The organism is Chryseobacterium sp. CFS2, from assembly GCF_036543225.1.
In the GTDB taxonomy this organism is placed as follows: domain Bacteria; phylum Bacteroidota; class Bacteroidia; order Flavobacteriales; family Weeksellaceae; genus Chryseobacterium; species Chryseobacterium culicis_A.
Genome location: NZ_JAZHQU010000003.1, coordinates 516,193 through 631,535, shown reverse-complemented (window position 1 = coordinate 631,535; position 115,343 = coordinate 516,193). Strand labels below are relative to the sequence as shown.

Annotated in this window: 90 protein-coding genes and 1 pseudogene (2 of these 91 only partly in view); 68 read left to right on the top strand and 23 right to left on the bottom strand. The window is 38.0% G+C overall.

Going from position 1 to position 115,343, the window contains the following annotated elements; genetic code table 11:
- From ODR02_RS09765 to ODR02_RS09750, 4 genes are all read right to left on the bottom strand, one after another.
- Window positions 1–2,323: the 5' portion of a heavy metal translocating P-type ATPase gene (locus ODR02_RS09765; RefSeq protein ID WP_309512311.1), read on the bottom strand. The gene continues 539 nt to the left of window position 1, outside the view; 2,323 of the gene's 2,862 nt are visible here — the first part of the coding sequence; the start codon lies at window positions 2,321–2,323; its stop codon lies beyond the left edge, outside the window.
- A 197-nt stretch (window positions 2,324–2,520) separates the two neighbouring features.
- On the bottom strand, window positions 2,521–3,081 hold the full coding sequence (locus ODR02_RS09760; RefSeq protein WP_309512310.1) for a helix-turn-helix domain-containing protein: 561 nt from the start codon (window positions 3,079–3,081) through the stop codon (window positions 2,521–2,523).
- Complete coding sequence (locus ODR02_RS09755; RefSeq protein WP_105682595.1) at window positions 3,078–3,473, bottom strand: acyl-CoA thioesterase; 396 nt, start codon at window positions 3,471–3,473, stop codon at window positions 3,078–3,080. The genes ODR02_RS09760 and ODR02_RS09755 overlap by 4 nt, the downstream gene beginning before the upstream one ends.
- A 104-nt stretch (window positions 3,474–3,577) precedes the next feature.
- Window positions 3,578–3,991 (bottom strand): DUF6157 family protein, encoded by a 414-nt coding sequence (locus ODR02_RS09750; RefSeq protein WP_309512309.1) that lies wholly within the window; start codon window positions 3,989–3,991, stop codon window positions 3,578–3,580.
- Window positions 3,992–4,335: 344 nt separating this feature from the next.
- On the opposite strand from ODR02_RS09750, the gene ODR02_RS09745 reads away from it, so the two are divergent.
- On the top strand, window positions 4,336–4,695 hold the full coding sequence (locus ODR02_RS09745; protein WP_105682593.1) for an RNA recognition motif domain-containing protein: 360 nt from the start codon (window positions 4,336–4,338) through the stop codon (window positions 4,693–4,695).
- Window positions 4,696–4,833: 138 nt separating this feature from the next.
- Window positions 4,834–5,592 carry a hypothetical protein gene (locus ODR02_RS09740; protein ID WP_309512308.1) on the top strand — a complete coding sequence of 253 codons (759 nt, stop codon included), beginning with the start codon at window positions 4,834–4,836 and terminating at the stop codon, window positions 5,590–5,592.
- A gap of 63 nt (window positions 5,593–5,655) precedes the next feature.
- Here ODR02_RS09740 and ODR02_RS09735 read toward each other — a convergent pair whose 3' ends face one another.
- From ODR02_RS09735 to ODR02_RS09725, 3 genes are read right to left on the bottom strand one after another with little or no spacing between them, the layout of a single operon-like run.
- On the bottom strand, window positions 5,656–7,440 hold the full coding sequence (locus tag ODR02_RS09735; protein WP_309512307.1) for a DUF4153 domain-containing protein: 1,785 nt from the start codon (window positions 7,438–7,440) through the stop codon (window positions 5,656–5,658).
- A gap of 26 nt (window positions 7,441–7,466) precedes the next feature.
- The gene (locus tag ODR02_RS09730) at window positions 7,467–7,964 is read right to left on the bottom strand and encodes a BlaI/MecI/CopY family transcriptional regulator (RefSeq protein WP_209784744.1); all 498 of its coding nucleotides are present in this window, start codon (window positions 7,962–7,964) and stop codon (window positions 7,467–7,469) included.
- An 8-nt stretch (window positions 7,965–7,972) separates the two neighbouring features.
- Window positions 7,973–8,575: a phosphatase PAP2 family protein gene (locus ODR02_RS09725; RefSeq protein ID WP_209784743.1), complete on the bottom strand. Its 603-nt coding sequence runs from the start codon at window positions 8,573–8,575 to the stop codon at window positions 7,973–7,975.
- 314 nt (window positions 8,576–8,889) lie between these two features.
- On the opposite strand from ODR02_RS09725, the gene ODR02_RS09720 reads away from it, so the two are divergent.
- The 11 genes from ODR02_RS09720 (at window position 8,890) to ODR02_RS09670 (ending at window position 18,672) form a co-directional block, all read left to right on the top strand.
- Window positions 8,890–9,207: an NIPSNAP family protein gene (locus tag ODR02_RS09720; RefSeq protein WP_309512306.1), complete on the top strand. Its 318-nt coding sequence runs from the start codon at window positions 8,890–8,892 to the stop codon at window positions 9,205–9,207.
- Between the two features lie 317 nt (window positions 9,208–9,524).
- A complete protein-coding gene (gene pdhA, locus ODR02_RS09715) occupies window positions 9,525–10,526 on the top strand; it encodes a pyruvate dehydrogenase (acetyl-transferring) E1 component subunit alpha (protein ID WP_105682588.1) in 1,002 nt (333 codons plus the stop codon).
- A 108-nt stretch (window positions 10,527–10,634) separates the two neighbouring features.
- Window positions 10,635–12,233, top strand: a complete 1,599-nt coding sequence (locus ODR02_RS09710) for a 2-oxo acid dehydrogenase subunit E2 (RefSeq protein ID WP_309512305.1) — start codon at window positions 10,635–10,637, stop codon at window positions 12,231–12,233.
- A gap of 126 nt (window positions 12,234–12,359) precedes the next feature.
- Window positions 12,360–13,028, top strand: coding sequence for an ABC transporter ATP-binding protein (locus ODR02_RS09705; protein ID WP_105682586.1), 669 nt, complete (start codon window positions 12,360–12,362; stop codon window positions 13,026–13,028).
- 16 nt (window positions 13,029–13,044) lie between these two features.
- Window positions 13,045–13,623: a murein L,D-transpeptidase catalytic domain-containing protein gene (locus ODR02_RS09700; protein WP_309512304.1), complete on the top strand. Its 579-nt coding sequence runs from the start codon at window positions 13,045–13,047 to the stop codon at window positions 13,621–13,623.
- A gap of 22 nt (window positions 13,624–13,645) precedes the next feature.
- Window positions 13,646–14,323, top strand: coding sequence for a RadC family protein (gene radC / locus ODR02_RS09695; RefSeq protein WP_309512303.1), 678 nt, complete (start codon window positions 13,646–13,648; stop codon window positions 14,321–14,323).
- Window positions 14,320–15,234, top strand: coding sequence for a hypothetical protein (locus ODR02_RS09690; protein WP_309512302.1), 915 nt, complete (start codon window positions 14,320–14,322; stop codon window positions 15,232–15,234). The genes radC and ODR02_RS09690 overlap by 4 nt, the downstream gene beginning before the upstream one ends.
- A 109-nt stretch (window positions 15,235–15,343) precedes the next feature.
- Window positions 15,344–16,240 (top strand): phytanoyl-CoA dioxygenase family protein, encoded by an 897-nt coding sequence (locus ODR02_RS09685; RefSeq protein WP_245169719.1) that lies wholly within the window; start codon window positions 15,344–15,346, stop codon window positions 16,238–16,240.
- A gap of 90 nt (window positions 16,241–16,330) precedes the next feature.
- Window positions 16,331–17,506: a hypothetical protein gene (locus ODR02_RS09680; RefSeq protein WP_309512301.1), complete on the top strand. Its 1,176-nt coding sequence runs from the start codon at window positions 16,331–16,333 to the stop codon at window positions 17,504–17,506.
- Window positions 17,507–17,530: 24 nt separating this feature from the next.
- On the top strand, window positions 17,531–18,043 hold the full coding sequence (locus ODR02_RS09675; RefSeq protein ID WP_105682580.1) for a DUF7935 family protein: 513 nt from the start codon (window positions 17,531–17,533) through the stop codon (window positions 18,041–18,043).
- Window positions 18,044–18,060: 17 nt separating this feature from the next.
- Window positions 18,061–18,672, top strand: coding sequence for an inorganic pyrophosphatase (locus ODR02_RS09670; protein ID WP_047422742.1), 612 nt, complete (start codon window positions 18,061–18,063; stop codon window positions 18,670–18,672).
- A 99-nt stretch (window positions 18,673–18,771) separates the two neighbouring features.
- On the opposite strand, the gene ODR02_RS09665 is transcribed toward ODR02_RS09670, so the two are convergent.
- Window positions 18,772–20,493 (bottom strand): amidohydrolase, encoded by a 1,722-nt coding sequence (locus ODR02_RS09665; RefSeq protein ID WP_309512300.1) that lies wholly within the window; start codon window positions 20,491–20,493, stop codon window positions 18,772–18,774.
- A 135-nt stretch (window positions 20,494–20,628) separates the two neighbouring features.
- Here ODR02_RS09665 and ODR02_RS09660 point away from each other — a divergent pair, with 135 nt between their 5' ends.
- Window positions 20,629–23,361: a sodium-translocating pyrophosphatase gene (locus tag ODR02_RS09660; protein ID WP_309512299.1), complete on the top strand. Its 2,733-nt coding sequence runs from the start codon at window positions 20,629–20,631 to the stop codon at window positions 23,359–23,361.
- 143 nt (window positions 23,362–23,504) lie between these two features.
- Here ODR02_RS09660 and ODR02_RS09655 read toward each other — a convergent pair whose 3' ends face one another.
- Complete coding sequence (locus tag ODR02_RS09655; RefSeq protein WP_309512298.1) at window positions 23,505–24,644, bottom strand: aminotransferase class I/II-fold pyridoxal phosphate-dependent enzyme; 1,140 nt, start codon at window positions 24,642–24,644, stop codon at window positions 23,505–23,507.
- 160 nt (window positions 24,645–24,804) lie between these two features.
- On the opposite strand from ODR02_RS09655, the gene ODR02_RS09650 reads away from it, so the two are divergent.
- The 6 genes from ODR02_RS09650 to ODR02_RS09625 all read left to right on the top strand — a co-directional run bounded on the left by ODR02_RS09650 (window position 24,805) and on the right by ODR02_RS09625 (window position 30,086).
- Window positions 24,805–25,845 (top strand): M28 family metallopeptidase, encoded by a 1,041-nt coding sequence (locus tag ODR02_RS09650; RefSeq protein WP_105682576.1) that lies wholly within the window; start codon window positions 24,805–24,807, stop codon window positions 25,843–25,845.
- A 43-nt stretch (window positions 25,846–25,888) separates the two neighbouring features.
- A complete protein-coding gene (locus ODR02_RS09645; RefSeq protein WP_309512297.1) occupies window positions 25,889–26,338 on the top strand; it encodes a GNAT family N-acetyltransferase in 450 nt (149 codons plus the stop codon).
- Window positions 26,335–26,697: a glyoxalase gene (locus ODR02_RS09640; RefSeq protein WP_209784731.1), complete on the top strand. Its 363-nt coding sequence runs from the start codon at window positions 26,335–26,337 to the stop codon at window positions 26,695–26,697. The genes ODR02_RS09645 and ODR02_RS09640 overlap by 4 nt, the downstream gene beginning before the upstream one ends.
- An 11-nt stretch (window positions 26,698–26,708) precedes the next feature.
- The gene (locus tag ODR02_RS09635; protein ID WP_309512296.1) at window positions 26,709–27,209 is read left to right on the top strand and encodes an endonuclease V; all 501 of its coding nucleotides are present in this window, start codon (window positions 26,709–26,711) and stop codon (window positions 27,207–27,209) included.
- A gap of 150 nt (window positions 27,210–27,359) precedes the next feature.
- Complete coding sequence (locus ODR02_RS09630) at window positions 27,360–28,535, top strand: acetyl-CoA C-acyltransferase (protein WP_309512295.1); 1,176 nt, start codon at window positions 27,360–27,362, stop codon at window positions 28,533–28,535.
- Between the two features lie 240 nt (window positions 28,536–28,775).
- Entirely contained in the window at window positions 28,776–30,086 is a 1,311-nt protein-coding gene (locus ODR02_RS09625; protein ID WP_309512294.1) for a T9SS type A sorting domain-containing protein, read from the top strand.
- A gap of 122 nt (window positions 30,087–30,208) precedes the next feature.
- Here ODR02_RS09625 and ODR02_RS09620 read toward each other — a convergent pair whose 3' ends face one another.
- Entirely contained in the window at window positions 30,209–33,550 is a 3,342-nt protein-coding gene (locus tag ODR02_RS09620) for a DEAD/DEAH box helicase (protein ID WP_309512293.1), read from the bottom strand.
- Between the two features lie 134 nt (window positions 33,551–33,684).
- Between ODR02_RS09620 and ODR02_RS09615 the strand changes: the two genes are divergently transcribed.
- Together ODR02_RS09615 and ODR02_RS09610 are read left to right on the top strand one after the other, a co-directional pair.
- A complete protein-coding gene (locus tag ODR02_RS09615) occupies window positions 33,685–34,482 on the top strand; it encodes an SDR family oxidoreductase (protein WP_309512292.1) in 798 nt (265 codons plus the stop codon).
- A gap of 77 nt (window positions 34,483–34,559) precedes the next feature.
- On the top strand, window positions 34,560–35,474 hold the full coding sequence (locus ODR02_RS09610) for a helix-turn-helix domain-containing protein (RefSeq protein ID WP_309512291.1): 915 nt from the start codon (window positions 34,560–34,562) through the stop codon (window positions 35,472–35,474).
- Window positions 35,475–35,650: 176 nt separating this feature from the next.
- Here ODR02_RS09610 and ODR02_RS09605 read toward each other — a convergent pair whose 3' ends face one another.
- Window positions 35,651–36,262 (bottom strand): GNAT family N-acetyltransferase, encoded by a 612-nt coding sequence (locus tag ODR02_RS09605; RefSeq protein ID WP_309512290.1) that lies wholly within the window; start codon window positions 36,260–36,262, stop codon window positions 35,651–35,653.
- A 192-nt stretch (window positions 36,263–36,454) separates the two neighbouring features.
- On the opposite strand from ODR02_RS09605, the gene ODR02_RS09600 reads away from it, so the two are divergent.
- From ODR02_RS09600 to ODR02_RS09590, 3 genes are all read left to right on the top strand, one after another.
- Entirely contained in the window at window positions 36,455–37,609 is a 1,155-nt protein-coding gene (locus ODR02_RS09600) for an MFS transporter (protein ID WP_309512289.1), read from the top strand.
- Window positions 37,610–37,733: 124 nt separating this feature from the next.
- Window positions 37,734–38,591: a helix-turn-helix domain-containing protein gene (locus ODR02_RS09595; RefSeq protein ID WP_309512288.1), complete on the top strand. Its 858-nt coding sequence runs from the start codon at window positions 37,734–37,736 to the stop codon at window positions 38,589–38,591.
- A gap of 91 nt (window positions 38,592–38,682) precedes the next feature.
- Window positions 38,683–39,333 carry an HD domain-containing protein gene (locus ODR02_RS09590; RefSeq protein ID WP_105682565.1) on the top strand — a complete coding sequence of 217 codons (651 nt, stop codon included), beginning with the start codon at window positions 38,683–38,685 and terminating at the stop codon, window positions 39,331–39,333.
- Window positions 39,334–39,397: 64 nt separating this feature from the next.
- On the opposite strand, the gene ODR02_RS09585 is transcribed toward ODR02_RS09590, so the two are convergent.
- Together ODR02_RS09585 and ODR02_RS09580 are read right to left on the bottom strand one after the other, a co-directional pair.
- Complete coding sequence (locus tag ODR02_RS09585; protein WP_309512287.1) at window positions 39,398–39,787, bottom strand: hypothetical protein; 390 nt, start codon at window positions 39,785–39,787, stop codon at window positions 39,398–39,400.
- A gap of 39 nt (window positions 39,788–39,826) precedes the next feature.
- The gene (locus ODR02_RS09580; RefSeq protein ID WP_309512286.1) at window positions 39,827–41,203 is read right to left on the bottom strand and encodes an MFS transporter; all 1,377 of its coding nucleotides are present in this window, start codon (window positions 41,201–41,203) and stop codon (window positions 39,827–39,829) included.
- A gap of 71 nt (window positions 41,204–41,274) precedes the next feature.
- Here ODR02_RS09580 and ODR02_RS09575 point away from each other — a divergent pair, with 71 nt between their 5' ends.
- The 3 genes from ODR02_RS09575 (at window position 41,275) to ODR02_RS09565 (ending at window position 43,471) form a co-directional block, all read left to right on the top strand.
- Complete coding sequence (locus ODR02_RS09575) at window positions 41,275–42,123, top strand: AraC family transcriptional regulator (RefSeq protein WP_309512285.1); 849 nt, start codon at window positions 41,275–41,277, stop codon at window positions 42,121–42,123.
- 92 nt (window positions 42,124–42,215) lie between these two features.
- Window positions 42,216–42,704 (top strand): MarR family winged helix-turn-helix transcriptional regulator, encoded by a 489-nt coding sequence (locus ODR02_RS09570; protein ID WP_309512284.1) that lies wholly within the window; start codon window positions 42,216–42,218, stop codon window positions 42,702–42,704.
- A gap of 2 nt (window positions 42,705–42,706) precedes the next feature.
- Window positions 42,707–43,471, top strand: coding sequence for a hypothetical protein (locus tag ODR02_RS09565; RefSeq protein ID WP_309512283.1), 765 nt, complete (start codon window positions 42,707–42,709; stop codon window positions 43,469–43,471).
- A 66-nt stretch (window positions 43,472–43,537) separates the two neighbouring features.
- Here the strand turns inward: ODR02_RS09565 and ODR02_RS09560 are convergent, their stop codons facing one another.
- Window positions 43,538–43,780 (bottom strand): hypothetical protein, encoded by a 243-nt coding sequence (locus tag ODR02_RS09560; RefSeq protein ID WP_209784716.1) that lies wholly within the window; start codon window positions 43,778–43,780, stop codon window positions 43,538–43,540.
- Window positions 43,781–43,976: 196 nt separating this feature from the next.
- Between ODR02_RS09560 and ODR02_RS09555 the strand changes: the two genes are divergently transcribed.
- Window positions 43,977–45,272, top strand: coding sequence for a cryptochrome/photolyase family protein (locus tag ODR02_RS09555; protein ID WP_309512282.1), 1,296 nt, complete (start codon window positions 43,977–43,979; stop codon window positions 45,270–45,272).
- A gap of 72 nt (window positions 45,273–45,344) precedes the next feature.
- Here the strand turns inward: ODR02_RS09555 and ODR02_RS09550 are convergent, their stop codons facing one another.
- The 5 genes from ODR02_RS09550 to ODR02_RS09530 all read right to left on the bottom strand — a co-directional run bounded on the left by ODR02_RS09550 (window position 45,345) and on the right by ODR02_RS09530 (window position 51,625).
- Window positions 45,345–46,040 carry an ABC transporter ATP-binding protein gene (locus ODR02_RS09550; RefSeq protein ID WP_105682558.1) on the bottom strand — a complete coding sequence of 232 codons (696 nt, stop codon included), beginning with the start codon at window positions 46,038–46,040 and terminating at the stop codon, window positions 45,345–45,347.
- The gene (locus tag ODR02_RS09545; RefSeq protein WP_309512281.1) at window positions 46,034–47,380 is read right to left on the bottom strand and encodes a DUF3526 domain-containing protein; all 1,347 of its coding nucleotides are present in this window, start codon (window positions 47,378–47,380) and stop codon (window positions 46,034–46,036) included. The genes ODR02_RS09550 and ODR02_RS09545 overlap by 7 nt, the downstream gene beginning before the upstream one ends.
- Window positions 47,381–48,826: an ABC transporter permease gene (locus tag ODR02_RS09540; RefSeq protein ID WP_209784713.1), complete on the bottom strand. Its 1,446-nt coding sequence runs from the start codon at window positions 48,824–48,826 to the stop codon at window positions 47,381–47,383.
- A gap of 3 nt (window positions 48,827–48,829) precedes the next feature.
- Window positions 48,830–51,139 carry a TonB-dependent siderophore receptor gene (locus ODR02_RS09535; RefSeq protein WP_309512280.1) on the bottom strand — a complete coding sequence of 770 codons (2,310 nt, stop codon included), beginning with the start codon at window positions 51,137–51,139 and terminating at the stop codon, window positions 48,830–48,832.
- A gap of 132 nt (window positions 51,140–51,271) precedes the next feature.
- A complete protein-coding gene (locus ODR02_RS09530; RefSeq protein WP_309512279.1) occupies window positions 51,272–51,625 on the bottom strand; it encodes a hypothetical protein in 354 nt (117 codons plus the stop codon).
- Between the two features lie 427 nt (window positions 51,626–52,052).
- Between ODR02_RS09530 and ODR02_RS09525 the strand changes: the two genes are divergently transcribed.
- The 28 genes and pseudogenes from ODR02_RS09525 to ODR02_RS09390 all read left to right on the top strand — a co-directional run bounded on the left by ODR02_RS09525 (window position 52,053) and on the right by ODR02_RS09390 (window position 96,178).
- Entirely contained in the window at window positions 52,053–52,493 is a 441-nt protein-coding gene (locus ODR02_RS09525) for a lysozyme (protein WP_309512278.1), read from the top strand.
- Window positions 52,494–52,773: 280 nt separating this feature from the next.
- A pseudogene (locus ODR02_RS09520) lies at window positions 52,774–52,980 on the top strand (MBL fold metallo-hydrolase); the annotation flags it as partial.
- 286 nt (window positions 52,981–53,266) lie between these two features.
- On the top strand, window positions 53,267–54,586 hold the full coding sequence (locus ODR02_RS09515) for an aspartate kinase (protein WP_309512277.1): 1,320 nt from the start codon (window positions 53,267–53,269) through the stop codon (window positions 54,584–54,586).
- A 772-nt stretch (window positions 54,587–55,358) separates the two neighbouring features.
- Complete coding sequence (locus ODR02_RS09510) at window positions 55,359–56,084, top strand: NUDIX hydrolase (RefSeq protein ID WP_077415954.1); 726 nt, start codon at window positions 55,359–55,361, stop codon at window positions 56,082–56,084.
- Between the two features lie 14 nt (window positions 56,085–56,098).
- The gene (locus ODR02_RS09505; RefSeq protein WP_077415956.1) at window positions 56,099–57,583 is read left to right on the top strand and encodes a xylulokinase; all 1,485 of its coding nucleotides are present in this window, start codon (window positions 56,099–56,101) and stop codon (window positions 57,581–57,583) included.
- A 107-nt stretch (window positions 57,584–57,690) separates the two neighbouring features.
- The gene (gene xylA, locus ODR02_RS09500) at window positions 57,691–59,019 is read left to right on the top strand and encodes a xylose isomerase (protein ID WP_209784708.1); all 1,329 of its coding nucleotides are present in this window, start codon (window positions 57,691–57,693) and stop codon (window positions 59,017–59,019) included.
- Window positions 59,020–59,113: 94 nt separating this feature from the next.
- Window positions 59,114–62,008, top strand: coding sequence for a SusC/RagA family TonB-linked outer membrane protein (locus tag ODR02_RS09495; RefSeq protein WP_309512276.1), 2,895 nt, complete (start codon window positions 59,114–59,116; stop codon window positions 62,006–62,008).
- Window positions 62,009–62,020: 12 nt separating this feature from the next.
- Window positions 62,021–63,979, top strand: coding sequence for a RagB/SusD family nutrient uptake outer membrane protein (locus ODR02_RS09490; protein WP_309512275.1), 1,959 nt, complete (start codon window positions 62,021–62,023; stop codon window positions 63,977–63,979).
- Window positions 63,980–64,057: 78 nt separating this feature from the next.
- Complete coding sequence (gene uxuA, locus ODR02_RS09485; protein ID WP_309512274.1) at window positions 64,058–65,233, top strand: mannonate dehydratase; 1,176 nt, start codon at window positions 64,058–64,060, stop codon at window positions 65,231–65,233.
- A gap of 31 nt (window positions 65,234–65,264) precedes the next feature.
- Complete coding sequence (locus ODR02_RS09480; protein WP_309512273.1) at window positions 65,265–66,080, top strand: SDR family oxidoreductase; 816 nt, start codon at window positions 65,265–65,267, stop codon at window positions 66,078–66,080.
- 239 nt (window positions 66,081–66,319) lie between these two features.
- The gene (gene uxaC / locus ODR02_RS09475; RefSeq protein ID WP_309512272.1) at window positions 66,320–67,738 is read left to right on the top strand and encodes a glucuronate isomerase; all 1,419 of its coding nucleotides are present in this window, start codon (window positions 66,320–66,322) and stop codon (window positions 67,736–67,738) included.
- A 4-nt stretch (window positions 67,739–67,742) separates the two neighbouring features.
- The gene (locus ODR02_RS09470) at window positions 67,743–68,741 is read left to right on the top strand and encodes a sugar kinase (protein ID WP_309512271.1); all 999 of its coding nucleotides are present in this window, start codon (window positions 67,743–67,745) and stop codon (window positions 68,739–68,741) included.
- Window positions 68,738–69,373, top strand: a complete 636-nt coding sequence (locus tag ODR02_RS09465; protein WP_309512270.1) for a bifunctional 4-hydroxy-2-oxoglutarate aldolase/2-dehydro-3-deoxy-phosphogluconate aldolase — start codon at window positions 68,738–68,740, stop codon at window positions 69,371–69,373. The genes ODR02_RS09470 and ODR02_RS09465 overlap by 4 nt, the downstream gene beginning before the upstream one ends.
- A complete protein-coding gene (locus ODR02_RS09460) occupies window positions 69,374–70,648 on the top strand; it encodes an MFS transporter (RefSeq protein ID WP_309512269.1) in 1,275 nt (424 codons plus the stop codon).
- Between the two features lie 180 nt (window positions 70,649–70,828).
- Window positions 70,829–72,547 carry a glycoside hydrolase family 43 protein gene (locus ODR02_RS09455; protein ID WP_309512268.1) on the top strand — a complete coding sequence of 573 codons (1,719 nt, stop codon included), beginning with the start codon at window positions 70,829–70,831 and terminating at the stop codon, window positions 72,545–72,547.
- A gap of 85 nt (window positions 72,548–72,632) precedes the next feature.
- Window positions 72,633–74,240 (top strand): glycoside hydrolase family 43 protein, encoded by a 1,608-nt coding sequence (locus ODR02_RS09450; RefSeq protein ID WP_309512267.1) that lies wholly within the window; start codon window positions 72,633–72,635, stop codon window positions 74,238–74,240.
- Between the two features lie 346 nt (window positions 74,241–74,586).
- Complete coding sequence (locus ODR02_RS09445) at window positions 74,587–75,459, top strand: alpha/beta hydrolase (protein WP_309512266.1); 873 nt, start codon at window positions 74,587–74,589, stop codon at window positions 75,457–75,459.
- 38 nt (window positions 75,460–75,497) lie between these two features.
- Window positions 75,498–76,880 carry a glycoside hydrolase family 43 protein gene (locus tag ODR02_RS09440; protein ID WP_309512265.1) on the top strand — a complete coding sequence of 461 codons (1,383 nt, stop codon included), beginning with the start codon at window positions 75,498–75,500 and terminating at the stop codon, window positions 76,878–76,880.
- A complete protein-coding gene (locus ODR02_RS09435) occupies window positions 76,877–78,814 on the top strand; it encodes a glycoside hydrolase family 97 protein (RefSeq protein ID WP_309512264.1) in 1,938 nt (645 codons plus the stop codon). Before ODR02_RS09440 ends, ODR02_RS09435 begins: the two co-directional genes overlap by 4 nt.
- A 69-nt stretch (window positions 78,815–78,883) precedes the next feature.
- Window positions 78,884–81,406, top strand: coding sequence for a glycosyl hydrolase 115 family protein (locus ODR02_RS09430; protein ID WP_309512263.1), 2,523 nt, complete (start codon window positions 78,884–78,886; stop codon window positions 81,404–81,406).
- A gap of 131 nt (window positions 81,407–81,537) precedes the next feature.
- Complete coding sequence (locus ODR02_RS09425) at window positions 81,538–84,276, top strand: T9SS type A sorting domain-containing protein (protein WP_309512262.1); 2,739 nt, start codon at window positions 81,538–81,540, stop codon at window positions 84,274–84,276.
- A gap of 207 nt (window positions 84,277–84,483) precedes the next feature.
- The gene (locus tag ODR02_RS09420; RefSeq protein WP_309512261.1) at window positions 84,484–87,117 is read left to right on the top strand and encodes a glycoside hydrolase family 3 C-terminal domain-containing protein; all 2,634 of its coding nucleotides are present in this window, start codon (window positions 84,484–84,486) and stop codon (window positions 87,115–87,117) included.
- Between the two features lie 54 nt (window positions 87,118–87,171).
- The gene (locus ODR02_RS09415; RefSeq protein WP_309512260.1) at window positions 87,172–89,160 is read left to right on the top strand and encodes an alpha-L-arabinofuranosidase C-terminal domain-containing protein; all 1,989 of its coding nucleotides are present in this window, start codon (window positions 87,172–87,174) and stop codon (window positions 89,158–89,160) included.
- A gap of 127 nt (window positions 89,161–89,287) precedes the next feature.
- On the top strand, window positions 89,288–90,988 hold the full coding sequence (locus ODR02_RS09410) for a ribulokinase (RefSeq protein ID WP_309512259.1): 1,701 nt from the start codon (window positions 89,288–89,290) through the stop codon (window positions 90,986–90,988).
- Window positions 90,989–91,015: 27 nt separating this feature from the next.
- Window positions 91,016–91,726, top strand: coding sequence for an L-ribulose-5-phosphate 4-epimerase (locus ODR02_RS09405; RefSeq protein WP_309512258.1), 711 nt, complete (start codon window positions 91,016–91,018; stop codon window positions 91,724–91,726).
- A gap of 39 nt (window positions 91,727–91,765) precedes the next feature.
- Complete coding sequence (araA, locus tag ODR02_RS09400; protein WP_309512257.1) at window positions 91,766–93,262, top strand: L-arabinose isomerase; 1,497 nt, start codon at window positions 91,766–91,768, stop codon at window positions 93,260–93,262.
- A 27-nt stretch (window positions 93,263–93,289) separates the two neighbouring features.
- A complete protein-coding gene (locus ODR02_RS09395) occupies window positions 93,290–94,447 on the top strand; it encodes an aldose epimerase family protein (protein ID WP_309512256.1) in 1,158 nt (385 codons plus the stop codon).
- 3 nt (window positions 94,448–94,450) lie between these two features.
- Window positions 94,451–96,178, top strand: coding sequence for a sodium:solute symporter family transporter (locus tag ODR02_RS09390; protein ID WP_309512255.1), 1,728 nt, complete (start codon window positions 94,451–94,453; stop codon window positions 96,176–96,178).
- A gap of 136 nt (window positions 96,179–96,314) precedes the next feature.
- On the opposite strand, the gene ODR02_RS09385 is transcribed toward ODR02_RS09390, so the two are convergent.
- On the bottom strand, window positions 96,315–98,036 hold the full coding sequence (locus ODR02_RS09385; protein ID WP_309512254.1) for an RICIN domain-containing protein: 1,722 nt from the start codon (window positions 98,034–98,036) through the stop codon (window positions 96,315–96,317).
- A gap of 641 nt (window positions 98,037–98,677) precedes the next feature.
- Entirely contained in the window at window positions 98,678–99,364 is a 687-nt protein-coding gene (locus ODR02_RS09380; protein ID WP_077416005.1) for an NUDIX hydrolase, read from the bottom strand.
- Window positions 99,365–99,878: 514 nt separating this feature from the next.
- On the opposite strand from ODR02_RS09380, the gene ODR02_RS09375 reads away from it, so the two are divergent.
- From ODR02_RS09375 to ODR02_RS09350, 6 genes are read left to right on the top strand one after another with little or no spacing between them, the layout of a single operon-like run.
- Window positions 99,879–102,254: a glycoside hydrolase family 127 protein gene (locus ODR02_RS09375; RefSeq protein ID WP_309512253.1), complete on the top strand. Its 2,376-nt coding sequence runs from the start codon at window positions 99,879–99,881 to the stop codon at window positions 102,252–102,254.
- Between the two features lie 32 nt (window positions 102,255–102,286).
- On the top strand, window positions 102,287–104,191 hold the full coding sequence (locus tag ODR02_RS09370) for a sialate O-acetylesterase (protein WP_309512252.1): 1,905 nt from the start codon (window positions 102,287–102,289) through the stop codon (window positions 104,189–104,191).
- 28 nt (window positions 104,192–104,219) lie between these two features.
- The gene (locus tag ODR02_RS09365; protein WP_309512251.1) at window positions 104,220–105,665 is read left to right on the top strand and encodes an MFS transporter; all 1,446 of its coding nucleotides are present in this window, start codon (window positions 104,220–104,222) and stop codon (window positions 105,663–105,665) included.
- Window positions 105,666–105,675: 10 nt separating this feature from the next.
- Entirely contained in the window at window positions 105,676–106,785 is a 1,110-nt protein-coding gene (locus ODR02_RS09360) for an endo-1,4-beta-xylanase (protein WP_309512250.1), read from the top strand.
- 21 nt (window positions 106,786–106,806) lie between these two features.
- Window positions 106,807–107,781: a glycoside hydrolase family 43 protein gene (locus ODR02_RS09355; RefSeq protein ID WP_309512249.1), complete on the top strand. Its 975-nt coding sequence runs from the start codon at window positions 106,807–106,809 to the stop codon at window positions 107,779–107,781.
- 27 nt (window positions 107,782–107,808) lie between these two features.
- A complete protein-coding gene (locus ODR02_RS09350) occupies window positions 107,809–109,842 on the top strand; it encodes an alpha-glucuronidase (RefSeq protein ID WP_209784681.1) in 2,034 nt (677 codons plus the stop codon).
- A gap of 125 nt (window positions 109,843–109,967) precedes the next feature.
- Here ODR02_RS09350 and ODR02_RS09345 read toward each other — a convergent pair whose 3' ends face one another.
- Window positions 109,968–110,564 carry a hypothetical protein gene (locus ODR02_RS09345; protein ID WP_209784680.1) on the bottom strand — a complete coding sequence of 199 codons (597 nt, stop codon included), beginning with the start codon at window positions 110,562–110,564 and terminating at the stop codon, window positions 109,968–109,970.
- Window positions 110,565–110,720: 156 nt separating this feature from the next.
- Between ODR02_RS09345 and ODR02_RS09340 the strand changes: the two genes are divergently transcribed.
- The 5 genes from ODR02_RS09340 (at window position 110,721) to ODR02_RS09320 (ending at window position 115,106) form a co-directional block, all read left to right on the top strand.
- On the top strand, window positions 110,721–111,593 hold the full coding sequence (locus ODR02_RS09340; RefSeq protein ID WP_209784679.1) for an AraC family transcriptional regulator: 873 nt from the start codon (window positions 110,721–110,723) through the stop codon (window positions 111,591–111,593).
- 165 nt (window positions 111,594–111,758) lie between these two features.
- Window positions 111,759–112,943 carry a galactokinase gene (gene galK / locus ODR02_RS09335; protein WP_209784678.1) on the top strand — a complete coding sequence of 395 codons (1,185 nt, stop codon included), beginning with the start codon at window positions 111,759–111,761 and terminating at the stop codon, window positions 112,941–112,943.
- Window positions 112,927–113,976: a UDP-glucose--hexose-1-phosphate uridylyltransferase gene (locus tag ODR02_RS09330; RefSeq protein WP_309512248.1), complete on the top strand. Its 1,050-nt coding sequence runs from the start codon at window positions 112,927–112,929 to the stop codon at window positions 113,974–113,976. The genes galK and ODR02_RS09330 overlap by 17 nt, the downstream gene beginning before the upstream one ends.
- Before the next feature lie 76 nt (window positions 113,977–114,052).
- Entirely contained in the window at window positions 114,053–114,853 is an 801-nt protein-coding gene (locus tag ODR02_RS09325; RefSeq protein WP_309512247.1) for an HAD family hydrolase, read from the top strand.
- A gap of 46 nt (window positions 114,854–114,899) precedes the next feature.
- A complete protein-coding gene (locus ODR02_RS09320; RefSeq protein ID WP_077416025.1) occupies window positions 114,900–115,106 on the top strand; it encodes an ArsR family transcriptional regulator in 207 nt (68 codons plus the stop codon).
- Window positions 115,107–115,197: 91 nt separating this feature from the next.
- On the opposite strand, the gene ODR02_RS09315 is transcribed toward ODR02_RS09320, so the two are convergent.
- A protein-coding gene (locus tag ODR02_RS09315; protein WP_209784675.1) for an alpha/beta fold hydrolase crosses the window boundary here: on the bottom strand, window positions 115,198–115,343 show its 3' end. It continues 676 nt past the right edge of the window; 146 of the gene's 822 nt are visible here — the last part of the coding sequence; the start codon falls outside the window, past its right edge — the gene reads right to left on this strand; its stop codon occupies window positions 115,198–115,200.

The following is a 115,343-nucleotide window of genomic DNA, read 5'->3' as shown; positions in this document are numbered from 1 at the left end:
TTTTAGAACTTTCTTTGATTTTATCTGTAAAGCTTATGAATCCAAGCACCTGCTGATCCTGTGCGATGTAAGAAATTGTATGTGCCTTTGACTGTACTTCTACAGCTTTCCTTTTTACGTTTTCGGGAATTGTAATCTGATGGGAGGTCAACAGGCTTTCATTTCCTAAGTAAGCAGTCTTATTATTGATTTTTCCTTTTACTCCTTTTCCGGAAATGTTTTCAAACTGATCTACCTTTTCAGCAGTAAGATTCTCTTCCTTTGCTCTTTTTATAACGGCATTGGAAAGTGGATGTTCAGAATTCTGATTCAAAGAAAAAGCAAGCTGTAAAATCTGATGCTGATCACCATTTACGGTTTCAATGTGTTCTACTGAAGGTTTTCCTTCCGTTAAGGTTCCTGTTTTATCAGTGATCAGGACATTCACTTTATTCATTTGTTCAAGAGCTTCTGCATTCTTGATCAGGATTCCGTTTTTAGCACCTTTCCCGATTCCTACCATTAAAGACATGGGAGTGGCGAGCCCAAGGGCACAGGGACATGCTACAATTAAAACTGCCACAGCATTCACAAAGGCAAATAAACTTCTTTTTCCTTCCGGACCGAAAAACTGCCACAGAATAAAAGTAAGGGCAGCGATAAGGATGACCACAGGAACAAAAACTTTTGAAACTTTGTCAGTAAGCTTCTGGATTGGAGCTTTGCTGCGGCTCGCTTCATTGACCATTTTAATGATTTGTGAAAGCAGGGTTTCATCACCTACTTTTTCCGCCTTCATAATGAATACCTGATTGCCGTTTAGGGTTCCGGAAGACACTTTATCATCTACATTTTTTTCAACAGGAATAGGTTCTCCTGTGATCATACTTTCGTCAACAATAGAATTACCTTCAATGATTTTTCCGTCTACCGGAATTTTTTCACCAGGTTTTACTTTTAATAAATCTCCTATTTTTACCTGAGAAAGCAGAACTTTCTTTTCTTCACCATTTACGATAAGATTGGCTTCATCGGGAGAAAGATTCATCAATTCTTTAATGGCATTTCCCGTTTTTTTATGAGCTGCTGCCTCCATCAATTGCCCTAAAATAACAAGGGTTAAAATTACACAGACCGCTTCAAAATATAAAGGAATTTCATGATTATGGCCACGAATTTCATGTGGAATGATATCTGGGAAAATTAATGCTACAATACTGAAAATAAATGCTGCAGCTACACCCAGAGCAATAAGACTGAACATGTTAAGATTCCAGGTTTTAAAAGAAACCCAACCTCTTTTTAACAGAAACCAGCCTGAATAAAAAATCACCGGAAGCGTTAAAGCAAGTTCAATAAATCCCTGAACCTGATGGGAAAAAGGGAAATTGATAAACATTCCACCCATGGAAAGAATAAAAACGGGAATGGTAAATGCTAATGAAGTAATGAATTTCCTTTTTAATAGAGTATAAGTTTCATCTTCTTCATCTTCACCACTATCTGGCATTCTTACGAGATCCATCCCACAGATCGGGCAGTCTCCGGGTTCATCACGGATGATTTCCGGGTGCATAGGACAAGTGTATTTTGCAGTTTTCTTTTCGGGATACTTTACAAGATCCATTCCGCAAACTGGGCATCCTACATTGGAATCGTAGGTTTTATCACCTTCACAATACATCGGGCAGTAATATCTGCCTGCCATTTCATCAGTTACTTTCGGAGCTTCATGATTGTGACTATGATTATGATCATGATGAGAGTGGGAATGAGAATGATGTTGATGCGAACCGGCTTTTTGTACAAGCTCTTCCGTGATGGGTTCTAAATGCATGTGGCAAACCGGGCAATCTCCTTTTTCATCGTACACTTTATTTCCTTCACAAAACATAGGACAATAGTGTTTTCCGATACTGTCTTTAAAGTTTTCCGGAAGATGGGTTGAGGAATAGGTCGGTTTGTGATTAGGGTCTTTGGCCAGTTTTTCTTCAATAGGAACCAGATACATTTTGCAGACAGGACATCTTTCGCCCTGTTTGAAATATACTTTATCTCCTTCGCACTCCATTGGGCAATAGTATACTGAAGACGGAGATACGCGATCCTGAGGTTTTACAAAGGTTGTCTCAGGATGATTGGGATCTTCAAGTCTATATTTTCCTATTTCTGCCAAAGCATCATTTAAAACTGAAAGTTTTACTCCATGCTCAGAAGTGATTGTTGCGGTATTGGTTTCCAGATTTACATCGGCGGTAACCCCATCAACACTGTTCAGTTGATTTGAAATTTTTTTCTGGCAGCCGGAACAGGTCATTCCGAGTATTTTATACTGTTGGTCCATGATTCTTAAATTTATAGTACAAATTTCCAAAATGGAAAACTAAGGCTGTTATAAATTTAAGGATAATAGTTATAAAATTAGGTGGAGTGAAAGAGTTTGAGGGTGGGAGAGTATAAGGGTTTGAGGATTTGAGTGTTTGTAAGTGTGATTGGAATATTTAATTCCGTTACCCGTAAACGCTCAAACTCTCAAACGTATTAAAGATTGTCAAGCGCTTTGCGATGGTGTTCTTTAAGTTTTTTAAACTCTGTGGGAGTGAATCCTGTTACATTACGGAATTGGGTAGAAAGATGCTGCACACTTTTATAACCAAGTTTTCCCGCAATTTCGGTAAGGTTGAATTCATTATATAGAAGAAGTTCTTTTACCTTTTCAATTTTCTGAAGGATGAAGAACTGCTCTAAGGTGATATTTTCGTTTTGTGAAAACGTTTTTGAAAGAGAACTGTAGTCTTTATGGAGTTTTGAGCTTAGAAATTCCGAAAGCAGAAAGTCTTCAGCAATATCAAGGTCAGTGATTTTTGCAATAATCAGGTTTTTGATTTTTTCAACAACCTGATGTGCGGAATCCATGATTCTTTCAAAACCCGTATCAAGCAGTTCTTTTTCTATGATCTGCATTTTTTCAGGAGAAATTTCAAATTCTGTTTCTGCTTCACCTAATAAAACGGCAGTTGTTTTTACCTCTGCATTGCGGAAAATGTTTTCCACCGCCGCAATGCATCTGTTGCAGACCATATTTTTTATGAATATCTTCATAGACCGCTGTTTAATCTGTCTTTTACGAATTCAATCTGGGTTTTGCCGTGAGGAGCGGGATTGCCATCTGCGTCAAGGTTTACCATGACAATTCTTTCTACCGTAATAATCGTTTGATGAGTCATTTTGTTTCTTACATCACATCTTAAAGTAATAGAAGAAGATCCGAAATGGGTAGCTTCAATTCCTATTTCTATAATGTCTCCCTGTTTGGCTGAACTTACAAAGTTGATTTCAGAGATGAATTTCGTTACTACTTTTGTATTTTCCAGCTGGATAATAGCGTAAAGGGCAGCTTCTTCATCAATCCATTGAAGGAGTCTTCCTCCGAAAAGCGAATGGTTGGGATTTAAATCTTCGGGTTTTACCCATTTTCTGGTATGGTAGTTCATGTCTTTTAATAATTAATAATTTGCAGTACAAATTTAGTGTTAAAAGCTGATCTTTTCAAAAGAATAGTATTTATTGATCTGAAAAGAATCATTCATTTTCTCAATCATTTTCTTTTGGAGCGCATTGCTTTGGTTTTAGTTATAGAAGCATCATTCAGTAATATCTGATATTCTTTGTTTTCTACAGGAATCAGAGCGACTTTTCCCTCAGAGTTATGATGGAACCCAAATCCGTATTTTTTGGCTAAAGGAGAACAGCGGAGGCATGGCTGTCCTTTGGAAAAGAATTTTTCTCTTTCTTCTTGCATCTCGTTATCTGAAATATCATTTTTAATAGCATGACACCCAAAAATAATATCGTCTGAAGAATATTGGTAAGGGTGTTGTATGAGCGCTTCATATTGAAGGTTGGCGAGCGTTTTTAATTTTTTTTCAGGAGGAATCTGTGCCATGGAAACCGGGCAGTCTTCAGCAATTTCAATAAAAGTATTGGTGTAATTGGTTGTATATTGTTTCATCTTTTTAATGTTAAATTTTAAAAACTTGAATAATAGAGTGGGTTTGCAAATGTAAAAACAAGATTAAGCTGAATAAATGCCATTTTTTTACGTTAAATGTTAAATAATTTAACGTAATTTTATTTTTTATATAAACTTCTGTATTTCAATTACTTAAACTGTTTTATTGATGGTTTTAATAGCCTGTACTCAACATAATGTGAGAAATATTTAAAAAAAGCTTTGATTTGAAATTTTTAATTGTATCTTGCATACGTTTATATTTGGAATCAATATTTGTTCATTAATTTATGTTGTTTTTCTTTTATATACCAAATTTTTATTAATTTTTTAATTTATTTAAAATGAACATTTTTGTTTCAAACATCAATTACGCAACTAAAGAGTATGAGTTGCACGATCTATTCGCAGAATTTGGAGATGTATCATCAGCTAAAATCGTTACAGACAGAGAAACTGGTCGTTCCAGAGGTTTCGGTTTCGTAGAGATGGGTGATGAAGAAGGACAGCAAGCTATTGAAGCTCTTAACCAAAAAGAATTCAACGGAAAAACGTTAAACGTATCTGAAGCTAAGCCAAGAGAGGAGAAGCCAAGAAGAAGCTTCGACAACAACAGAGGCGGAGGTTATGGTAATAACAACAACAGAGGCGGAGGCTATGGTGGTAACAACAACCGTGGCGGAGGCGGCGGAAATCGTTGGTAAAAATATGAAGCGGCTTTTTAGCCGCTTTTTTTATGGAATTTAATTTCCAGATAATCATTTAATTATAACTTGGGTTGAAATATTATGATGTTTTGGCATAATTTTAGAAAATTATCAATCAATCAAAAAGTAATTATAATGAAAAAACATTTATTAGCATTTATGATGGTGTTTGGTGGATTGCTTGTCAACGCACAAAGCATTTATGCGGGACAGACCTTAAGACAGGACAAAAAATACTGGGCGGATAATAATGAGTACTATCTGATCTTTCAGAATGATGGAAATCTTGTATTTTATAACAGATCCGGCGCTCCTGCATGGGAGTCAAAAACTACCAACAGAGGAGTGAGAGCGATTTTCCAAAGAGATGGTAATCTGGTAGTGTATACAAGGGGTAATGGTGTTGCTTTCAGTTCAAATACTGATGGCAAGGGAGCTGATAAATTATCAGTTCAGGATGATGGTAATCTTGTTATCTATAATGGATCCAATCCTTTATGGGCTTCACAGGGAGGTGTCAAAAATAATAATGGCTGGGGTAATGGCGATCGTTATGGTAACAGGGATTATGTATCCACCGGATACAGATTTCGTAAAGATGCCAAATTATATTCTTCAGATGGACGTTACTATTTGGTTTTCCAGGATGATGGTAATCTTGTTTTAGCTAATAGAAATGGAAATGCTATCTGGGCTACAGCTACTGATAACAGAGGAAGTAAAGCGGAATTCCAAGGTGATGGAAACCTGGTAGTATATGATTCTTATAACAGACCAGTGTGGAGCTCAAATACCAACAACAGAGGAGCTGTAAAACTAACAGTACAGAATGACGGAAACCTGGTGATTTACGGAAGAAATTCCCCAGTATGGAGTTCAGGTACCAATAGATAAAAAACGATTTATATCAATAAAAAAGGCTATCCGCAGGATAGCCTTTTTTATTTTAAAACTTATTTATTTCAATCTTACCAAGAGGTAAACGTTTTCGTAATACATGCTGGCTTTGTCATCATCAGCGTATTTTTCTCTTGTCATTTCACTGAAAATCAGTTTGACATGATACTTGCCCAAATCAGATTCCATAGCGATCTCAGGAACTTTTACATTTCCGTTTTTATTTTTATTTTCCTCAAACAGTCGAATGATCTGTGGTCCAAAATCTATTTCTTCTTTTGGATTTAATTTCAATTTTAATGAGGAGTTTTCGGTCAGTTGATCTACCAGTTCAAACTGGTCGTTATTCAGTTTTTGGGGATCTCTGCTATAACGGTGGAAAGAAATTAAATATTGATAATTTCCGATTTCTACCACCTGTTTTTCAGGAACAAGAACGAGTCTGTTCATTTCATAAGGCCTTTTATTTACCGTAATATTCACGTCTGAAAATTTGTTCTGAATGCTGTAATTTATACTGTAAAATGTACCATCGTTAATGTGATCCGATAATTCAGCCTGGTCTTTTTCGTTCAGTAGAGTGGATAAAAATTCAACTTGCTTTCTTTCGGCCAGAAATTCAAATTTATCAGCAATTTCATTACGGATTGTATCTGTAACTTTTTTCTGAAAATTAATTTTGCCCGCACTAATCAGCTGGTGCTTGTTTAAAATATCCATCAATTCTGCTTTCTGACTTCTTTTAGCAACACTAAAAGCATTAAGATAAGGGAAAATCAATGTAAAAGCCCCAAATAAAAATAAGCTGACCGGAATAAACTTTATCGTAGCCTTTTTGCTGAAAATAAAGTAAATGACAATGCTTAAGAGCCATAGGGCAAGCAGGAGAACGAAATACCTTGGTTCTGTGTAACCATATTCTAAAATTCTGGTGAAAATAGCAGTGAAAAGCAATACGATCAAAGGGGCAATGGTATAATAAAATGCTTTTGAAAATATCCTAACCCAGGATTTTGCATTTTCTTCTTTCAACGGATGAACGAGGAGCAGTGCCAGAATGCCAACGGTACTATATGCTAGAACAAGGTAAGACACCCAGCCTCTGGGAAGCTGCCAGTTGATTAATATTTTAACAGAATAGAAATAAAGAATAGTTACATATATAAGGAGTAATGGAATTAAAATAAACTGAGTGAAAAACTTTAAAACAACAGGATAGGTACCATCTTTCTCAAGGTTATTTAAGCCTTTATCATTAAATAAAAGGAAAATAAAACTGCTTCCAAAAATAGCAAGCACAAAGAAGGTATCCCTGTAAATTCTGTCATGAAAGTTAAAATCAAAAAGTTTATCAACCGCTAAAATGGCTAATTCAACTCCGCCCGTTAAAACACCTGTAAATACAGCTGTTAGAAAGGTATTGATAAAAAGATTTTTATTGTACTGCCAGAATCTGAGCTCCTTGTCTTTTTCCAGAAACGGAACAAAAGATACCAGTAAATGGGAGAGAAGAGCGGTAACAGCAATGATATAAGCGTAGACTTCTGTAAAACGGTTCTTTTTATCAGGCAGAATAAAATAAAAACCTATCAGAAAAAGGATGCCTAACACATTCAGTATGATTTCTTTTCCTATCCTTTGGGACAGCATTTTTAGGGCAAACATCAGGGAAATCCCCAGGCAGGCGCAAATAGTGAATTTTATATAGGAAGCAATTTCATTGAGCTCTGTTTCAACAAGGTATATGGCGCCAATAGAAGCTAATAAAGCCATTGCCAAAATCATGGGATATCGGAAAATGACTTCATTGGCCCGGCTTATGGTTTCCTGGAATTTTGTTTTCATGATTTGGTGTTTTTGAAATTTTTATATTAATCTTTCTTCTTTTTCTTCTTTTTGTCTTTATCCTTATCCTTTTCTTTTTCCTTTGCTTTGGTTTTCTTCTCTTTTTTCGGACTTAAAATTTCTTCAGCAAATTCAAACTTCGGTTCTTCAATTTTTGCGGGTTTAATTTCGATTTTAAGATCAAAATACCCTTTCATGTCTTCCTGGGAGATTAATTTTTCACTTAATAAAAGTTCCAGAATTTCCTTCCCTGAATTATTAAAAAAGTTATGTGAAAGCTCTTTCAATAGAAATTTTTTATACTCTTCCAAAGGGACAAGTACGCTGTATTTGAAGATTCGTCCTTCTTTTACAGTGGAGAGATAACCCTTTTCAACTAATATTTTCAAATAAGTGGAAACCGTGTTCTGGTGTGGTTTCGGTTCCGGATGCTGCTCCATAACGTCCTTCAGATAGAAAGATTCCATTCTCCAAAACAGCTTCATAAAGTTTTCTTCTGCGGCAGTAAGATGATTTATTTTCATAGAGTATTCTAATGTTGAAATTGAATATTGCAATAAAGATAGATAAAAGATACCAGAAAAGCTATTCCAGCGCCCATAAATACTTCTTGTACGGTGTGTCTCTTTAAAATGATCCGGGTAATTCCGACCAAAATAGCGATTCCCAGCCATGCCAGACCCATTTTCCAGTTAAGCGAGAAAAATAGAGCTGCTACAAATATATTAAACGCTGTATGCATCGAGCTTTTGATAAAAAGATTGCTGATCTGAAGGGCGAAAAGCAGCACCAAAATAAAAAGCATGACAAGGTCAATATACCCGGTTTTGATATAATGGAAAATAAGATAAGCAATCACACACACGGCAATAAATATGTAGAGTGTTTTCCTTTGAACCCTGTTGGAGACATCCATATTAGTGTATCTTCCTGTTTTCACATTCCATACCAGCCAGATGATCACCGGAATGATGATCATTAATAATATAGGAAGAAAATACAGCATAGAATCTTTAAAGGTGTATTCCCTAACGCTCATGTATACAAAGAAAATGATCAAAGAGACCAATGGATTAAAAAAATCAGAAATGACTTTTGAAATTTTGTGTAGTAATGAAGACTGTTTTTCTTCCATAATCAGGTTTAAAAATCAAATATACCATTATCACCTCAAAAAACAAGGGCAGGCGGTGGAACAGGAAGAATGAAACAATGAGGAAAGTGATTTAATATCAGGAGGTTTTGATGTAAAAATGTTTTTTATCTCTTTATATTCATATTAAATTTTGCAGGAAATATTTAATTTTAATTCATCAGTTTTAATCATTATTATAATGAAACATCTCATCACGTTATTATTTATCATATCAGTCCACATCGCTTTTGGTCAAAAGATTTCCGAAGGAAATACTTCTGCACTACTACGACCTGTACATCAATTAAGAATCTATGAAGTTCCAAAAGAAAATAAACAGGTTTTTTCTTGACCGTTTCAGAGATCACGCCCTGAGAATAATGAAGAAATATGACTTTACCATTGTAGCCATTTGGGAATCGGAGTTCGCAGATAAAACAGAATTTGTTTACCTGCTGGAATGGAAAGATGAAGCAACGATGAAAACAGCCTGGGAAGGATTTATGGCGGATAAGGAATGGAAGGAGGTCAAAGCAAGAACAGCAAAGCAATATGGTAACTTCGTTAATGAAATTGAAGACAGAACTCTGAGACTTACCGATTTTTCTCCGGAAAAGAAGCTGTTGAAATAACCAAAAGGTATGTTAACAATAATTAAAAATGAAAGTTGCCAACAAGCAGGTATAAAGAAATCCTGATGTTTTATTCTTATTTATTATTTTATAAAAGTCAGATAAATAGGGATATTCTATACATACTGTCGTTGGAAAGTGGTGGAGTGAACGTGGTTTTATTGAGACATCAGGGGCTCGAAAATTAAGAATAATCCATTCAGCCCGCAAATAGATTTTACAGAAAAATCGAAAAGTTATCTATGTATAGAATAAAAACAAAGTTTTTTTCATAATTTTGCTCAACTATTTCATCATAAAAAAGCAAGAGCTAACACATGAAAGAATTTTCTAAAGAGGTATACCTGAAGTGGTATGAAGATATGACAATGTGGAGAAGGTTTGAAGACAAATGCCGTTCTCTTTACCTAAAACAAAAGATCAGAGGATTTTTACATTTGTATAACGGTCAGGAAGCTATCCCTGCCGGGTTTACACATGCAATGGATCTGACAAAGGATAGTATGATTACTGCTTACAGATGTCACATCCATCCAATGGCGATGGGAGTAGATCCTAAAAGAATCATGGCGGAACTTTGTGGTAAAGCTACAGGGACATCCGGAGGTATGGGTGGATCTATGCACATTTTCAGTAAAGAACACCGTTTTTATGGAGGACACGGTATCGTTGGAGGACAAATTCCATTAGGTGCTGGGATTGCTTTTGCTGATAAATATTTCGACAGAAAAGCAGTGAACATCTGTTTCTTCGGAGACGGTGCTGCAAGACAAGGTTCTTTACATGAAACTTTCAACATGGCAATGAACTGGAAACTTCCTGTAGTATTTGTTGTAGAAAACAACCAATATGCAATGGGAACTTCTGTAAAAAGAACTGCCAACCACGAAGATATCTATAAATTAGGATTAGGATATGAAATGCCTTGCCTTGCTGTAGATGCTATGGATCCTGAAAAAGTAGCAGAAGCTGCTTATGAAGCTATTGAAAGAGCAAGAAGAGGAGACGGACCTACATTCATTGAAGCAAGAACTTACCGTTACAGAGGACACTCTATGTCTGATGCTGAGCCATACAGATCTAAAGAAGAAGTAGCTCTTCATAAAAATGATGACCCAATCGAACTTTTAAAGCACAGAATTTTAGAAAACGGATGGGCTACAGAAGCAGAATTGGAAGTTATGGATAACAAGTCAAGAGACTTTGTTGAAGAGTGTATTGAATTTATGGAAAATTCTCCATATCCGGATGCTGAGAAGGTTTATGAATATGTATATGCTCAGGAAGACTATCCATTCTTAGACAAATTAGAAAACTAAAAGATAATGAGTTAATTTGAGAATTTGAGAATTTGAAAATGTGATAGAATATGTCCTTTTTTAATTTTCAAATTTTCAGATTGCTAAATTTTCAAATTAAAATAAATTATGGCAGAAGTAATTACGATGCCCCGCCTATCCGACACTATGACGGAAGGTAAGGTGGCAAAATGGCATAAAAAAGTAGGAGATAAAATAAAAGAAGGAGATATTTTAGCTGAAATTGAAACTGATAAAGCAGTTCAGGATTTCGAATCTGAAATAGAAGGGACTCTTTTATACGTAGGTGTAGAAGAAGGAGCTGCTGCTGCTGTAGATTCTGTTTTAGCTATTATTGGGAATGAAGGAGAAGATATTTCAGGATTGACAGGAGGAGCTGCTGCTCCCAGTGCAGGTTCTGAGGAAAAAAAATCAGAAGAACAACCTAAAACAGAAGCTGCTGAACCTGTTGCTGCTGCAGAAGTTCCGGCAGGAGTAGAAGTTATTACAATGCCAAGACTTTCTGATACAATGACAGAAGGTAAAGTAGCTAAATGGCACAAAAATGTAGGCGACACAGTAAAAGAAGGTGATCTTCTTGCTGAGATCGAAACAGATAAAGCAGTACAGGACTTCGAATCTGAATTCAATGGAGTACTATTGAAGCAGGGTGTAGAAGAAGGTGGTGCTGCACCGGTTGATTCAGTATTAGCAATTATCGGCCCTGCAGGAACTGATGTTTCATCTGTAGGAGCACCGAAAGCAGCCGCTGTATCAACTGAAAAACCAGCTGAACAAAAAGCAGAAGCTAAAACAGAAGAAAAAGCTGCTCCGGCTGTAAGTTCTTCATCTTCTGACAGAGTTGCAATCTCTCCACTGGCTAAGAAAATGGCTCAGGATAAAGGGGTTGACATCAATAGTGTTCAGGGATCTGGTGAAAACGGAAGAATCGTTAAAAAAGATATTGAAAATTATCAGCCAGCTGCGAAACCGGCTGCTTCAGCTCCTGCAGCAAGCGCTGCTCCTGTTGCAGTAAACTTCGTACAAGGTGAAGATACAGAGACTCCAAACTCTCAGGTAAGAAATATTATTGCAAAACGTCTTTCTGAAAGTAAATTCTCTGCACCTCACTACTATCTGATGGTGGAGATCAACATGGATAAAGCAATTGAAGCTAGAAAAGAAATCAATTCTTTACCTGATACAAAAATCTCTTTCAACGATATGATCATTAAGGCAACTGCAATTGCTTTAAGAAAACATCCTCAGGTAAATTCAAGCTGGGCAGGTGATAAGATCATCCACAGAGGAAATATCAATATTGGTGTGGCTGTAGCTATTCCTGACGGATTGGTAGTTCCTGTATTGAAAAATACAGATCAGATGACGTATACTCAGATCTCTGCATCGGTAAAAGATATGGCTTCAAGAGCGAAGAGTAAAGGTCTTAAAGCTAATGAAATGGAAGGATCTACCTTCTCTATTTCTAACTTAGGAATGTTCGGAATTGAAACATTCACAAGTATCATCAACCAGCCAAACTCTGCCATCCTTTCAGTAGGAGCAATTATCGAGAAACCAATCGTTAAAGATGGTCAGATCGTAGTTGGAAACACCATGAAACTTTCATTGGCATGTGACCACAGAGTGGTAGACGGTGCTACAGGTGCACAATTCTTACAAACGTTAAGAACATATTTAGAGAGTCCATTAACATTGTTACTGTAATTTTCTGAATTGAAAATAATAAAGCCTCCCAGAACGGGAGGTTTTTTTGTTATACCCATTTGAGAATTGAAAATTATCACTGTATTTTTTGGTGGAATTTCAAAATCAAATTACTATTTTTGAATCATGATTAAAGCAAGAAATATCCATAAGTCTTATGGGAATTTAGAAGTACTGAAAGGAGTTGATATTCACATCAAAACAGGAGAGGTGGTTTCTATTGTGGGAGAATCAGGAGCTGGTAAATCTACATTACTGCAGATTTTAGGAACGCTGGATCATCCGACTCAATTCAACAAATATGATACTGAAATTGAAATAGCAGGAGAATCATTTATTAATATGAATGATAAGCAGTTGTCAAAATTCAGAAATCAGAATATCGGTTTCGTATTTCAGTTTCATCAGCTTCTTCCGGAGTTTACAGCGCTGGAGAATGTATTGCTTCCCACCAAAATAGCCGGAGCCAATGAAAAAGAAGCGCTTGAAAAGGCTTATGCTTTATTTGAAGATTTAAAAATAGAACAAAGACTGCAGCATAAACCCAACCAGCTTTCAGGTGGAGAAGCACAAAGGGTAGCTGTAGCGAGGGCTTTAATCAATTCACCAAAAATCATTTTTGCAGATGAGCCTACCGGAAACCTGGATTCCAAGAACGCGGATGATCTTCACAGACTGTTTTTTGATCTTAGAGACAAGTATGATCAAACTTTTGTGATTGTAACCCATAATCCGAATCTTGCAGAAATTACAGACCGTAAGCTCGTTATGAAAGACGGAATGATCATAGAATAAAAGTATACGGCACCAGATGATGAAACACTTTATTTTCCTTTTTTTTACCCTGATTTCCTGTTCAAAAGCTGAATCCCAGCAGTTGAATTCATTGAGTATTCCTCAGGCAAGGATTTCGGAAGTTAGAAGCTATATTAAAGGGAAAGAGTATAATCAGGAACTGGCTGTTTTTATCAATTTTAAGATCCCTTCCGGGAAATACCGCTATTTTATTTATAATCTGAAAAATAACACCATTGTACAGCAGGCCGTAGTGTCTCATGGTTCTGGTTCCGTTATTCCACGATCAGAAGCTTTAAAATTCAGTAATGTTGAAGGTTCCTATCAGTCATCTCTTGGAAAATATGCCATTGGAGAAAGCTATGTGGGAAAGTTTGGAAAAGCATATCGCTTAAGCGGTCTTGATTCTACAAACAGCAATGCAATGCAACGAGCCATTGTTCTCCATTCTTACGGATGTATTCCTGATACTGAATCTCAGGCTCCGGCATGTTTAAGCTTAGGATGTCCCATGCTTTCGGTAAATGCATTTAATGAAACGGCTAAATATATTGATCAGTCAAAGAAACCGATCATATTATATGCATTCTATTAATTCATAATATAATCTTCTTTCCATGGCTATAAAATTTCTTGCAGAAGATGACAGACCCAGAGAAAAGTTTTTGCAGAAAGGCAAAAGCTCACTTTCTGATTCTGAACTGTTAGCCATTATTATGGGAAGCGGGAATAAGAATGAAAATGCCGTAGAACTGGCAAGAAAGATTTTAAATTCTGTCGATAACAGTTGGCATCAGCTGAGCTTGCTTTCTGTTAAAGATCTGATGAAATTCAAAGGGATTGGTGACGCAAAGGCTATTTCAATTATTTCAGCGTTGGAAATAGGAAGGAGAAGAGCTGTGCAGGAAATTCCTGAAAAAGTAATTATAGGCAACAGTCATGATGCTTATGCCGTTCTTAGAAACCAGCTCTCTGATTTAAGAACAGAAGAGTTCTGGGCAATTTTCCTTAACAACAGTAATAAAGTGATTCATGTATCTCAGCTCACACAGGGAGGGATCAGCCAATCTATTGTAGACGTAAGAACACTCTATAAAGCAGCATTGGATCATTTTTCAACAGGGATTATCATTGCCCACAATCATCCTTCAGGAAGCTTAAAACCAAGCAGGGAAGATATCAATATCACACAAAAAATAAAAGAAGCAGGAGATACATTAAGTATTCAGCTTTTAGACCATATTATTGTCACGCAGGATTCTTATTTTAGTTTCTCGGACGCAGGATTATTATGATTAGAAGATTGAAATACCATGAAATTGATTTTGTAAAATATGCTCAATGTTTAGAAAATTCCGAACAGAGAAAATATTCTGCTACAAAAGATTTTTTAGACACTACTTCTACAATGCCCTGGGAAATTCTGGTTTATAAAGACTACGAAGCAGTAATGCCAGTGCCCTTTGTAAGAAAATATGGGATGAAAATTGTACACAATCCAAAACTTTGTCAACAGCTTGGTGTTTTTTCTGGTAAAGACAATGTGGATCTCAATGAAGCTTTTTTAGAATATCTGGAAAAGAATTACATGATCAGAGCTTATCCGTTCAATGATCTCAATCAGCTTCGCTCAAAGATGAGAATCAAGAAAAATTTTTTGTTATACCCTAATACTTATGAAAAAGTATACGCCGGATATTCGCCTAAACGAAAACGAAAACTCCGGTTAGATGAAGCTGTATTAAAAGAATCGGAAATCAAAACGATCCCTTATGACAAAGCAAAAACTTTTATTGAAGCCAATACGATAGGGCTGAACAAAGATCATGACCTGTCTGAATTCATGAGGATTTTTGAAAATTTTTACCAATTGGGCTATCTGGAGTTCACCGCTTTTTACTATCAGCATAAGATCGTTAATATGATTGCTACTTATTCGGACGGTAATATGGTAGCGCTTTTAGGTAATTTCAATGATAAGGATTATGTCAAATTATCAGGAGCTTCTGTTTTGATTGATCATGTTATTAAAGAAAATATTGAAACCTGTGTTTTTGATTTTGAAGGAGGCGAACTTCCCAATATTGAAGAGTTTTTCAGAGGATTCCGACCGGAATTAAGGCCATACGGAATTATTGAAAATTCAAAAAAGAACCTTTTTAAAAAGTTAGGGTATCTTATGTTGAGAAGAAAGTCTTTTTTATGATGAAAAGCATTGTTTAGATTGGTTCTAATTAAGTAATATTCCGTAACTTTATAAAATCCTTAGTAAAACAGTTATGTTACAACAGATTCGTCAGTACAAATTATCATATATGCTTTATAACTTATTTAAAAAGAGTAAATTAAAGCATAATATTCCATTGTATAAAAAATACGGAATCAATAAGAACTATTTTTCAAGTATTTCGAGTAAAGATTTTGCCCATCTACCTTCGAGGGAAAGAGCCGTAGATTATTCAAAGCTTACGGAAACTTCCTTTTTTAAGAAACTTACGGAAGAAAATAAAGAAAGTGTTCTTCAGTATGATGATAACGGATATCTGATTCTTAGAAATTTCCTCACTCCGGAAACAGCGGATCAGATCAATACTGAAATTGATAAACTGATGGAAGACGGAACGTTGAAGTTCATTTACGGAGGAAAACTGATGTTTGCCATTCATCATTCAGAAATCATTAAAAATATTGGAAGCGATAAGGATTTATTAGACTTTTTATCGGTTTTACTGGACGGGAAATCGAAGCTTTTTCAAAGTATCAACTTCATTAACGGAAGCCAGCAGAAAACACACTCAGACAGTATTCACATGACTACTTATCCTTTGGGTGGACTATTGGGAGTATGGATTGCCCTAGAAGATGTAGATGAGACCAATGGAGCTCTGCACTATATTCCTAAGAGCCATAAATTACCTTACTTCCTGAATTCTGATTACGATAATGAAGGTACAGACTTGAGAATCGGTAAGAAAAGCTACAGAGCCTATGAAACTTTCCTTGAAGAGAAAGTAAAAGAATTAGGATTAAAGAAAGAAATCTTTAAAGCAAAAAAAGGTGATTTATTAATCTGGCATGCCAATATTCTTCACGGCGGAGAACCTCACACGGATAAAAACAGGACCAGAAAAAGTTTAGTCTACCATTTTTTTGATGAAAACAGTGTTTGCTACCATGAAGTAACACAAAGGCCGGCTTTGTTTGAGCTTTAGTACAGGATAATCCTCTTCATAAACCTTTTGATAGGAATGCGGATTTAAAAAGATAGTTTTTTTACATTTGTATTCTTATAATATCAGTGTATGGAAAAAAAGAAGAATATTCTTGTTTTTATATTTTCAATCTATGTATGCTTCATGTCATACTACCTGTATACCAACCACTATTACAACACTGATATGGAAGCTTATATGGGGCTGATTTATAAAACGGAATATCCTGAAATGAAAATTGAAGAAATTCATCAGAAAGTATATGATGAATTGCGGGAAAAAGCCCCCGATTTTGCAGGATTTGCTTCTGTAAATCCTATGGTGGAAGAAGTGGCAGAAGGAGAGAGTACTTATTATAAAATCATCTCACAAAATCCTAAGGCCTACGAAGAAGAATTACAGCTTTTTGTGGTAAAACCTTTTTATAATTTTATGAACTGGTCATTATTTAAGCTTGGTTTCAGTGCTTCTGCTTCCGTCTTTTTGGTTTCCATTATTTCTTATGCGCTCATTCTTATTTTGATATTCAGCTTTTTGATAAAAATTCTGAAAAATTATCCTCTTGCCTTTATCCTTACTGTTTTAATTTCACTGTTTAAACCTCTGTCGGAATCAGCCAGACATGTTTCTGCAGATTCTTTATCATGTCTGTTACTTCTTTTAAGTTTCTATGTATTTTTAGTGAGAAGGAATTTATTTATTGCAGGGATATTGGCCATGTTATGTGTTTTAACAAGACCGGAATATTTTATTTTTTATACTTTCCTGTATGCTTTCATCTCCCTTTACAGAAACAGGCTTCAGATTAACAGAGTTCCATTGTTGTTATCATATGGGTATCTGTTTCTTTCCTTCTTTTTAGTGCAGGCTTTTAATCAGGTGTCGTGGTCTACACTTTTTATGAATCAGTTTACTAAAGTTCAGATTTATCCTGTGTCACAACCTGATCCGTTTTCCTTTGCCGATTATTTTCACTTTATTAAAAGCAATATCATGCTCGAGTTTAACGCTTCTTATTTTCCTCTGTTACTGATTTTTATTGTGATCATATTGGCTAACCGTTTTACATTCCGTAATAAAAAAAATCAGGCTCAACTCTTGTTTTTTGCTATTATTTATACAACTGTAATGCTGAGATTTTTGGTTTTTCCGTCGCTGGTAAACAGGATGATGCTTGGCTTTTATCTCATAATTATACTCGCGTTGATCTATATACAAATTTCTAAAGTGGATATCTTTAAAAACTCTTTAGAAGACGGAAAATAATTAGTAATTTTGCAGTCTAAAATTATGACAAGTCTTTCAGGATATTTACCCTATGCATTTGCATTGATTATTGCAATTCCTTTTCTGGTTTTGCTCAGACAATTTGTACACTCATACATTACTCTTAAGAACCAGGAAATCAAACTGCTCAGCGTGAAATCAAATTCAGAGAATAAAGCACATTCCTATGAAAGAATGACTTTGTTTCTGGACAGAATGAAGCCTTCAAATCTTATTCAAAGGTTTGATAGTGGATTGGCTGCTCATGAATTTATTTTCCTGACAGAAAAAACAATCAATGAAGAATTTGAATATAACTCGTCACAGCAGTTGTATATCACAAAAAATTCATGGAAGAATATCGTAGACTCAAAAAATGCAATTATAGAACTGCTTCACAAAACGTATGACGGGTTGAAAGGTGATGTTCAGCTGGATGAATTCAAAACGATTTTCATCATGAATTATATGGAAGGCAACGATTATATTGCTGAAACAATAGAAGACTTAAGAAAAGAAATTTTAATAATAACTTAAAAAATAACAGATAAATAATGATTCCAAATTTTAAAGCACATCCATGGCACGGAATTTCTGCAGGAGAAGATGCGCCAAATGTTGTAAACGTATTTGTGGAAATTGTTCCTTCAGATACTATTAAATATGAAGTAGATAAAGAAACAGGATACTTAAAGGTAGACAGACCGCAGAAATTTTCTAACATTATCCCTGCTTTATATGGTTTTGTTCCAAGAACATACTGTGATAATGAAGTGATGAAACTTGCTGTAGAAGCAGGAGCTACGGATGTTACAATGGGAGATCATGACCCTCTTGATATTTGTGTTTTAAGTTCTCACAATATCCATGCCGGAGGTTTATTGATGGAAGCTATTCCAATCGGAGGTTTCAAAATGATTGATGGAGGTGAAGCAGATGATAAAATTGTTGCAGTAATGATTAATGACCACGCTTTCGGACACTTCAGAGATATTGCTGAATTACCGGAAGCTGAAGTAAGAAGATTAATGCACTATTTCCTTACGTATAAAAACCTACCGGATGAGCCTGCAAAATGTAGAATTCAGGAGGTATACGGAGCTGAGCACGCTAGAAAAGTGATCAAAGCTTCTCAAACAGACTACGCAGATAAATTCGGGGGATAAGATTTTCTTTCCAAACATAAAAAAAGCAGATGAATTTTCATCTGCTTTTTTATTTTCAGTATAAGTCTTAATGGATATTATAATGCAGGTAAAACAGATTTACTTTCTTTTATATACGGAAATTCCATCTTTTATTGTTTCCAGAACCTTAATACTTCTGAGATTTTCAGGAGCTATGGTCAAAGGATTCTGATCCAGAATAACAAAGTCGGCTATTTTGCCTGCTTTAATAGAGCCTTTGATGTTTTCTTCCTGCAGCTGATAGGCTCCGTTAATGGTAATGGCTTTTAACGCTTCAATAGGAGAGATTCTTTCATTGGGTCCTAAGATCATTCCTGACCGTGTCTTTCTGTTCACAGCTGCATATACTGCGGTAATCAGATCTGGTGGGGTAACCGGAGCATCATGATGAATGGTAAACGTAATTCCTGCTTTTAATGCTGAATGGGCCGGGCTTATAAAAGAAGCTCTTTCAGGACCAAAAACACTTGAATAATGCCAATCTCCCCACAAATAAGCATGCGTAGAAAAGTAAGATGGAATTACACCTAATTCTTTTATCTTTTGAATATGATCAGGGCGGCTGTTCTGGACGTGAATTAATGTTGCCCGTAATTCCGGTTTATAAATATTTTCATCTTTTAACCTTTTAATAACGCGTATAGCCTGATCTATTGCTGCGTCTCCATTGACGTGAAGCTGTGCAGTTATATGGTTTTGGAAAAGTATTTTCAGATCGTTATATAATGTTTCATCCGTAAAGATGGGAAATCCTTTGTAATCTTTAGACTGACCTTCAGGGGGAATTAAATAAGGCTGAGTAAGCCAGGCTGTTTTACCTTGTGGAGAACCATCATCAGAAAATTTAAACCCGGCTAGCTTCAAACGGTTTTCATATTTCATATACTTGGGCTTGAAACTGGTGAAATCCTTTTTGAAATACTCATAATCCGGAAAGTAAACAACATCAGCTTTAAGAAGATGTTGATGCGCTGCTTTTTCTAATAGTGCAACACTTTCTCCCATAGTCCTTCCGTCACAAATAGTCGTCTGTCCATAGCTAAGCCATTCATCCTGAGCTTTCATCAGATTTTCCATGGCATGAGCTTGAGTATCTTTGCCCTTATTCATTTTTTCCGTTAAGGTCAGTAATGCGGTGAAGCTTGCATTTTCTTCCAATTTTCCGTTCAGTTTTCCTGTTTTCTTATCCCTTCCGATGTGCCCTCCTTCAGGATCTTTTGATGATTCTGTTATTCCCAGAAGTTTTAGCATGGCACTGTTTGCTACGCTGGCATGACCAGAAGCATGAATAACAATAATAGGATTGGTTTTACTGATGACATCCAGTTCTGTTTTTGTAGGATGACGATGTTCTATGATAATTGCATCATCATACCCATTTCCGATAACAGGTATATTATCTGTGATTTTTTTGTCTTTGATGTAGTTTTTAATTGTAGTCTGTAAATCTTTAATTGAATTTACGGTGCCATAAGGCTCAGGAGATAGATCTACAGCATCCATGATACCGGCTCTTGAAGTAAGATGTCCATGGACATCTATAAAACCGGGAAGAAGTGTTTTTCCATTTAGATTAATGATTTTAGTAGCCGGCTCTGAAAAATGTTCGGCATCCGATTTTGTTCCGGCAAAAAGTATTTTCCCATCTTTGACGGCTACTGCTTCTACTTGAGCAGGAGTATCTTCCATTGTTATAATAGGACCTCCGAAATAGAGTATTTCTGCTTTTTCTTGGGGAATCTTATTTTGACAACTGCTTATCACTGCAGGTAAAAGAAGAGTGTATAATATCCTTTTCATAAATAATTAATTCAAATCATGGTGAGAAACAAATTTACAAAATAATAGATTATTATTAGTGAATTTTATTATGTGTTTATAATTTCATTATATTTATAAGACTAATCTCAATTTTTTAATATAAAATAATAAACTATGGATCTATTTATGTTAGTGCCAATTTTTGGTGTCATAGCTTTGCTTTATACATTTCTTCAGAGCAACTGGGTTAATAAACAGAATGCGGGAAATGAAAAAATGAAAATAATCAGCGGCCATATTGCAGACGGTGCAATGGCTTTTCTAAAGGCTGAATATAAAATCTTAACGTACTTTGTTGTTGTAGTCGCCATTCTATTGGCTGTGATGGGCTCAAGCAATGCCAATTCACACTGGAGTATCGGAGTTGCCTTTGCGGTAGGAGCGATATTCTCTGCATCAGCCGGTTTTATCGGTATGAAAATCGCCACCAAAGCGAATGTGAGAACTGCTGAAGCTGCAAGAACTTCACTGTCAAAAGCCCTTAAAGTATCTTTTACCGGAGGATCAGTAATGGGAATGGGAGTTGCCGGACTGGCTGTGCTGGGCTTAGGAGCTTTATTCCTGATTATTAAACAGATCTTTGCGCCTGAAGCAACTGTTGATTCTCATGAAATGGAAAAAACCATTGAAATTCTCACAGGATTTTCTCTTGGAGCTGAATCCATTGCCCTTTTTGCAAGAGTAGGAGGAGGTATTTATACAAAAGCAGCTGATGTGGGCGCTGATCTTGTAGGTAAAGTAGAAGCCGGAATTCCGGAAGATGATCCCCGAAACCCTGCAACCATTGCAGATAACGTAGGAGATAATGTAGGAGATGTTGCAGGAATGGGTGCTGACCTTTTCGGGTCTTATGTTGCAACAGTTCTGGCCACGATGGTATTAGGCAGGGAAACTGTTTCTGATGATGCTTTCGGAGGTTTTGCACCAATTCTTTTACCCATGCTGATTGCGGGGACAGGAATTATCTTTTCCATGATCGGGACTTTATTCGTGAAAATTAATGATAATGAAGGCTCATCCACTTCCAGCGTTCAGAATGCTTTAAACCTTGGAAACTGGGGAAGTATCGTGATTACTGCTATTGCATCTTACTTCCTGGTAACCTATATTCTTCCTGAAAAAATGGTTCTCAGAGGTCATGAATTTACTAAAATGGGAGTATTCGGAGCCATTATGGTAGGTCTGGTAGTAGGAACTTTAATGAGTATTATTACAGAATATTATACAGCAATGGGGAAAAGACCGGTTTCCAGTATTGTGAGACAGTCTTCTACAGGCCATGCAACCAATATTATCGGTGGGCTTTCCGTGGGTATGGAATCTACTTTGCTTCCGATTATTGTGCTGGCAGGAGGAATCTATGGCTCTTACCTGTGTGCCGGACTTTACGGAGTGGCTATTGCAGCAGCAGGAATGATGGCTACTACAGCTATGCAGCTTGCTATCGATGCTTTTGGACCTATTGCAGATAATGCCGGAGGGATTGCCGAAATGAGTGAGCTTCCTAAAGAAGTCCGTGAAAAAACAGATATTCTTGATGCGGTAGGAAATACAACGGCGGCTACAGGAAAAGGATTTGCCATTGCTTCAGCAGCATTGACAGCATTGGCCTTATTTGCAGCTTTTGTAGGGATAGCGGGAATTGACGGGATTGATATTTACAGAGCAGATGTCCTTGCAGGGCTATTTGTAGGAGGAATGATTCCGTTTATCTTTTCATCATTAGCAATTACAGCGGTAGGACAGGCAGCAATGGCGATGGTAGAAGAAGTAAGACGACAGTTCCGTGAAATACCGGGAATTCTGGAAGGAAAAGCACAGCCTGAATATGAAAAATGTGTAGCTATTTCTACGGATGCATCCATCAGAAAAATGATGTTGCCGGGCGCTATTGCTATTATTTCTCCACTCTTAATCGGGTTTATTTTCGGACCTGAAGTATTAGGAGGATTTCTGGCTGGAGCTACGGTTTGCGGTGTTTTGATGGGAATGTTCCAGAATAATGCTGGAGGAGCGTGGGATAATGCAAAAAAATCATTTGAAAAAGGGGTAGATATCAACGGTCAGACTTATTATAAAGGTTCAGAACCTCATAAGGCATCTGTAACAGGTGATACTGTAGGAGACCCATTTAAAGATACTTCAGGACCATCTATGAATATCCTGATCAAATTAATGTCTATTGTTTCTTTGGTTATTGCACCTACTTTGGCTGTTTTACATAAAGATAAAATTGAGGCGAACAGAAAAGCGAAAATTGAAAGTCTTACCGGAGTTCCGAGTGCTACAACGGCTGTAAATGGAGATGCTAAAATAATTACGGTTATTCCGGGAGAAATTAAAGGACATCTTAATGAAAGTGGAGATTTTGTTTACGAAACAGGAAATATTCAGAAAATAAAACTGGATGGAGGAAAAACGATAGCCATCGGAGATGGAAGCCAGCTTTACCAGTTCTATAAAGTGGTTAAACAAAAAGATAAATCGGCATTAGATCCTAATAAATGGTATACCATTGAAAACCTTTATTTTGAGACAGGGTCAAGTGATCTGAAAGCAGAATCTGTGCTCCAGCTGAATACTTTAGCTGAAATTCTAAATGCTTACCCGGCTCTGAAAATAAAATTAGGGGGTTATACAGATAACAGTGGTAATGAGGATAGTAATCTCAAGTTATCTAATTTACGGGCACAAACAGCAAAACTTAAACTGCTTGAGTTAGGTATTTCGGCAGACAGAATAGAAGCAGAAGGATATGGATCACAGCATCCTGTATGTGAAGCTAATGACACTGATGAATGCAAAGCGAAAAACAGAAGAATTGATGTAAGGGTTTTGGCTCTTTAAAAACCAATTTTAAAATAATAAAAGCATCGCTCTGGCGGTGCTTTTTTACTTGCTGTATAAACTTGGTATACAAAGTAAATAAATATCTTATAAGTAAAATATCCCCAATCATCAGCGAAAATCTGTGTAATCTGTGGGAAATATCAAAGATTTCTTTTCAAGTGCTCCAACGCCTGAATAATCAACTCGTCTTTTTTAGCAAAGCTGAATCTTATATAATCCGAATTCTGTCTTGAGTTGTAAAAAGCAGAAAGCGGAAGGCAGGAAACCTTTTTCTCAATGGTCAGCCACTTTGAAAATTCTACATCTGTCATGCTTTTAGAAATATTCCTGAAATTAACAATCTGGAAAACACTTCCTTCCGCCATTTGTTCAACCTGAAGAGGAGTTTCCTTGATCAGTTCATTAAATGTATCCCGTTTTTTCTGCATGAGTTTTTTATTAACAGCTGAATCAAATACATCAAGATATCTGGCTATTGCATATTGAGCCGGAGCATTGGCACTGTAAGAAATATACTGCTGATGACATTGAAATTTTGCCGTTAAAGCTTCGGAAGCAAGCATATAACTGACTTTCCACCCAGAAGTATGAAACATTTTCCCAAAAGAAAAAATACAGAACGTCTTTTCCCTGAGTTCAGGATGAATAAAAGAACTGTAATGTTCATTCCCGTCATAACAATAAGTGTCATATATTTCTTCCGAAATTAAATAGATATTGCGGTCTTTAATCAGTTCATACAGTTGATTCCAGTCTTCCTTTTTCCAGATCTTCCCGGTTGGATTCTGGGGAGAGTTCACAATGACTGCTCTGGTTTTTTCAGTAATACAGCTTTTAAACCGATCCCAGTTGATGGTAAAATCACCATCAAGATCGTAATAGACAGGGAGTCCGCCATTCATAACAACAGCAGGTCCGTAGGTATAATAGGAAGGCTGGATAATAATGACTTCATCATTCTGATTCAGAATGGATTTAAGGGAAGTATATAAAGCAAAAGTTGCACAAGGAACAATCGTAATTTCCTTATTCGTAATGCTGATACTATGGGTCCGTTGGATATTGAAACGGATGATACTTTCAATGAGCATAGGATTGCCGGCAAGAGGTTCATAATGATGAGTATCTTTTTCAGCAGCTTCTTTTAAAAATATTGTAAGGCGCTCGTCTATATCAAAATCGGGAAGTCCCAGAGAAAGATCAAAACTTCCGTTCCTGATGGCCAGCTCGGACATTTCTGTAAAAAAGGAATAATGAGTAAATCCGTAAATTTTATCCATCTATTTTGTATTTTAATCAAATATAATAAAATTTTAATATCATATTATATTTAAAATTAAGGTGTTGTTAAATTTATAATGAGTTGCATATTATTTTGTCGTATGGATTAATCCTATTAGGATTCAATAAAATTTGTTATTTTTAAGAAATTTATTCTTTATGAAAAAAATACTTATTCCGTTATTTGCAATGGCTGTGGTAACCAGTTGTGGAACGGCAAAAATATCTGACGGGAATGCTTCACATCCTGTTTCTACAAAACATAACAAAGCATTTAATAATGCATACAAAGTAATCAATGCTGAGGATTTAAAGAAAAACCTGTATGTCATTGCTGCAGATGATATGGAAGGACGTGATACCGGAAGCAAAGGACAGAAAAAAGCGGGTGAGTATATGATTAATTATTATAAAACCCTGGGTATTTCAGCGCCTAAAGCATTAGGCTCATACTATCAGAAAGTACCGTCTGAATTTATGAAAAAGAGAGGAGGAGGCAATCTTCCTGATTCTGAAAATATTTTAGCTTTTATCGAAGGAACTGAAAAACCAGACGAAATTGTGGTGGTTTCTGCACATTATGATCACGTAGGAACCAAAAATGGAGTAGTTTACAATGGGGCAGATGATGACGGAAGCGGAACTGTAGCCGTAATGGAAATCGCTAAAGCATTCCAGCAGGCAAAAAAAGCAGGAAAAGGACCTAAAAGATCAATCCTGTTTCTGCATGTTACAGGTGAAGAACACGGACTGTTTGGTTCAGAATATTATTCCGAAAACCCTGTTTTCCCATTAGCCAATACGGTTGTTGACCTTAATATTGATATGATCGGACGTGACGATCCTGCCAACAGAGGAAAGCAATATGTGTACGTGATTGGTTCTGAAATGTTAAGCTCTCAGCTTAAAGTCATTAATGAGGCAGCCAACAAAAGAACAAATAATCTGGAACTGAATTATAAATACGATGATTTGAATGACCCTGAACAATTGTATTACCGTTCAGATCACTATAACTTCGCCAAACACAATATTCCTGTAGCATTCTTCTTTGATGGTATTCATGAAGATTATCACAAACCAGGTGATGATCCGGAAAAGATTGATTATCAGTTATTGGAGAAAAGAACTCAGCTTATTTTTACAACAGCCTGGGATATCGCGAACAGAGAAGAAAGAATTGTTGTTGATAAAAAATAATCAAAAAAATATTTAACGCCTTTGCGTTTACTAACAAACTACCATGAATATAATGATCCGGGAAGCAAAGCCAGAAGACATTTCACAGATTCAGTGGGTAAGAAATTCTGTGAAAGAAAATATACTCTCAGATCCGGGATTGGTTACTGATAAAGACTGTGAAGAATTTTTGTTTCAAAGAGGAAAAGGCTGGGTATGTGAGATGAAAAATCAGATTGTTGGCTTTTCTATTGCAGACCTTAAAGAGAATAATATATGGGCACTCTTCGTACATCCTGATTTTGAAAATCAGGGAATTGGCAGAAAACTTCATGACATCATGCTGGACTGGTATTTTGAGCAGAATAAAGACTTTGTATGGCTGGGTACTTCACCGGGAACAAGAGCCGAAAACTTCTACAGAAAATCTGGCTGGAAGGAAACAGGAAAGCATGGCAAAGATGAGATTAAGTTTGAATTGACCCATAAAGACTGGAAAAATAAAAAAATATGACACCAAAACTGAAATCTATCAGACCTTTTATCGGAGCACAAAATTTTGAAGTCAGCAGAAACTTTTACAGAGATCTGGGATTTGAAGAAGTTGTTCTGGAACCGAAATTATCACTGTTTATACGTGAAGAGCTTGGCTTTTATCTTCAGGATTATTATGCCAAAGAATGGGTTGATAATACAATGGTCTTTATGGAAGTAACCGATACTGATGAATTCTGGAAAGAACTTGTGTCTTTAGGACTTCCGGATCAATATGAAAATGTAAGGCTTACTCCTGTAAGAACGATGGATTGGGGAAAAGAGTGTTTTGTACATGATCCTTCAGGAATATTGTGGCATTTCGGAGAGTTTTTTTAAGGAAAAGAAATATGATTTACGCATTCGATACCTACTACTATGAAGATTATGCCAATACGGTCTGTATTGCATTTGAAGACTGGTCATCTGAAAAAGAAGTGGAAACTTTTATAGAACAGATCCCTGTGAGCTCTGAATATGAAAGTGGAGCCTTTTACAAAAGAGAATTACCCTGCATTGTAAGCCTTTTAAAGAAAATAACATTAAGACCCGAAGATATTATCATTGTGGATGGATATGTTACACTGGATAATGAGGGAAAAATTGGCTTAGGAGGATACCTTTATGAAGTATTGGACGATAAAACCCCTGTTGTTGGAATTGCAAAAAATGAATTTACAACCCCGGATTCCCAGCGAAGAAGTGTATTCCGTGGGGAAAGTAAAACGCCACTTTTTGTGACTGCCAGAGGAATTGACGTTGACGAAGTTCAGGTAAAAGTAGAACAGATGCATGGTGCTTACAGAATACCTACACTGCTGAAAAAACTGGATCAGCTGAGCAGAGCATAAATAAAAAAGTCTTACCATTGAAGTAAGACTTTTTTTTAATTTTGAATATACCAATCGGTATATTTTCTATCTTTGTTATAATTTCCTTACTAAAATAAAGAGGGATTTTTTTTAATTATAAATATACCGATCGGTATTAAAAACAAATCAATGAAAGAAGTATTTATATTATCAGCAAAACGTACTCCTGTGGGTGGTTTTATGGGAAGTTTGTCTGGATTTACAGCAACTCAGCTAGGAGCTATAGCGATTCTGGATGCCTACGAAAACATTGGACTTACTCCTGAACATGTAGACAGTGTGTATATGGGAAATGTACTCAGTGCCGGAGTGGGACAGTCTCCAGCGAGACAGTCTGCTATTTTTGCCGGAATTCCTGTAGATAAGGATGCGACAACGATTAATAAAGTCTGTGCTTCAGGAATGAAATCAGTAATGATGGGTGCTCAGCAGATCCAGCTTGGTCTGGACAGTATTGTAATGACGGGAGGAATGGAAAGCATGAGTAATGTTCCACATTATGTAAAGCTCCGTCAGGGAACAAAGTTGGGAGATACCAGCCTTATTGATGGACTGATCAAAGATGGGCTGTGGGATGTATACAATGATTTCCACATGGGAAGTGCAGCGGAATTAGGCGTGAAAAAATATGGTCTGACCAGACAGGAACTGGATGAATATGCTCTGTTTTCATATCAGAGAGCTCAGGAAGCGGCTAAAAACGGCAAGTTCAGTAAGGAATTGATCTCAATATCCATTGAAGGAAAAAAAGGGACTATAATCGTTGATAAAGACGAAGATATCGATAAACTGATTCCTGAGAAAATAGCTCTTCTGAAGCCTGCATTTGAAACTGACGGTACTCTTACCGCTGCCAATTCCAGTAATCTGAATGATGGTGCCGCAGCTATAATATTAGGGTCTTCCGAAGCTGTAGAACATCATAATCTGAAGCCACTGGCAAGGATAGTAGCCTATGCAGACGCAGCTCAGTCGCCGGAATGGTTTACCACTTCGCCTTCTGTAGCTATTGAAAAGTTGCTAAAGCAAACAGGTCTTCGTTTGTCTGATATCGACTTTTTCGAAATTAATGAAGCTTATTCCTCAGTGATTTTATCCAATCAGAAAATCCTGGGCTATGATCTGAGCAAAGTAAACATATATGGAGGAGCAGTTGCATTAGGACATCCGATTGGGGCTTCAGGCGCAAGAATTGTAACCACTTTGGTGAATGTTTTACGTCAGGAAAAAGGAAGATATGGGATTGCTGCCATCTGTAATGGAGGAGGAGGTGCTTCCGCAATTCTTATTGAAAATATAGACTAAAGCAGTAAATACCCTAAATTTTTATCCTTATTATTAAAAAAGATCTTTCTTGAAGTAAAATTGAGAAAGATCTTTTTGCATAGGTAACGGATTGATTATCCATTAATAAATCAAATTATTAAATGTGTACAGGCGGAGCGCTGACTGGTTATTTTTATTAAACTGATAAATATCATTGCTATGTTATTTTTATTCATTCTAAATAAATATAAATTTGTCTCAAGAAATTTTACAAAGAAAATGAAAAAAATAACTACTCTTTCTGGTATTGTACTTGCCTCGCTGATGAATGCACAGGCGCAGTATTGTATGCCGGCCTTTCAGTATGGAGCTGACAGCAATATGATTAGCCATGTAACTTTCGGGAACATTAATAATTCATCTCCTGTTCAGTCCGGGAACGCACAAGTCTATGAGAATTTTACCTCAATGTCTACTGATTTACAATCCGGAAGTAATTACAATATATCTGTGACTGGGCCTTCCAGCACATTTCCAAGTGATGTAGTTGTTTTTATAGACTTTAATCAGAATGGTAATCTTGATGATGCCGGAGAAAGCTTCTATATTGGAAGACTTGAAGCAGCCAATCCAGCCAATGCGTTTACCATCAACAATACAATAACGATTCCTGCCACTGCAGCCAACGGAAGTACAAGAATGAGGGTGCTTAAAAATACAAATGTTCAGGCGTATTCTAATCCTGCAGCCCCAAATTCTATCAGTACTGCATGTGATACCAGTTTAAGAGCGGGACAGACAGAGGATTATACGGTTAATATTATAGGACAGACCGCCAATTTCCCGGCTCCTTATTGCGGTACTGAAAATATTACAAGTTTGACCGTAAGTGAGATCAGTACAGTAGAATTTGCCGGAGTTGTTAGAAACAGTGCGCTCGACGGGAATTCTGATGTTCTTGAAAACTTTACAGCAACGGTTTACAATGTCAATCGTGGAAATACCTATCCGATAACAGTTACAGGAGGTACACATGGACAAAATACGGTATCAGCCTATGCTTATATTGATTTTAACCATAATAATCAGTTTGATGCTGATGAACAATTTAATCTTGGATACCTGGATAACTCCAATCCGGTTTCTGGTCAGCAATCCGGGGTTACAACAGGTAATATAACCATTCCGGCAGGAGCACAACTGGGAGAAACCCGTTTCAGACTGGTAAAAGCTTATGAATCCAATTCATGGATGGGAGCTTTGAAGAATCTTCCGTGTCCTTCAGGTTGGTTTATTGGTCAGGCAGAGGATTATACTTTAAATATTCAGCCTGAGAGTCTTTCAACCATTGAAGTTTCTAAAGAAGCTTCAGCCTATGTAAAAATATATCCAAATCCTACCCCAAATTCTGTAACAATTAAGATGAAAGAAGGATTGGAGAAATATGAAATTTACAACATGTCCGGGCAAAAACTGCTGGAAGGAAATTCAGTAACGGTTTCTATGGATAGTTTTGTTCCGGGAACTTATCTGATTAAAATTCAGACAAAAAATCAAAAACTCATCACAGAAAAGATTATCAAGAAATAGACACATCATATCTAAATCATATCCATATCAATTTTTGTTTTTTAATCGACAGGCTAGGACCTGTCGGTTTTTTTTATGTTAGGAACAATAGAATTCCTGTATTTGAGTCGCTTTTAGTGGTATTATGAACCGGATTCCAGTAAATCCATAAGATCCTGCTTAGATAGCCCTTGAAGCTTTTTCCCATCAGTTGCAAGCAGATTCTGAGCCAGTTGTTTTTTCTTTTTCTGAAGCGTAAGTATTTTTTCCTCTACAGTATTGGAACAAATCATTCTTACAGCAATTACATTTTTAGTTTGTCCTATACGATAACTACGGTCAATAGCCTGGTTTTCAGAAGCAGGATTCCACCAGGGATCTACAAGATAGATATAATCTGCCTCAGTAAGGTTGAGACCTACACCACCAGCCTTCAAGCTGATCAGAAACACACGGATATTTTCATTCCTCTGGAAATTCGCTACTTTTTCCCCTCTGTTCTTACTTTGTCCCGTTAAATATTCAAACTGAATGTTGTGCTTTTCAAGTTCAGCCTTAATCAGATCCAGCATTCCAACAAACTGAGAGAAAACAAGGATTTTATGATCTTTGGATTTGCCAAGGATCTGCTCCATCAGAATTTCGATTTTAACGGCATTTTCACCGGAATATCCCTCCTTCATCAAAACAGGAGAATTACAGATCTGTCTGAGTCTTGTAAGCCCTGTAAGAACGTGCATACTGTTTTTGTTCAGGTCATCGTCATCATTGGCTGCAATAAATTCACGAAGTTCCTTTTCATAGGCATCGTAGATCTTACGCTGTTCTGTATTCATTTCACAGTAAATTACTGTTTCTGTCTTTTCAGGAAGTTCCTTTGCAACCTGTTTCTTCGTTCTTCTGAGGATAAAAGGTTTGATCTTTTGCTGAAGTTCCACCGCCCGTTTGCTGTACTCGAATTTATCAATAGGAATGGCATAAATATCTTTAAAATATTGTTTGCTTCCCAACAATCCGGGACAGGCGAATGAAAGTTGGCTATAAAGATCAAATGTGCTGTTTTCGACAGGAGTACCGGTCAGTACAATTCTATTTCTGGACTGAAGCAGGCGTGCTGCTTTGTATCTTTCTGAATTCGGATTCTTAATAATCTGTGATTCATCCAGAAAAATATAATTGAAATTGAAGTTTTTCAGAAACCGGATATCCGAAAGAAGCATTCCATAGGTAGTAAGAACTACTTCATAGTCTGGCATATGAGCCGTTGTCTTTGGTCTGTCAGCTCCATAATGCAGCAGAACTTTTATAGAAGGAGCAAATCTGCTCATTTCTTCCTGCCAGTTGAAAAGCAGGGAAGTAGGAACTACAACCAGATGAGTGGTATGGCCTCGTTTTTCCCTCTGCGACAGGATAAAAGCAATGATCTGGATGGTTTTTCCCAATCCCATATCGTCTGCAAGACATCCACCGAAGTTGAATTCGTCAAGAAAATTAAGCCAGTTCAGTCCGTCATGCTGATAATCCCTCAGTTCGGCATTCAGTTCAGCAGGAACAGCCACTTCCGGAATGTCTTTTACTTTTGAAAATTTCGTGGAATATGAAGTAAGTTCTTCCTGAACTTCTTTACTCAGGACTTCTTTTTCAAACAATGCGGTAACTTCCGTAAAATTGATTTTCGGAATCTTTAAAAGTTCTTCATCAATTTCTCCTGCATGAAAGTAAGCGGATATTTTGTCTATCCATTCTTCAGGAAGAATTCCCATGCTGCCATCATCCAACTGAACAAATTTACTCTTGTTTCGGATCGCACGGTGAAGTTGTTTCAGGGAAGCTTCTTTCGGACCAAATCCTACTTTTAATTTGGCATTAAACCAATCCAGCCCACTGGTAATCTGAATATTGATTTTAGCACGGTGAGCGTTTAATTTATTGTTTTTTAATTCGTTAAAGCCTAGTATGATTATTCCTTCATTTCTCCAGGTCTCAAATGCATCAAGAAACCAGTTGTTATCCAGAAACTTATCTCTGTGAAGATAAAAATACTGATATCCGTCCATCTGTTCTTCAAAATCAGGATGCTGCTGCATAACCAAAGAAGTAAAGCGGGCTTCTGCAGATTCATTTCTTTCTATTTTGAATGGATTTCCATTCTGATCTGTATCAAAAAGCTGCTTCCTGGAATACACCGGAACTTCTACATTTCCGTATTTCATAACGGGAGTAATTCCTATATAATTTTCCTGCTGACGAAGATAAATAACCCTTTCGGTCTGATAATTTTTATCTTCAAGCTGTACTTTTGTTGCAGGCTGTATATAGCTGTAATTAATATGAATACGTTCTTCTATCGTAGAGAGAATGTTCTGCATAAATGCATCATATTTCGAAGAATGAACCAGTAAAATTTCATTATTAGCCTTGAAAAACCGGATGATTCTGAGCATGTCCGGATCATCTACAAAGCTGAAAGTGTTGCGGTTATATACAAAATATTCATTTCTGAGAACAATATTTTTGAAAGGAACAGAAATATCGTTGAACAGCAATTCTCCGGTTATTTCAAAAAATGGATCTTTCTTAAATACAGATAATTGAATCTCCGCATCTAAAGTATTTAATTCAGTTCGGGAAAGGGACTTTGCTGAAACGGTTTCTGCAATTTCCCGGTCGTGATAATACACTTCCAGTTCCCGGGGGTTTTGTACAATGAGCTTTAAAGCTTCCAGTTCTGATGGATTATAATCTTCATTGTAATTATTCTGGAAAGAGGTAATGGCTGTAAAAAATTTGATGTCCACAGGTTTCTCTGCTTTCCATATCAGCTGCATGGCATCTACAGGAGTTACGGGGTTCTTTATTTTTCCTGTCTGTGTTATTTCTGCCTCCATCAGAGAGAAGGTCATATGATTGTAATAACGGTGCTTCCCGATGACCAATATTTGTTTTTTCCCGGTTTCCAGTACTGCCAGCTCATCCAGTTTAGAAGGAAGCTGTGGGAGAAGATCTTTGGTAAGCATCACATCATCTACGGGAAGCATTTCCTTGATTCTGGGGAGTATTTCAATTTTCCCGTCAGTATATTCAAGCTGAAAATAGTGATCCAGATCGGGTTCATTTTCAAGACCATATCCCTTGGCTTTAGGGAGAAACATCTTTTTACGGAGCATATCATCAAAAAACAGGCGGTAATTTTTATCCTCGATAATACAGTGGATAATCTCTGCCTGATGGGAACAAAGCTGTTCTTTTGGGTGGTCACACGTACAGGTACAAAGCAGCGAACTGCCTATTTTGCTGATACTGACCACCGGAAAATCCTGTAGTGAAGATTGCTTGGTAAATATTCCTGTATTGTTTTCAATAGCAACCGGGTAGATATCACGGAAATCCCTGATTCCGATAAACGAACTGTCTGAAGTATGTTTCAGCAGATCATATACGGAAAGTGTACTGATATTGATGTTATCAAGAATATATTCTGCCATAAAAATTGATGAAGACAAACTTACAAAAAACAAATGTATTTCAGCATCCGTTTTGGCTACAGCTTACCGCATTTTGGCAACTCCGGCGTTTCTTCTAATGCTGAACTTTGTCCTGTAATTTTAAACCAAGAAAAATGAAAACAATTTTTATAACAGGTGCTTCTACAGGATTAGGAAAAGCAACTGCACAATTATTTCAAAACAGAGGATGGAAAGTAATCGCTACGATGAGAAACCCGGAAGCAGCGGCCGATCTTACAGCTTTGGAGAACGTAACTGTACTTCCTCTGGATGTTACCAATCCGGCACAGATACAATCCACCGTGAAGCAGGCTCTTGAGCTTGGAGATATTGATGTGGTTTACAATAACGCAGGATATGGCCTTATAGGACCTTTGGAGGCTCTTTCTGATGATCAGATCGTAAAACAGCTGGACACTAATTTATTAGGGGTTATACGCGTTACACAGGCATTTATTCCTTACTTCAGAGAACAGAAAAAAGGAATGTTCATTTCTACAACGTCTATAGGAGGACTGGTTGCTTTCCCGTTAGGTTCTACGTATCACGCTACCAAATGGGCACTTGAAGGGTGGAGCGAAAGCTTGGCTTTTGAGCTTAATACATTGGGTATTGATATTAAAACGGTATCTCCGGGAGGAATCAAGACTGATTTTGTAAGCCGTTCATTGGATTCAGCATCCAGTCCTGCTTATGAAGAGATGACTAATTCTCTATTTTCTAAAATGGATGGAATGATGGAGGCTGCTTCTACACCGGAACAGATTGCAGAAGTAGTGTATGAGGCTGCTACGGATGGTAAAAAACAGCTTCGATATGTGGCCGGAGAAGATGCTAAGGCTATTTATGCACAGCGCCTTGAACTAGGTGATGAAGTGTTTAGAGAGCAGTTTGGGAAACAGTTTATTTAATCAGGTTTTTGAAAGACAGTATAAAGTAAATCTCATTTATACTGTCTTTTCCAACAAATAATTTATAATTTTATATCATGGAAAAGAAAGATAATGTTCCTTTGAAAATTTCATCCATATCAGAACTGCACAGTATGCTGCAGCTCCCTAAACCGCTTCATCCATTGGTAAGCCTTGTGGATAATACGAAAATGAGTATCAAAAAGGATATGCTGAAGAGAAGTTTTATCCTGAATTTTTATAAAATTTCTTATAAATATTCTATTACCGGGAAAATGGGCTATGGACAGGGATATTATGATTTCAATGAAGGAGGAATGATGTTCACAGCGCCAGGACAGGTTCTTTCTACCGATGAAAATGCAGAATATTCCGGGTATACATTACTGGTACATCCGGATTTCATCAGAAGCTATCCTTTAGCAAAGAATATTAAGAACTTCGGTTTCTTTTCTTACGATACCAATGAGGCACTGCATTTGTCTGATCAGGAAAAAACTACGGTAACAGGATTGCTGAATAATATTGAAAATGAACTGAATACAGCCATTGATGAAGTAAGTCAGGATGTTATCGTTTCTTATATTGACGTTCTTCTCAATTACAGCAACCGTTTTTATAAGAGACAGTTTATTACCAGAAAGACAGTCAATAATGATTTGCTGACCAAACTGGATCATGTGCTTGAAAATTATTTTAACCAACAGGAGACCTTAAATAAAGGGCTTCCTACCGTAGAATTTCTGGCTTCCACACTCCATCTGTCTCCTCATTATCTGAGCGATATGCTTCGTAATCTTACCGGACTGAACGCCCAGCAGCATATTCATGAAAAACTGATTGAAAAAGCGAAAGAATATCTTACCACTACAGGGTTCTCTGTATCTGAAGTTGCCTATGCTCTGGGATTTGAGCACCCACAGTCATTCAATAAACTGTTTAAAAAGAAAACCGATAAAACACCGCTGAGTTACAGACAGTCTTTTAATTAGAGACAGATCGGGATTTTCTAAAGGAATAGGTATGCTTCAGTGAGCATGGAAGAAAGAAGAATTTGTTTCAAAGAAAATTATAAAAAAATAAACTGAATTCAGGTTTAAACCTTAACAAAATTGACAGTATAATATCTTTTCCCATCCGGAATTGATTTTATACTGTCTTTTGTTGTTTATAAAGTGGACTGTTTTTCTTTTATCAGAGTTTCGATCTTAAGCTTTGCGGCATTCCATTCATCATCTAAAATACTGTAATAGGCAGCATTTCTTGTACTGCCGTCACTGAGAACCTTGTCTTTGCGTAAAATACCTTCAAATACACCGCCGATTTTTTCAATGGCTTTTCTCGATCTGAAGTTATTGTCTTTCGTTTTTAATTGTACTCTGTTTGTTTTCAAAATATCAAAACAGAAGGTGAGAAGCAGTAATTTGCATTCAAGATTAATGGCTGTTCCCCAGAATTCCTTGGTAATCCATGTCCATCCGATTTCCAGCTTTCTGTCTGCAGGGTATATTTCAAAAAAACGGGTGGAGCCGATCAGTTTTCCGGTTTCTTTATGACGGATTACAAAGGGATATTGATTTCCGGTTTCCCTTTCTGACAAGGCAAATTCATAGCTTTTATAAAACAGATCTTTATCTGAGCAGTCTGTAGGAATCAGTGCCCAGAGTTCTTTATCTGAAGCGGCAGTAAATAATTCTTCAAGATGTTCTTTTTCAAGAGGAATTAACTCAACCGTTTCTCCTTCTAAAATTGTTGGATAGGAAATCCATTTTTCTTTCATGGTTTATTTTTATAGAACGAAATTAATGAAAAATGAAGATCAGTGTTCCAAAAACACAGTGATTTTCTACCATATTGAAGTCTGCTTTCCTACTTATTGGTTAAAATGGAACATAAAAATGACAAAAATGAACTAGATTTTAATGCATGTCCGTATCTAACTTTGCAAAAGGAATTTTATTACCCTGTTATAATGAACGAGAGAGAATCTTTTAATGCAAAAATGCCGACAGCCTGCTTCTTACTTTTTTTTGCCCATGGGCTTGTTTTTTCTTCCTGGGCGAGCCGGATTCCCATCATAAAAAATGCTCTTTCGATCAATGAAGCAGAATTGGGAACCCTTTTGCTTCTCATGCCAATAGGACAGCTTTCTACAATGGTTTTAGCCGGAAAATTGATCAGTGTCTACGGAAGCAGCTGGATTATTAAAAGATGCTTTTTATTGTATCCTTTTTTTCTTTTGTTAATCGGGTTAGCTCCTTCTTACTGGACGCTGGCCGTTGTTCTGTTCTTCTTTGGCGTTTCCGGAAATATGTGCAATATAGCGATCAATACACAGGCTATTGAAATAGAATCTATAACAAAAAGAACACTTCTTTCTTCGTATCACGGAGCCTGGTGTTTTGCAGGCCTTACGGGAGCGGTAGTGGGTTTATTAATGATCAATCTCCATATAGGAACTTTTTACCATTTTGTTTTTACTTTTATCCTTGTTGGGATACTTTGGTTCTATAGCAAGGGAAATCTGACTAATATTATCCATAAAGCAGAGCCGCAAACCCGGTCAATATTCAAATTTGTGAATCCAACATTGTTGGGACTGGGCGTTATTGGATTCCTGAGTATGGCGATTGAAGGGGCAATGTTCGACTGGAGCGGAGTGTATTTTCAAACGATAGTTAAAGCACCGGAGAATCTTGTTATACTGGGATATACGAGTTTTATTTTAATGATGACTTTAGGTCGTTTCATCGGGAACAGAATTATTGAGAAGTATGGGAAAAAGATTGTTTTGCAGTGTTGTGGAATCCTGATGAGCGGAGGACTTTTTCTAAGTGTTTTCTTCCCGGAATTATGGATCTGCATCATCGCTTTTATGATTATTGGCCTTGGAAGTTCTCTGAGTGTGCCATCCGTTTATAGTACGGTGGGGAAAGTGAGTACGGTAGCTCCAAGTATTGCTTTGTCTTTTGTATCCAGCATCTCATTTTTAGGATTTTTGATGGGCCCGCCTCTTATCGGATATATTGCAGAAAGCTTTGATCTCAGATATTCCTATGGACTTTTTGCCTGTTTTGGGATTTTACTGGCAATTATGGCCGGGCAGATGAAAGTTTTCAGAAAGTAATACGTACTCTCTTTTCAAGGGAATTCTGACATCTGTTAAGTATTTTTTGACATGTTCCGGCTTGTTGTCATTGACTAATGTTGCATTTCAAAATACTGTTTATCTTTATTTAAAATTTACTTTCATGAAACCGGTCTCAGCAATTTTAACCGAATCTGTTATTGATCATTCTTTTTCTGTAAAACGGCTGGAGGATGATATACCGTATTCAAGAGATTTTGTGAGACTTAATTATCACCATATTTTGATGATCGAAAAGGGTAGAGGAATTCTGACCGTGGACGAACATTCTTTTGATATAGAAGATCAGGAAATTTTTTTACTGTCTAAAGGTCAGATCTGCAGGTTTGAAAATAATACGGATATCCGTGGTTATTATATTTCCTTTGGCGACTGTTTTTGGGAAAAAGTACCTTCCAGTGCCAGCAATTGCAAGGCTGTGCTGTTTAATAATGCCGCTGCAAATCAAAAACTGAAACCGGATCAGGCTGAAACAGATGAATTTGTAAGCTTGTTTAAAAATTTACTGGCAGAATACCAAACGGAGGCTTATACCAACCAAATGGATGTACTGGCGGCCTATTTAAAAATCATTATGATAAAACTGGCGAATGTAAAAATTGTATCGGAAGAAACTTTTGACAGCCAGGATTATATTATTTACCGCAAGTTTATGGATCTGCTGAGCAGTCAGTATCACAGTCTTCATGCAGTCAGTGAGTATTCAGAGCTGTTGAATATTACCCCGAGAAGACTTAGTGAACTGTGTAAGCGGTGTTGCCATAAAAGTGCAAAAGAAATCATCAACGGACAGATTATTGCGGAAGCCAAAAGACTCCTTCAGTTCAGCGCTCATTCTGTAAAAGACATTGCCTATCAGCTTAATTTCAGTACATCGGAACAGTTCAGTCATTTCTTTAAAAAAAATACAGAAATATCTCCGGCAAACTATCGCAGTCATTTCATTCATATTGGAATGTAAACAGGATCGAAATTTTGACATGTCATCGGTATTTATTGATATTCTCAGGCATCTGTAATCATGATACCTTTGGATAAAATTAAGTAAAGATATGTCAGTAAATCGTATGAAAGAAGTAGCCGGAATTATGATCCCGGACAGTAAAATTGCAACAGAAGCCACAGAACTTCTGTTAGAACACGGAACAGAATTTATCTACAATCATTCTCTTCGAGTTTTCCTGTTTTCCTCATTAAATGCAAAACGTGAAAACAAAGTTCATGATTCTGAGCTGTTGTATGTGGCCTCAGTATTTCATGATCTGGGGCTTGTTTCTCATTACAGCAGTCCTGATCTGAGGTTTGAGGTAGATGGTGCCAATGCGGCACGAGACTTTTTGAAAGGACATGGGATTGCTCAGGATAAACTTCAGCTCGTTTGGGATACCATTGCTCTTCACACCACCATCGGTATTGCAGAACATAAAGAGAATGAAGTTGCCTTAATGTATTCAGGAGTAGGACTGGACGTGATGGGAGAAGGGTATGAAAACCTGAGTACAGAACATCGTGAAGAGATTATAAAAGCTTTTCCGAGAAATGATTTTAAAAAGAAAATTATTCCCACTTTTTTCGGAGGCTTTGAACATAAAACAGAAACCACTTTTGGAAATATAAAAGCAGATGTCTGTGCCTTCATGATCCCGAATTTTGAAAGGAAAAATTTCTGTGACTGTATTTTGCATTCTCCTTGGTCTGAATAAACTTGTCAGCCAGCCCGAATATCATATATATCCGGGCTGTTGACTTTCAATATATCAATGTTGTTTATATCCAATGCTCTATAAGGTGGAGCCAAAGTGCTTTTTCTTCATTCAAAAGAAAAACGGCTGATGAAGCTCTTTTGGTCGTGATTTCGCCCGTAACCTGGGTTTCAGTATAAGTGGCAAGGCCATGATGCCCGGAATGATTTACTTCAATATTTTCAACCTGAATAGTACGTTCCGGAAATTTTCCAAATACGGTGGGAAGCCAGTCTCCAAACATGGATAAAGTAACAGTGTCTCCATTTCCAGTGATCATTTTGAAATCCGGTGAAAATCCGGATAATAACGCTTTATAAAGACTTTCCTGATGTTCTGATTTTCCCTGAAACCATTTTTCAATATTCTTATGGAATTCTTCTATTTCCCAAATGATTTTTTCTGTATTGTTCATATTTAAATGTATAGTATTTTTTGATTTTAAATGGTCTTTTTAATCAATGATCTTCCTTAATCTGCTTCCTGCCCATATTCCAATGAGTTGAAAAACACCAATCATTCCTATAGCGACTACAAATGCTTCATTGAATCCCAGAATTTTTATCAGATTAAAAAATAGTGTTCCAATGATAGCTCCTCCGGTGACACTTCCAATCTGAATGCCTATGCTTATCAGTCCTGAAGCCTGCCCGGCTTTTTCTTTAGAAACCAATGAAATGGCTGTCCGCATCATGACCGGCATAATAGTACCATGTCCAAACCCTGCAATAAATAATGTAATATGGGTAATGAAAGATGGTTTTTGCTGAACATAAAATGCTGCTGCACTTATCACAAAGCCTGCCATCAACAATCCCAATCCTGTATACATCATTTTGTAAGTTGTCAGTTTTATTTTTGAAGTCACCAGAGGTCCCAGGAAAAAGGCAAGTCCATAAGGAACTATTGCCAGACCTGTCTGCATGGAGTTTTGATGAAGAAACTGCTGAAGATAATAAGGGTAGCAAATAAATAAACCTGCTGTGAAATTGTAAAAGAAAATAATCAGAAGGCTTAGTGCAAAGGGTTTCTGTTGCAGCAATGCAGGATCTATAAGTATCGGACGGTTTTTTTGCAGTTGTTTCTTCTCATAGCGTAGAAATGAAATTAATAATAAAATTCCTGCAAGAAGAACCCCGAAAATCCACCATGCCCATTCGAATTTCTGTCCGAAAATAAGAGGGCAGATGAGCATGAGTAATGCCAGAATCAACAATAAAGCTCCCATAAAATCAATACCTGTCTGTTCCTTTTTATTAAGGTCGTCCATCGTAAAATGAATTCCCAGAATACAGATAACGGTAATAGGTACATTCACAAGAAATACCATTTCCCAGGAAAAATGTCCCCATTGCATGCTTAAAAGAACTCCGCCAAACAATTGCCCAACCACTGATGCAAGACCAAATACAGAACTGAAAAGACTTACAGCTTTAGGTTGTTCCTGACTGCTGAAAAGATCTTTTATGGAAGCTAATACCTGAGGAGCCAGCAGTGATGCCCCCACGCCCTGGAACATTCTGAAGATAATGAGCCCTGTAACATCCGGAGAAAAAGCACAGGCTAGGGATGAAAAAAGGAAAGTATATAATCCCGAAATAAATACCTTCTTACGTCCGTAAATATCACCTAGGCGTCCACCGCAAACAACAAGCGCAGCATAGGTGAGTCCATAAATGGCAATGACCATTTGAAGCTCATGATCACTGGCATTGAAGGCTTTTTTAATAGAAGGTAAGGCCATATTAACAATAAAATAATCCAGGGGTGAAAGAAATGCTCCTGCGATCAGAAAATTGAGTGCCTGCCACCGTTTCGGATATGTGTTCATATTTTTTTATGCAAAATTACCCGCTTTGTGTCCTGTTAAAATTGTACTTTTGGAGGAAAATTGAGTGTATCATGAAAGGAATGCATCTTGAAGGGATTGAAGTAAGGGAGATACAACTGAAAGAAGAAGAGATGATGTTCAGGACAAAGACTTTTCTTTCATTCGTTTATATTGTCAAAGGAGAAGGAACGCTTATGTATGATGAGCGGAATATTAATTTTTCTGAGGGTAAGCTTTTCATTATTCCGGAGCAGGAAGTGTATCGTTTTAAAAGCAAAGCTGCGCGGCTTATCAGTATTCAGTGTCCGGTTGAGTTTATTGATAAAATCCGGTTGGAAGCAGATCGTATTGAAAGCTGTGAGAATTTGTATAAGCTGCAGTATATCAGTAATAATTATCACGCAAGGGCAGGATGTGTTTTCAGAAATAAAAACGATGAACATTTTGCAGAAACTCTTATTCTGCAGATCGTCAATGAATTTAACAATAAAGCAGATGATTATCTTATTATCCGCAACTGTATGTCAATCCTTCTCAATCTGATTGCAAGGAATATTATTCAGAGTGAAACTTCTGATCTCCAGGAAAACCGGAAAGCTTTTTCCATCATGAAGATCATCGCATATATTCAGCAGAACATAAAGGATCGTGAGAAAACAGGAATTCAGAAGATTGCTGAACATTTTGGAATTTCCGAGAATTATTTCGGAGAATATTTTAAACAACAAACAGGGACTTCCTATCAGGATTATCTGTTGGATTACAGACTAAAGCTGGTGGAAACCTATTTGAAATACAGCAGTGTCCGTCTAAGTGAAATTGCCTATGAACTTCAGTTCAGTGATGAAAGCCATCTTTCCAAACTTTTTAAAAAATACAGAGGAGTAACGCCTGGTGAATACAGGAAAAACTTCAAATAACTTTTATCTTAAATTCTTAATTCACAAAAAATATAAAGTTAACTATATAGTTGACTTTATATTTTTATATATTTATAGCAAATATATTTCAGATGGATTTTGACTTTATTAGAGAACTAGGGTATAAGGCTTTCGATAGTCGGTTGAAAAGAATCAGTGACAGAATGTCTCATGATGTTCGTAAATTTTATAAAGAATTTGGGATCGATGTGGAACCGAATTGGTATCTGGTGTTTATGCTGCTGAAAAGGAAGGGTGAAATTTCAATTACTGATATTGCCGAACCACTAGGGTATTCTCATCCGTCCGTTGTGGTGATCGTTAAAAAAATGAATGAAAATGGTTATCTCATGATCAGAAAAGACAGTGTGGATAAACGGAAGCAGATCATTTCATTGTCTCCCAAAGCCATTGAAAAGCTTCCTCAGCTGGAGCAGATCTGGGACAGTTGTGAAAAAGCAATCCTGAAGGTTTTATCTGAAGATCTGGCAATTTTTACTTATCTGGATGGTATTGATCAGGAACTTAAAAACGAATCTTTTCATCATCGTTTTAAACAAGAATATTTAAAATCAACTTAATCATGAAAGCATTCATTCTCATCACAGCATTTCTTTTTTCCAATCTTATGATTTCTGCAACAGAAACAAAAATCATGATAAGAGCTAAGGCAAGAGATGCAAAATTTATCGGAACTTCATTAGGTGGAGCTCATGTTATCATTAGAAATAAACTTAATCAGAGAATTCTGGCAGAAGGAAATACAACCGGAAGCACTGGGAATACTGATCTGATTATGAAAACGCCTAAAACCAGAGGGAGCTCAATTGTCGATGCACAAACGGGAGGTTTTATGGCTGCTGTGGATATTGACGAACCTACATTTGTGAATATAGAAGTTATTTCCCCTCTGAACAGTAAACAGGCTCAGGCCGTTGTAAGCACAGAACTATGGCTTATTCCCGGGAAACATATTTTGGGAGAAGGAATAATCCTTGAAATTCCCGGATATATTATTGATATTCTGAAACCCAGAACCCATCAGTATATCGCATTGAATAGTATTAAAGATAAGCTTTTCCAGTTCCAGGCTAATATTGTCATGATGTGCGGATGTGTCATTGATAAAGATGGAGTATGGAATTCCAATGAAATTGAAGTAAAAGGAATCCTTAAGAAAGACGGAAAGTTTGTGAAGAATATAGAGATGTCTTGGGTATCAACCAATCTGTTTGAAGGAAGTCATTTAATCAATTCTCCGGGAAATTATGAACTCGTCCTGTATGCCTATCATGAGAAAACCGGAAATACGGGTGTAGATAAGGTGAACTATGTTGTGTTTGAATAAACAAAATAAAATATATTTGAATGAAAAGAGACTTTTGAAAGGTCTCTTTTTTATTCAGAATACGAATTATAAAACCTGAAGTTCTTTAAATACCTCAATAATGGCTTCAATAAGTCCTTTATCTATAGACTTTTCCGCAGTAGTATCCGGCAAAAGAGCCCGCAAATCACCGTGATCATCACGTTCAATAACGACTTCAGTGCCCTCCACATCCACATATAATTTGTATCCGTAAGAAAATGTTGCAAGCTTTCCGTTGAAAAGCAGTTCTTTACCTTTATAAGTTACCGGTACTTCAAATTCTTCCATTACTGTAAGTTTCTATTCATTTAAAATCCGGACAAATGTCGGAAAATTTTAATTCATATTATCATACAAATTATAATGATAAAGCCAAATAATACAAATCACTAAAATTATTTATAGGTTAAAATCTGTATATTTATCCGTATTTACGAAAGCAATTCTAAAACAGAAATGATCAATGAAATTGAAAAGAACTTCGATGAAAAATACAATCACCCTCTTTTGGTTCAGACGTGATTTGAGATTGGAAGACAATATCGGACTTCACCATGCACTCCAATCTGATGCTCCTGTAATGCCTGTATTTATCTTTGATACTGATATTCTCGAAAAACTGGAAGATAAAGAAGATCGCAGGGTGGATTATATTCACCAGGCTTTGACGGCTATCAATATTTCCTTGGAAAAATACCATTCAAAAGTGAATACTTACTATGGCAAACCTATAGAAATATTAAGAAAATTGTGCGAAGAATATATTATTGAAGGTGTTTTTTGCAACAGAGATTATGAACCTCAGGCCATTGAACGAGATAAGGAAGTCTATTATTTTTTCAAGGAAAAGAATATTCCCTTCAAAGCCTATAAAGATCAGGTAATTTTTGATAAGGATCAGATTATTAAAAAAGATGGCTCACCCTATACTGTTTACACCCCTTTTGCAAAGAAATGGAGGGAAACCTTAACTTCTGAACATTATAAATCTGTAGAGCCCAACTTTAAAAACCTTTTCCCACAGGAATATACAGACATTCTTAGCCTAAAGGAGATTGGTTTCACAAAAACGGAAATTAATTTTACCCATCCAGTTCTGAATGCTTCAATTATAGATCATTATGATCAATTTCGTGACTATCCGGCCTTACAACATACAACCCAATTGGGAATTGCTTTACGTTTTGGCACCATCAGCATCAGGAAATGTGTAGCCTTTGCCCTGAAACATAATGCTGTATGGCTTTCAGAATTGATCTGGCGTGAGTTTTTTATGCAGATTTTATATCATTTTCCGCAAGTGGTTCATCAGTCTTTTAAAAAGCAGTATGATAATATTAACTGGCGGAATAACGAAGAAGAATTTAAACATTGGTGTGAAGGAACTACAGGTTACCCAATTGTAGATGCCGGAATGAGAGAATTAAATCAGACTGGTTATATGCATAACCGTGTACGAATGATTGTGGCGAGTTTCTTATGTAAACATCTGTTGATCGACTGGCGTTGGGGAGAAGCGTATTTTGCTTTAAAACTTAATGATTATGATTTGTCTGCAAACAACGGAAACTGGCAGTGGGCAGCAGGTTCCGGCTGTGATGCGGCTCCTTATTTCAGGGTTTTTAATCCGACAGCTCAGGTTGAAAAGTTTGATAAAGACTTATTGTATATCAAAAAGTGGCTTTCGGAATGGAATACCTCAGCATATCCTTCCCCAATCGTCGAACACACTTTTGCCCGTGAAAGAGCCTTATCCGAATACAAAAAAGGATTAACATAAATAGACAATATCAAAAATGCCCGGTAACAAAAACGTCACCGGGCATCAACCAATTGATATTTAATATGAAAATTAAATCGTTTTCAGATACAGCTCCTGTAATTCCTGAGCGGTAAAAGCTTTGGAAGGTAGATTTTGCACCAGCTCTCCCTGTTTCATAATTCCGATATTGGTGGCTACACTTACTGCATTGAAAATATCATGAGTAGCCATTAAAATAGTTCTGCCTTCTTTCCCCAGCTGGCGAACAATTTCAGTGAATTCGGCTGTTGCTATTGGATCCAGTCCGCTGGTAGGCTCATCCAGAAGAAGTACTTTTGCATCTTTGGCAAGGGCAATAGCAATACCTACCTTTTGCCGCATCCCTTTTGAATATCCTCCCAGGGCTTTGTGGTGAGCTGTCTCCTGTAATCCTGTACGCATGAGTAATGCGGAAAGCTCTTCTTTTTCATAATTAAATCCAGCAATTTTGGAGAAAAAATCGAGATTCTCCAATCCGGTAAGATGAGGATATAAAAGCACTGTTTCAGGAATATATGCCAGATGTTTTTTTATTTTCTGAGGCTGATCTTTTACTGAAATATCATGAATGAAAGCATCTCCGGAAGTGGCTTTAATAAGCCCAAGAAGAATATTGATGGTTGTACTTTTACCTGCTCCGTTTTGCCCGAGTAGCGCAAAGATTTCCCCTTTCTTTACTTCCAGATTAAGAGAATGAAGTGCTGTAAAATCATTGTATTTTTTATGTAGGTTGATCGTTTTTAACATAGTTTTCTGTATTTGTATTGTGAAAGGATAATGAATAGAGTGATGAAGATGAGGTATGGCAGAAGAATCTGTATCCATTGGATAGGTGCAGATAATTTGTAAACCTGTATGGTTTGCTGTCCCCAGTTGATAGGTTCTGCCGTCTGTCCTGAAAAAATAAGAGGGTAGAAGTACAATCGTTTTTTCTCATGGAATTTTTTGAGTGCAGAGGCATACTGCAGATTATTATTCATATCCGTTTTTGCCAGACGGCTTTCTACAAGCTGGGTATGAAGATTGGGAAGGAAATAACCTAAATAAACTGCAGCCTGATTTCGTTTTTGCATTTTTTCTGTATACTGTTCAGAAGATGCTGCAGATTCAAGATCTCCCATATGCTGCATGGCGTAATACCATGTCCAGGTGAACGTATCATTTTCTTCTACGGTGAAATTTCTGTATTGAGGATATGCTTTGTAAAATTTTTCCATGGTAGGGAGCTTAGCTTCATCCCATTTATTGTGATAACCTTCTCTCTGTTCCATCACTGCTTTAAGAGATTCGTTAACAGGGTATATCTTTTGTATCAGAATATTACTGCTCATCGGAATAATAAAGTTAATGCCCACCCATACGATCAGAAGGATTAACGCATTCTGAGCTGATGATTTTCGGAAAGAAATAACCCACCTGCATAAGGCAAACCAGAACAGAAGATAAAGCCATCCGCTGATAAGAAAAGCAATATAATACAGATCCAAAAGTATTTTTATCCAAACTGAGGCGATGATCATTAATGCCAGATATACCGCAGTAACAGCCAAAAGACGGATAAGCATCTTATGATCCAGAAGCTTTTGTAAATTTCCGCTTTGTACCGAAAGCAATTTCCAGGTTCCTCTTTCTTCTTCCTCAGAAATCAGATTATAACAGAACGCCACAATCACCAGAGGAAAAAGGAAAACAATGACAAAACTAAAGTCAAAATTTCCGACAGCCGCATTGGCAGGATTATAAAAATCAGAATTGTAGCGTTGTTCCTCCAGATTTCGGATGGTCACTCCCTGGATAGATGGGTTTAAATCCCGCATTCCGATATTTAAAGCGGCAATTCTGGGAGTTTCATTCACTAAATTAAATTTGATGTAGTAAAGAACCAGTCCCAGATCATCTTTATGGAATTTTATATTCCGTTGAATGCTTTCTTTTTGAAATGTTTCACTTTTGGAAATGATATCCTCGTTCCGATCCAGAAATTTTTTTCCGGTATAAATGGCCATGATCCCAGCCATGAATAAAAACAACAATGCAATGATATAAGCCTTGTTACGGTAAAATTGAGTATATAAATAACGATTCATTTAGATGAGTTTTAATTTTCTTCCACTTATTTCAATTGCAATAACACATACAGCCAGCCATAGAACCAATGCAGCAGCAGGAATTGGCTGTTCTTTCAGACTGTACAAAACAGGAGTATATTGATATTCAAAATCCGGAAATTTTTCCCAGTTGTCTTTGTCGATTACAGCGGGTGGCCCTCCATTTTCAGGCTTTACATTGCTGATATGTTCAATTTGCAGGTCATTTAAATGCTGAGCCATCTGATAGCGGTATTCTTCTGCCTGTTTTTGAAATTGGGTATAAGAGAAGAAATCCGTACCTGTAGCAATCATGGAAAAGTTTTTAATAGCAATGGCAGGATTAATCAATCCTGAAATATCAGTAAGGTTTTGTTGTTTGTTATAAATGGTCTGCAGTTCTTTTTGATGTCTGATATAAATCTGTGAACTTATTTTTTCCCCTTCCTTCATGACGAATCCGCCATAGTTGAAAGGAAGTTCATTGGTTGTTTTTACCTTATACTTTGCCAATAAAGAATCTTTGATCTTCTTAAAATGCGGATCATCAGGATTGTGGCTGTCTCCTGATTTTAAAATATCCTTTTCCAGCGTAGTTTCAAAAGCAATACGGGAAGGTGCTGGATAAAGGTTCTGGGCGGCAAACTGAATTCCCTTAGGCAAAACAATAATGAAAAGAAGCCAGAAACCGATAAGGCTGATCAATGCTGAAGAAGTACTTTTATGGTTCGCCGAAACAATAATGGTCAAAGCGCTGATAAAAAAATAATAGATCATATAAGCAGGCAATATCAATGCAAGCCTTATTACAATATCAGCAGAATCAGTAGTTTCTGACAGAAGTGTAGCTGCCAAAACCACAGGAATTACCGGAATCAGGAAACATAAAGAAAAAAGCCACAGTCCTATGACTTTCCCCCAGACAATATCTCTTCCTGAAGCTCCCTGTACGCTGATGATTTTTAATGTGGCATTTTCACGTTCCTGTACAATTAATCCAAATCCTAAGAAAAGGATAATCAAAGGAACAATGCTCTGCAGAATAAAAGCACTGCTGAAAGCTCCAAATCTGACCAAAGTTCCTGAACTTCCGGCTTCTGAAAGGTTCGCTGTATTCTGTTTATGGGCTTCCAGGAATATGACATTCCCGAGATAATCGTCCAATCCATTGTCAAAAATATTCAAAGGATGCCCAATTCTGAAAACCAGATAGCCATAATGAGCCATACGGTGCGGATGCTTATCAGGTCTGTGTTCCCAGCTTTCCCGTACTTCTTTCCGGTATTCTTTTATTTTTGAAAAGGAATCAGTGTATTTTGCATATCCTATGCTGATGCTCAACAGACAGAATAGGAGGACAGTAATCATGGTGAGGAGGCTTTGTTTTCCTTTAAACAAATCCTGCCAGGTTTTTCTCACCATCAATTGTAAGTTTGAAATTGCCATATATTAAAATTTGTAAGTAGCGGTTAGTAAATAATTTCTTGGAGTTCCCGGAAATAGCCTTAGGTAGTTCTGAGCTCCGATCCAGTAGACTTTGTTGGTGATATTATTCAGATTAAAAGCGAGCTGAACAGTCTTTGCCGGAGTGTAATACAATGCAGTATCTATCGTAGTATATTCGGGAAGTTCAAAACTTCTTGTGAACCATGGAACTTTAGAACTCTGGTAAAGCATTCCTGCTCCAATTCCAAAGTCTTTTATCAGTTCAATATTTGAAAAATTGTAGCGTGTCCAGATATTGACGGAATTTTTAGAAGTATTTTCTTTTCTTTTTCCCACAAGGTCCAGATGGGTATCATCCAATATTTTTGCATCAATATAGCTGTAGCCTCCGTAAATATGCCATTGAGGGAGAATATGTCCGGAAAACTCGGCTTCAAATCCGCGGCTTTGGTCGGCACCACGCTGTATAAGCTCATCAGGTTCTGAAGGATTATTGGCATTGATGATAAGATTTCTTTGGTTGATCTCATACACTGCAAGATTCAGAGAGATTCTGCCAAAAAGCTGTGCTTTGATTCCCAGTTCTTTAAGATCTGAGGTTAAAGGTTTAAATCTCGCAGCAGACCCTGTAAGACCGGAGGTATTAGGCATCAATGTTACCGTATTGGACTGAGGTTGATATCCGGTAAGGAAAGTCCCATACAGATTGATGTTATCCGTCATGCTGTAGGTAATACCGAACCTGTACAGAAGTTTGTTGTTTTGAAATGAAGATTCGTTGGATTCTTTGAAATTAGTGATGTCCTGAAACCATTCATGGCGTATCCCTGATAATATTTTAAACTTTTTCCAGGTAAAAAGATGCTGGATATAAGCCGCATGAGTAGTGGTAAGAGCAGAAGGCAGAGGCGTAATCACATTAAGGGTATTAAAATCCGTACCCTGATAATTTTCCGCTCCCGGGTTCAGATCAAACGGAGTGACATTCGGTTTAGGAATGAGTGTTCCATTGTAATTGACAGTCTGATACTCTGAAGCTTTTGCAGGATTGTAGGATGAAACCACAGAGCCATTCTTTAAAAGAAAACCTCTTGCTGCATTCTGCTGCCCGTCTTTACGTTTTTCCCAAATCTGACTGTCATAGCCAATTAAAGCCTGATGCTGAACAGAACCTGTTTTGAATTTAAAATTAAAATAAGCATTAATATTGTCTGTTGCCCAATTTTGTTTTCTTTGTACAAACTGCATCATGGCAAGGCTGGAAACCGGTTTGTTATCCATATCGGGAACAAAAGAATTGGTAGTTCTGTGTTCCTGAAGGTTTTCTCTCCAGTATTGCTTCATATAAGAAGCGTTGAAGCTGATGGATGGGTTAAAATGATGGGCAACACTTCCCATTATAATAAGTTCTCTGGTTTTAAAGAAATCATCGGGTGCTCCAAGGTTTAATGTTCTTGGAGTACTGTATAAATCTGTTTTTCCTGCAACCGCCCCGAAAATAGGCTGACCTCTGTCCAGATTTCCATAAAGATCATTGAAAATCATTTCTACATTCACTGATGTTTTTTCATTGGGAACAAAGGTGATTGAAGGAGAGATCAGAATACCGCTGTTCTTGACATAATCCCTGAATGAATGGGCATTCTGGTAAGCTCCGTTAAAACGATATAATAAGGTCTTACTCTTATTCAAAGGGCCTGTAAGATCTGTTGTAACACGGTAAGTATCAAAGCTGCCTCCTGATAAACTGATCTCATGGCGAGGATTAGACAGGGTTTTTTTCGTGACCATATTGATGGTTCCTCCGGGATCCACACTGGACATGGTAATACTTGCGGGACCTTTGAAAATTTCTACACGTTCTATATTGGAAGTCATCGGCTGCAAAAAGTAATATTGCCTTGTCCGCATTCCATTGATGATCTGTCCTTCTTCATTTTGGCTGATTCCCCGAATGTTATATTGGTTATAATAGCTGGAAGGAGAAACTCCGTTCACATTTTTCATAACATCTCCAAGCTGGAAGGCCTGGCGGTCGGTGATCAGTTCTTTGGTAACGGTATTAAGCGTTAAAGGCAGATCTTTATTTTTCATAGCAATCTTAGTGGCGGCAAAAGAGTAGTCGGAAGTATAATCTTTAGACTTTCTTCCGATGATCTCAACAGTTTGTACCACTGTAGATAAAGAATCTTCAGAATGCGACTGGGCATACAAAAATGATGATGAGGTGAGGAAACTTACGCTGAAAAGTTTCACAGAATTCAGGGAAATACAATGAATTATTCCCAAATAATTACAATTATTGGTAGTCATGAAAAGGGATGTACGGGCGATGAAAATGCCCATTAATAAAAGGATATCCTTAATTATGTGAAGACACAGGTATCCACGGAATAACAGTACAGACTTATAGAATCTGTATACGGGAAATGAAGGCAGCGTATATTAAGCTACCGCGAAAAATACGGATGGGGGAGCTCTGGAGCTGAAGAAGTCAAGAAGACAACGATATGAAATGGCTTTAGGTTGTGGCATTTCGTTATCATTGGTCGTATCAATAGCAAAATCCATATTCAAAGGCTCAGGGAGAAGAATATTATTCATGTGCATATGTAGAGCACACTGACATTCATCGTCCTGGGAAAAAGTAGGGATTTTCTCTTCTTTTGAACCTTTTTTATAGATCACTTTACTCTTGGCGTGTTGAGCATGATCAAGACATGTATTTACCCCGCTGACATTCGAAACAAATATCAGAAGTAAAGCGAAAACAAAAAAGACTCTGAGAAATTTTTGCATAATAGAAAAGCAAATGTACAATTTAATTTGATATAAATGGAATGATGAGTGAAAAGCAGCAACTATTTTCCTAACATATATTGATTTTAAGGATACGCAGATCCATGACAATCTCTATGATGGTTTTTGTCAGCGATATGATTCAGATCATACTTCGGCATATAAACACTTATTATATTTGGGCATTGAAAATTTCATATTTCTGACAAATTACAGTATACCTTCCGGTGATTCGGGAGGTTTTTTTGTTTTTATATTCAGTTTATAAGTTACAGCCTCAATACATTCAGATATTGAGCAAATTCAACAAAATGTTCGCTATAATCTACTTAAAAAGAGATTTATAATACCAGAATTAAAATGGGTGTTTTTCCTCACTGTTTTGGGATTTACAATTTTAATTTTGCTGAACAAAAAAACTAAATAAATGAAAACATCACAAAAAGGAATCAATCTGATTGTATCATTTGAAGGCTTCAGCGCTAAGCCCTATCTGGATTCTGCCGGAATTCCGACAATAGGATATGGCAACACTTGCTATCCGGGAGGAAAGAAAGTAACCATGAAAGATCCTGAAATCACAAAAGAAAAAGGCGCTGAATTATTTGCGGCAGTCTTACCAACTTATGAAAAGATTGTGAATTCAAAAGTAAAAGTCGCTTTAACGCAGAATCAATTTGATGCTCTTGTATCTCACACTTACAATACCGGAGGATCTGACACTTTGTTTTCTTTAATTAATAGAAAAGCAGCGGATTCTGAAATTAAAGATTGGTTTATAAAACGATATATTACTGCTGGAGGGAAAGTTTTGAATGGGCTGATCCGGAGAAGAAAAGCGGAGGCTGATTTGTTTTTTTCTAAATAAATAATTCCCCACTATTAGGTGGGGAATAGTTTATCAATAAAGTTCGTAATTCCTATTGTAATAAAATAATGATAATAACAGAGAAACACTATCTATGAATAAACTCAATTGGATTATTATCATGAATTTTACTTTCTTTGATTTTAATATCTAAATCTTTTAGAAATTTTTGCTGTTCTTCATTAGTCTTAAAGATTATCACCTGTCTTTCTAAGTTGCTTTCTTTAGATATTTTTTCGTATTCATTTAAAGAAATTTACCTCACATCTTTATACATGTGGCAACAAATATGAATTTGCTTACCGCAGGAGTTGGTTTGAGGCTTCCACCCGGTATATTTACATCAGATCAAAAGCAAAATATCCAATCGCTCGAGAAGTTAGCAAAACTTAATCCTGCTATTATCTGCTTTGTTCATGGCCCCGTTATGCGAAATACTGATCGGGAGTTTGAAGAATTTGTAGAGAACTGCAGTGTTTCTGGTTAAAAATAGAACATAATGAAATTGCTTGCGTTTTATTGTTCCCATCTGAAAACTCATGATGAGAATCTTAAATTTAACTCGTACTTTTTTATAAAGATTAACAAAAAAATGTATATTTGCCCAGCAAAAAAAGAAAATGATATTATCTAACTTAAAAAAAGGAAAGAAACAGTACTTACGTCCAACGTCGTGAGTCATTTTCCTATTGGTTAGAAATTAAATAAAAAAGGAGCTTGTCATCACGACAGGCTCTTTTTTTTATTGATAAAAATTAACAATTAATCTTATTATGAAAGTATTGAAATTTGGAGGGACCTCAGTAGGAAGTCCGGAACGTATCGAACAATTATTACCAATAATCAGATCTCAGCAATCAGATAAACATCTGGTGGTTTTGTCAGCTGTTTCAGGTACGACAAATGATTTGGTGAAATTATCTGAGCTATATGAAAACAAAGATATTGAAGCAGCCTACAAGCATATTGATGGACTGGAGCAAAAATATATAAAATTTGTAAATGAGTTGTTTAAAACTGAAAAAGGAATTTTGGAAGCTTTAGCTTTTATTGACAAGGTTTTTGATCTTTTTTATCAGTTCAAACATAAAAATTTTTCTTCTACAGCAGAACGTATTATTCTTGCACAAGGTGAGATTATTTCAACCACCCTTTTTCATTTATACTTAAAGGAAAAAGAAGTTTCTTCTGTATTATTATCAGCATTAGATTTTATGGTAATTGATGAAGATAAGGAACCCAATATTGAGAAAATAAGAAAACAGGCAGCTGTTGAAATTGCAAAATATCAGGAAGATACTTTATTTATTACCCAAGGGTATATATGCAGAAATGCTCAGGGTGAAATTGATAATCTGCAAAGGGGAGGTTCTGATTATACTGCTTCCTTGCTGGGAGCAGCATTGCAGACAGAAGAAATTCAAATCTGGACAGATATTGATGGTTTTCATAATAACGATCCGAGATATGTACAGAATACAAAATCTATAGCCAGACTTAGCTTTGATGAAGCAGCTGAACTATCGTATTTTGGGGCTAAAATTCTTCATCCCCAAAGTGTGTTTCCTGCCAGAAAATATAATGTTCCTGTAAGGTTATTAGATACCATGAATCCATCTGCCGTTGGAACATTGATTTCTGGAGAGGCTACCAATCAAAATCAAATTGTGGCAATCGCTGCTAAAGATGGAATCACGGCTATCCGTATTCAATCTTCACGTATGCTGATGGCCTATGGTTTTTTGAGAAAGGTTTTTGAAATTTTTGAACGATACAAAACACCTATAGATATGATAACAACTTCTGAAGTAGCTGTTTCTCTTACTATTGATCACACGGATAATCTTTCTGAAATTATAAGAGAACTAAACACCTTTTCAGCTGTTGAAATTGATAGTGAGCAATCTATTATATGTATTGTAGGTGATTTCAGGAAAAATAATCACGGATATGCAACTATTGTCTCTGAAGCAGTGAAGCATATTCCAATACGAATGATTTCCTACGGAGGAAGTGAAAATAATATTTCATTATTAGTTCCTTCAGTCTTTAAGGTAGAAGCTTTGAGATCACTGCATAACAGGCTGTTTTAGAAAAATAGATAGGTAGTGAAGAAGATAAAAATACTATAAAATTTAATTCAACTTAGCGATCTCAAAATGTACCACAAAAATCGAAATTTCTTTAAACGGTGATGTATATGGCACAGGCATTGTTAATGTTAAAAGAAGTTTTGAAGAGAAAACTTGTTTAACACCACATCACTCTACTTATAATTCATTTTGAACTTTTACCTCCCTATTGACACGGGAGGTTTTTTTATGTTATAAAAATATCCAAGACTATCTCTAACCTCTTTATCTGCGATTGTAGTTTAAAATTTATATTATTGAGAATGTATTCATGAAATTTTCAAATAAGCCGTTGATTATATTCCGGTTTTCATGCTTACATTATGATATCATATTCCTGTTTAAGTTGATCGTTTCGTAATTATTTGCAGTTAGAGTGTAAAAAATGGTAATAGAAAACAATGATTTGCTTCTTTTTTAATAATAAAAAGTGTGCTTTTTACATTTTTTTTTCGTGCAAAATGAAAAAAAAATTAATTCTTCTTATCATAATATTTATTCAAAAAAAAATAATCTTTTTAGACATATTGTAAAATTGCAATTGATTGTGAATTCATGTTTTATGAAATTACTAAGTGTAAAATTAATGATAACCTTATCATATTTTTTATACAATTGATATCATAAAAATTCGATATGTAATTGGTTGATAAGCAGTAGATAATGGTGGATTTATTTTTTTTATTCAGATGAATTTTTATATTTGTAATGTTACCAAAATGTTAACAAACTAATGAATCAGAACTTTATCCATACCTATGTCTCTGTAGATTGTGTTGTCTTTGGATTCGACCATGAAAACCGGTTGAATATATTACTGGTACAACGCCATGTTGATGATGTACCGTTGGAAAAACAGATCAAACTTCCCGGAAGTTTAATTTTCAGCGACGAGGATGTAGATGATGCTGCACAAAGAGTACTTCATGAACTGACAGGGATAAAAAAAATGGTGCTCAAACAATTTAAGTGTTTTGCAGATCCGATGAGAGCAAGCAATGCGCATGATATCAAATGGATGGATCAGGAATATAAACATCATATAGACAGAATTATTACAGTGGCTTATCTTTCTCTTTGTAAAATAGATCACAAGATCAACAGTACAAAATATGAAACCGTAGACTGGTATCCTGTTGATGAAGTTCCGGTATTGCCTTTTGATCATAACAAAATTATCACTGAATCTTTAATGGAGATCAGAAAATGGATTGAATCTGATTTCTCCATCATATTTGAGCTGCTGCCAAAAAGATTCACCATAAGACAGCTCTATCAGCTTTACAGTGCTTTGAATGAAAAAAATATTGATATTAAGAATTTTCATAAAAAAATATCTTCATTCCCCTATATCGTTCCTCTGGACGAAATTCAGAAAGATGTATCTCACCGTGCAGCAAGGTATTACAGATTTGATGCAAAGATCTACAAGAAAAACAATACAAAACTTATAAAATAACCCTTTTAAAAATTATGTACTTACTAGGCTATGACATTGGCAGTTCTTCTGTGAAAGTGTGTCTCATTGAGGCGTCCAGCGGAAAAGTGATTGCTTCTGAATTTTCTCCCAAAAAAGAGATGAAAATCACTGCTATAAATCCAGGATGGGCAGAGCAAAATCCGGTAGACTGGTGGACCAATCTGAAGTTGGCACATGAAGCTGTTATGCATGAATCAGGAGTACATGCTGAAGATATAAAAGGAATCGGAATTACCTGGCAGATGCATGGGCTGATTCTGGTAGACAAAGATCAGAATCTTTTAAGACCATCGATTATCTGGTGTGACAGCCGTGCTGTTCCTTACGGTGAAAAGGCTTTCAAAACAATAGGAGAAGAGAAATGTCTTTCACATCTTTTAAACTCACCGGGAAATTTTACCGCATCAAAGCTTGCCTGGGTAAAAGAAAACGAGCCTGAAATTTTTGAAAAGATAGATAAAATCATGCTTCCGGGAGACTATATTGCCATGAGACTCTCCGGACAGATAGGAATAACAATTGAGGGATTGTCAGAAGGAATCTTCTGGGATTTTAAAAACAACTGTATTTCGGAAGATATTATCAACCACTATGAGATTCCGAAAAGCTTTTTCCCGGAAATTGTACCCACTTTTGGCATCCAGGCAACAGTTTCAAGGGTAGCAGCTGAAGAATTAGGTCTGAAAGAAGGTACCCCTATTTCATACAGAGCAGGAGATCAGCCCAACAATGCGCTTTCCCTGAATGTCTTTAATCCCGGAGAAATTGCCTCCACAGCAGGAACTTCAGGAGTGGTTTATGGAGTGTTGGACCAGCTTGAATATGATAAATTATCAAGGGTCAATACATTTGCCCATGTCAATTACACACCGGAGCAGATCAGACTGGGAGTTTTACTTTGTATCAACGGAACAGGAATTTTAAACTCCTGGCTGAAACATAATTTCGCTACCTCTCTTTCTTCTTATGGTGATATGAATGATATGGCTTCACTTTCACCTATCGGTTCAAAAGGATTAAGCATTATTCCTTTTGGAAACGGAGCTGAAAGAGTGCTGGAAAATAAGGATACAAGCTGTTCAATTCATGGAATTAACTTCAATATTCATTCAAAAGGTGATATTCTTCGCGCAGCACAGGAAGGTATTGTATTCTCGTACGAATACGGAATGGATATCATGAGAAATATAGGTATGGATATCCAGGTGATCCGTGCAGGAAATGCCAATATGTTTTTAAGTTCGATTTTTCGCCAGTCATTATCCAGTGTCAGCAACGCGGTGATTGAACTGTATGATACCGATGGAGCGGTAGGAGCGGCAAGAGCGGCAGGTATGGGAATAGGATTTTATGCAGATTCGAGGGAGGCATTTTCTTCACTTGAACAGATAGCAGTAATAGAACCTGAACACGAAAAACAAGAACAATATTTAGAAGCCTATGGCAGATGGAAACATCATCTTAACGAAATAATCTAGAACAAATTCAACAGCATTTTTCATCCTCTTACTGACTTTTAGGAATCAGTGAGAAGGGAATCTCTACGCAAAAATTAAAAAAATAAATTAAAAATAATCAAATAAATATGAACACTTTAACAGGTACAAAAGAGTTTTTTACAGGTATTGAAAAAATTAAGTTTGAAGGGAAGGAAAGCAAGAACCCGTTGGCATTCCGCTATTATGATGCTGAAAAGATCGTGCTGGGAAAACCGATGAAAGACTGGACCAGATTTGCGATGGCATGGTGGCATACCCTATGTGCAAACGGAAGCGATCCATTCGGAGGACCTACCATTCACCACCCTTGGGATATCGGAAATGATCCGGTAACAAGAGCAATGCACAAAATGGATGCAGGCTTTGAATTTATGTCTAAAATGGGCTTTAGCTACTACTGCTTCCATGATATCGATCTGGTAGATCCTGCCAGTAACTGGAAAGACTACGAGAAAAATATGCAGACTATAGTGGAATACGCAAAACAAAAGCAGCAGGAAACAGGAATTAAGCTTTTATGGGGAACAGCCAACGTTTTCACTCATGAAAGATACATGAATGGAGCCTCTACCAATCCCAACTTTGATGTAGTAGCTTGTGCAGGAACTCAGGTGAAAAATTCAATAGATGCTACGATAGCGCTTGGTGGTGAAAACTATGTCTTCTGGGGTGGAAGAGAAGGATATATGAGCCTTTTAAATACCGATATGAAGCGTGAAAAGGATCACCTTGCTCGTTTCCTTTCCATGTCAAGAGACTATGCACGCCAACAAGGTTTTAAAGGAACTTTCCTGATTGAGCCTAAGCCTATGGAACCTACCAAGCATCAGTATGATTATGATTCTGAAACCGTAATAGGTTTTCTGAGACATTATGGGTTAGATAAAGATTTCAAATTGAATATCGAAGTGAATCACGCTACATTGGCAGGACATACATTCGAACATGAGCTTCAGGTTGCAGTAGATGCAGGACTTTTAGGAAGTATTGATGCCAACAGAGGAGATTATCAGAACGGCTGGGATACGGATCAGTTCCCGATTGATTATTATGATATGGTTCAGGCATGGCTTGTTCTGCTTCCTGCAGGAGGTCTGGGAACAGGAGGGGTGAACTTTGATGCTAAAATCAGAAGAAATTCTATTGATGCCGAAGATTTATTCATTTCTCACATTTCCGGAATGGATGTTTTCGCTAAAGGTCTTCTTGCAGCGGCTGATATTCTTGAAAATTCAGATTACAAAAAGCTGAAAACAAACCGCTATGCTTCTTTTGATAATGGAAATGGAAAAGCATTTGAGGAAGGTTCACTTACATTGGAAGATCTTCAGAGAATCGCTCACGAAATCGGCGAACCACAGCCAAAAAGCGGAAAACAGGAATTGTTTGAAGCGATCGTGAATATGTATATATAATTAAAAATAAAAGGCTTATCAACACTAAGGATTTTTTATACACAATAATTATTAAAGAGCCTTTTATTCAACAACTAATACTAAAATAATAATTATGAACCGATTTTATTTCAATAAAAGCAATAGAGCTGCACTGTTTTTTGCAATGACTTTATTGCCTTCCGGCATAGCATATTCACAGGTTAAGAAAGATACAGTAGCTAAAGAAAATAAAATAGATGAAGTTGTTGTGATAGGATATGGAACCCAGAGAAAAGAAGCTGTGACAGGTTCTGTAGCCACTGTAAAAGGAGATGCCCTGCGTGAAGTACCCTCTGCCAACATTACCCAGGCATTACAGGGAAGAACGGCGGGGGTAGATATCTCGCAAACCTCCACTAAACCGGGTGCTGCTATGCAGATCCGTATCAGGGGAACACGATCTCTTACAGGCGATAACAACCCGTTGATCGTATTGGATGGTATTCCTTTTGTGGGATCACTGGGAGATATAAGCTCAAGTGATATCAAAAGTATTGACATCCTGAAAGATGCTTCTGCTACAGCAATTTACGGATCCAGAGGAGCAAACGGTGTTATCCTTGTTACTACCAACAGAGGAGCAAAAGGGCAGAGACCCAAATTCAGTTACAATACCTTTACGGGAGTTCAGACCTTATTTTCAAAATATCCGATGATGGATGGTCCTCAGTTTGCAAAGTTACGTTCTTATGCAATTCCTGCAGGAAATACAACCCCTTTGTATTCTAACGGAGCTGATGAAAATAACGGCGTCAATACAGACTGGCAAAGCCTGTACTATAAGCCGGCGATGATGACCAGTCATGATATTGGGGTTTCAGGCGGGACAGATGGGGGAAATTATAATGTGGGGCTGTCATACTTCAAACAAAATGCTTTAATCCCAATTCAAAGTTATGAAAGATTTGCTCTGCGAATGGCCATTGACCAGCAGGTAGGATCTATCTTTAAGTTCGGTTTTACAACCAATACCAATTATTCAGTTTCGGAAGGAAACGGAGTAAATCCGGGAGCTGTTTTAGGTTATTCTCCTATTGCTAACCCTTACAATCCGGACGGAACTCCGAAAAGAGTCATGAGCACAGCGGGCGGTATCGATCAGACATGGATTTATACAAGGGGAAGCTTGGGAAGCCTGGGAGATAAATATATCGACGAGACCAAGGCATTTGCATCCTATAACAATCTTTATGGGGAAGCCAGCCTTCCGATCAAAGGACTCAAATACAGATTAAATGTAGGGTTGGATTACCGTACCTCAAACAGTGGAAATTACTCAGGTGTAGGAGTCTTTAATACAAACCCTTTGGGGCCTTCAGCGGCAGGAAGAGGAAATAATCAGACGTATCATTGGGTATTGGAAAACCTTTTAACCTATGACCGTACATTTGGTAAGCATAAAGTAAATGCTGTAGCATTATATTCGGCAGAACAGAATAAGTATACAAGCTCATACATGAGTGCAAAGAATGTCCCTGCAGACTTTTTCCAGTATTACAACCTAGGGCAGTCGCCTCAGGCTGATATTACTGTAAGACCAGAAGACCAAATTTATTGGAAAACCGGCCTGCTTTCAGCCATGGGAAGAATTATGTATACGTATGATAACAAGTATATGCTAACCGCAACACTTCGGGCTGACGGATCATCAAGGCTTGCTCCGGGCAACAAATGGCATACTTATCCTGCATTATCATTAGGATGGAATGTTACCAATGAATCCTTCATGCAGAATGTCAAAGTCATCAATCTCCTTAAATTCAGAGCCGGATGGGGACAGACTTCCAATCAGGCAGTAGATCCATATTCTACAATGGGAAGATTTAACGTTGCTCCTTATAACTACGGAAGTGCAGGAAGTACAGGGATCTATGGAAATCAACCACCTAATCCAGGTCTTGGTTGGGAGTATTCAAAAACACAAAACTATGGAGTAGATTTTGGGATTTTGAACAACCGCCTTACGGGGAGTGTGGAATATTACAAAACCCATACCTATGATTTGTTGACACAGAAAAGTCTTCCTGCGACAAGCGGATGGTCATCCATTGTTTCCAATGTAGCAGAAACAGAAAATAAAGGAGTTGAAGTTTCTTTAAACGGGGTTATTTTTGATAACCCGGATGGATTTACCTGGGAAGCAGGAGTTAATTTCTATACCAATAAAAACAAAATTTTATCGCTTGCTTCAGGAACAGAACGTGACGTCAATAACTTATGGTTTGTAGGGCATAATATTAATTCATTATATGATTATCAATACATCGGTCTTTGGCAGGCTGGCGATCCTTATCAGAACATTCTTGAGCCGGGAACTGCTGCAGATGTTGTAGGATCTATCAAAGTTCTTTACACCGGAGGTTACAATGCTGACGGAACACCGGTAAGAGCAATTGGTCCGGATGACAGACAGATCTTTGATACTGCTCCGAAATTCCAGGGAGGATTCAATATGCGCTTTGCCTACAAAAATTTTGAGCTAAGCACAGTAGGAGCTTTTCAGCACGGGGGAATTCTGGTAAGTACCATCTATGGATCTGCAAGTTATCTTAACAGATTAACGGGAAGAGGAAATAACGTAGATGTTGATTATTGGACAGAAGATAATACTGGGGCTTATTTTCCTCGTCCGGGACGCCATCTGAGTGGTGACAATCCAAAATATTCTTCTACTTTAGCCATGTTTGATGCTTCTTACCTTAAGCTTCGTACCATTACATTAGGTTATAATGTCAATAAAGACTTTTTAAAGGATCTGAAAATTACCAGCTTAAGAATTTACTTTACGGTAACCAATCCCGTTGTATTATTTTCTCCTTATCATAAGTTCTCAGGAATGGATCCGGAGCCAAACTCTTTCGGAAATGAAAATCAGGCAGTAAGCGGATATCAAAACCGACAGCTTGTTATAGGAACCAATAACCCTTCCACAAGAAATTACTTAATGGGACTTAACTTAACCTTTTAAAACTGTACTGTCATGATAAATTTTAACAAAAAACTACTATTAGGAGCAATCTTTTTATCCTTAACATTTACAGGTTGTAGTGAAATTCTTGATGAACAGCCAAGAGCAATATATACAGCTGATTATTTTAATACACCGGATGGAGTTAATCAGGGGTTTACAGCCTTATACAGACAGATGAGGTTATTATATGGTAATGGCTACTTTATGAGCAATTGCCAGAATGGAACTGACGAATCTACCTGGGCACAAAGTGCAGATGGTAACTTTAAAGAATTGGATATGTCCGGAAACGGTATTATCAATTCCAATACTTTTCCTACAAGTATGGTTTGGAATTCCGTGTTCCCCTATATCAATACAGCCAATGGTATTATTGAAAAAGGTCCAGGATTCGGAATTGCCGAATCTATGGTTTCTGAAGCCCGTTTTTTTCGTGGATTTTACTACTTCATGCTGGTGCAGACCTATGGAGGAGTTCCCATGGATTTAGGGGCCGGAGAATTGAAATACAACACTGTGCCGTCAACCTCTTCTGCCAGAAATACCGTTCCGGAAGTATACACAAAAACTGTTTTTGCTGACCTTAAAAAAGCAGTAGAAAATCTACCTGCCTCACCAAGGGTAACCGGAGGTGTCACCAAAAATGTAGCAAGATTGATGCTTGCCAAAGCTTATCTTACTTATGGATGGTGGCTGCAGAATCCAAACGGCATTCCAACTTATCCTGAAGTGACAAGAAATGATCCTGACGGACACAATGCCCAGTGGTATTTCCAGCAGGCTTATGATATTGCAATGGAAGGAATCAACAACCCAGGACCCTATGCACTTCAGCCTACTTTCTATGATGTGAATGTAGGTTCAAATGACAGAAATATCGAATCTATGTTATATGCAGACCATACCCAGTCTAGTACTTACTATAATGAAAGTGATCCCGTAGGATTTGGTTCAGGCTGGGCTCCGGATAATTTTGCAGCATGGATGCAAACCTGGAACTATACTGCTATCAAAAGCAGTAAAACTACAGCATGGGCGGGAGCAGATGTAGTAAGTGGTGTGCAGCGTGAAGCCGCTCAGTCTCTGGGGCGTCCATGGGTTCGTATGTGTCCTACCTTAGGAGTTATTAAAAATACTTTTGCAGATAAAACCAATGATTCCCGCTATGACGGAACTTTCGTAACCACCTATAGAGGAAACTGGAACAAGAATGGAACGGGATTAACGTCAGTACCTGTACTTTATAATGCCAATAATTTACCTGTACAGCCGGGAGGCGCTATCCTAAGCTTCCTGAATGATGACAGCCAGACTCCTTCTTATCCTACAGGAGCCGGACAAAACGGCGTGGGAGCCGGAACTCTTTCAGGAAGAGCAGACTGGGTAATTGCACCGAACGGTATCAGCAGAATTGTATATCCTGGCTTATGGAAAATCGGAACTTACCGTACTGATGATCCAAACGGTTTAGGATATCCAAATGCAGGATTAACCCGTCCTTTCAGCGTTGCCAAATTCTCAGAATTCTACTTTATTGCAGCGGAAGCAGCCGTAAAAGGAGCTTCAGGCGCTATGACAGCCAGAGACCTTATCAATGTTATCCGTGCCCGTGCCGGAAAATGGAAGTTCAACAATGCTCAGAATACCGCTCATATAGCAGATAACAGTGCTGCAATGACTGCAGCCACACCATCTGTAATTACCATTGATTATATTCTTGCAGAAAGATCCCGTGAATATTACGGAGAATTCTACAGATGGTATGATCTGGTACGTACTCAGAAGTGGGGAGATTATGCAGCTACTTATCAGATCGGAGGAGCTTCTTATGGAGATCACAATCCGCAAACGGTTACTAGAACGATAAAACCATTTCACTATCTGAGACCTATTCCTCAGAACCAGATTGATGCAATGGAAGTATCGGCAGATATTAAGGCAAAATATCAGAATCCAGGATACAATTAATTTCATTCTACATTCATATCAGCAACAGAGTGGGTGTGCAAGCACCTGCTTTGTTTATCTGAATTAAAATTTAAAACTATGGAAAAAACATGGCGTTGGTTTGGCAAAAAAGACAAAATAGCACTGAGCACACTTCGTCAAATAGGAGTAGAAGGAATTGTTTCGGCCCTGCATGATGTCCCAAACGGAGAAATCTGGAATTCAGAGGCCATTATTGATTATAAAAACTATATAGAAAGCCACGGACTTCGCTGGTCTGTTGTGGAAAGTCTTCCCGTAAGCGAAGCTATCAAATACGGAGGTGAAGACCGTGACTCTTTAATAGAAAATTATATCACTAGCTTGGAAAATCTGGGTAAAGCAGGCATTACAACAGTTTGCTACAACTTTATGCCTGTTCTCGACTGGGCAAGAACCGATCTTTTCCACGAATGGGAAGACGGTTCATCATCACTTTATTTTGACAAAGCCAAGTTTGCCTACTTCGAAATTCATATCCTTCAAAGACAAGGAGCAGAAAGGGATTACAGCTCAGAAATCCTTCAAAAGGTAGAAGAATTAAAAAATACCTTAACGGAAAAAGATAATCATGACCTGATAGACTCAGTCATTGTAAAAACACAGGGATTCGTGAATGGAAATATCAAAGAAGGCGAATTGAATCCCGTAGAAAAGTTCAAAAGTTTATTGGCATTGTATGATGGAATCGATAAAGACAGACTTCGTCAGAACATGAAATATTTCCTCGAAAAAATAATGCCTGTCTGTGAAAAATGGAATATCCAGATGTGTGTACACCCTGATGATCCTCCTTTTTCACTACTGGGCTTACCCAGAATAGTAACCAATGAAGAGGATATTGACTGGCTTCTGAAAACCGTTGATAACCCTCACAACGGTTTAACGTTCTGTGCCGGATCTCTAAGTGCCAACCTTCAGAATGATGTTCCAAAACTGGCGCAGAAATTTGCCCACAGAACCAAATTCGTTCACCTGAGAAGTACAAATGTCTTTGAAAATGGTGACTTCATCGAGGCTCATCACCTGGGAGGAAGAGGAAAGCTGATTGAAGTGATCCGTGTATTCGAAAAGGAAAACCCTGATCTTCCCATGAGAATAGACCACGGAAGACTTTTAACAGAAGATATTGACAAAGGTTATAATCCCGGTTATTCATTTTTAGGAAGAATGCTGGCATTAGGCCAGATTGAAGGAGTAATGGCTGCCGTTCAGTCAGAATTACAGAAAAATTAAACTGTGTTTGTAATAAAATAATAAAAAGTAAATGAAAGACCTGTTTAGTATTGAAAACAAAGTAGCAGTCATCACGGGGGCTTCAGGTGTTTTGGGAGGCAGCCTTGCCAAAAGTTTTATAGCAGCCGGCGCCAAAGTTGTTGCGCTGGGAAGAAACCAGGAAACATTGAATGCCCGGGTAAAAGAACTGACAGATTTGGGTGGGGATGCACTTGCTGTAGAAGCCAATGTGATGGATATTGAAAGCCTTGAAGCCGCTTCAGTGAAAATAAAGGAAAAGTATGGCCGTATTGATATTCTGCTCAATATAGCGGGTGGAAATATTCCGACGGCAACCTTATCTCCCGAACAGTCATTTTTTGATATGGATATGAAAGGATGGGCTGAGGTTACCGATCTCAATATCAACGGAACTGTTTATCCGAGCTATGTTTTCGGAAAAGCAATGGCAGAACAGGGGAGCGGCAACATTATTAATATTTCTTCAATGGCTGCCTATTCAGCGATTACGAGAGTAGCCGGATATTCTGCAGCCAAATCGGCAATTACCAATTTTACCCAATGGCTGGCCTCTGATCTGGCATTGAAATTCGGAGATAAAATACGGGTGAATGCTGTAGCTCCAGGATTTTTCATTGGTGATCAGAACCGGGCCATTCTTCTGAATCCCGACGGAAGCTTAACCGAGAGAAGTAAAAAAGTAATGGCCAAAACACCCATGCAGAGATTTGGAGAAGTAGAAGAACTGAATGGTGTTGTACAGTTTCTATGTTCAGATGCTGCAAGTTTCATTACAGGAGCACTGATTCCTGTCGACGGGGGTTTCAGCGCATTTAGCGGAGTATAAAATAATTTCTTCATATGCAGTGAGCAAAGCCTTAATGGTTTCATTCATGGCCCTGTTTTTAAAATAGACACCTAGGTGTTGTGAAAATCTTTGATTTTCATCTTATGTGAACTTTTTTGCAGAATTATTTTAAACTTTCTTAAGTGAGCTAAAGTGTTTTAAAATAAAGCTTTTGTGACTTTTGTGGTTTTGCAGAGTTTAAACAAGTTAATTAAAATCCAGAATTGTAAAAATAAATAATGAGTAATTCCATTAAAAATAAAGAAGTTTTCGGAGAAATGTTTCTGCTTGAATCAGCAAAGGCAGAGAATCTCTATTTTGGATATGCCAAAGATATGCCGGTGATTGATTATCACAATCATCTTGAGCCGGATGTTATTGCTGCCAATAAGAATTTCCTTTCTCCAACTGCTATCTGGCTGGATGGTGACCATTACAAATGGAGAGCCATGAGAAATTTTGGTATTGATGAACAGTTTATTTCCGGAAATGCTTCAGATCATGAAAAATTCATGAAATGGGCAGAAGTGGTGCCATATACTCTTCGAAATCCACTATTTCACTGGACTCATCTGGAGTTGAAAAATCCTTTTGGAATCAGTGAATATTTATCACCCAATAATGCAGATACTGTATATCATCAGATGAATGAAAGTCTGCAGACATCCGGCTTTTTACCACAATCCATCATTCAGAATTTTAAGGTAGAAGCGTTGTGCACTACAGATGATCCTGCTGATGATCTGGTTCATCACAAGGCTTTAAAAAACAGTGGATTTAGCACAGCCGTTCTTCCGGCTTTCCGTCCTGATACCTATATTAATATCATTAATTCTGAACAATATCTTACAGGAATCAAAAAGCTTGAAAAAGTCTGTGGATTTTCAATCACATCAGTCTCTGACCTGTTGAATGCACTTCAGTCCAGAATCAACTATTTTGCAGAAACAGGTGCAAAAGTGGCCGATCATGGCTTTGAATATTTCCCAGATGTTACAAAATGGAACTATAGCCTTGAAAAAGAGTTTTCCGAATTCTTAAAAGGTAATCTTTCAACTTTTTCTGATCCGGAAGCATTGTGTGGCTATATGCTGAAAGAGCTTTGCAAAATGTACGCAGAAAAAGGCTGGGTACAGCAGTTTCATGTAGGGGCAACCCGAAATAACAATTCAGAAATGTTCAGAAAAATGGGCGCTAATGCAGGATATGATGCTATTGGAGAACCCTATTATGCACAGAGATTGAGCATTTTGCTGGATGCACTGAATACAGAAGGAAAACTGACCAAAACAATTATATACAATCTGAATCCTGCATTCAATGAAGTTCTTGCAGCCCTTGCCGGAAATTTCAATGAAGGAGGAATCAAATCCAAAGTACACTTTGGAGCAGCCTGGTGGTTTCTCGATCAGCTCGACGGGATGACAAAACAAATGAACACGCTTTCCAATATTGGTCTGATCAGCACTTTTGTCGGTATGCTGACCGATTCCCGAAGCCTGTTATCATTCTCAAGACACGATTATTTCAGAAGGCTTTTGTGCAATCTGTTCGGAAATGAGATGGAAAGAGGTCTTCTGCCCGATGATGAAAAATGGGTAGGAAAGATCATCCAGGATATCTGTTATCACAATACGAAAAACTATTTTGAAATCTAATACCATGCAGGACTCGACGAAAATACTATGTTTTGGAGAATTGCTTCTCCACTTTGCACCGGATTCCGAAGGAAACTGGGTGAATGAGCAGTCTCTGAAAATGTATGTTGGCGGTGCTGAATATAATGTGGCTGCAGCGCTTTCCCAGTGGAAGAATCCTGTGAAATTATTATCAGCTTTACCGGAGAATTTCGTTGGAAATCAGCTGGAGTCCCAGCTTAACAATAAAGGAATAGAAGTCCTTGCAGAAAAAACTCAAGGGAGAATAGGAACATTTTACCTTTCTTCTGATGGAGATATGCAGAACGCTTCAGTGGTGTACGACCGCTTTCCGTCTGTTTTTACCCAATCGGATTTTGAAACTTTCAGTAATGATGAAATATTTTCAGAAGTAAAATGGTTGCATATCAGTACCATCACACCGGCCTTGAGTGACCATACATTCCGTAAATGTCTGCATATCATGAAAGAAGCCAGAACCAAAAATATTACAGTTTCTCTCGATCTGAATTACAGGGCATTGCTTTGGCAAAACCAGGATCCTCACAAAATTAAAGAGCTGATGCCTTTTGTGAATGTTCTTATGGGAAATATCTGGTCTGTTGAGCAGTTTCTGAATATTCCTGTTGAATATGAGCTTAACGGGAAATTTGATGATGAAAATCTTCTGAAACAGGCTGAAAAAACAGCGTTGGAAATCCGGAAACAATTCCCGTCTGTGGAAAAAATTGCAAATACCTTCCGCTTTACAAACGGCGAACAGGTCAATTATTTTGCCACCTTATTTACTGATGGGAAACTTTTGGCTGCAGAAAAATATAGTTCAGATAAAATCGAAGAAAGGGTAGGAAGCGGTGATTCTTTTATGGCCGCCTTAATTCATGGAATTTTAAAAGGAAATCCTGATCAGCAGATTCTTGAGGATGCGACAAAAGTTGCTTTTAAAAAGCTTTTCGTAAAAGGAGATACGATTGATGACAGCATTAATATCGAAAAATTATGAGTGAAATACTACAAAAAATACAAGATCAGAAAATAATTCCGCTATTCTATAACGAATCGTTTGAAGTCTCAGAAAAAATCGTAAAAGCTTTATACGAAGCAGGAATTCGTGTGATAGAATATACCAATCGAGGTCATCAGGCACTGGAAAATTTCACTAAGCTGAAAGAAATTTCCCGTACAGAATTTCCTGAACTTCTATTAGGAATTGGAACGGTGAAAAACATACAGGAAATGGCTGATTATGCTCATGCAAAAGCAGATTTCATCATTACACCTGTCATCAGTGAATCATTGGTAAAACATGCTCTCGAAAAAAATATCCTTCTGATTCCGGGCTGTTTTACCCCATCCGATATCAATATTGCCTATCAGAACGGTTTAAAACTGGTTAAGATATTTCCGGCAGACGCTTTAGGTAAAAACTATATCAAATCTATACAGCCTGTTTTCCCGGGAATGAATTTCATGCCCACCGGAGGGATCCATGCTGAATTTGAAGATATTATAGAATGGATTAATGGCGGAGCTGTAGCTGCGGGGTTGGGAAGTTCTCTTATCGGAAAGGATTTTAATGAAGAAGAACTGATTCTGAAAACAAGAAATTTATTACAACAACTTAATCATAACTAAATGCAGGCTCCTCAAAACCGCAATATAAGATGGTGGATGCTGTCACTCGTCTTCCTCGCCACTACGATCAATTATCTTGACCGTCAGGTAATGGGCTTGCTGAAACCTGTACTGGAAAAGGAATTCAGCTGGGACGAAAAAGATTACAGCTATATCGTCATGGCCTTTACTACGACTTATGCTATTGGTTATATGGCGATGGGAAGATTTATAGACAAGGTAGGAACCAAAATCGGGTATGCAGTTTCTCTTATTGTATGGAGCCTTGCCTCTATAGGACATGGTTTTGTGAAAAGTACCATTGGATTTATTATTGCGAGAAGCACACTGGGAATCAGTGAAGCAGGAAACTTTCCTGCTGCTATCAAATCAGTGGCTGAATGGTTTCCTAAAAAAGAAAGAGCGCTGGCAACAGGCATTTTCAATTCGGGTGCAACTGTAGGAGCTATTTTAGCGCCGCTATTAGTTCCTTTCATTCTTGGACATTACGGCTGGAGACAGACTTTTGTGTGGATCGGAGCTTTGGGTATGGTTTGGATTATCCTTTGGTGGAAATTCTATACTGTTCCGGAAAAAACAAAAAATCTCAGCAAGGAAGAATTGCAATACATAAAAAGTGATCAGAATGAAAAAACAGAAGAAAAAACCAAAATTCCTTTATCGGAATTACTCAAATATAAGGTAACGTGGTCATTTGCCATCGGCAAGATATTAACCGATCCTATCTGGTATTTTTTCATGTTCTGGCTGCCGGCGTATTTCTCGGATGTATTCAAAATGGATTTAACAAAACCATCGCTTCCGTTGATTATTATTTACAGCGGAACTACGATCGGAAGTATTGGCGGAGGCTATATTTCATCATTTCTGATTAAAAAAGGCTGGGCCATCGGAAGAGCCAGAAGCACTACGATGTTAGTGTTTGCATTAATGGTAGTTCCGGTCATGTTCTCAAAATATGTAGACAATATGTGGATGATCACAATCATCATTGCCTTTGCAACAGCTGCACACCAAGGTTGGGGAGCCAATCTTATGACCACGGTCGGAGATCATCTGCCTAATCATTATGTCAGTTCTGTAATAGGATTTGGTGGTATGCTTGGTTCAGCAGCAGGAATCATTTTTCCGCTTTTTATCGGAATCGTTCTCGATGCTTTTAAAAAATCAGGAAATATCAACGGAGGCTACAACATTATATTCTTCATAGCCGGAATATCCTATGTTACAGCCTGGGGATTGATTAAAATAATCAACCGCAAGAAAACCTTATAAAAACTATATATAATGATCTGTAATCGATTATAATAATAAAATATGAATTCCCATTGCTGAGTATAATGCCTTTGCGAACCTCAAAAGATAGTAGTTAAAAAACTTGCGGACTCAGCGTTAAAAGAACAATAACACCTATTCAAAAAATATACATTTTAAAAACTATAAAAAAGAATAACAATGAAACAGAATATAATGAACTTAGCTTTTTTCAGGAATAAAACGAATATACTTGCAGCAGCAGCTTTGCTATCAGTGACTTCTATTTCTGCACAGACATTCTCAGACTTCAACTACCGTGGAAACGATAAAATATATAATGACAACCCTCTTAAGCCGGACGAGTTCTATTCCCCGATTTTACAGGGCTGTTATCCCGATCCCAGCATTACCAGAAAGGGAGAAAATTACTATCTCGTAAACTCTTCATTTTCAATGTTTCCGGGAGTTCCTATTTTTACTTCTAAAGATCTGGTAAACTGGAAACAGGTAGGACATGTCCTGGACAGACCTTCGCAGCTTAAAGTTGAAAAATCAGGCGTTTCCCATGGAATTTATGCCCCGGATATCAAATACAATAAGCACAACGATACTTTTTATATGATTACTACCCAGTTTGCGGGTGGTATTGGAAATATGATCGTAAAAACAAAAAATCCGGCAAAAGGATGGAGCGAAGTTCAGAAACTGAATTTTGAAGGTATTGATCCGGCTATTTTCTTTGATGATGACGGGAAAGCATATATTGTTCATAACGATGCTCCGCCACAAGGTACCGAACAGTACAATGGTCACCGTGTTATTAAAATGTGGGACTATGATCTTGAAAAAGATCAGGTAGTTGCGGGCTCAGATAAAATTATTGTAAACGGAGGTGTGGATCTTTCCCAAAAGCCTATCTGGATTGAAGGTCCTCATATTTATAAAAAGAACGGTAAATATTACCTGATGTGTGCAGAAGGAGGAACCGGAGGGAACCACAGTGAAGTTATTTTTATGTCTGATTCTCCGAAAGGTCCTTACGTTCCGGCTGGTAATAACCCGATTCTGACACAGCGTTATTTCCCTAAAGACAGAAGAGAAAAGGTAGACTGGGCAGGCCATGCAGATTTGGTAGAAACACCGGATGGCCAATATTACGGAGTATTTCTGGCAATACGTCCCAACGAGAAAAATCGCGTTAACAAAGGTCGTGAAACATTTATTCTTCCGGTTGACTGGAGCGGAAAATATCCTGTTTTCCAAAATGGACTGGTTCCAATGAAACCAAAATTAAAGCTACCTTCAGGAACTCAGAATCAAAATGGACAAAACGGATTTTTTCCCAACGGAAACTTTACCTATGCTGATAAGCTGACGGATAAAAACCTTGACTACCGATGGATTGCCATGCGCGGACCTCGTGAAAGCTTTATTACAGTTACAAAAAACGGGGTCAAAGTAAACCCTTTTGTCACCAATATCAAAGCATTAGCTCCGGTTTCAGCATTGTTCCACAGATTACAGCATGAATCATTTGAAACCTCTGTGACCCTGGATTTTAAGCCTAAATCAGAAAAAGAGCTGGCAGGAATTACCTGTTATCAAAGTGAAACATTCAATTATGTTTTCGGAATCACAAAAAAAGATAAAGATTTCTACATCGTACTGGAAAGAACCGAAAAAGGAATATCAAAGCTAATTGCAAGCGAGAAAATATCATTATCCAAGCCAGTTAAATTACAGGTGGTTGCTGATAAAGATGAACATAGCTTTAATTACTCAATAGACGGTAAAAACTATAAAAATCTTGGAGGACCGGTTTCAGGAGATATATTGTCTACTGATGTTGCGGGAGGTTTTACAGGAAGCCTTATTGGGCTGTACAGCACCTCTTCCAATGATATCGTTCCGAATTAAGTCAGTATCAGCAATGTCACACTGAGCTTGTCGAAGTGTTTCCTTTTAAAATTGAAAAAAGTAAAACCAAACATCACTGTACATTTTGAAAATCAAAAAATCTTATATAGTTTCTTTATTGGGGTTTATCGGGCTGAATCTTCTTTCAGCCCAGGTAAATCCTTCCGGAAAACAAAGTACGGTATTTACAAACCCAATCATATGGGCAGATGCACCGGATTTATCCATTACCAGAAACGGAAACGATTTTTACCTGATCAGTACCACTATGCATTTAATGCCGGGAGCTCCGGTGATGCATTCAAGAGATCTGGTAAATTGGGAAATGTCCGGGTATGTTTTCGATACTTTGAATGGCAACCCGAAATATGATTTATTGAACGGAACCGTTTACGGAAGAGGTCAATGGGCTTCTTCAATCCGCTATCACAAAGGGAAATATTACGTTTTATTCTCTCCGAATGATGAACCTTTCAAATCCTATTTCTATGTGACTGATAATCCTGAAAAAGGAAACTGGAAACTGATCACAAGAACAAGGCATTTTCACGATGCTTCATTGTTTTTCGATGATGATGACAGAGTATATGTTTTCACTTCCAACAAAGTTTTTGAACTGAGTTCTGATTTTAAGCAGGTAATCGGAAATCAGGATGGAAGTGAGGTGTTTCAGAAAGATGCTTCGGAAACCGGACTTCTTGAAGGAAACCAGATCATCAAAAGAAACGGAAAATATTATATGATGATGATTTCCTGGCCGAAAAACGGGAAACGCCGTCAGGTCGTCTACAGAGCAGATAAAGTGACAGGTCCTTACGAGAAAAAAGTAATCCTGGAAGATAATTTTTTAGGGTTTTCCTACGCAGGTCAGGGCGCTTTGATAGATGATAAAAACGGAAACTGGTATTCTCTTATTTTTCAGGACAGAAATGGAGTAGGACGTGTTCCGCTGCTGCTTCCCGTACAATGGGAAAATGACTGGCCCGTATTGGGAGATAACGGAAAAGCTCCTTTGAAAGGTGAGGTTCCGCTTCCGCCATTCAAAGCCAAAAATCATCTGGTGGAAAGCGATGAATTCTCTGATAAAAAAATGAAAATCCAGTGGCAATGGAATCATAATCCTGTGAATGAAGCATGGTCTTTATCCGAAAGAAAAGGCTTTCTGAGACTGAAAACAAACAGAGTAGTAGACAATTTGTACGCAGCACCCAATACTTTGACCCAGAGAATGGAAGGCCCGACTTCTTCAGCAATTGTTGCAATGGATCTTAAAGGAATGAAAGATGGAGATGTGGCAGGTTTCAGTGCTTTCAACGGGGATTCCGGGATTTTATCAATAGTAATGGAAGGTAAAGAAAAATTCATTGTTTTTTCAACCAATGAAGTAAGCTTAGATAGTAAAACCAAAGCGATTACAGGAGTGAAAAAAGAAGAAAAAAAACGGATTCCTCTCAATTCGGATAAGATTTTCCTCCGGATTGATGCCAATTTTAACCTTGGGAAAGATCTTGCAGATTTTTATTACAGCACCGATCAGAAGAACTGGACGGAAATGGCAAAAGATTACAAAATGATCTTCGATTACCGGAGATTTTTTATGGGATCAAAATTCGCTGTTTTTAATTATGCTACTAAAAATACCGGAGGTTTCGTAGATGTAGATTTCTTCAGAGTCAATAAAGCCAGAGAATGAAAAATAACAAAAATTAGCAGGGAAAAGTCTGCCATAAACAGATAAATAAAATAAGTATTCAGATGTTTAAACTGTATTAAACCACAAAAGTCACAGAAGCTTTTATTTTAAAAACACTTGAGTTCACTTAAGTAAGTTTGAAATGGTTCCGCAGAAAGTTCATATAAGATGAAAATCAAAGATTTTCTCAATACTTAGGTGTACTTATTATGCATAAAGATTGTCTCTAAAAAAACTTAAGTGTTAAACCTTTTGTGGTTTAAAATAATCAGTATAAAACTTTAAACAGCTTGGATATTATTTTTTTATCTGAAATAATAAGTGTTAAAACTACAAATAAAAAATCATGAATAAATCAGTTGTATTAGCATTAGGTTTCATGCTGTCAGGAGTTTTTATTTCTGCACAGGTTTTTGATAAAAAAGTACCCCAGGATTTTGATACTGAGAAAAAAGAAATTCCACACGGAAAAATTGATACCATACAGTATTCTTCAGAAACGGTTGGTACTATCCGCAAAGCTTTGATATATACACCTCCCGGATATAAAAAAGACACTCAATATCCTGTTTTATATCTGCTACACGGTATTGGCGGAGATGAAAAAGAGTGGTTTAAAAATGGAACTCCACAAATTATTCTAGATAATCTGTATGCCAAAAGAAAACTTTCTCCCATGATCGTTGTACTTCCCAACGGCCGGGCGATGAAGGACGACAGGGCAACCGGAGACATCATGGCAAAGGATAAAGTAGAAGCTTTTGCAACCTTTGAAAAAGATCTCCTGAATGATTTGATTCCCTTTGTAGAAAAAAAATACCCGGTTAAAAAAGACCGAAATAACAGAGCTATTGCCGGACTTTCCATGGGAGGCGGACAGACCCTGAATTTCGGACTGGAAAATATCGACAAGTTCGCATGGGTGGGAGCCTTTTCCGCAGCCCCAAATACCAAAGAACCTCAACTTCTTCTTCCGGATCCATCCAAAGCTAAAGAATTAAAACTTCTCTGGATCTCATGCGGAGATCAGGACAGACTAATGCCTTTCAGCAAAAGAACAAGCGACTATCTTACAGAAAATAATGTTCCGCATATTTTTTATGTAGAACCGGGCGGTCACGATTTCAAAGTATGGAAGAATGATCTGTATCTGTTTTCGCAGCTGCTTTTCAAACCTGTAAACCATGAAGATCTTAACCTTATTCTAAAGTCAGAATAAATATGAGGCTGAAGTTTTAAATTCAAATTTACGATTCTATGAATATCCGAACAATATCTATAAGTTTCATTGCTCTGATAGGTTTATTTTCGATGGGATTTGCCCAGAATCCTATTGTTCAGACCAATTATACCGCAGATCCAGCACCAATGGTTTATAATAACAGGCTGTATGTGTATACCACCCACGATGAAGATGATTCTACCTGGTTTACCATGAACGATTGGAAAGTATATTCCACCAATGATATGGTGAACTGGACAGACCATGGGACAATTCTCTCATATAAAGACTTCGACTGGGCAAAGCGTGATGCCTGGGCCGCACAATGTGTAGAAAGAAACGGAAAGTTTTTTATCTATGTTCCGATGTGGTCCAAAACCAATAACAAAGGTGCCATTGGTGTTGCCGTTGGCGATAGTCCGTTTGGGCCTTTTCATGATCCGCTGGGAAAACCTCTTGTTCAGAGCGAATGGGGAGATATTGATCCCACGGTCTTTGTGGATGATGACGGACAGGCACATATGTATTGGGGAAATCCCAAGCTTAAATATGTAAAACTCAATGAGGATATGATTTCCTATTCTGGAAATATTGTAGAAGTTCCGATGACCGAAGAATCATTTGGCAAAAGGGATGGAAAACCCAATCCGGAAAGACCTTCAAAATATGAAGAAGGGCCATGGCTGTACAAAAGGAAAAACCTGTATTATCTTTTCTGGCCGGGTGGTCCGCTTCCTGAATTCATAGGCTATTCTACAGGTAAGACAGCACAGGGACCCTGGAAATATGGAGGAATTGTAATGCCTACGGAAGGGAAATCATTCACCAATCATCCAGGTGTTATTGATTTTCGGGGGAAAACCTATTTCTTTTATCACAATGGTGCATTGCCTGGCGGAAGCGGTTTTACAAGATCGGTAAGCCTGGAAGAACTTACCTTCAATAAAGACGGTTCTATTTCACCGTTTAAAATGACTAACGGAATTACAAAAGCTATTGCAACAGTTAATCCTTATTCGTTCAATCAGGCAGAAATGATTGCCTGGTCAGAAAATGTAAAATCCTATCAGAATAAAGAAGCTGGTGTTTTCATCAAAGCAAAGAAAAATGGGGCTTATACCAGTGTAAAGAATGTGGATTTCCGGAAAAAAGGAGCTTCTGGTTTCTCTGCCAGGGTGGGAACTACCCATAACAGTGATGTAACAATGACTATTCATCTGGATGCTGTGAACGGTCCGGTTGCCGCAACAGTAAGGGTTCCGCTGACGGGTGGAGATGACCGCTGGGAAACCGTAAAAGTTCAGCTTACTGAAAAGATTACCGGCATTCATGATCTGTATTTTGTATTCCATGGAAAAGCCTCAACAGACATTATGTATTTCGATTACTGGACTTTTCTTGAAAATAATGAGTTATGAGAAAAAAAGTTTTATATATTGTATTCAGCCTGTTTCTGATCAGCAAAAGCTTTGCGCAAGTAGCAGAAATTTCAAGTCCTGATGGAGATCTGAAGCTTCATGTTTTTTCAGAAGACGGAAAAGCCTTATATGATGTGATCCTTCAGGGAAAAACAATGCTTGAAAAATCCCCGTTGGGCTTAGTAACCAACGAGTCTGATTTTTCAAAGAATCTGAAATTTATCGACAGCAAAAAAGATATCGTTTCTAAAAAATACACGAACAAAAAAATCAAAAAATATGAGGTTAATTATAATGCGAATACTTTAACTGTTAATTTCACTAATGCAGACCAGCATCAGATCGTTGTTGAATTTCAGGTAAGTAACAATAATATTACTTTCCGCTATAATATTCCACCGATGAAAGATCGGTTAAGCGCCATCGTTAAGTCAGAAACTACAGGTTATAGATTCCCGTCACAAAGCACTACTTTTCTTTCACCAATGATGAAACCTATGACAGGTTTTGCCCGCACGGCACCAAGCTATGAAAGTGGTTATAAAGCAGATGCTGAACTGGGAATACCATCTGATTACGGGTATGTTTTCCCTGGTCTGTTTCATATCGGAAACGAGGCTTGGGTATTGCTTTCAGAAACAGGAGTGAACAGTACGTATTGTGCTTCTCATCTTGAAAACACAGCAGAAAAAAGTCTTTATAAAGTAGCCTATCCGAATATCGCAGAAAATAATGGTTTCGGAAGTACCGGAGCAGCAATTTCACTTCCCGGAAAAACACCGTGGAGAACAATTACACTGGGCAGTTCTTTGAAACCCATCGTAGAGACTACCATTCCTTTTGATGTGGTAGATGCCATGTATGAGCCTTCACAGGAGTATCAGTTCGGGAAATCCACCTGGAGTTGGATTCTGTGGCAGGACAAAAGTATGAACTATGATGATCAGGTAAAATTCATAGACCTTGCCGCTGCGCTGAAATATCAGTTTATTCTTATGGATGCACTTTGGGATAAAAACATAGGCAAAGACCGCATGAGAGAGCTTATTCAATATGCAAAATCGAAAAATGTCGGGGTATTGCTTTGGTACAATTCCAACGGAGCAGCCAATGACGCACCGATGGGGCCAAGAAATAAAATGAGTTCATCCGTTGAACGGAAAAAAGAAATGAAGTGGCTGAAAGATGTTGGTGTAAAAGGACTCAAAGTGGATTTCTTCGGAGGAGACAAACAGGAAACCATGCGTCTTTACGAAGATATTCTGTCGGATGCCAATGATTACGGATTAACCATTATTTTTCACGGAGCCACAGTACCAAGAGGCTGGGAAGTAATGTACCCGAATTACGCAGGTAGTGAAGCTGTTCTTGCCTCAGAAATGCTCTATTTCTCAGAAGATGTCCGTAAGCAGGAAGCTTTTTTTGCCACACTTCATCCTTTTATCAGAAATACCGTGGGAAGCATGGAATTCGGAGGAACTTTTCTCAATACATATTTAACGGAATCTAACAGGGATAAAAATAAAAGGCATACCACCGACAGCTTTCAGCTGGCTACAGCAGTACTGTTTCAGAATCCGGTTCAGATGTTTGGTATGATGCCCAATAACCTGACCGATACCCCGGACTTTCAGCTGAGCTTTATGAAAGAAGTTCCGACCCTTTGGGATGAAACGGTTTTCATAGACGGCTATCCCGGGAAATATGCTGTGTTAGCGAGAAGGCATCAGAATCAATGGTATGTAGCTGGTGTAAATGCTGAAAAACAACCTCAAAAGCTGAAAATAAAGCTTCCGATGTTTGCCGGGAAAACAGTCAGATTGATTAATGACGATGCAAAAGGAAACTCATCAGAGAAAGAAGTGAAAATGAATGCTAAAGGAGATTTTACCATTGAAATGCAGCCACAAGGAGGTTTTGTACTGAAAAATTAAAGAAGTAGACCTTATAGGTTTGGATTGAGTAAAAGAGACTACAAAGTTTTTGAAATTAAAAAACAGATTATGAATCATTTGAAAAAAATTGTCCTTGTGGTATTATTTGGATTTTGTATGCAGATTCATGCTGCAGAACCGTTTATCAGCCCTGAGAAAAGTCCCGGAAATATCATTTTAAAGGAAAAAGCAATCAACCTTTCGATTTTTACCAGCTCCGGAACAGATCAGGGGATTATGAGAGCGGTGAAAAATCTGCAGACAGATTTTCAGAAAGTGACAGGAGAGCAGCCTGTGATTCTTAACCGTATTTCAGGATTGCAGTCGCCTTTACTTATTATTGGAACTGTTGGGACAAAATCAGCTATTGATGATCTGATCAGGCAAAAAAAACTTGATGGTAGGGGATTAATCGGAAAAAGAGAAAAATATATCATTCAGAATGTCAGCAATCCTTTTCCAGGCGTTTCTGAGGCTATTGTGATTGCAGGAAGTGATAAAAGGGGAACCATTTACGGGATTTATGAAATGTCTCAGCAAATAGGTGTTTCACCATGGTATTACTGGGCAGATGTTCCGGTTGAGAAAAAAGAAAATTTATATTTCAAAAAAGGAATCTATACAGATGGTGAGCCTGCTGTAGAATACCGAGGAATTTTCCTTAATGATGAGGAACCTTCACTCGGAGGCTGGGCAAGAGCTACATTTGGCGGAGTAAACAGCAAGTTTTACGAAAAAGTTTTTGAACTGATCCTTCGCCTTAAAGGAAATTACATCTGGCCGGCAATGTGGGGAAAAGCATTCTATGACGATGATGCTCTGAGCGGGCCGTTAGCGAATGAAATGGGTATTGTTATGGGGACTTCGCACCATGAGCCTATGGCTTTGGCACAGACCGACTGGCACAGGTATATCAAAAAAAATAACCTCCCGAATGTCTGGGATTACGCTAAAAATGCAGAAGTACTGCAAAAATTCTGGAAATCCGGACTCGAAAGAAGCAAAAACTGGGAAAAGCTCGTTACAGTGGGAATGCGGGGTGACGGTGACGAAGCGATGGGAGAGGGAACCAATATTTCCCTGCTGGAGAAAATTGTAAAAGATCAGCGTAAAATCATTGTAGATGTTACGGGGAAAAAAGCAGAGAAAACACCTCAGGTCTGGGCATTGTATAAAGAAGTTCAGGATTATTATGATAAAGGAATGCGGGTTCCGGATGATGTGATCCTGCTGTTCTGTGATGATAACTGGGGAAATGTAAGAAAGCTTCCGGACCTTTCAAAACCTTTGCATAAAGGAGGATATGGAATCTATTACCACTTCGATTATGTGGGCGGACCGAGAAACTCCAAATGGATCAACATAAGTCCCATCCAGAGAGTCTGGGAACAGATGAATCTTTCTTATGAACATAAGGTAGATAAGCTTTGGGTTGTGAATGTGGGAGATTTAAAACCTATGGAATTTCCGATTAGTTTTTTTCTGGAAATGGCCTGGAATCCAAAGCAGTTTAATACCAAAAACCTTTTGGAATATACTGAAAAATGGGCTGCTCAGCAGTTTGGAGAAAAACATGCAAAAGAAATTGCGAGGATGATTAATCTTTATGCCAAATACAACAGGAGAGTAACCCCTGAAACCCTTGACAGCAAAACGTACAGCCTTGAAAATTATCATGAATTTGAAGTTGTTTTAAATGATTACAGGGCTCTGGCAGTAGAAGCCTTACGATTAAAAGAACAGATTCCTGCTGAATACCAGGATGCCTATTATCAGTTGGTTTTGTATCCGATTGACGCATGCAGTAATTTATATGAAATGTACTATGCGGTAGCAAAAAACAGAGAACTGGCAGCGAAAAAAGATCCGGAAGCCAATTTCTACGCAGATAAAGTGAAAGTATGCTTTGAAAGAAACGCTTATCTGGATAAGCAATACAATAATGTGATTGCCGGAGGAAAATGGAAGCATATGATGGATCAGATGAGGATAGGATATAAAAGCTGGGCAGACGGAAAAGAAAATATAATGCCTGAAGTAATCTATGTTTCTGACGCTGAGGTTTCCAAAGAAAATGTATTTCAGGAGAAAAACGGATATGTTTCCATTGAGGCAGAAAATTTTGCAAGAATGAGCAATTCCGACCGAATCCACTGGGAAGTGATTCCTGATTTCGGAAAAACAAAATCCGGGGTGACCACATTTCCACAAAATGCCTATCCTAAAGCTGAAGAAAATATCTGGCTGGAATATGAGATTAATTTTGAATCCAAAGGTGAGTTTGAGGTTGAACTTCTTTTAGCTCCTACTTTAAATTTTAACCACAATAAAGGTCTCCGTTATGAGATTTCTTTTGACAACGAAACTCCACAGGTTGTCAACTTCAATGGTCATTATAAAGGAGAATTGGGGAGATGGCAGTCTGGACATATCATTAAATCCGTTACCAAACATTCAATTCTGCAGGCAGGAAAACACACATTACGCTTCAAAGTGCTGGAGCCTGGCATTGTCCTGGAAAAACTCCTGATCAATACCGGAGGGTTAAAACCTTCTTACCTGGGCGCTCCCGAAAGCGAAATGCTTCACTAGTGCAAGGTACTTATCACAAACAATACTTTAACCATGAAACATTCATATTCCAAGCCGGATTCTGATAGTTATTGAAATTAACTGTCTCACCGGGAACACACAAAATCACAAAATATTTAAACCAAAACATTATGAAAAAAATTTTAAGTCTTGTTACCATTCATTCTATCGCTCTGTTTTGCAGTCTGATGCTGCAGGGACAGCTTACTACGGTAAAAATTGACAAGAATACTGCTTATCAGAAAATTAGAGGGTTTGGAGGATTTGTCTGCAGTCCACAGTTTGCCTATAACCATATGTCTACATCAGAAATTCAAACGCTTTGGGGTGCTTCCAGTGAAGGCGGTTATAACATTATGAGATTATATATTCCCGAGAACAGCAGTAACTGGAGTTCCGTACTGGCTACAGCACAGCTCGCCAAATCTATGGGGCTTACTATTTTTGCTTCACCGTGGACAATGCCCGCAGCCTGGAAAACCAATAACCATGTAAATGCTGTCTATACCGATGCCAATGGAGTACAGCAGATTGGATATTTAAAGCCGGAAAATTACCAAGATTATGCGCTTTATCTTAACAGTTTTGTCACCTATCTTCAAAATAATGGGGTAGATCTTGATTATATTTCTATTCAAAATGAGCCGGATGAAATGGCTCAGTATCAGGGATGTATCTGGACGCCTGCACAGATTACTAATTTTATCAAAAATTACGGACAACTCATCAACTGCAAAGTGATTGCTCCGGAAAGTGTAGGATTTACGGATAATTTTGCCAGTGCTTTGCTGGATCCTATTGCAATGGCCAATTTTGAAGTATACGGAGGACATCAGTATGGTCTTATTCAGTCTACCTATAAACAATTCCAGAATTATAACAAAGAAATCTGGCAGACAGAATATCTGATCAACTGGAACTCTTCAGCCACCCAGCCGGCCCGGGATTTCAGCTGGAATACAGATGCTTTTACTTTCGCAAGCAGTGTCAACAATGCATTATTAGGGAATATCAATGCATGGATCCATTACTCTGCCAAAAGGTATTATGGGTTAATGGGTGACGGAACTTACGGAACTGCAGCAGGAGTAATGACCAAAAGAGGCTATATCCTTTCACATTATGCCAAATATACAATAGGGAAAACGAGAATAGAAGCCAAATGGGATGACAAAACCGGTGTTTTACAAGGCTCATCCTATATTTCCCAGGATGGGAATCAGGTGGTTCTTATGGTCATTAATCCTTCTCAGAACACGTATAGTTTAAAGGTAGATCTGCCTTTTTACACGACTTCAGGAACAAAAGTTCTTACCAATATGCAATCCAATATGGTAAGCACACCGATTTCAATCGGTACGGCAACATTCAGGCCTACAGCTGATATCAGTCCTTCCAGTGTCATGACTTTTGTTTTTAATAAAAGCGGTGACAGACCTGCTTCTCTGATGACAGGCGGCGATATTCATTATAATAAAATTGAAACCCAGACTGCTACCAGTACAGCCTTTGGTACAGGATTCAATATAAGTAATACAACCGTAACATTCTCCAATCCAAGCCCTCTTATCAGCAATAATATGACTGCGGCTAACGGATATCTTCAGCTTAATGATAGGTATAATAAGCTAATCCTGCATGTAAACAGCTATACAACAGCAGGACAAAGCTATTCAGACAATACAACGTTATATTATATCAATAGCCAGGGTGTAACGAAATCGTATAATTATGGAAAGATTAATTTTCCCCAGGGAGGAAATTTTGATATCACATTCGATATTTCCAGACAGGTTCTTACAGATGGATGCAAAGGAATTTTAGGATTGAGAAATTCCAACTACAGCTCTGTGCTGACTCTTAATCTCGGTGATGTCTATTTTAATGTGGGAAATGAAATTGCTTCTAAATTCGGAGGAACTTATTCCGCAAGTGACAGTTATCTGATGGATGCCCTTGAAAATGGCTATTACACTTCTGTAGATTTCAGAAATACATCAGGAGTTACTTCCTCCAATAACTGGCAGCCTATGAGTACTAATACCAACAGCATTTATTATGTAAATTCGAATGTAAGCTCATCTGCCAATAATGTGATTGCAGGTACAACTTGTTCAAATCTTGTCCTTTCCGGTCAGAACACGGATTTTCAGGTACCTTTTAATTTTACTGCCAATACCGCTTCTTACAGCCGTACTTTTAATGGTTATGACGTATTGATCTTACCATTTCAGGCTAATATACCATCCGGAGTTACTGCCTATATGATGTCTCCCGATGCCAGTAATATCAACTGTACCACAATTTCAAACGGAATCATTCCTGCAAATACTCCGGTAATCATCAATGCAACAGGAAATATTACGTTCAACGGTTCAGGAAATGTTTCCACACCCAAAGCAATCACGTTCAATCAGATAAACGGAGTCTATCAGAGTATCAAAGTTCCGGCTAATGCTTATGTGCTGAAAACAGAAAACGGAGTAACAGGTTTCTATAAAGTAACAGCCGGAAGTGAGCCTTCAATAGGTTCTTTCAAAGCATATCTTACAGAAGAGAATACCTATTCTTCCAACGTTCTTCCTTTAAATTTCGGATCATTAATCACCAGAAATATTTCTATGGAAACTAAAAAAGAGGGTGTAAAAATATATCCTAATCCTGTAAAAACAGATCTTTTCATTGATTCTGATTTTTCAGAAGCTGCTGCCACCATTTTTGATGCAAAAGCAAGCGTCATCAGATCCGGACTGAAAATAAACCAGGGAAAAAACCAGATTAATATGGGAGATTTCCCGGCTGGCATTTACTTTATTGAGGTTACTCATAAAAATAATACGGTGGTAAAACAAAAATTTGTCAAAGAGTAAATGGAATCCAAAGCCATCATAAGCTATTGTTATGATGGCTTTATCAATATCCATACAAATGATGAAATAAAAATGAAGATTGAAACAGAGAAGCATAAAAAAAATACATACAGTCATCTTTGAAAATGTGTGAAATCTGTGGTTAGAAAATGATTAACCGCAAAAGCCACAAGAGTTTTTTAGGACTTTATTGAAACCATACTATTTATGAAAAGAATTGTATTAACCCTATGTGCAATACTGGCAGTGCCTTTATTGTTCGCGCAAGATCATTATAGATACCCTTTCAGGAACCCGGATCTTCCGGTGAATGAAAGAATAGAAAACCTTCTTAGTTTACTGACAACAGAAGAAAAAATAGGAATGATGATGGATAATTCCCAGGCAGTTCCCCGTTTGGAAATCCCTGCTTATGGATGGTGGAATGAAGCACTGCATGGAGTGGCAAGAGCAGGAACAGCTACTGTTTTCCCTCAGGCGATCGGGATGGCAGCCACATGGGATGTTCCGGAACATTTTAAAACTTTTGAAATGATTTCTGATGAAGCACGGGCGAAATACAACAGGTCTTTTGATGATGCTCAAAAAACAGGACGATACGAAGGGCTCACCTTCTGGACCCCTAATATCAATATTTTCCGTGACCCAAGATGGGGAAGAGGCCAGGAAACCTATGGTGAAGACCCTTATCTTACCTCTGTTCTTGGTGTTGCTGCAGTAAAAGGTTTGCAGGGAAACGACCCGAAATTTTTTAAAACCCATGCCTGTGCCAAACATTTTGCAGTACACAGCGGACCGGAATGGAACCGCCATTCCTACAATGCAGAAATCTCAAAAAGAGATCTGTATGAGACATATCTTCCCGCTTTCAAAGCATTGGTTCAGGAAGGAAATGTAAGAGAAGTAATGTGTGCATATAATGCTTTTGATGGCCAGCCATGCTGTGCAAACAATACTTTGCTTACTGAAATTCTCCGTGGAAAATGGAAGTATGACGGAATGGTGGTCTCAGACTGCTGGGCACTGGCCGATTTTTTTCAAAAAAAATACCATGGCACCCATCCTGATGAAAAAACAACCGCTGCAGATGCCCTGAAACATTCTACAGATCTTGAATGCGGAGATACTTATAACAATTTAACCAAATCCCTTGCAAGTGGACTGATTACCGAAAAAGATATCGATACATCGATGCGCAGAATCCTGAAAGGATGGTTGGAACTGGGAATGCTTGATCCGAAATCTTCCGTTCACTGGAATACCATTCCATATTCTGTAGTAGATTCTGAAGAACATAAAAAGCAGGCACTGAAAATGGCACAAAAATCAATTGTGCTGATGAAAAACGAAAAAAATATTCTGCCTCTCAGCAGAAGTATTAAAAAAATTGCAGTCGTAGGCCCGAATGCTGATGACGGATTGATGCAGCTGGGAAATTATAACGGAACGCCTTCTTCCATTGTAACGATTTTAGACGGAATCAAAACCAAATTCCCGAAGGCTGAAATCATCTACGAAAAAGGAAGTGAAGTAACAGATCCTTCGTCCAGAACGTCACTCTATCAGAATTTCATCAGTCAGAAAAACGGCGCGAAAGGAATGAAAGTAGAGTTCTTCAATAACAATGAATTCAAAGGCCAGCCGGCCAATACTTCCATAAACTCAACTGCCATCAGCTACAACAGCTTTGGAGGAACCCAACTTGCACCCAATGTAGGAAGAGAAAATACCTCAGCGATCATTTCAGGGGTTTTCAAAAGTACTTATACAGGAGATGTTATATTTTCTGCGTCTACCTCTGATATCTATACACTTTTCGTGGACGGAAAAGAAATCGCCATTAGAAAAGGACCGGATGCAAGGCATCCTTCAGAGTTTCCTGTAAAAATGGAAAAAGGAAAAGAATATCAGATAGAACTGCGTCATACACAAAAAGGAAAATATGTGAGCATAGCCTTTGAAGTGTACAGAAAAGACCCTGTTAATTTTGCTTCGGTGAGAGAAAAGGTGAAAAAAGCAGACGTCATTGTCTTTGCAGGCGGACTTTCTCCAAGCCTGGAAGGTGAAGAGATGATGGTGAATGCAGAAGGCTTTAAAGGAGGTGACAAAACTTCGATTGCCCTTCCTAAAGTCCAGAGGGATCTGTTGGCGGAGCTTAGGAAAACCGGAAAACCTGTTGTCTTTGTTCTTTGCACCGGAAGCGCGCTGGGATTGGAACAGGATGATAAAAATTACGATGCCTTGTTGAACGCCTGGTATGGCGGACAATCCGGAGGAACTGCTGTGGCAGATGTTTTGGCAGGGGATTATAATCCTTCCGGAAAATTACCCATTACTTTTTATAAAAATCTGGAACAACTGGACAACGCTCTTTCAAAGGCAAGCAAGTACGAGGGATTTGAAAATTATGATATGCAGGGAAGGACGTACCGTTATATGACGGAAAAACCTCTTTATCCATTCGGGCATGGCTTGAGCTATTCAAAATTTGTTTATGGAGATTCAAAACTGAGTAAAAATACAATCGGTACTAAAGAAAATGTAACGATCACCATTCCGATAACCAATGCTTCAGAAAGGGATGGCGAAGAAGTGGTTCAAGTCTATATCAAAAGAAATAATGATGACCAGGCGCCGGTAAAATCGTTAAGGGCTTTTGAAAGAACTTTCATTAAATCCAAAGAAACAAAAAATATTCAGCTGACCCTTTCCAAAGATTCATTTGCCTTCTATGACGAAAAAACAGATGATCTGGTTTCAAAACCTGGCGACTATACCGTTTTTTATGGCGGAACTTCTGATGATGCAGGGTTGAAAAGTATTCCGTTAAAAGTAAAATAAAACTGATCCGGAACAATTGGAAACCCCTATAGTAGCTTTCAAAATATATGATCTATGACAACAAAAAATAAAATATTTCCCATCGCAATTTCCCTCAGTGCTGCTTTTTTTTCGGCTCAGAATAATACGGTCCGTACTTTTAATCTGGATCTGAAAGAAACCTCTGCACCTGTTAAAATACAACCTACCATGTACGGGATTTTCTTTGAAGACATCAATTTTGCAGCAGACGGCGGATTGTATGCTGAACTCATTAAAAACCGGAGCTTTGAATTTGATGAACCTTTCACAGGATGGAAACAACCCAATACAAAAACGCTTTCCCCCAATCTTGATTCCGGGTTTCTGACCATTTATTCCGACCCTGCCAAAACCAATAAAAATTACGCAAGAATTACCGTTCTGAATGATAAAAATTATATTCTCGAAAATGAAGGATTCAGAGGAATAGGCCTTCATCAGGGAGAACAATATGATTTCAGCTTTAATCTGGAGAATGTTTCTGGAAATATTGCTGCAGTAAATGCAAGTCTTGTTGATGAAAACGGTAAGGAAATTTCTTCAGTTTCCACACTCATCAAAGGAAAGGGATGGCAGAAGTATACAGCCGTTTTCAAAGCATCGCAAACCATTGAAAAAGCAAAACTTCGGATCACATTTACAGGAAATGGTATTGTGAACATGGATATGATTTCTCTTTTCCCACAGGATACCTGGAAAAGCAGAAAAGGAGGATTACGAAAAGATCTCGTTCAGAAGTTATATGATTTGCAGCCCGGATTTTTGAGATTTCCGGGAGGCTGTATTGTAGAAGGAAGAACATTGGCGGAACGCTATCAGTGGAAAAAAACAATAGAAAATGTTGCAGACCGCGAATATCTCATCAATAAATGGAGTACAGGATTTCCGCACAGGCTTACACCGGATTACGGACAGTCTTTCGGACTAGGATTTTTTGAATATTTCCAGCTTTCAGAGGATCTGGGGGCAGAACCCGTTCCTATTTTGAGTTGTGGTATGGCTTGCCAGTTCAATACCGCAGAACTGGTGAAAATGGAAAATCTCGATCCTTATGTTCAGGATGCTCTGGACCTTATTGAATTTGCCAACGGAGATTCCGGTACAAAATGGGGTAGAGTCCGCACTGAAATGGGACATCCAAAACCTTTTGATTTAAAATTTATCGGAGTGGGAAATGAGCAGTGGGGAGCAGATTATATCGAACGTTATAAAGTATTTGAAAAAGAGATTCATGAAAAATATCCTGATATTAAAATCATATCAGGAAGCGGACCATCACCCGATGGCGAGTTCTTTGAATATGGCTGGAAAGAGTTGAAACAGCTTAATGCACAGATTGTAGATGAACATTATTACAACTCACCCGAATGGTTTATGAAAAATGCCGGAAGATATGACGAATATGACCGTTCCGGACCAAAAGTTTTTGCCGGAGAATATGCAGCCCAATCTATAGGAGTGGTAAAGCCAGATAATAAAAATAACTGGCTGACCGCCCTTTCAGAAGCCGCTTTTATGACTGGTCTTGAAAGAAATGCAGATGTTGTGTATATGACTTCCTACGCACCGCTTTTTGCCCATGCTGATGGCTGGCAGTGGACGCCCGATCTCATCTGGTTTAATAACCTGAAATCTTATGCAACCCCGAATTATTATGTTCAGAAATTATTCTCGAACAATAAAGGAACGGACGTACTGAAAATAGAAAGCAACGGAAAAGCGGTATCCGGGCAGGAAAAATTATATGCTACCGCAGTGAGGGATGCTAAAAATAATGAGATCATTATTAAAATGGTTAATACTGATAATCATGCTAAAACGGTTAGTGTCAATTCTGGAATTCTGAAAATGGGTAAGAAAATAACTAAGATCCTTCTGTCTGCACCACAGCTTTCTACTGAAAATAATTTCGATGCTGAACCCATAAAACCTAAAGAGGAGATTTCTGAAACCAAAAATGGGGAAATTTCAACGGAAATCCCGGCTAATTCTTTAGTGGTTTTAAAGGTGAAAGCGATTTAATAAACTGTAATACATGTGCTTATAAAAAATAAGTGTGTTTTTTACATTTATTTAAAATAGAATCTTATATTTGTTTTTATCTCATCAGGAGAATTGAAATCTCAACAATCAAAAACGTTTTACAACCATGAAAAAATATGTTATCGGGCTGGACTATGGCACAGATTCCGTACGGGCGGTTCTTAGCGATACAGAAAACGGATCTGAAATAACTTCTTCAGTCAGCTATTATCAGAGATGGAAAGAAGGTAGATTTTGTAATCCCTCAGCAAATAGTTTCAGGCAGCATCCTTCAGATCATATGGAAGGTCTGGAGAAGACTATTTCAGAAGTAGTAAGAGAAAGCGGGATACCACCTGAGCACATCGTTAGTATTTGTATTGATACCACAGGCTCTTCACCGTTACCTGTAAATAGTGATGGTATTGCCTTAGCACTGGTTCCCGGATTTGAAGAAAATCCCAATGCCATGATGATTTTATGGAAAGACCATACCGCTATCCCGGAAGCCGAAGAAATCAACACTCTTGCAAGAACATGGGGTGGTGAAGATTATACAAAATTTGAAGGTGGAATCTACTCTTCAGAATGGTTTTGGGCGAAAATATTACACATCAATAGAATAGACGAAGAGGTAAAGAATACTGCTTTTACCTGGATGGAACATTGTGATTATCTTACCTATCTTTTATCAGATCATAAAGATCTTACCACCTTTAAAAGAAGCCGTTGTGCAGCAGGTCACAAAGCAATGTGGCACCAGTCATGGGATGGCCTGCCTTCTGAAGAATTTCTTAACAGGCTTGACCCTTCTCTGGGAGAGCTTAGAAGAAGATTATACAGGGAAACCTATACTTCAGATGAAATTGCAGGCTATCTGAATGAAGAATGGGCGGCAAAAACAGGTCTTTCCACCAAAACGATTATTGCCGTAGGAACTTTTGATGCCCACTCAGGAGCTGTGGGAGCAAAAGTGGAAGAAAATACGCTCATCAGGATCATGGGAACTTCTACCTGTGATATTATGGTGGCCTCACGGGAAGCCATTGGGGATAGAACCGTAAAGGGAATCTGCGGACAGGTTGACGGCTCCGTAATTCCTGGCTTGATAGGGCTTGAAGCAGGGCAATCCGCCTTTGGAGATGTTTTAGCATGGTATAAAGATATTCTGATGTGGCCTGTTCAACAGGTTATGATGTATTCCGAAAGTATTTCAGACGCACAGAAGGCAAAGCTCGTTGCTGAAATGGAGACCGGACTTATCAGGAAATTAACTCTTGAAGCAGAAAAAATTCCTCTTTCAGACAGTGTTCCGATTGCATTAGACTGGATCAATGGAAGAAGAACACCGGATGCAGATCAGGAGCTTAAAGCGGCCATCAGCCAGCTTTCTTTGGGAACAAAAGCACCTCATATTTTCAAAGCTTTGGTGAATGCTATTTGCTTTGGAGCTAAAAAAATTGTTGACCGTTTTGAAGAGGAAGGTGTGAAAATCAATAAAGTGATCGGGATCGGAGGAGTAGCAAGGAAATCGCCGTTTATCATGCAGACACTAGCTAATGTCCTGGATATGCCGATTGTTGTTGCTGCTTCGGACCAGACTCCCGCGTTAGGGGCTGCTATTTATGCTGCCGTATCAGCAGGAATTTATCCTACCATTCAGGAAGCAAGCATGAAAATGGGCTCTGCATTTGAAGCAGAATACCAACCCAAAGCTGAAGAAGTACAGCATTACAGAGAATTAATGCAGCAATACCAGAAACTGGCTGATTTTGTAGAATACAATACCAAATTGAAAAATAGCAGGAAAGAACTTCAGAACTCCTGAATATTAACCTTTTGAATGATACTCAAAATGAATACTTATAAAGAACTCCAAAGAGAATGTTATGAAGCGAATATGCAGCTGGATGCGCTGAAGCTGGTGGTCTATACCTTCGGGAATGTAAGTGCTGTAGACCGTGATAAAGGTATTTTTGCCATTAAGCCAAGCGGTGTTCCTTATGACATTTTAAAGCCGGAAGATATGGTAATTTTAGACTTTGATGCCAATGTCATTGAAGGAAGGCTCAGACCCTCTTCCGATACCAAGACCCATGCTTATCTGTATAAAAACTGGAAAAATATCGGTGGAATTTCCCACACCCATGCGATCTATTCCGTGGCGTGGGCACAGGCACAAATGGATATTCCTGTTTTCGGGACCACCCATGCAGACCATTTAACGACAGATATTCCCTGTGCTCGTCCTATGCGGGATGAATTGATCGAAGGAAACTACGAATACAATACAGGAATACAGATTCTGGAATGCTTTAAAGAAAAGAAGCTCTCTCCGGAAGAAGTAGAAATGGTTCTGATCGGCAATCACGGACCTTTCACCTGGGGAAAAAATGCAGAAAAAGCAGTCTATAACAGCAAGGTGCTGGAAACTATTGCTGAAATGGCTTATCTCACCAGACAGATCAATCCTGATGCAAAACGTCTAAAAGATTCGCTCATCAAAAAACACTACGAACGTAAGCACGGCAAGAATGCCTACTACGGACAGGAATTTAAACACTAAACACTTCAACATAAACAACTATTAACGATCAACAAAATTATGTTAACACCCCTCAATACCAAAGAAGTCTGGTTCATCACAGGAAGTCAGCATTTATACGGTCCTGAAACACTTGCTCAGGTAGCAGACCACTCACAAAAAATTGTGGCAGAACTTGAAAAATCTTCTTTCATTCCGGTAAAAGTTATTGTAAAGCCAACGGTAAAAACTACCGAAGAAATATTTGAAACCATTGCAGCAGTCAATCAGGCAGAAAACTGTATAGGAATCATCACATGGATGCATACTTTTTCACCCGCCAAAATGTGGATCAGAGGATTAAAAATTTTACAGAAACCTCTTCTGCATCTGCATACCCAGTTCAACAGAGATATTCCGTGGTCTACCATGGATATGGATTTTATGAATCTTAACCAGGCAGCTCACGGAGACCGTGAATTTGGTTTTATGGTAAGCAGACTGCGAAAGAGCAGAAAAGTAGTGGTAGGACACTGGTCAGAAGAAAGAGTTCAGAAGCAGATTGGTGACTGGAGCCGTGTTGCTGCAGGTTGGGACGACTGGCAGGGAGCTAAATTTGCCCGTTTCGGAGATAATATGAGATTTGTAGCCGTTACAGATGGTGACAAAGTGGAAGCTGAAACCCAATTTGGCTTTTCAGTCAATACCTGGGGAATCGGTGATCTTGTCGGAGTTATCAACTCTGTAAGTGAAGGAGAAATAAAAAGCCTGATGGAAGAATATGAATCTTCTTATCACATGGCAGCATCTCTTTTGGCAGGAGGATCCAACAGAAGTTCACTTCATACCGCTGCAAAAATTGAATTGGGGCTTGAAAAATTTTTAAAAGATGGAGGATTTAAAGGATTTTCAGATACTTTTGAAGATCTTCACGGGCTGGAGCAGCTGCCGGGAATTGCCGTACAGCGACTGATGCAGAAAGGATATGGATTTGCAGGCGAAGGAGACTGGAAAACAGCAGCACTCGTTCGTGCCATGAAAACAATGGGGCAGGGCCTGAAAGGAGGAAATGCTTTTATGGAAGATTATACCTACCATTTGGACCCTTCCAATCCTTCCATTTTAGGTTCTCACATGCTGGAAGTGGATCCTGTTCTGGCTGCCGGGAAACCTTCATGTGAGATCCATCCGTTGGGAATCGGCGGAAAAGCAGACCCGGTTCGTCTGGTTTTTAATTCCAGAGGTAATATTGATTCTCTCAATGCTGCACTGATGGACTTTGGAAGCCATTTTAGACTCCTGATCAACAAAACAAAAGCATTGGAGATTACAGAAGAGCTGCCCAAACTTCCGGTAGCAAGAGTTTTATGGAAACCTCTTCCTGATTTATATACGGCTGCAGAAGCGTGGATACTGGCGGGAGGAGCACACCATACATGTTACAGTGAAAATATTTCAGCAGAGCAGCTGGAAAATTTTGCTGATATAGCTGGAATTGAATCATTAGTCATTGATGAAGATACCAGAATGCGTGATTTCAAAAATACACTTCGTTGGAATGAAATGTATTATCGTTAATTAATTTTAAAAAATATGTAAATAATTATGAAAAAAACAACATATAATGGCGTTTTTATTTTATTATTTTTAATTATTTTCGGTTGCAGAAAAGAAAATAACAAACAGGATATTTCAGGGAAAATGGAGCATGTTCATACTTCAGACTATGGAGTTACGCCTAAAGGCGATTCTATTAAAAAATACACTTTAAGCAATAAAAACGGGATGAAAGTTGAGGTTATCAACTTCGGGGGAATTATTACCTCTTTAACAGCCCCGGATAAGAATGGGAAATATGAAGACGTAGTTTTGGGCTTTACAAAACCCGAAGGGTATTTCGATGGCAATCCCTATTATTTCGGTGCGTTGATCGGAAGATATGGCAACAGAATTGCCAACGCCAAATTCACACTGGAAGGTAAAACATACGAAATCGACAAAAACGATGGACCCAACAGCCTTCACGGAGGAAAAGAAGGATTTCATACCAGATTCTGGAATATTGAAGTCGTAAAGGATGCAAAATTTCCAACATTGAAATTGTCCTATACCAGTGCAGACGGCGAAGAAGGATATCCGGGGAAATTGATAACAACCGTTTTCTACACCCTTACAGACGATAATGCTCTGGAAATTTCCTACGAGGCAGAAACGGATAAGCCTACGGTAGCGAATCTTACCCAGCATTCTTATTTTAACCTGTCCGGAAATTTTACTAAAACGATTACTGATCATGAACTGCAAATTAATGCAGAACATTTTCTTCCGGTGAATGAAACTCTGATTCCTACCGGTGAGCAGAAAGCCGTAAAAGGAACTCCCTTTGATTTCACAGTTTCAAAACCTATCGGAAAAGATATCAGCGCAGAAGACGATCAGCTGAAAAAAGGAAAAGGATATGACCACAACTGGATCCTGAATGGAAAAGGTTTAAGAAGTATTGCCAAAGTTTATCATCAGGGGACAGGGAGATTGATGGAAGTCTTCACAGATGAACCCGGTGTACAGTTTTATTCCGGAAATTTTCTTGACGGAAAATTTGATACCAAAACTGGTGGTAAAAATGAATTCAGAACTGGATTCTGCTTAGAAACACAACATTTTCCGGATTCACCGAACCAGCCTTCTTTTCCTTCTACAGAATTGAAGCCCGGACAGAAATATCAGTCGAAAACCATCTATAAATTCTCGGTTAAAAAGTAAACTATGGGAAAATTAGCAACTATTGATATCATCATATTCCTGATCTATTTCGTAGTGGTAGCTTCCTACGGACTATGGATCTATAAAAAGAAAAAATCTGAATCTACAGGAAGTAAGGACTATTTCCTGGCGGAAGGGTCTTTGACCTGGTGGGCAATTGGAGCCAGTTTGATTGCTTCTAATATCTCCGCTGAGCAATTTATAGGGATGAGCGGCGAAGGTTTCTTTGTAGGAATCGCTGTGGCTGCTTATGAATGGATTGCTGCTATTGCACTGATCATCATCGCAGTCTGGTTTATACCGATTTACCTTAAAAATAAGATCTATACCATGCCCCAGTTTCTGGAAAGAAGGTATAATAAATCTGTTTCATTGATTATGGCAGTCTTCTGGCTGTTTCTGTATGTTATTGTGAATCTTACTTCCATTCTTTACCTTGGAGCTCTAGCCATTGATACCTTACTGGGAGGAGAACATCTTCACGGTATTATGATCGCCCTTTTGCTTATGGCACTTTTAATCGGCCTTGGAGGGATGAAAGTAATTGGATATACAGACGTTATACAGGTGGCTGTCCTTATTATTGGTGGATTTGCAACGGTCTATATGGCGCTGCAGATTGTAGACCAGAGAATCAACGGAGCTGCTGTAGGAAATGCGCTGGCAGGATTCAATACCCTGATCAATGAAGCCCCGCAGCATTTTAAGCTGATTCTTCAAAAGCCAACAACTACCACCACTACGTTGGCAATGCCTCAGAACCTTGACGTACAAAAATATGTCGTGTTGCCAGGTCTTGCCATGTACTTTGCGGGTCAGTGGATTGTAAACCTGAACTATTGGGGATGCAATCAGTATATTACGCAGAGAGCTTTGGGAGCAGATCTGAAAACAGCAAGAACAGGAATTTTATTTGCCGGATTTCTGAAATTATTCATGCCTGTGATCGTAATGCTTCCGGGAATTGCTGCTTATGTTTTATATTCCAAGGGACATCTTCCGGGATTCAACGGAGTGAAAGATGGAGCATACTCTGCAATATTAGGATTTTTACCTGCAGGCCTTAAAGGGTTGGCTATTGCAGCATTGACGGCAGCAATCGTAGCTTCACTGGCTGGAAAAGTGAATAGTATCTCAACGATTTTTACACTGGATATCTATAAAAAATATCTTAAAACAGATGCCACTGAGATCCAGATGGTAAGAACAGGAAGATGGGTGATTATTATTGCGATGATGACCGCACTAGCATTTACATGGACGGATGTTTTGGGAATAGGGGGAGAAGGGGGCTTTACGTTTATTCAGAAATATACAGGATTTATCAGCCCCGGAGTTTTTGCCATGTTTATCTTAGGAATGTTCTGGAAAAGGACAACTGGAACGGCTGCTTTAGTAGGTGTTATCTTAGGTTTTGTTCTGGCAATCTTCTTCAACAGCTTTGCTGTGGATATTTTTGGCAAAGAAACCTGGATGTATACAGCATTTACCTATGAAAAGCTTGAAAACGGAATCGTTCATACCATTACCGAAATTCCTTTTCTGATCAATATGGGATGGTCGTTTTTTATCACGATAATTGCCATGATACTGATCAGCCTTGCAGGTCCCAAGGTGAATCCTAAAGCCTTTGCCATTGATGCAACAATGTTTAAAGTAGATAACAGAACTTTGGTTTTAATTGTGATGACACTACTTTTACTGACTGCCTTATATGTAAGGTTTTGGTAAAAGTAAATAGTCAATAGTGAATTCGTTTCACTTGTCAATTTTAGAAATTCCCCATTAACTTGCGAAGCAAAATTGACTTTTCATATACAATAAAAAAAACAGGATGCTTAAAAAGCATCCTGTTTTTTTATTGGTATCAGTTCATCCCAATATATTTGAACTTGAACAATTGACACGAAGTACCGTAATAGTCCCAAAGGTGTAGGTTTGAATTGCCATCCATGGTACAGTTGGGGATATCCCAGCCACGTGTAGGATCCACCTTGGACAGGATTTTGTAATAACCGTTGGAGGCGGCAACTACCTGCCAGCTCTGTGCATCATTACTATAGCTTTGCCAAAGCCGGATTGCAGTTCCCAGTGTATTGCTGTTACTGGCAAGATCAATGCAGCGATTGGATGTACTCGCTTTGGATACAAAACGCCAATAGCCATTACCTGCGTCAATAGCGACCCATCGCTGTGCCGCAGCACCATTCCTTGTCCATGGTCTTAATACTGCGCCATTGGCGTCCTCTCCGGATTTCAAATCAAGTACTTTGTTCGTATCGGTCTGAAACTCGATCTCATAAATACCATTATTGACCAGGCTGCTGTTTGTATTACAGTTTCCAACAGGATAATTGGAGGATGCATATTGCTGGAACCACTGTTTAACTGGTGCGGCGCATGCTTCCCAATCGTTGTTGTAGGCGGTTCCTGCATTAACATCGCCTTTGTGGAGAAGATTATCCGGGGCAAGAACATTCCAGCTTACATTGCCTGACTGATCAACAATATATTTTAAATTGGCGCCAAATCCGCTTCCGCCTGCTGTACCAGTTGTACCGATGCCGAAGGTACCATATCCCTGAGGTGCCCAGTCGGTTTCAGTAATGGCGATTGGTGCTATATCTGCAACTGGTTTAACATTGATATTCCATGCGTTCTGAAAGGATTGATAGTTGGTGAGGCCGCCCCAATAACCAGGATAGATGTGAACAGCATATCCAATATTACCACCGGTGATTTGGTTATTGACATAGCCTTGATAATGTGATTGCCAGCCCGTACCTGGTATCCAGCAAACATTATTAGCCCCGTTGTTGCGAATGATGTTCACTAATGGCTGAAAGAAGTTTTTGAGTGCTGCAAAATGTTCATTTCCTGTACTGCCCCAAGTACCATTTGTTCCCAGGATTTCAACAGGTTCATTGGCTAATTCAAACATCACATTGTCAGCATTCTTTAATCCGGGATGCTGAGACAGAAAAGTCCATACGGTCTTGAGATAGCTATGGTACGCATCATTGACTGCAATACGACTTGGGCATACGCCTGGTGGACGTAGGATGACATACATTCCCAGGCTTCGGGCATGGTTGATCAGTGGGATTATCACCTGATCTGTATAAGTAACCAGACGGTTATAATTGAATCTTGAGATATCATTCTCAGGGATAGCCGGTCCGGGATCATTGGTCCAATACGGATCAATATGAAGGCGGATGTAATTGAGATACCAGCCATCAGCAGCGCTGCTGAGCTTGTTCATGACAGCTTTATTATAGTTCAGAGCACCCTGTACATTGTAATTATCCCAGGTACAGTAGCCGGAATTGGCACCATACTGACAGCCATTGAACCATGGGCTGGGAGTTATGGCAACACCATGTAAGATAACATTATTGTCACAGGGATCTTTAAGGTATCTGCCTCCAACATGCAGCATTGGTGTTGCTGCCAATGCTCTTGCACTAATGCTGGTACTTAAGTTGGTTTCAGGTTCTTCTAGTAAATTTTTTTCATCCATCGTAGAACAGCTGGAAAGAATGATTAACAGAAAGGCCAGAAAAAGCCACATTTTGTTTGTTTTCATAATTGATATATTTAAAGGTTTGGTCTTATTTTTTAGCTTTCAATAACTTGTTTCCCATCCTGCACAGGAGTATTGCGCAGATAAGTAAAACTTTCTGATTTATTGACGCTGGATGTGAATGAGGATTGATGCTATATTTTTCTATTAAAACTACTCAACTGCTTGTTTCCGGTTCTTCAACAATGGTTTTAACAGAACAATAGAATCATTTCTACTCAGTTTCTGATTTGAAAATCTTTTTCTCTCTTTTTCTGGTTTCCCATGAAGGTGAGGGTAGGTTTGTGAAAATCTGAGTTGTTGTCAAATATGGTTATTAGTTTTGTATAAAAATAAACAAAATATTAATTATAAATTAATATTTTATCAAAAATTAACAAAAAATTACATATCATAAATACGATTATAAACCATTTAATTATAATCTATCGTGTGGTAGGAGAAAATAAAAAACCTTATCATAAATTTTTATTACGATCATTCTGAAAAAGCAGGAATAACTGTTTGGCTTGCTTGAAATTGTCGGTAAGTACACAAAAAAAATCTCGCAAAAGTGAGATTTTTAATAAGGGTATGTGGAATTTTATATCACTCTAAACTGTTAACTTTCTACAAATTCTCTTCTAAAATTATAAAGTTGTTTATTAGATCTTAAACATAAATCCGCGGGAGATTTTTTTGTTGTATTTTTTTTCGTCAAAGCGGTAAAGAAAAGATCCCTTTCTGGACGAAGTCATATCCTTTTTGTTGGTATTCAAAAGAATATCCATACTGTTGATCTTACTGGTAAAATTCCGTTTATCAAATTTTTCATCAAAAATGGCTTCGTAGAGATTCTGAAGATCCTTCATTGTGAATTTTTCAGGAAGAAGCTCAAACCCGATAGGTCCTGTGGAAGCTCTTCTCCTTAGCCTGGCTACAGCATCCTTTACCATTTCATTATGATCGAAGATAAGATCAGGTGCTTTCTGCAGTTCTACCCATTCTGCACTGTACTGCTCATTGATCTGAATATCTTTCTCAATATTGATCAGTGCATAATAGGAGATAGACATGATTCTGGCTGTTGGCTCCCGCTTAATTTCCGTATAGCATTTCAGCTGTTCAAGATAAATATTTTCAAGACCGGTTAATGTACACAGAACTCTGTTAGCGGCTTCATCAGAGGTTTCCTCACTGCCAACAAAACCACCCATCAATGACCATTCGCCCATCTGCGGTTCAAAATTTCTTTTTACAAGAAGTATTTTTAGATTTTCGCCGTCAAAACCGAAAATGATACAGTCAACAGCAACAAGGTGTTTGGGATATTGGGAGTAATCCTCAGTCATCTTTTATATTTTACTACAAAGGTAAATCTTTTATGGATATGATATTATATAAATGTGATTCATACACTTTTTAATCTGAATGATTTATTTCATTAAAATTATTCCTAAAGGATATTTTGGGAACTAAAACAGTCAGCAAAACTGAAAATTATCACTAAAATGAGGTTAATCATACATGAATTAAATGTTAAAATTATGTTAAAATATAAATTTATATTGATAATAATTAATAAACAAGACTTAACGTTAAAAATACGATAAGGTATTTGCTGTATTGTTGAAATTTCTACCAAAACATATCCTGAAGTCATTTTCATAGGGAATCGTATAATTTCAGCGCTTTGATTTTTTGTGATCTGATTATCTTATTTTTTATGATAAGGTAATGTGTTTTCTGTTATTTTTAGGGCTTTACCGGAAGTTTTAAATGAAAAAATAATGGATTCAGACTCAGAAAATGTTTCGTATATAGATTCTTTCCATTATTTTAGAAATGTTGAATTAACATTTATTCATGACTCCAAAACTTTCAGTTATTTTATTATGTTTTGCTGCATTCACCTCTGCACAGGTGAAGAAGAAAATTCATTATTTCCCTTTGGAAACTGTAAAATTATCAGAAAGTATTTTCAATAAAGCTATGATGGCAGACCGTCGATATCTCATGGCCATGGAACCGGACAGATTGCTGGCTCCTTATCTTAAAGAAGCCGGGCTGAAACCTAAGGCAGATAATTATCCCAATTGGGAAAATACAGGGTTGGATGGGCACATAGGAGGACATTACATTTCAGCATTATCCCTGATGTACGCTTCTACAGGAGATACTGCAATACAACAGAGAATTGATTATATGATCAATGAACTGGAACACTGCCAAAATACCTCTCCGGACGGATACATTTCAGGGATTCCCAACGGGAAAAATATATGGAAAGAAATAAAACAGGGAAATATTCGTGCTTCAGGCTTCGGTTTGAACGACCGGTGGGTACCTTTATATAATATTCACAAACTGTACTCAGGGCTGCGCGATGCGTATTGGTATGCCAAAAACGAAAAAGCAAAGGCAATGCTTATAAAGCTTACGGATTGGATGGCAAATGAAGTTTCAGACCTTTCTGATGAGCAGATACAGGATATGCTGCGCAGTGAACATGGAGGGCTCAACGAAGTTTTTGCAGATGTTTATGACATTACTCATGATAAAAAGTATCTGAAACTGGCTCACCGATTTTCCCATCAGGCTATTCTTACACCGCTTTTATCGGGAGAAGATAAGCTTACAGGACTTCATGCCAATACACAGATTCCAAAAGTAATCGGCTATAAACGTATTGCCGATCTTGAGAATAATACGTCCTGGAGTAATGCCGCTGATTTTTTCTGGCATAATATTACAGAGAAAAGATCTTCAGTTATTGGAGGTAACAGTGTCAGTGAGCACTTTAATCCTGTTAATGATTTCAGCAGTATGATAAAAAGTATTGAAGGTCCGGAAACCTGCAATACCTACAATATGCTCAAGCTTACTAAAGAGCTTTATGCAACGCAGCCCGAATCATATTATATAGATTATTACGAAAAAGCATTATATAATCATATTCTTTCCACAGAAAATCATGATCAGGGAGGTTTCGTGTACTTTACACCAATGCGTCCCGGACATTACCGTGTGTATTCACAGCCTCAGACCAGCTTCTGGTGCTGTGTAGGGTCTGGAATGGAAAATCACGCCAAATATGGGGAAATGATTTATGCCCGGTCAGGTAAGGATTTATATGTGAACCTGTTTATTCCTTCCACATTGACATGGAAACAGCAAAAAGTAGTGCTCCGCCAGGTCAATAAATTCCCGGAAGTCCCTGAAACAACTTTGATCTTTGATGCTGCAGGGAAGTCAGAATTTGACGTAAAACTGAGATGCCCGGCATGGACTACACCTTCGGAAGTAAAAATTCTGATCAACGGAAAACAGCAGAAAGTACAGCGTAGTTCCGACGGCTATTTTACACTGAATAAAAAATGGAAAAAAGGAGATGTCGTGAAAATGATTTTACCGATGCATCTTTTCGCAGAACAGCTGCCTGACCATTCCCATTATTATGCATTTAAATACGGGCCTGTGGTGCTTGCCGCAAAATACGGAACAGAAAATCAGCAGGGGCTTCTTGCGGATGACAGCAGAGGAGGCCATATTGCTCATGGTCCTCAGATCCCTTTAAGCGAAATTCCCGTTATCCTTGGAAATTCTTCAGAAGTTGTCAGTCATGTTGCGCCTTCGAATAATAAACCGCTCAACTTTACCGTTACAGGTCTTTATCCATCTGAAAAATTTGGGAAAGGTTTAGATCTTGTACCGTTTTACAGTATTCAGGCAGAAAGATATATTTTGTACTGGCCTCAGGCTGATAAAAACGGAATAGAAAATACATTGAAGCAAAGGGCAAATGAAGAAGCAGAAACCAGAAAACTGGATATGATTACTACAGATAAGATCCAGCTGGGAGAACAGCAGCCGGAATCAGATCATTTTATAGAAAGTAAAGATTCCGGTACAGGATATTTGGAAGACCGTCATTTCCGAGATGCTAAAGGCTGGTTCAGTTACCAGATGAAAAATAACGAAAAAAAAGCTTTATACCTTTATCTGCTTTATTTTGATGCGAATACCAGCCGTACGCTGAATATTGAGATCAACGGTAAAAAAATCATTACCCAAAATCTGGAAGGAAAGTCCGGAAGTTTACCCCAATATCTGATTGTTCCGATTCCGGATTCAGAAAAGAATAAAGAAAATTTTACTGTAAAATTCCTTGCAGATGAAAAACTCATGACCGCTAAAGTCATCGAAGTCCGTTTACTGACAGAAAATTACGAAAAGAAATAAAGCTGAACCAACATTAAAAACAGATTTTTTCCATGAAGAACAGAACTCTATATTTATTATTTTTTCTCGCAGCTATTTGCAGTTTTCATGCAAAGGTAAGGCTTCCCGCATTGGTTTCAGACGGAATGATCCTTCAGAGAAATCAGGATTTGAAGATCTGGGGATATGCAGATGCAGGAGAAAAAATTACAATTAAGTTTATCAATAAAACGTATAATGCCACAGCAGACCAAAGTGGAAACTGGTCTCTTATGCTTCCAAAGCTTAATGCCGGAGGTCCATATACCATGATGATTAATGAAATTACCCTTAAAGATATTCTTATTGGTGATGTGTGGGTGGCCTCAGGACAATCCAATATGGAGCTTCCGATGCGTAGGCTGACACCTTTGTATGAAAATGAAATTAAAAACGCCAATAATCAGAATATAAGATTCTTCACAGTTCCGCAGAAATATAATTTTAAAGCTCCGCAAAATGATCTTGACGGAGGAAAGTGGGAAAGTACCAATCCTCAGACTATTCTTGATTTTTCGGGGGTTGCTTATTTTTTTGCGAAAGAACTGAATGAAAAAAACAAAGTTCCTGTAGGAATCATTCATACCAGTCTGGGAGGCTCTCCGGTTCAGGCCTGGATGGATGAAAAATCACTGAAAAAATATCCGGAATATCTCACTGAAGCAGAAAAATGGAAAAATGATGATCTGATAAAATCTACAGAATCCCAGGAAAGATCATTAAGCAAGGCATGGTATGCAGAGCTGGATCAGAGTGACATTGGTTTCAACCAGCACTGGGAAAAAGATAACGCTAATGATTCCGGATGGAAAACCATGATGGTTCCGGGATCGTGGGAAGATCAGGAAGGCTCGTTTGAGGGTTCGGTATGGTTCCGTAAAGAAATTATGCTGCCCAAAGGAGTGGATAAGAAAACAGCATTTCTCAATCTGGGAAGGATAAAAGATGCTGATATTACTTACATCAACGGAATTAAAGTAGGAAATGTAACCTATGAATATCCGCCACGCTGGTATGACATTCCGAAAGGTATTTTAAAAGAAGGAAAGAATATCATTATGGTAAGAATTATCAATGGCAGCGGAAAAGGACAGTTTATCGCTGATAAGCAGTATTATCTGGAAATCGACGGACAAAAAACAGACCTTAAAGGCGAGTGGAAATATAAAATAGGAGCAAAAATGGAAAAAATGGCTCCCGGACAGACATTTATCCGCTGGAAACCGGTAGGGCTTTACAATGCGATGATTAACCCGCTGATCAATTATAAAGTCAAAGGATTTATCTGGTATCAGGGTGAAAGCAATACAGGAGTTCCAAAAGAATACAGTGATTTGCTGTCGACAATGATCTCAGACTGGCGTTCAAAATGGAACAAAAAAGATATGCCATTCCTGATTGTACAGCTGGCCAATTTCATGGAGAAAAAAGATGAACCTCTGGATAGTGGTTGGGCAGAACTGAGAGAACAGCAGAGACAGGTTTCTCTTAATGTTCCTTATTCAGGACTTGCAGTAACGATTGATTTGGGAGAATGGAATGATATTCATCCGCTCAATAAAAAAGCAGTAGGTGACAGGCTTGCTTTACAGGCTCTGAAAATCGGGGAGGGCAAAAAAATCATAGCTGACGGACCCGTTTATCAGTCGATGAAAACAGAAGGGAATACCATTGTTTTATCTTTTAAACCTGGTACAGATGATCTGGTACAGGGAAGCCTTAAAGGTTTTGCCATACAGCAGAAAGATGGCAGCTACCAATGGGCAAAAGCAGAAGCAAAAGGAAATAAAGTTAGGGTATGGAATGATCAGGTCAGCAGTCCTGTTAATGTACGCTACAACTGGGCAGATAATCCTGACGGCAATCTTAAAAATAAAAACGGGCTTCCTGCTTCACCTTTTACAACAGAAAAAAATTAATTTAACATAGAAAACCATATTAAAATCAATGGATAATCAGCCACAAAAAATATCGGTAATCGAAAAAGTAGGGTATAGCTTGGGTGATCTGGCAGCCAACCTTGTTTTTCAGACCTTAGTCACCTACCTGACCTATTTTTATACAGATATTTACGGACTCAAAGCAGAAGATGCTTCTGTCCTCACCCTTACCGTAGGTTTAATTGCCGGGTTTGGCTTTAATCCGCTTATCGGAGCACTGGCAGACCGTACAAGTTCACGATGGGGGAAATTCCGTCCATGGATTTTATTTACTGCTGTACCGCTTGGTATTGCAGCACTTTTGGCCTTCAGCACGCCTCACTTTTCCTATCAGGGTAAAATGATTTATGCTGCGGTTACCTATTCATTATTATTGTTATTATACGCATCCAATAACCTGCCTTATGCTGCTTTGAGCGGTGTTATCACGGGAGATATGGGAGAAAGGAACAGTATTTCTTCGTACCGTTTTGTAGCAGTGATGTTTGCACAGTTCTTTGTACAGGTATTTATGCTGCCTATCATTTTATATGTAGGACACGGAGATAAAGCACAGGGAATTGAGACCGTTATGACATGGCTGGCTGTGATCGGATCGATTATGCTGCTGATTACCTTTTTTACCACAAAAGAAAGAATCATTCCCAAGCCGGAACAGAAGTCAAGTCTGAAAGAAGATTTAAAAGATCTATTCCAGAACAGGCCATGGATTATTATGCTTACTGTGACCGCATTTATATTCATTACGCTGGCCATGAAAGGAGGATCTTATGTATATTATTTTAACAACTATGTGGATGAAAATGCCTTGAAGAACTTTATATCACCCATTACAGCATTTTTTAATTCTGCAGGGATGAATTTCTTTGGGGAAGACCCAAAGTCTGCAGGATTCGGATTATTTAACGCAGGAGGAATTGTGATGATGATTGTAGGCATTACATTCTCTAAAAAATTGGCAGACAGATTTGGAAAGCGGGACACTTTTATAGCGTCATTATTCATTTCTACCTTGTTTATCCTTGCTTTTATATTCTATCCTCCGAAAGCAGTGGGGATTATGTTCTTATCACAGATTGTACACGGATTCTTTTACGGAATCAGCACACCGCTTTTATGGGCTATGATTGCTGATGTAGCCGACTATTCGGAATGGAAGAACAACCGCAGGGCAACAGCCATTATTTTCTCTGCCATGATGGTAGGCTTAAAAGTAGGTCTTAGCATAGGAAGTTCTTTTGTAGCGTTGATTATAGGAAAATATGGATATATTTCTGCACAGGGAAGCGAAAATATTGTTCAGCCCGAGACTGTGGCAACGGGTGCCAGAATGTTGGTGAGCATATTCCCGTCCATTCCGTTTTTCATTGCCTGCGGACTGCTTTTATTTTACAAAATCAACAAAAAAATGGAAGTTCAGATTGAAAAAGATCTGGCTGAAAGAAGAAAATAAAACGATTACTATGAAACGTATTTTAATTGGTTTGGCGGTTATTACCGCTTCCGGGCTGTCGGCGCAGAAATCCGACGGTACTTTAAAAAAAGCATTTCAGGATAAATTCTATATCGGGACCGCTATGAGTCTTCCCCAGATTGATGGTACAGATAAGAAAGCAGTAGCGATTATCAAAAAACAATTCAGCTCTATTGTTGCTGAAAATTGTATGAAATCTATGTTTCTGCAGCCTCAGGAAGGGAAGTTCTTCTTTGATGATGCCGATAAATTTGTTGCTTTCGGGATGAAAAACAGTATGTTCATCATCGGTCATACGTTAATCTGGCATTCCCAGCTTCCAAAATGGTTTTTTACAGACAGCAACGGAAAGGATGTTTCTCCGGAAGTATTGAAACAACGGATGAAAAATCATATTACAACAGTAGTTTCCCGGTACAAAGGAAAAGTAAAAGGATGGGATGTGGTCAATGAAGCCATTCTTGAAGACGGATCCTACAGAAAAAGTAAATTTTACGAAATCCTGGGTGAAGATTTTATTCCTTTGGCATTTCAGTATGCGCAGGAAGCAGATCCTAATGCTGAATTATATTACAACGATTATAATGAATGGTATCCTGAAAAGGTAAAAACAGTCATCACAATGGTTGAAAAACTTAAATCAAGAGGAATCCGTATTGATGGAGTGGGAATGCAGGCCCATGTCGGAATGGATACCCCTTCTATCGATGAATATGGGAAAGCAATTCTGGCTTATTCCAATGCGGGAGTTAAAGTTAATATTACAGAACTGGAAATTAGCGCGCTGCCTTCTCCATGGGGAAGTTCTGCCAATGTTTCAGATACCGTTGCCTATCAGAAAGAAATGAATCCTTATACCAAAGGACTTCCTAAAGAAGTAGAAATGAAATGGGAAAAGCGTTACCTTGATTTCTTTGGCTTGTTCTTACAACATAAAGATAAAATAAGAAGGGTAACCTTATGGGGAGTTACTGATAAGCAGTCCTGGAAAAACGATTTCCCGGTGAAAGGAAGAACAGATTACCCATTACTGTTTGACAGAAAAGACCAGGAAAAACCTGTAGTACAAAAAATAATAAAATTGGCAGAGAAAAATTAAAATCAATAGAATTTTTACTTAATGAAAAAATCAAAATATTTATTCCCGGAAGATTATATGGCAGATCCTTCCGTTCATGTTTTTGAAAATAAAATCTATATCTATCCTTCTCACGACCGCGAAAGTGGAATTGAAGAAAACGATAACGGAGACCATTTTGACATGAATGATTACCATGTCTTCTCAATGGATGATGTAGACAGCGGAGACATAAAAGACCATGGTGTAGTTCTTTCAGTAAAAGATATTCCATGGGCGGGAAGACAGCTGTGGGATTGCGATGTAGCTTTCAAAGATGGGAAATATTATATGTATTTTCCCCTGAAAGATCAGAATGATATCTTCAGAATCGGTGTTGCTGTGAGCGACAAACCTTACGGACCTTTCATCCCTGAAAAACATCCGATGATGGGAAGCTACAGCATCGATCCCTGCATTTTTGAGGATAATGGAAAATATTATATGTATTTCGGAGGAATCTGGGGCGGACAATTGCAGCGATACAGAGATAATAAAGCACTTGAATCTGCCGTAATTCCTGAAAATGATGAACCAGCAATCCATTCAAAGGTGGCTCTGCTGAGCGATGATATGCTTGAATTTGCGGAAGCTCCTAAAGACGTTGTCCTCATTGATGAAAACGGAAAGCCTATGCTTCATGGTGACAAACACCGCTTTTTCGAAGCGTCATGGATGCATCAGTACAATGGTACATATTATTTTTCTTATTCTACCGGAGATACCCATCTGATTTGCTATGCAACCGGGGATAATCCTTACGGACCATTTACTTTCCAGGGAAAAATTCTTACTCCGGTGGTAGGGTGGACTACCCATCACAGCATTGTGGAATTCAAAGGAAAATGGTATCTGTTTTTCCATGATTCCGTTCCGAGTGGCGGTAAAACATGGCTGAGAAGCATGAAAGTGATTGAACTGGAATATGATCAGGAAGGTAAAATCAAGACGATTGAAGGTTTGGAAGACCAGTCATAATCATCTTTAATAATTTAAAATTTTTCAATGCGATATCTGAGACTCAACATTCTATTTTTTCTGATATTTCCGTTACTGGTTTTTGCTGAGGACGGGAGTCAGCTTTGGCTTCGGTTTCCTGCGAAAAACGGAATATCGGCAGATAAAATTATTTCCAAAGGCAACAGTCCAACCCTGAATATTGCCGGAAAAGAGCTGAGCAGCCACTGGCAGGGGCAGACTGTAGAACTACGTACAGAAAACAAAGACAAAAATCTGAAGGACGGCTACAGAATTGTTTCCACGTCCGAAAAAATCGTTATTTCTGCAGGGAAGGAAATAGGGCTGTTGTACGCAGTATATCATATTTTACGATTGCAGCAAACAAAGGCAGATCTGTCTCATTTAAATATTATTGAAAAACCTTCATACGATGTAAGGGTTTTGAACCATTGGGATAATCTGGACGGAAGTATTGAAAGAGGCTATGCCGGAAGATCATTTTGGAAATGGGAAGATTTGCCGGGCAAAATTTCTCCGCGTTACGAAGAATATGCCAGAGCCAATGCTTCGGTGGGGATCAATTCCGTTGTTTTAAATAATGTGAATGCCTCTCCCAATATGCTTAGGGAAGACTATTTAAAAAAGATAAAAGTTCTGGCGGATATTTTCAGACCTTACGGCATTAAAGTATATCTTTCGGTGAATTTCTCTTCGCCGAAAGTTCTGGGAGGATTACCAGATTCAGACCCTTTAAACAAAAATGTACAAAAATGGTGGAGAGATAAAGCAGCTGAAATTTACAAGATGATTCCCGATTTCGGTGGATTTTTGGTGAAAGCCAACTCCGAAGGCCAGCCTGGCCCTCAGGATTACGGAAGAACTCATGCGGACGGAGCCAATATGATGGCCGATGCCCTGAAGCCTTACAACGGAATCGTTATGTGGAGAGCATTTGTCTACAGTCCAAGTAAAGACGACAGAGCCAAACAGGCTTACCAGGAATTTGTTCCTCTGGACGGTAAATTCAGGGATAATGTAATTATTCAGATCAAAAACGGTCCGGTGGATTTCCAGCCGCGCGAAGCATTCAATCCACTCTTCGGAGCTTTGAGAAAAACTTCTGAAATGGTAGAGTTTCAGATCACCCAGGAATATCTGGGCTTTTCAAACCATCTTGTTTTTCTGGCTCCTTTATTCAAGGAAACACTTGATAGTGATACTTATTCTGACGGACAGGGATCCACGATTGCTAAAATTACAGACGGCACCTTAAGACCTGCAAAAATTTCAGCTATTTCAGCCGTTGCCAATGTCGGGGAAGATACCAACTGGACCGGGCATCATTTTGCACAGGCCAACTGGTATGCATTCGGCAGATTAGCATGGAATCACGAGCTGAGTTCAGAGCAGATTGCAGATGAATGGATTAAAATGACCTTCACAGACGATCATAACTTCCTGAATCCGGTAAAAGAAATGATGCTTTCTTCCAGAGAAACCGCTGTGGATTACATGATGCCTTTAGGACTGCATCATATCTTTGCAGGAGGTCATCACTACGGCCCTGAACCATGGGGAGATTATAAAGGCGGAAGACCGGACTGGTCACCAGTCTATTACCATCAGGCTGATGCTGAAGGGTTAGGTTTTGACAGGACAAAAACAGGAAGTAATGCTGTTTCACAGTATTTTCCACCACTGAATGAAAGATACGGGAATATCTCAACCTGTCCGGAGAATCTTATTCTTTGGTTTCATCATGTTCCGTGGGATTATACAATGAAAGATGGAAAAAACCTATGGGATGAGCTGTGCTATACGTATGATTCAGGGGTGAAAAAAGTAAGGGATTATCAGAAAATTTGGGATAGAATGGAACCTTACTTAGACAAAGAGCGATTTTCTGATGTTCAGTCAAGGCTCAGAATTCAGTCAAAAGATGCGGTATGGTGGAAAGATGCCTGCCTGCTGTATTTCCAGACTTTTTCCCAAAAACCTATTCCTTATGATATAGAACGTCCTGTTCACGAACTGGAAGATCTGAAAAAGATTAAACTGAACATGGGCCATCACAATTAAAAAATGAGGCAGCTCTTTTTCTGTTAGGAAATGGAGCTGCCTCAAAACAATAAACTGTAAGTAAAATTTTAATCCAAAATAATTTGGAATGATCGATATGTCAATCTATCTTTATATATTCCGTTTTATCGGAGAGAAATTATCTTATTAAAAACATTTCCGTTTTCTTCAACCTGAATGATATACTGATCTGCTGTTTTAGGATCAAGATCAAAAGTGATATCCACTTTGCCGTCAGCATATTTTTTATTAGAAGTATAATATGTTGTATTGGAAAGGTCATATACTGAAATGCTTACAGGTCCTTTTACATCAGACATGTGAAGCTGGGCCATATGACCGGAAATCTTATATTCAGGCTTATGCACAGCGTTCACAGGTGTTTTTTCCACCTCCATTACATTCTCAGCATTAATTTTTATCTTGTATTTTTCAATCTTTGCTTCTGATTCTGCTACCAGATAATACGTTCCAGGCGTAAAGTTCTGGAAGTCATAAGTCCTGATCACATGATCTCCATCTGCAAGATTTTCGAAAAATAGTTCGTCATGTGCAGTGTTATAAACAAAAACAGAAACACTTTTAGCATTTGAAAGCTCAAAATTCAAGGTTTTGTCTTGTACGTTTCCAAAGGAAAGGGAAAAATCTCTGTCCTTACTCATTACATTTGCTGAAACCAATAAAGCTCCTGTAAAAAATACGGCTTTTAATAATGTGCTCATGGGTTAAGGTTTTTAGGATTATTATTGCAAAGCTATGGCAGCAATAATTCTCAGGCTATAATTAAATTTTCATATTGATGTACTATATTAACCTTGTTTAATGATATTAGTGTATTATTTGTTAATTTTGCATATGAAATTATTTGTATTTGGCTTATGAAACATGTAAATCCTTCTTTTGAGGCGGTAAGACCTACTATAGGAAGCAGTTTTACCAGCCTTAAATTTCTGACTAATGAGAATATAAAATCACATGTCTGGCATTACCATCCTGAGATTGAGTTGATTTTTGTATGTAAAGGTTCCGGGAAAAGACAGATCGGAAGCAGTATCACTTATTTTTCAGAAGGAGATCTTGCACTGATAGGAAGCAATCTTCCGCATTGCGGACTGACCAATGAAAGTACCCATAATGAGTATGAAATGGTGATCCAGTTTAAGCCTGATTTTTTAGGAGAACCTATCTGGAATATTCCGGAGATGCAAAGAATTTCAGCGCTGCTTGAAAAATCAAAAGCAGGAATCGTGTTCGGGGAAGAGGTGAAGAAAAGAATCGGGAATGAGATTACTGAGATGCATGAAACTTCCTCACTGGACAAACTGTGCAGATTTCTGAAAATTTTGGATGAACTGTCTGTTACACAGGATTACAGGATTTTAAATGCAGGGAAATATTATCTTCAGACACAGATTGAAGACAATGATAGAATCAATCTTATATTCAATTACGTTAAAGATCACTTCAAAGAAGCCATAACCCTCGAAGAGATGGCTGATCTTGCCAATATGAAAGTACCGTCTTTTTGTCGCTACTTTAAAAAAATTACCAACAAGACCTTTACACAGTTTGTCAACGAATATAGGATTACCCATGCCCTCAAGCTTCTGGCAGAACAACCTTTGAGCATTACTGAGGTCAGTTTTGAATCCGGGTTTAATAACTTCAGCTATTTTAACAGGACTTTCAAAGAATATATCCAAAAAAGTCCTTCTCAGTACAGAAAAGAATTCAACTATTTTATAGAGTAATTTACATTCGGGCTTTAAAATCAATCACTATGTTGGAATATGTTAAAATATATGTGTATATTCAACACTTATAAACAGTATTTATAAAAAGTATAATTTCTCTGTTATAAATTCAGCAGTTTATACTTAAGATCACCATGATCTGTTTGATCAGATAAGATTGATATGCATGAACAGTTAATTAACCCAACCCTAGAAAAGTTTAGAGCCGAATTCAAAGAAGAGCCTGAACACATTTTCCTTTCTCCCGGCAGAATTAATATTATCGGAGAGCATGTAGACTATAGCGATGGATTTGTACTTCCTGCTGCCATAGACAAATACATCTGTTTTGCTGTCCGTAAACTCCCCCAGACAAACCTTTGTACCATCATAGCCAAGGATCTCGGAGAAGAATATACATTTGATGTCACAACAGAAATAAAACCGGTACGGCAAATGTGGGCAAACTATATTCTGGGCGTTTTCAGCCAGTTGCAGAAGCCGGGAAATCAATTTTGCGGAATGGAAATTGTTTTCAGCAGTACCATCCCGATGGGATCCGGACTTTCTTCTTCGGCAGCCCTTGAATGCGGTTTTGCGTATATCCTTAATGAGCTTTTTGATCTTCAGTTATCAAAAAAAGAGATTGCAGTGATCGGGCAAAAATCCGAACATACTTTTGCAGGGGTTCAGTGCGGAATTATGGATCAGTTTGCCTCCGTTTTCGGAAAGGAAAATAAGGTCATTATGCTCGACTGTCATACTCTGGAACATCAATATTTTGATGCTGATCTTAAGGGATACAGCCTTTTGCTTTTCGACAGCTGCGTGAAGCATACTCATCTTACATCAGGCTATAATGAAAGGCGTAAAGACGTTGAGCATGGAAAAAAAGTTTTATGGGAAAAATTCCCCGAAGTAGAGAAGTTCCGGGATTTTACTACAACTATGCTTAACAGTGTAAAAGAGGAGATGGGAAATGTTTCATACAAAAGATGTCTTTACTTACTGAATGAGATTAAACGGGTAGAAATGGCGGCCAAAGCAATTTCGGAAGGAAATATTGAATATGTGGGAACACTTCTCACAGAGACCCATGCCGGGCTGTCCACTGAATTTGAAGTCAGCTGCAATGAACTTGACTTTTTGGTGGACAATACATTACAGCAGGAAGGGGTGCTGGGAGCAAGAATCATGGGAGGCGGTTTCGGAGGCTGCAGCATCAACCTTATTCAGGAAGATAAAGCTGAGGAAGTAATTAAAAATATCAGTAAAAGATATCAGGAAAGTTTTAATATCCAAATGAAAGTTTATCAGGTTAAAATTTCAGATGGGATAAAGGAATACACCAATGAATACATCATTTGACCGTAAAAAACATCCCCACAGAAGATACAATCCTCTTTTGGACGAATGGATACTGGTTTCCCCACAGCGGGCAAACAGACCATGGCAGGGGCAGAGAGAAGAAACAGCAGAAGAAAACCGTCCTGAATATGACCGGGACTGCTATCTCTGTTCAGGAAATATTCGTGCTAACGGAGACCGAAACCCTGAATATAAAGGAACCTATGTCTTTAACAATGACTTTGGAGCATTACTGAATGAAGAAGTTGAGTTTTCTGAAAATCATTCCGGATTTTTCACCCTTTTTCCGGAACGCGGGATCAACAGGGTAGTTTGTTTTTCTGAAAATCACAGCCTTACCTTGCCGGAAATGCCTGTGGAACACATCAGAAATGTGGTGGATGTATGGCAGGAGCAGTTCAATGAACTGGCTGCTCTGGACCATATCAATTATGTGCAGATTTTTGAAAATAAAGGAAGCATTATGGGCTGCAGCAACCCACATCCGCACGGCCAGATATGGGCACAGTCGTCCGTTCCGGCAATGGTTCAGAAAACCCAGGATCAGCTGAAATCTTATTTTGAAAAAAATAAAAGAACATTACTGGAAGATTATCTTGAGCAGGAAATGACGGCTGGTGAGCGCATCGTCACAGAAAATGAACACTTTGCCGCATTGGTACCGTTTTGGGCGTCGTGGCCTTACGAAACAATGATTATCAGCAAACAGAAAAGAGAAAATATTGCGGAATTTTCTGAAGAGGAAAAAGAATCTTTTGCCGCTGTACTCAAGGATTTGACTACGATATATGACAATCTTTTTGAAACCTCATTTCCTTATTCTGCAGGAATTCACCAATCGCCAACAGATGGCAAAGAACATCCGGAATGGCATTTTCATATGCACTTTTATCCTCCGTTGCTCAGAAGTGCGGAAGTTAAAAAATTTATGGTAGGATACGAAATGCTGGCTGAGCCTCAACGGGATATCACCCCGGAACAAAGTGCCGCAATATTAAGAAACCTTTCCACCATTCATTACAAGAAAAAATAATAAATCAATATCTTTGAAAAGAATAAGCAAATTATGATTCTGCCAGGTACAGAATTTCGCTTTTCCCAATAAAATTATGGAACAGATTAAATTAATTGTGACGGACATGGATGGAACGTTTCTCAACTCCAGCCATGAAATGAGCCCTGAGTTTTCAGAAGTTTATAAAGAACTGAAAAAAAGAAATATTGTATTTGTACCCGCAAGCGGAAGACAGATGCCGGGAATTACCCATTACTTCGGAGAAATAGAAAGTGAGATTGGTTTTATTGCCGAAAACGGAGGGTATGTTATCTATAAAGATCAGGAACTTTTTGCCGATACGCTGGAATACAAATATATTGTTGAGATCATCAAAGCTGTTCGTGAAATACCAGGTGCCAAAGCTGTATTATCCGCTAAAAAAATGGCTTATTATGAAACCGAAGATCAGCAGTTTGTAGATTTTTTCTCAAAGTATTATACCGAAAATATGAAAACAGATGATCTTACGAAAAAAATTGATGATACAGCTTTTAAAATAGCAGTCTATCATGCTGATGGTTCAGAAAAATACCTGTATCCGGCTCTTAAAAGATTTGAAGAATTTGGTCTGGAAATAGTTGTTTCAGGAGCGCATTGGCTGGATGTGATGAATAAGGATATCAATAAAGGAAACGCTCTGAAAATCCTTCAGAAATCGTTAAACATTTCTCCTGAAAATACAATGGCTTTCGGGGATTATATGAATGATATAGAAATGCTGAAGAATGCCAAATATTCTTACGCCATGAAAAATGCCCACCCGAATGTAAAAGAAGTCGCTAATTTTGAAGCATGTACCAATGACAGCTTCGGGGTTCTGAAAACCATTAAGGATTATCTGCATTTGAATTGATATTTCCTAAAACTATACTACCAGAAACACTATTAAATATAAGGATATGAACAAGTCAACCGCAAGAAAACCCGCCAAACCCTGCTATGAGCATATTGGAGGGAAATTAGGGCAGCTTCTGCTGGAACAATTTGTAGAGAAGGGCTGGATTGCCAAGGATAATCCTGCCGAACGGCAATATTACATTACAGATAAAGGAACAGAGGAATTTACAAAACTAGGGATTGACCTTTCGAAAATAAAAACTGAATAAGAATCACTTTTCAATGTATTATGCCATGCTGAATAATACAAAGATGAACCCTTGAAAGGTTCATCTTTGTTGTTTAGAAAAGAATTGGTACTTATGATCTGATAAATTCTAACAGATCTTTATTAATGGTAGGGTGTTCCGTTGTTGGCATACCATGCGGAAAGCCAGGATACGTGATCAGCTTTCCGTTCTTTAATAATTTAATTGATTTTAATGCCGCATTGGCAATAGGAACGA

Coding starts and splice junctions, on each gene's coding strand:
- ODR02_RS09760 (WP_309512310.1), bottom strand. CDS start 3,081: ATGAAGATATTCATAAAAAATATGGTCTGCAACAGATGCATTGCGGCG.
- ODR02_RS09755 (WP_105682595.1), bottom strand. CDS start 3,473: ATGAACTACCATACCAGAAAATGGGTAAAACCCGAAGATTTAAATCCC.
- ODR02_RS09750 (WP_309512309.1), bottom strand. CDS start 3,991: ATGAAACAATATACAACCAATTACACCAATACTTTTATTGAAATTGCT.
- ODR02_RS09745 (WP_105682593.1), top strand. CDS start 4,336: ATGAACATTTTTGTTTCAAACATCAATTACGCAACTAAAGAGTATGAG.
- ODR02_RS09740 (WP_309512308.1), top strand. CDS start 4,834: ATGAAAAAACATTTATTAGCATTTATGATGGTGTTTGGTGGATTGCTT.
- ODR02_RS09735 (WP_309512307.1), bottom strand. CDS start 7,440: ATGAAAACAAAATTCCAGGAAACCATAAGCCGGGCCAATGAAGTCATT.
- ODR02_RS09730 (WP_209784744.1), bottom strand. CDS start 7,964: ATGAAAATAAATCATCTTACTGCCGCAGAAGAAAACTTTATGAAGCTG.
- ODR02_RS09725 (WP_209784743.1), bottom strand. CDS start 8,575: ATGGAAGAAAAACAGTCTTCATTACTACACAAAATTTCAAAAGTCATT.
- ODR02_RS09720 (WP_309512306.1), top strand. CDS start 8,890: ATGAAGTTCCAAAAGAAAATAAACAGGTTTTTTCTTGACCGTTTCAGA.
- pdhA (WP_105682588.1), top strand. CDS start 9,525: ATGAAAGAATTTTCTAAAGAGGTATACCTGAAGTGGTATGAAGATATG.
- ODR02_RS09710 (WP_309512305.1), top strand. CDS start 10,635: ATGGCAGAAGTAATTACGATGCCCCGCCTATCCGACACTATGACGGAA.
- ODR02_RS09705 (WP_105682586.1), top strand. CDS start 12,360: ATGATTAAAGCAAGAAATATCCATAAGTCTTATGGGAATTTAGAAGTA.
- ODR02_RS09700 (WP_309512304.1), top strand. CDS start 13,045: ATGATGAAACACTTTATTTTCCTTTTTTTTACCCTGATTTCCTGTTCA.
- radC (WP_309512303.1), top strand. CDS start 13,646: ATGGCTATAAAATTTCTTGCAGAAGATGACAGACCCAGAGAAAAGTTT.
- ODR02_RS09690 (WP_309512302.1), top strand. CDS start 14,320: ATGATTAGAAGATTGAAATACCATGAAATTGATTTTGTAAAATATGCT.
- ODR02_RS09685 (WP_245169719.1), top strand. CDS start 15,344: ATGCTTTATAACTTATTTAAAAAGAGTAAATTAAAGCATAATATTCCA.
- ODR02_RS09680 (WP_309512301.1), top strand. CDS start 16,331: ATGGAAAAAAAGAAGAATATTCTTGTTTTTATATTTTCAATCTATGTA.
- ODR02_RS09675 (WP_105682580.1), top strand. CDS start 17,531: ATGACAAGTCTTTCAGGATATTTACCCTATGCATTTGCATTGATTATT.
- ODR02_RS09670 (WP_047422742.1), top strand. CDS start 18,061: ATGATTCCAAATTTTAAAGCACATCCATGGCACGGAATTTCTGCAGGA.
- ODR02_RS09665 (WP_309512300.1), bottom strand. CDS start 20,493: ATGAAAAGGATATTATACACTCTTCTTTTACCTGCAGTGATAAGCAGT.
- ODR02_RS09660 (WP_309512299.1), top strand. CDS start 20,629: ATGGATCTATTTATGTTAGTGCCAATTTTTGGTGTCATAGCTTTGCTT.
- ODR02_RS09655 (WP_309512298.1), bottom strand. CDS start 24,644: ATGGATAAAATTTACGGATTTACTCATTATTCCTTTTTTACAGAAATG.
- ODR02_RS09650 (WP_105682576.1), top strand. CDS start 24,805: ATGAAAAAAATACTTATTCCGTTATTTGCAATGGCTGTGGTAACCAGT.
- ODR02_RS09645 (WP_309512297.1), top strand. CDS start 25,889: ATGAATATAATGATCCGGGAAGCAAAGCCAGAAGACATTTCACAGATT.
- ODR02_RS09640 (WP_209784731.1), top strand. CDS start 26,335: ATGACACCAAAACTGAAATCTATCAGACCTTTTATCGGAGCACAAAAT.
- ODR02_RS09635 (WP_309512296.1), top strand. CDS start 26,709: ATGATTTACGCATTCGATACCTACTACTATGAAGATTATGCCAATACG.
- ODR02_RS09630 (WP_309512295.1), top strand. CDS start 27,360: ATGAAAGAAGTATTTATATTATCAGCAAAACGTACTCCTGTGGGTGGT.
- ODR02_RS09625 (WP_309512294.1), top strand. CDS start 28,776: ATGAAAAAAATAACTACTCTTTCTGGTATTGTACTTGCCTCGCTGATG.
- ODR02_RS09620 (WP_309512293.1), bottom strand. CDS start 33,550: ATGGCAGAATATATTCTTGATAACATCAATATCAGTACACTTTCCGTA.
- ODR02_RS09615 (WP_309512292.1), top strand. CDS start 33,685: ATGAAAACAATTTTTATAACAGGTGCTTCTACAGGATTAGGAAAAGCA.
- ODR02_RS09610 (WP_309512291.1), top strand. CDS start 34,560: ATGGAAAAGAAAGATAATGTTCCTTTGAAAATTTCATCCATATCAGAA.
- ODR02_RS09605 (WP_309512290.1), bottom strand. CDS start 36,262: ATGAAAGAAAAATGGATTTCCTATCCAACAATTTTAGAAGGAGAAACG.
- ODR02_RS09600 (WP_309512289.1), top strand. CDS start 36,455: ATGAACGAGAGAGAATCTTTTAATGCAAAAATGCCGACAGCCTGCTTC.
- ODR02_RS09595 (WP_309512288.1), top strand. CDS start 37,734: ATGAAACCGGTCTCAGCAATTTTAACCGAATCTGTTATTGATCATTCT.
- ODR02_RS09590 (WP_105682565.1), top strand. CDS start 38,683: ATGTCAGTAAATCGTATGAAAGAAGTAGCCGGAATTATGATCCCGGAC.
- ODR02_RS09585 (WP_309512287.1), bottom strand. CDS start 39,787: ATGAACAATACAGAAAAAATCATTTGGGAAATAGAAGAATTCCATAAG.
- ODR02_RS09580 (WP_309512286.1), bottom strand. CDS start 41,203: ATGAACACATATCCGAAACGGTGGCAGGCACTCAATTTTCTGATCGCA.
- ODR02_RS09575 (WP_309512285.1), top strand. CDS start 41,275: ATGAAAGGAATGCATCTTGAAGGGATTGAAGTAAGGGAGATACAACTG.
- ODR02_RS09570 (WP_309512284.1), top strand. CDS start 42,216: ATGGATTTTGACTTTATTAGAGAACTAGGGTATAAGGCTTTCGATAGT.
- ODR02_RS09565 (WP_309512283.1), top strand. CDS start 42,707: ATGAAAGCATTCATTCTCATCACAGCATTTCTTTTTTCCAATCTTATG.
- ODR02_RS09560 (WP_209784716.1), bottom strand. CDS start 43,780: ATGGAAGAATTTGAAGTACCGGTAACTTATAAAGGTAAAGAACTGCTT.
- ODR02_RS09555 (WP_309512282.1), top strand. CDS start 43,977: ATGAAAAATACAATCACCCTCTTTTGGTTCAGACGTGATTTGAGATTG.
- ODR02_RS09550 (WP_105682558.1), bottom strand. CDS start 46,040: ATGTTAAAAACGATCAACCTACATAAAAAATACAATGATTTTACAGCA.
- ODR02_RS09545 (WP_309512281.1), bottom strand. CDS start 47,380: ATGAATCGTTATTTATATACTCAATTTTACCGTAACAAGGCTTATATC.
- ODR02_RS09540 (WP_209784713.1), bottom strand. CDS start 48,826: ATGGCAATTTCAAACTTACAATTGATGGTGAGAAAAACCTGGCAGGAT.
- ODR02_RS09535 (WP_309512280.1), bottom strand. CDS start 51,139: ATGACTACCAATAATTGTAATTATTTGGGAATAATTCATTGTATTTCC.
- ODR02_RS09530 (WP_309512279.1), bottom strand. CDS start 51,625: ATGCAAAAATTTCTCAGAGTCTTTTTTGTTTTCGCTTTACTTCTGATA.
- ODR02_RS09525 (WP_309512278.1), top strand. CDS start 52,053: ATGAAAACATCACAAAAAGGAATCAATCTGATTGTATCATTTGAAGGC.
- ODR02_RS09515 (WP_309512277.1), top strand. CDS start 53,267: ATGAAAGTATTGAAATTTGGAGGGACCTCAGTAGGAAGTCCGGAACGT.
- ODR02_RS09510 (WP_077415954.1), top strand. CDS start 55,359: ATGAATCAGAACTTTATCCATACCTATGTCTCTGTAGATTGTGTTGTC.
- ODR02_RS09505 (WP_077415956.1), top strand. CDS start 56,099: ATGTACTTACTAGGCTATGACATTGGCAGTTCTTCTGTGAAAGTGTGT.
- xylA (WP_209784708.1), top strand. CDS start 57,691: ATGAACACTTTAACAGGTACAAAAGAGTTTTTTACAGGTATTGAAAAA.
- ODR02_RS09495 (WP_309512276.1), top strand. CDS start 59,114: ATGAACCGATTTTATTTCAATAAAAGCAATAGAGCTGCACTGTTTTTT.
- ODR02_RS09490 (WP_309512275.1), top strand. CDS start 62,021: ATGATAAATTTTAACAAAAAACTACTATTAGGAGCAATCTTTTTATCC.
- uxuA (WP_309512274.1), top strand. CDS start 64,058: ATGGAAAAAACATGGCGTTGGTTTGGCAAAAAAGACAAAATAGCACTG.
- ODR02_RS09480 (WP_309512273.1), top strand. CDS start 65,265: ATGAAAGACCTGTTTAGTATTGAAAACAAAGTAGCAGTCATCACGGGG.
- uxaC (WP_309512272.1), top strand. CDS start 66,320: ATGAGTAATTCCATTAAAAATAAAGAAGTTTTCGGAGAAATGTTTCTG.
- ODR02_RS09470 (WP_309512271.1), top strand. CDS start 67,743: ATGCAGGACTCGACGAAAATACTATGTTTTGGAGAATTGCTTCTCCAC.
- ODR02_RS09465 (WP_309512270.1), top strand. CDS start 68,738: ATGAGTGAAATACTACAAAAAATACAAGATCAGAAAATAATTCCGCTA.
- ODR02_RS09460 (WP_309512269.1), top strand. CDS start 69,374: ATGCAGGCTCCTCAAAACCGCAATATAAGATGGTGGATGCTGTCACTC.
- ODR02_RS09455 (WP_309512268.1), top strand. CDS start 70,829: ATGAAACAGAATATAATGAACTTAGCTTTTTTCAGGAATAAAACGAAT.
- ODR02_RS09445 (WP_309512266.1), top strand. CDS start 74,587: ATGAATAAATCAGTTGTATTAGCATTAGGTTTCATGCTGTCAGGAGTT.
- ODR02_RS09440 (WP_309512265.1), top strand. CDS start 75,498: ATGAATATCCGAACAATATCTATAAGTTTCATTGCTCTGATAGGTTTA.
- ODR02_RS09435 (WP_309512264.1), top strand. CDS start 76,877: ATGAGAAAAAAAGTTTTATATATTGTATTCAGCCTGTTTCTGATCAGC.
- ODR02_RS09430 (WP_309512263.1), top strand. CDS start 78,884: ATGAATCATTTGAAAAAAATTGTCCTTGTGGTATTATTTGGATTTTGT.
- ODR02_RS09425 (WP_309512262.1), top strand. CDS start 81,538: ATGAAAAAAATTTTAAGTCTTGTTACCATTCATTCTATCGCTCTGTTT.
- ODR02_RS09420 (WP_309512261.1), top strand. CDS start 84,484: ATGAAAAGAATTGTATTAACCCTATGTGCAATACTGGCAGTGCCTTTA.
- ODR02_RS09415 (WP_309512260.1), top strand. CDS start 87,172: ATGACAACAAAAAATAAAATATTTCCCATCGCAATTTCCCTCAGTGCT.
- ODR02_RS09410 (WP_309512259.1), top strand. CDS start 89,288: ATGAAAAAATATGTTATCGGGCTGGACTATGGCACAGATTCCGTACGG.
- ODR02_RS09405 (WP_309512258.1), top strand. CDS start 91,016: ATGAATACTTATAAAGAACTCCAAAGAGAATGTTATGAAGCGAATATG.
- araA (WP_309512257.1), top strand. CDS start 91,766: ATGTTAACACCCCTCAATACCAAAGAAGTCTGGTTCATCACAGGAAGT.
- ODR02_RS09395 (WP_309512256.1), top strand. CDS start 93,290: ATGAAAAAAACAACATATAATGGCGTTTTTATTTTATTATTTTTAATT.
- ODR02_RS09390 (WP_309512255.1), top strand. CDS start 94,451: ATGGGAAAATTAGCAACTATTGATATCATCATATTCCTGATCTATTTC.
- ODR02_RS09385 (WP_309512254.1), bottom strand. CDS start 98,036: ATGAAAACAAACAAAATGTGGCTTTTTCTGGCCTTTCTGTTAATCATT.
- ODR02_RS09380 (WP_077416005.1), bottom strand. CDS start 99,364: ATGACTGAGGATTACTCCCAATATCCCAAACACCTTGTTGCTGTTGAC.
- ODR02_RS09375 (WP_309512253.1), top strand. CDS start 99,879: ATGACTCCAAAACTTTCAGTTATTTTATTATGTTTTGCTGCATTCACC.
- ODR02_RS09370 (WP_309512252.1), top strand. CDS start 102,287: ATGAAGAACAGAACTCTATATTTATTATTTTTTCTCGCAGCTATTTGC.
- ODR02_RS09365 (WP_309512251.1), top strand. CDS start 104,220: ATGGATAATCAGCCACAAAAAATATCGGTAATCGAAAAAGTAGGGTAT.
- ODR02_RS09360 (WP_309512250.1), top strand. CDS start 105,676: ATGAAACGTATTTTAATTGGTTTGGCGGTTATTACCGCTTCCGGGCTG.
- ODR02_RS09355 (WP_309512249.1), top strand. CDS start 106,807: ATGAAAAAATCAAAATATTTATTCCCGGAAGATTATATGGCAGATCCT.
- ODR02_RS09350 (WP_209784681.1), top strand. CDS start 107,809: ATGCGATATCTGAGACTCAACATTCTATTTTTTCTGATATTTCCGTTA.
- ODR02_RS09345 (WP_209784680.1), bottom strand. CDS start 110,564: ATGAGCACATTATTAAAAGCCGTATTTTTTACAGGAGCTTTATTGGTT.
- ODR02_RS09340 (WP_209784679.1), top strand. CDS start 110,721: ATGAAACATGTAAATCCTTCTTTTGAGGCGGTAAGACCTACTATAGGA.
- galK (WP_209784678.1), top strand. CDS start 111,759: ATGCATGAACAGTTAATTAACCCAACCCTAGAAAAGTTTAGAGCCGAA.
- ODR02_RS09330 (WP_309512248.1), top strand. CDS start 112,927: ATGAATACATCATTTGACCGTAAAAAACATCCCCACAGAAGATACAAT.
- ODR02_RS09325 (WP_309512247.1), top strand. CDS start 114,053: ATGGAACAGATTAAATTAATTGTGACGGACATGGATGGAACGTTTCTC.
- ODR02_RS09320 (WP_077416025.1), top strand. CDS start 114,900: ATGAACAAGTCAACCGCAAGAAAACCCGCCAAACCCTGCTATGAGCAT.